Annotated in this window: 91 protein-coding genes, 6 pseudogenes and 1 riboswitch (1 of these 98 running past the window's edge); of the genes and pseudogenes, 77 read left to right on the forward strand and 20 right to left on the reverse strand. The window is 49.6% G+C overall.

All coding sequences use genetic code 11. The annotated features are described in order from the left end of the window. The first annotated feature begins 455 nt into the window (after positions 1 to 455). Positions 456 to 533, forward strand: a riboswitch (cyclic di-GMP riboswitch). A 135-nt stretch (positions 534 to 668) separates the two neighbouring features. Continuing rightward, a complete protein-coding gene (locus ACW73I_RS05495) occupies positions 669 to 4247 on the forward strand; it encodes a CARDB domain-containing protein (protein ID WP_458028237.1) in 3579 nt (1192 codons plus the stop codon). Positions 4248 to 4381: 134 nt separating this feature from the next. Beyond that, entirely contained in the window at positions 4382 to 5011 is a 630-nt protein-coding gene (locus ACW73I_RS05500; protein ID WP_458028238.1) for a cohesin domain-containing protein, read from the forward strand. A 772-nt stretch (positions 5012 to 5783) separates the two neighbouring features. On the opposite strand, the gene ACW73I_RS05505 is transcribed toward ACW73I_RS05500, so the two are convergent. Genes ACW73I_RS05505 through ACW73I_RS05520 form a run of 4 tightly spaced genes read right to left on the reverse strand, consistent with a single transcriptional unit; the run spans position 5784 to position 11334 of the window. Further along, the gene (locus tag ACW73I_RS05505) at positions 5784 to 8408 is read right to left on the reverse strand and encodes an EAL domain-containing protein (protein ID WP_458028239.1); all 2625 of its coding nucleotides are present in this window, start codon (positions 8406 to 8408) and stop codon (positions 5784 to 5786) included. Beyond that, positions 8405 to 8857: a hydrogenase maturation protease gene (locus ACW73I_RS05510; RefSeq protein WP_458028240.1), complete on the reverse strand. Its 453-nt coding sequence runs from the start codon at positions 8855 to 8857 to the stop codon at positions 8405 to 8407. Before ACW73I_RS05510 ends, ACW73I_RS05505 begins: the two co-directional genes overlap by 4 nt. Before the next feature lie 3 nt (positions 8858 to 8860). Then, positions 8861 to 10390, reverse strand: a complete 1530-nt coding sequence (locus tag ACW73I_RS05515; protein ID WP_458028241.1) for a nickel-dependent hydrogenase large subunit — start codon at positions 10388 to 10390, stop codon at positions 8861 to 8863. Between the two features lie 2 nt (positions 10391 to 10392). Next, a complete protein-coding gene (locus tag ACW73I_RS05520) occupies positions 10393 to 11334 on the reverse strand; it encodes an NADH-quinone oxidoreductase subunit B family protein (RefSeq protein ID WP_458028242.1) in 942 nt (313 codons plus the stop codon). 283 nt (positions 11335 to 11617) lie between these two features. On the opposite strand from ACW73I_RS05520, the gene ACW73I_RS05525 reads away from it, so the two are divergent. The 11 genes and pseudogenes from ACW73I_RS05525 (at position 11618) to ACW73I_RS05575 (ending at position 23538) form a co-directional block, all read left to right on the forward strand. Further along, a complete protein-coding gene (locus ACW73I_RS05525; protein WP_458028243.1) occupies positions 11618 to 11743 on the forward strand; it encodes a hypothetical protein in 126 nt (41 codons plus the stop codon). Between the two features lie 116 nt (positions 11744 to 11859). Beyond that, positions 11860 to 12792, forward strand: a complete 933-nt coding sequence (gene msrP / locus ACW73I_RS05530) for a protein-methionine-sulfoxide reductase catalytic subunit MsrP (RefSeq protein WP_458028244.1) — start codon at positions 11860 to 11862, stop codon at positions 12790 to 12792. Between the two features lie 4 nt (positions 12793 to 12796). Further along, the gene (locus ACW73I_RS05535; RefSeq protein ID WP_458028245.1) at positions 12797 to 13492 is read left to right on the forward strand and encodes a sulfite oxidase heme-binding subunit YedZ; all 696 of its coding nucleotides are present in this window, start codon (positions 12797 to 12799) and stop codon (positions 13490 to 13492) included. A gap of 115 nt (positions 13493 to 13607) precedes the next feature. Continuing rightward, on the forward strand, positions 13608 to 14039 hold the full coding sequence (locus ACW73I_RS05540; RefSeq protein WP_458028246.1) for a hypothetical protein: 432 nt from the start codon (positions 13608 to 13610) through the stop codon (positions 14037 to 14039). Between the two features lie 74 nt (positions 14040 to 14113). Next, positions 14114 to 14793 (forward strand): annotated as a pseudogene (locus tag ACW73I_RS05545) (response regulator). A gap of 58 nt (positions 14794 to 14851) precedes the next feature. Then, a pseudogene (locus ACW73I_RS05550) lies at positions 14852 to 16165 on the forward strand (sensor histidine kinase N-terminal domain-containing protein); the annotation flags it as partial. Positions 16166 to 16247: 82 nt separating this feature from the next. Further along, positions 16248 to 17393 (forward strand): efflux RND transporter periplasmic adaptor subunit, encoded by a 1146-nt coding sequence (locus tag ACW73I_RS05555; RefSeq protein ID WP_458028247.1) that lies wholly within the window; start codon positions 16248 to 16250, stop codon positions 17391 to 17393. An 8-nt stretch (positions 17394 to 17401) separates the two neighbouring features. Further along, positions 17402 to 20509 carry an efflux RND transporter permease subunit gene (locus tag ACW73I_RS05560; RefSeq protein WP_458028248.1) on the forward strand — a complete coding sequence of 1036 codons (3108 nt, stop codon included), beginning with the start codon at positions 17402 to 17404 and terminating at the stop codon, positions 20507 to 20509. Further along, the gene (locus tag ACW73I_RS05565) at positions 20506 to 21813 is read left to right on the forward strand and encodes a TolC family protein (RefSeq protein ID WP_458028249.1); all 1308 of its coding nucleotides are present in this window, start codon (positions 20506 to 20508) and stop codon (positions 21811 to 21813) included. Before ACW73I_RS05560 ends, ACW73I_RS05565 begins: the two co-directional genes overlap by 4 nt. 542 nt (positions 21814 to 22355) lie before the next feature. Further along, a complete protein-coding gene (locus ACW73I_RS05570; RefSeq protein WP_458028250.1) occupies positions 22356 to 22751 on the forward strand; it encodes a CBS domain-containing protein in 396 nt (131 codons plus the stop codon). A gap of 118 nt (positions 22752 to 22869) precedes the next feature. Then, complete coding sequence (locus ACW73I_RS05575) at positions 22870 to 23538, forward strand: Crp/Fnr family transcriptional regulator (RefSeq protein WP_458028251.1); 669 nt, start codon at positions 22870 to 22872, stop codon at positions 23536 to 23538. A 5-nt stretch (positions 23539 to 23543) separates the two neighbouring features. On the opposite strand, the gene ACW73I_RS05580 is transcribed toward ACW73I_RS05575, so the two are convergent. Beyond that, on the reverse strand, positions 23544 to 23714 hold the full coding sequence (locus tag ACW73I_RS05580) for a hypothetical protein (protein WP_458028252.1): 171 nt from the start codon (positions 23712 to 23714) through the stop codon (positions 23544 to 23546). A gap of 191 nt (positions 23715 to 23905) precedes the next feature. Between ACW73I_RS05580 and ACW73I_RS05585 the strand changes: the two genes are divergently transcribed. The 3 genes from ACW73I_RS05585 (at position 23906) to ACW73I_RS05595 (ending at position 26173) form a co-directional block, all read left to right on the forward strand. After that, the gene (locus ACW73I_RS05585; protein ID WP_458028253.1) at positions 23906 to 24058 is read left to right on the forward strand and encodes a hypothetical protein; all 153 of its coding nucleotides are present in this window, start codon (positions 23906 to 23908) and stop codon (positions 24056 to 24058) included. 362 nt (positions 24059 to 24420) lie between these two features. Next, positions 24421 to 25608 carry a hypothetical protein gene (locus ACW73I_RS05590; RefSeq protein ID WP_458028254.1) on the forward strand — a complete coding sequence of 396 codons (1188 nt, stop codon included), beginning with the start codon at positions 24421 to 24423 and terminating at the stop codon, positions 25606 to 25608. Positions 25609 to 25624: 16 nt separating this feature from the next. Next, positions 25625 to 26173, forward strand: a complete 549-nt coding sequence (locus ACW73I_RS05595) for a hypothetical protein (protein WP_458028255.1) — start codon at positions 25625 to 25627, stop codon at positions 26171 to 26173. Between the two features lie 467 nt (positions 26174 to 26640). Here the strand turns inward: ACW73I_RS05595 and ACW73I_RS05600 are convergent, their stop codons facing one another. Beyond that, on the reverse strand, positions 26641 to 26913 hold the full coding sequence (locus tag ACW73I_RS05600; RefSeq protein ID WP_458028256.1) for a hypothetical protein: 273 nt from the start codon (positions 26911 to 26913) through the stop codon (positions 26641 to 26643). 175 nt (positions 26914 to 27088) lie between these two features. After that, complete coding sequence (gene mutS / locus ACW73I_RS05605) at positions 27089 to 29659, reverse strand: DNA mismatch repair protein MutS (protein WP_458028257.1); 2571 nt, start codon at positions 29657 to 29659, stop codon at positions 27089 to 27091. A 166-nt stretch (positions 29660 to 29825) separates the two neighbouring features. On the opposite strand from mutS, the gene ACW73I_RS05610 reads away from it, so the two are divergent. Continuing rightward, the gene (locus ACW73I_RS05610) at positions 29826 to 31118 is read left to right on the forward strand and encodes a tyrosine-type recombinase/integrase (protein WP_458028258.1); all 1293 of its coding nucleotides are present in this window, start codon (positions 29826 to 29828) and stop codon (positions 31116 to 31118) included. Between the two features lie 5 nt (positions 31119 to 31123). On the opposite strand, the gene ACW73I_RS05615 is transcribed toward ACW73I_RS05610, so the two are convergent. After that, positions 31124 to 31360 (reverse strand): helix-turn-helix transcriptional regulator, encoded by a 237-nt coding sequence (locus tag ACW73I_RS05615; protein ID WP_458028259.1) that lies wholly within the window; start codon positions 31358 to 31360, stop codon positions 31124 to 31126. 408 nt (positions 31361 to 31768) lie between these two features. Between ACW73I_RS05615 and ACW73I_RS05620 the strand changes: the two genes are divergently transcribed. From ACW73I_RS05620 to ACW73I_RS05630, 3 genes are all read left to right on the forward strand, one after another. Continuing rightward, positions 31769 to 33817 (forward strand): TonB-dependent receptor plug domain-containing protein, encoded by a 2049-nt coding sequence (locus ACW73I_RS05620; protein WP_458028411.1) that lies wholly within the window; start codon positions 31769 to 31771, stop codon positions 33815 to 33817. Continuing rightward, on the forward strand, positions 33805 to 35154 hold the full coding sequence (locus ACW73I_RS05625) for a cytochrome P450 (RefSeq protein WP_458028260.1): 1350 nt from the start codon (positions 33805 to 33807) through the stop codon (positions 35152 to 35154). Before ACW73I_RS05620 ends, ACW73I_RS05625 begins: the two co-directional genes overlap by 13 nt. 101 nt (positions 35155 to 35255) lie before the next feature. Beyond that, complete coding sequence (locus ACW73I_RS05630; protein WP_458028261.1) at positions 35256 to 36200, forward strand: response regulator; 945 nt, start codon at positions 35256 to 35258, stop codon at positions 36198 to 36200. On the opposite strand, the gene ACW73I_RS05635 is transcribed toward ACW73I_RS05630, so the two are convergent. From ACW73I_RS05635 to ACW73I_RS05645, 3 genes are read right to left on the reverse strand one after another with little or no spacing between them, the layout of a single operon-like run. After that, positions 36181 to 37644: a sensor histidine kinase gene (locus tag ACW73I_RS05635; RefSeq protein WP_458028262.1), complete on the reverse strand. Its 1464-nt coding sequence runs from the start codon at positions 37642 to 37644 to the stop codon at positions 36181 to 36183. The genes ACW73I_RS05630 and ACW73I_RS05635 overlap by 20 nt on opposite strands. Continuing rightward, positions 37641 to 38519, reverse strand: coding sequence for a hypothetical protein (locus ACW73I_RS05640; protein WP_458028263.1), 879 nt, complete (start codon positions 38517 to 38519; stop codon positions 37641 to 37643). Before ACW73I_RS05640 ends, ACW73I_RS05635 begins: the two co-directional genes overlap by 4 nt. Continuing rightward, entirely contained in the window at positions 38500 to 39441 is a 942-nt protein-coding gene (locus ACW73I_RS05645; protein WP_458028264.1) for a hypothetical protein, read from the reverse strand. Before ACW73I_RS05645 ends, ACW73I_RS05640 begins: the two co-directional genes overlap by 20 nt. 230 nt (positions 39442 to 39671) lie before the next feature. Between ACW73I_RS05645 and ACW73I_RS05650 the strand changes: the two genes are divergently transcribed. The 7 genes from ACW73I_RS05650 to ACW73I_RS05680 all read left to right on the forward strand — a co-directional run bounded on the left by ACW73I_RS05650 (position 39672) and on the right by ACW73I_RS05680 (position 46675). Then, positions 39672 to 40505 carry a ParA family protein gene (locus ACW73I_RS05650; protein ID WP_458028265.1) on the forward strand — a complete coding sequence of 278 codons (834 nt, stop codon included), beginning with the start codon at positions 39672 to 39674 and terminating at the stop codon, positions 40503 to 40505. After that, complete coding sequence (locus ACW73I_RS05655; RefSeq protein WP_458028266.1) at positions 40502 to 42013, forward strand: ParB family protein; 1512 nt, start codon at positions 40502 to 40504, stop codon at positions 42011 to 42013. The genes ACW73I_RS05650 and ACW73I_RS05655 overlap by 4 nt, the downstream gene beginning before the upstream one ends. A gap of 13 nt (positions 42014 to 42026) precedes the next feature. Further along, entirely contained in the window at positions 42027 to 42584 is a 558-nt protein-coding gene (locus tag ACW73I_RS05660; RefSeq protein ID WP_458028267.1) for a DUF2857 domain-containing protein, read from the forward strand. 51 nt (positions 42585 to 42635) lie between these two features. After that, on the forward strand, positions 42636 to 43967 hold the full coding sequence (locus ACW73I_RS05665) for an STY4528 family pathogenicity island replication protein (RefSeq protein WP_458028268.1): 1332 nt from the start codon (positions 42636 to 42638) through the stop codon (positions 43965 to 43967). 259 nt (positions 43968 to 44226) lie between these two features. Beyond that, positions 44227 to 45060: a PFL_4669 family integrating conjugative element protein gene (locus ACW73I_RS05670; RefSeq protein WP_458028269.1), complete on the forward strand. Its 834-nt coding sequence runs from the start codon at positions 44227 to 44229 to the stop codon at positions 45058 to 45060. 86 nt (positions 45061 to 45146) lie between these two features. After that, positions 45147 to 45581, forward strand: coding sequence for a hypothetical protein (locus ACW73I_RS05675; protein ID WP_458028270.1), 435 nt, complete (start codon positions 45147 to 45149; stop codon positions 45579 to 45581). A 317-nt stretch (positions 45582 to 45898) separates the two neighbouring features. Next, the gene (locus tag ACW73I_RS05680) at positions 45899 to 46675 is read left to right on the forward strand and encodes a tyrosine-type recombinase/integrase (RefSeq protein WP_458028271.1); all 777 of its coding nucleotides are present in this window, start codon (positions 45899 to 45901) and stop codon (positions 46673 to 46675) included. Between the two features lie 52 nt (positions 46676 to 46727). On the opposite strand, the gene ACW73I_RS05685 is transcribed toward ACW73I_RS05680, so the two are convergent. From ACW73I_RS05685 to ACW73I_RS05695, 3 genes are read right to left on the reverse strand one after another with little or no spacing between them, the layout of a single operon-like run. Beyond that, positions 46728 to 47723: a site-specific integrase gene (locus tag ACW73I_RS05685; RefSeq protein WP_458028272.1), complete on the reverse strand. Its 996-nt coding sequence runs from the start codon at positions 47721 to 47723 to the stop codon at positions 46728 to 46730. Beyond that, positions 47720 to 48664, reverse strand: a complete 945-nt coding sequence (locus tag ACW73I_RS05690) for a tyrosine-type recombinase/integrase (protein ID WP_458028273.1) — start codon at positions 48662 to 48664, stop codon at positions 47720 to 47722. The genes ACW73I_RS05685 and ACW73I_RS05690 overlap by 4 nt, the downstream gene beginning before the upstream one ends. Beyond that, entirely contained in the window at positions 48661 to 49902 is a 1242-nt protein-coding gene (locus tag ACW73I_RS05695; RefSeq protein ID WP_458028274.1) for a site-specific integrase, read from the reverse strand. Before ACW73I_RS05695 ends, ACW73I_RS05690 begins: the two co-directional genes overlap by 4 nt. 165 nt (positions 49903 to 50067) lie before the next feature. Here ACW73I_RS05695 and ACW73I_RS05700 point away from each other — a divergent pair. Both ACW73I_RS05700 and ACW73I_RS05705 read left to right on the forward strand, forming a co-directional pair. Continuing rightward, positions 50068 to 50220, forward strand: a pseudogene (locus ACW73I_RS05700) (tyrosine-type recombinase/integrase); the annotation flags it as partial. 12 nt (positions 50221 to 50232) lie between these two features. Next, positions 50233 to 51432: an IS91 family transposase gene (locus ACW73I_RS05705; RefSeq protein ID WP_458028275.1), complete on the forward strand. Its 1200-nt coding sequence runs from the start codon at positions 50233 to 50235 to the stop codon at positions 51430 to 51432. 451 nt (positions 51433 to 51883) lie between these two features. On the opposite strand, the gene ACW73I_RS05710 is transcribed toward ACW73I_RS05705, so the two are convergent. Both ACW73I_RS05710 and ACW73I_RS05715 read right to left on the reverse strand, forming a co-directional pair. Then, entirely contained in the window at positions 51884 to 52162 is a 279-nt protein-coding gene (locus ACW73I_RS05710; protein WP_458028276.1) for a hypothetical protein, read from the reverse strand. Positions 52163 to 52352: 190 nt separating this feature from the next. Next, the gene (locus tag ACW73I_RS05715) at positions 52353 to 52949 is read right to left on the reverse strand and encodes a hypothetical protein (RefSeq protein WP_458028277.1); all 597 of its coding nucleotides are present in this window, start codon (positions 52947 to 52949) and stop codon (positions 52353 to 52355) included. A 273-nt stretch (positions 52950 to 53222) separates the two neighbouring features. Between ACW73I_RS05715 and ACW73I_RS05720 the strand changes: the two genes are divergently transcribed. The 32 genes and pseudogenes from ACW73I_RS05720 to ACW73I_RS05875 all read left to right on the forward strand — a co-directional run bounded on the left by ACW73I_RS05720 (position 53223) and on the right by ACW73I_RS05875 (position 92863). Beyond that, positions 53223 to 53537 (forward strand): hypothetical protein, encoded by a 315-nt coding sequence (locus tag ACW73I_RS05720; protein ID WP_458028278.1) that lies wholly within the window; start codon positions 53223 to 53225, stop codon positions 53535 to 53537. After that, positions 53534 to 53947, forward strand: coding sequence for a hypothetical protein (locus ACW73I_RS05725; RefSeq protein WP_458028279.1), 414 nt, complete (start codon positions 53534 to 53536; stop codon positions 53945 to 53947). The genes ACW73I_RS05720 and ACW73I_RS05725 overlap by 4 nt, the downstream gene beginning before the upstream one ends. A gap of 36 nt (positions 53948 to 53983) precedes the next feature. Then, positions 53984 to 54322 (forward strand): hypothetical protein, encoded by a 339-nt coding sequence (locus ACW73I_RS05730; protein WP_458028280.1) that lies wholly within the window; start codon positions 53984 to 53986, stop codon positions 54320 to 54322. A gap of 191 nt (positions 54323 to 54513) precedes the next feature. Next, on the forward strand, positions 54514 to 55938 hold the full coding sequence (locus tag ACW73I_RS05735; RefSeq protein WP_458028281.1) for a sigma 54-interacting transcriptional regulator: 1425 nt from the start codon (positions 54514 to 54516) through the stop codon (positions 55936 to 55938). Positions 55939 to 56279: 341 nt separating this feature from the next. Further along, positions 56280 to 56618 (forward strand): annotated as a pseudogene (locus ACW73I_RS05740) (helix-turn-helix domain-containing protein); the annotation flags it as partial. A 526-nt stretch (positions 56619 to 57144) separates the two neighbouring features. Then, complete coding sequence (locus ACW73I_RS05745) at positions 57145 to 59136, forward strand: phage tail sheath family protein (RefSeq protein WP_458028282.1); 1992 nt, start codon at positions 57145 to 57147, stop codon at positions 59134 to 59136. A gap of 12 nt (positions 59137 to 59148) precedes the next feature. Then, positions 59149 to 59682, forward strand: a complete 534-nt coding sequence (locus ACW73I_RS05750) for a phage tail protein (RefSeq protein WP_458028283.1) — start codon at positions 59149 to 59151, stop codon at positions 59680 to 59682. A 15-nt stretch (positions 59683 to 59697) separates the two neighbouring features. Further along, positions 59698 to 60423, forward strand: a complete 726-nt coding sequence (locus tag ACW73I_RS05755) for a T4 family baseplate hub assembly chaperone (RefSeq protein WP_458028284.1) — start codon at positions 59698 to 59700, stop codon at positions 60421 to 60423. Continuing rightward, positions 60420 to 61472, forward strand: a complete 1053-nt coding sequence (locus tag ACW73I_RS05760; RefSeq protein ID WP_458028285.1) for a hypothetical protein — start codon at positions 60420 to 60422, stop codon at positions 61470 to 61472. The genes ACW73I_RS05755 and ACW73I_RS05760 overlap by 4 nt, the downstream gene beginning before the upstream one ends. After that, positions 61469 to 62746: a DUF4255 domain-containing protein gene (locus tag ACW73I_RS05765; protein WP_458028286.1), complete on the forward strand. Its 1278-nt coding sequence runs from the start codon at positions 61469 to 61471 to the stop codon at positions 62744 to 62746. The genes ACW73I_RS05760 and ACW73I_RS05765 overlap by 4 nt, the downstream gene beginning before the upstream one ends. After that, positions 62743 to 64827 (forward strand): ATP-binding protein, encoded by a 2085-nt coding sequence (locus tag ACW73I_RS05770; RefSeq protein WP_458028287.1) that lies wholly within the window; start codon positions 62743 to 62745, stop codon positions 64825 to 64827. Before ACW73I_RS05765 ends, ACW73I_RS05770 begins: the two co-directional genes overlap by 4 nt. Beyond that, a complete protein-coding gene (locus ACW73I_RS05775; protein ID WP_458028288.1) occupies positions 64824 to 65081 on the forward strand; it encodes a hypothetical protein in 258 nt (85 codons plus the stop codon). Before ACW73I_RS05770 ends, ACW73I_RS05775 begins: the two co-directional genes overlap by 4 nt. Continuing rightward, entirely contained in the window at positions 65078 to 66532 is a 1455-nt protein-coding gene (locus ACW73I_RS05780; RefSeq protein WP_458028289.1) for an eCIS core domain-containing protein, read from the forward strand. Before ACW73I_RS05775 ends, ACW73I_RS05780 begins: the two co-directional genes overlap by 4 nt. Before the next feature lie 2 nt (positions 66533 to 66534). Next, positions 66535 to 67215 (forward strand): hypothetical protein, encoded by a 681-nt coding sequence (locus tag ACW73I_RS05785; RefSeq protein WP_458028290.1) that lies wholly within the window; start codon positions 66535 to 66537, stop codon positions 67213 to 67215. 203 nt (positions 67216 to 67418) lie between these two features. Next, positions 67419 to 68018, forward strand: a complete 600-nt coding sequence (locus ACW73I_RS05790; RefSeq protein WP_458028291.1) for a M15 family metallopeptidase — start codon at positions 67419 to 67421, stop codon at positions 68016 to 68018. A gap of 379 nt (positions 68019 to 68397) precedes the next feature. Next, positions 68398 to 70716 carry a proprotein convertase P-domain-containing protein gene (locus ACW73I_RS05795; RefSeq protein ID WP_458028292.1) on the forward strand — a complete coding sequence of 773 codons (2319 nt, stop codon included), beginning with the start codon at positions 68398 to 68400 and terminating at the stop codon, positions 70714 to 70716. An 11-nt stretch (positions 70717 to 70727) separates the two neighbouring features. Continuing rightward, entirely contained in the window at positions 70728 to 72146 is a 1419-nt protein-coding gene (locus ACW73I_RS05800; protein ID WP_458028293.1) for an eCIS core domain-containing protein, read from the forward strand. Positions 72147 to 72529: 383 nt separating this feature from the next. Beyond that, positions 72530 to 73174 carry a hypothetical protein gene (locus ACW73I_RS05805; RefSeq protein ID WP_458028294.1) on the forward strand — a complete coding sequence of 215 codons (645 nt, stop codon included), beginning with the start codon at positions 72530 to 72532 and terminating at the stop codon, positions 73172 to 73174. A gap of 12 nt (positions 73175 to 73186) precedes the next feature. Further along, complete coding sequence (locus ACW73I_RS05810) at positions 73187 to 73483, forward strand: LysM domain-containing protein (RefSeq protein WP_458028295.1); 297 nt, start codon at positions 73187 to 73189, stop codon at positions 73481 to 73483. Positions 73484 to 73510: 27 nt separating this feature from the next. Beyond that, entirely contained in the window at positions 73511 to 74641 is a 1131-nt protein-coding gene (locus ACW73I_RS05815; RefSeq protein WP_458028296.1) for a phage late control D family protein, read from the forward strand. A gap of 6 nt (positions 74642 to 74647) precedes the next feature. Then, positions 74648 to 75136, forward strand: coding sequence for a phage baseplate assembly protein V (locus ACW73I_RS05820; RefSeq protein WP_458028297.1), 489 nt, complete (start codon positions 74648 to 74650; stop codon positions 75134 to 75136). Beyond that, positions 75136 to 75474 (forward strand): hypothetical protein, encoded by a 339-nt coding sequence (locus ACW73I_RS05825; protein WP_458028298.1) that lies wholly within the window; start codon positions 75136 to 75138, stop codon positions 75472 to 75474. The genes ACW73I_RS05820 and ACW73I_RS05825 overlap by 1 nt, the downstream gene beginning before the upstream one ends. Positions 75475 to 75487: 13 nt before the next feature. Continuing rightward, complete coding sequence (locus ACW73I_RS05830; RefSeq protein WP_458028299.1) at positions 75488 to 75853, forward strand: GPW/gp25 family protein; 366 nt, start codon at positions 75488 to 75490, stop codon at positions 75851 to 75853. Beyond that, positions 75850 to 78540, forward strand: a complete 2691-nt coding sequence (locus ACW73I_RS05835) for a putative baseplate assembly protein (protein WP_458028300.1) — start codon at positions 75850 to 75852, stop codon at positions 78538 to 78540. Before ACW73I_RS05830 ends, ACW73I_RS05835 begins: the two co-directional genes overlap by 4 nt. Then, complete coding sequence (locus ACW73I_RS05840; RefSeq protein ID WP_458028301.1) at positions 78537 to 81944, forward strand: putative baseplate assembly protein; 3408 nt, start codon at positions 78537 to 78539, stop codon at positions 81942 to 81944. The genes ACW73I_RS05835 and ACW73I_RS05840 overlap by 4 nt, the downstream gene beginning before the upstream one ends. A gap of 8 nt (positions 81945 to 81952) precedes the next feature. Beyond that, positions 81953 to 84232 (forward strand): hypothetical protein, encoded by a 2280-nt coding sequence (locus tag ACW73I_RS05845; protein WP_458028302.1) that lies wholly within the window; start codon positions 81953 to 81955, stop codon positions 84230 to 84232. 21 nt (positions 84233 to 84253) lie between these two features. Further along, positions 84254 to 85567 carry a DUF6519 domain-containing protein gene (locus ACW73I_RS05850; RefSeq protein ID WP_458028303.1) on the forward strand — a complete coding sequence of 438 codons (1314 nt, stop codon included), beginning with the start codon at positions 84254 to 84256 and terminating at the stop codon, positions 85565 to 85567. Between the two features lie 78 nt (positions 85568 to 85645). After that, entirely contained in the window at positions 85646 to 87529 is a 1884-nt protein-coding gene (locus ACW73I_RS05855; RefSeq protein ID WP_458028304.1) for an eCIS core domain-containing protein, read from the forward strand. A 391-nt stretch (positions 87530 to 87920) separates the two neighbouring features. After that, entirely contained in the window at positions 87921 to 90227 is a 2307-nt protein-coding gene (locus ACW73I_RS05860; protein WP_458028305.1) for an eCIS core domain-containing protein, read from the forward strand. An 18-nt stretch (positions 90228 to 90245) separates the two neighbouring features. Continuing rightward, positions 90246 to 90359, forward strand: a pseudogene (locus tag ACW73I_RS05865) (hypothetical protein); the annotation flags it as partial. Between the two features lie 659 nt (positions 90360 to 91018). After that, positions 91019 to 91153 carry a hypothetical protein gene (locus tag ACW73I_RS05870; protein ID WP_458028306.1) on the forward strand — a complete coding sequence of 45 codons (135 nt, stop codon included), beginning with the start codon at positions 91019 to 91021 and terminating at the stop codon, positions 91151 to 91153. Positions 91154 to 91315: 162 nt separating this feature from the next. Then, positions 91316 to 92863 carry a transposase gene (locus ACW73I_RS05875; RefSeq protein ID WP_458028307.1) on the forward strand — a complete coding sequence of 516 codons (1548 nt, stop codon included), beginning with the start codon at positions 91316 to 91318 and terminating at the stop codon, positions 92861 to 92863. A 250-nt stretch (positions 92864 to 93113) separates the two neighbouring features. Here the strand turns inward: ACW73I_RS05875 and ACW73I_RS05880 are convergent, their stop codons facing one another. After that, positions 93114 to 93506 carry a hypothetical protein gene (locus tag ACW73I_RS05880; RefSeq protein WP_458028308.1) on the reverse strand — a complete coding sequence of 131 codons (393 nt, stop codon included), beginning with the start codon at positions 93504 to 93506 and terminating at the stop codon, positions 93114 to 93116. Positions 93507 to 93530: 24 nt separating this feature from the next. Beyond that, positions 93531 to 93872 carry a hypothetical protein gene (locus ACW73I_RS05885; RefSeq protein WP_458028309.1) on the reverse strand — a complete coding sequence of 114 codons (342 nt, stop codon included), beginning with the start codon at positions 93870 to 93872 and terminating at the stop codon, positions 93531 to 93533. A gap of 344 nt (positions 93873 to 94216) precedes the next feature. Between ACW73I_RS05885 and ACW73I_RS05890 the strand changes: the two genes are divergently transcribed. The 4 genes and pseudogenes from ACW73I_RS05890 (at position 94217) to ACW73I_RS05905 (ending at position 99180) form a co-directional block, all read left to right on the forward strand. Further along, positions 94217 to 94636 carry an integrating conjugative element protein gene (locus tag ACW73I_RS05890; RefSeq protein WP_458028310.1) on the forward strand — a complete coding sequence of 140 codons (420 nt, stop codon included), beginning with the start codon at positions 94217 to 94219 and terminating at the stop codon, positions 94634 to 94636. After that, positions 94636 to 96690, forward strand: a complete 2055-nt coding sequence (gene traD, locus ACW73I_RS05895) for a type IV conjugative transfer system coupling protein TraD (protein ID WP_458028311.1) — start codon at positions 94636 to 94638, stop codon at positions 96688 to 96690. The genes ACW73I_RS05890 and traD overlap by 1 nt, the downstream gene beginning before the upstream one ends. A 1-nt stretch (position 96691) precedes the next feature. Then, positions 96692 to 97438 (forward strand): TIGR03747 family integrating conjugative element membrane protein, encoded by a 747-nt coding sequence (locus ACW73I_RS05900; RefSeq protein ID WP_458028312.1) that lies wholly within the window; start codon positions 96692 to 96694, stop codon positions 97436 to 97438. Positions 97439 to 97749: 311 nt separating this feature from the next. Further along, positions 97750 to 99180, forward strand: a pseudogene (locus ACW73I_RS05905) (IS1182 family transposase). 638 nt (positions 99181 to 99818) lie between these two features. Here the strand turns inward: ACW73I_RS05905 and ACW73I_RS05910 are convergent. After that, a complete protein-coding gene (locus ACW73I_RS05910; protein ID WP_458028313.1) occupies positions 99819 to 102992 on the reverse strand; it encodes a patatin-like phospholipase family protein in 3174 nt (1057 codons plus the stop codon). A 1116-nt stretch (positions 102993 to 104108) separates the two neighbouring features. Here ACW73I_RS05910 and ACW73I_RS05915 point away from each other — a divergent pair. Next, entirely contained in the window at positions 104109 to 106034 is a 1926-nt protein-coding gene (locus tag ACW73I_RS05915; protein ID WP_458028314.1) for a hypothetical protein, read from the forward strand. Between the two features lie 230 nt (positions 106035 to 106264). Here the strand turns inward: ACW73I_RS05915 and ACW73I_RS05920 are convergent, their stop codons facing one another. Next, on the reverse strand, positions 106265 to 106483 hold the full coding sequence (locus ACW73I_RS05920) for a hypothetical protein (protein WP_458028315.1): 219 nt from the start codon (positions 106481 to 106483) through the stop codon (positions 106265 to 106267). Positions 106484 to 106631: 148 nt separating this feature from the next. On the opposite strand from ACW73I_RS05920, the gene ACW73I_RS05925 reads away from it, so the two are divergent. The 11 genes in view from ACW73I_RS05925 to ACW73I_RS05975 are tightly spaced (at most 26 nt apart) and all read left to right on the forward strand, a layout consistent with a single transcriptional unit that may run on beyond the window. After that, complete coding sequence (locus ACW73I_RS05925) at positions 106632 to 106922, forward strand: integrative conjugative element protein, RAQPRD family (protein WP_458028316.1); 291 nt, start codon at positions 106632 to 106634, stop codon at positions 106920 to 106922. 10 nt (positions 106923 to 106932) lie between these two features. After that, positions 106933 to 107166: a TIGR03758 family integrating conjugative element protein gene (locus ACW73I_RS05930; protein ID WP_458028317.1), complete on the forward strand. Its 234-nt coding sequence runs from the start codon at positions 106933 to 106935 to the stop codon at positions 107164 to 107166. A gap of 26 nt (positions 107167 to 107192) precedes the next feature. Next, entirely contained in the window at positions 107193 to 107552 is a 360-nt protein-coding gene (locus tag ACW73I_RS05935; RefSeq protein ID WP_458028318.1) for a TIGR03745 family integrating conjugative element membrane protein, read from the forward strand. A gap of 2 nt (positions 107553 to 107554) precedes the next feature. After that, a complete protein-coding gene (locus tag ACW73I_RS05940; protein ID WP_458028319.1) occupies positions 107555 to 107932 on the forward strand; it encodes a TIGR03750 family conjugal transfer protein in 378 nt (125 codons plus the stop codon). Continuing rightward, positions 107932 to 108576, forward strand: coding sequence for a PFL_4703 family integrating conjugative element protein (locus ACW73I_RS05945; RefSeq protein WP_458028320.1), 645 nt, complete (start codon positions 107932 to 107934; stop codon positions 108574 to 108576). Before ACW73I_RS05940 ends, ACW73I_RS05945 begins: the two co-directional genes overlap by 1 nt. 10 nt (positions 108577 to 108586) lie before the next feature. Beyond that, on the forward strand, positions 108587 to 109438 hold the full coding sequence (locus ACW73I_RS05950) for a TIGR03749 family integrating conjugative element protein (RefSeq protein WP_458028321.1): 852 nt from the start codon (positions 108587 to 108589) through the stop codon (positions 109436 to 109438). A 1-nt stretch (position 109439) separates the two neighbouring features. Then, the gene (locus ACW73I_RS05955; protein ID WP_458028322.1) at positions 109440 to 110843 is read left to right on the forward strand and encodes a TIGR03752 family integrating conjugative element protein; all 1404 of its coding nucleotides are present in this window, start codon (positions 109440 to 109442) and stop codon (positions 110841 to 110843) included. After that, a complete protein-coding gene (locus tag ACW73I_RS05960) occupies positions 110830 to 111288 on the forward strand; it encodes a TIGR03751 family conjugal transfer lipoprotein (protein WP_458028323.1) in 459 nt (152 codons plus the stop codon). The genes ACW73I_RS05955 and ACW73I_RS05960 overlap by 14 nt, the downstream gene beginning before the upstream one ends. Next, positions 111288 to 114098, forward strand: a complete 2811-nt coding sequence (locus ACW73I_RS05965; RefSeq protein WP_458028324.1) for a conjugative transfer ATPase — start codon at positions 111288 to 111290, stop codon at positions 114096 to 114098. Before ACW73I_RS05960 ends, ACW73I_RS05965 begins: the two co-directional genes overlap by 1 nt. A gap of 5 nt (positions 114099 to 114103) precedes the next feature. Beyond that, positions 114104 to 114592, forward strand: a complete 489-nt coding sequence (locus tag ACW73I_RS05970) for a TIGR03757 family integrating conjugative element protein (protein WP_458028325.1) — start codon at positions 114104 to 114106, stop codon at positions 114590 to 114592. Next, positions 114589 to 115343: the 5' portion of a TIGR03756 family integrating conjugative element protein gene (locus ACW73I_RS05975; protein WP_458028326.1), read on the forward strand. The gene runs 142 nt beyond the window's last position; 755 of the gene's 897 nt are visible here — the first part of the coding sequence; its start codon is at positions 114589 to 114591; the stop codon falls past the right edge of the window. The genes ACW73I_RS05970 and ACW73I_RS05975 overlap by 4 nt, the downstream gene beginning before the upstream one ends.

Here is a 115343-nt window from a genome sequence, read left to right on the forward strand (position 1 = left end):
TCACGTGGCGGTGTAGGCGCGATTGCTAGCCAGGGATGGCTAGCAATCTTTCCAGCCGGAAGCCGACACTCTCCGGTAGTCCAATAAATTAAATGCGAGGAGTTTGTCTGGCATTCGGTTTATGGAATAGGATTCTGGCTTCGGAAGTCCTTGTAGATTGGTAACGGACAGCGGGTGGCTAATGGATCCCAGAACACAAACGTATCCTGGGCTTGTCATTTTTCGAAGTCGGCGTCAGCGGCGACTTCACCGGCAAAGACCGACCCTTTAGAGTCACACAAGTTATATGTTCAAACGGCAAATTAGTGACGCTAAGCTGCCAATCAAATCCTAATGGGTTTATGTATGTGTCAAACCGGCTGCATTTAAAACCTCGTTAAAATGGCATAGATGGAAGAGTTAAATCTTGATAAAAATGCTCAGTAGAAATGCTAGGTTTATTGTGCTAGTTTCAAACCTGAAAAAGCCAAACCTATCGTGAGGTAGGGACAGAAAATCGCGGATCCCATCAAAAGGAAAGCCGGATTGCCGAACATGACTTCGTTACGGTCATCAAGGTTGTCCGGTTTTTTTTATTCTCGACAACTTGACTTTAATTGTTTTGAGTCTTGCCTTATTGCTTTTCTTATTTACGGCATGTCTTTTGATCTCCATTGAAGGAGGCATTTATGTCAGCGGTAAACAAATTATTCAAGAGCGTCTATGTATTATATTCATTCATCACAGCCAGATTCGTGGCAAAGGAGTGTAAAAGCATACTGTTTCTTTTTACAGCCATTATCGGTATATTCGTAATGCCTTCCTCCTCCAATGCTGATTTTTTTCAAAACCAGTCCGGACTTAGTGAGTCACATGCAACAATTTCATTTGATGAGCACATTTTTCCAAATGAAAGCGTAATAACTACTGAATATAGCGATTTGCAGATAAGGTTTTCACCTTTTGCTTATTACTTTTCTAGTGCATGGGATGGTCCAGGTGTTGCTAGTTTTCTACCTAATCGTCCTGCTCCGGGAGCAAGGGTGATTCAATTCACTCAGCCACAAGCCGGAGCCGCCTTTCAATTTTGGACTTACGATGGAGCGATTGGTACTTTCCAAGCTCTTTTAAATGGCAATGTGGTTGAGTCGGCAACAGCCCCTGTAGGAGGAAGCTTACCGAACAATTTCTATGGATTTCGAGGTATAAAGTTTGATGCAATCAGTATCTCAACAAATGCCTGGCCGGCATGGGGTATCGACAATATTCAGCATCAAATATTTCGATGGGTACCGACAGGCATTGTTAGTGATTGTTCGGGAAATGATATTAATAGCTTAACTGCTGGTGTTTCGCCTGACCCAGTTCAATGTAACGCAAGTACTATCGGACTGGCGGCAGTTTGTTGGAATCAAACTACATATACGATGCCTTCAGCAACTACCCCTGTTTGTACGTATAAATCTGTAACCCCTGAAAGTTGTGTTGGCGGTGCTTACCCTGGAACTGTCTACCAATGCCAAATATCTCAAGCAAATGAAGTTTTCGGAAATGTTGTTAAGACAGTATCATTTTATGAATATACATTCGAACAAAATATCCCGAAAAACGTAACCTTCCAATTGGTCAATTCTGGAAACGCCGTTCATACGGCAACATTAGAAATCGTCAATCCTTTTTCAAATTTGACAATCTCAATCACAGAGCCTAATCCTATCAATCTTGCCGCCGGCGAAACGAAATCGATCTCGCTAAGTATCGACCCGGGAGCTTTGCCGATTGGAAGTTACGACGGCATTCTGTTGAAAATCACGGCGGATGACGGCAGCGTATCGTACTCGAATGTCAAAGTTAACGTCGTCGCGCAAGGCGCTGGAAATTTGCCCGATTTGACACTGAGCGCTGGCGATATCGGCTTCAGTGTCGCCAATCCTGGCGATCAGGTTACCCTGTCCGCGACTATTCACAATCAAGGTTATTCGGGTTCTGATAATGTTTTAGTCCGTTTCTTCGAATTCGGAGCTTTGTTGGGTGAAACTGTCGTGCCTGAAGTAACGGCCAGCGGTACGGCCAACGCGTCGATTTCTGTGCCGATGGACCCATCCGGCGATCATCTAGTTCGCGTGGTCATCGATCCTGATGGAGCGATTCCCGAGATCGACGAAGCCAACAACGAAGCCAGTCAAATCATTCAACCGGGAGGTGCCACGGTCGAGACCTCAGGCAATATGCTGGTATCAGGAAGCTTGCCGACAACGGTTTATAGCAATTCCCTGTTTACATTATCAGGAAAGGCCGTTTACGACGTGTTGGTCAATGGTGTCAGAAACACCGACTATGTGGTTAAGGGCGGTTCGGTACAAATTACGGTCACCGGCGAGAATAACGCCGAGTGGATATACGGCGGCATTCATACGGACACCAACGGGAATTTTGTGAAATCCATACAGGCCCCACCGAATACAGGAACCTATCACATCGCAATGACGGTAACCGATAAGACGTTTATTGGCAAACGTGAGCTGGTATTCAATGTGGTCGAACCGCTTCCGCCCGGCAGTCCTGAGCCTGCACCTCCGATTCCGCCAATGACTTCGGGTGTTGGCTATTGGGCGTTTGTAGGTGGTGGTCCTGGTGGCTCAAGCGGTACTTGGGTATGGACCTGGACGACGCCTCCTACTGAAGCGGTACCACAAACCGATTTGCGGGTGTTTTCCGAAAATATCCATTTTTCCAAAAACCATCCGGCCAAGGACGAAGAAATTACCATCTTTGCGGAGATCAACTATTGGGCGACCAATACCGACTTAATAGCCGAAGACGTACCAGTCAACATTTATGTGACTTATCCGGGCAATCCAAGTTTGAAAATCGGCGAGGCGCTAATTAAGCAAATGTCGGTCGGCAGCCCCGATTTCGGTTCGCGTTATGTTTACGCTACCTGGAGGAATCGGGATGAAGGTATTCATTTGGTTGAAGTGGAAATCGATCCGAGTTTTGTCGAGGAGAATCAGTTTAACAACGCAGCGACCCGAGCCATCATAGTCGGCAAATTGCAGGCCATGCAAGGCGCAATCGCCGGCCAAGTGACCGATGCCTGGGGCAACGGTATTGGTAACGTCATCATCGATGTAACTGAGGTAGGTGGTGCGTCACTCGCCAACACGACAACCGATCCAGCGGGCTTTTACTTGATTGGTTATGTGCCACTCGGCGCAATGATCGTGCATATTGAAAAGCCGACAGGCTATCAGGCGGATGCGGAAAACAAGGCGACTGAAGTGGTCGATTCGGCTGTGAGCACTGTCAATTTTATGCTCACGACGCAAGCCGTGCCTGCCGATAACACGCCACCGGTATTGAGCCTGCCAGCCGACATCATCGCAGAAGCCACTGGTCCGGATGGGGCCATAGTAACCTTTAGCGCGACGGCTAATGATGTAGTTGATGGTCCGATTACTCCAACGTGTATGCCGGTTTCAGGTGACATGTTCGCGTTGGGTTCAACCAATGTTAGCTGTTCAGCGACTGACAAGGCCGGCAATACGGCGAATGGCAGCTTTAATGTTACGGTGCGAGATACTATGTCGCCAGTATTGGTTTGCCCAGCGGATGTCAGTGTCATGCAAGGACAACAACCTGTTCTGGGTACACCAAGTGTTTTGGATAGCGTTGATCCTTCGCCACAGTTATCCAATAATGCTCCGGCTAACTTTTCTACAGGAAACACTGCGGTTATTTGGAGCGCGACCGATGCGTCCGGCAATCAAGCCAGCTGTGCTCAACAGGTAACTGTTTCTCCAGTAGCAGCCAATCTACCGCCAGTCGCGAATGCTGGGCTCGATCAGACTGTTCGCCAAGGTAGTTTAGTGACCTTAAACGGAAATGGAATAGATCCGGATAATGGGCCTTCGTCTTTGGCATTCGTTTGGTCGCAAACAGGAGGCAGTGCTGTGACTCTAAATGGACAAGGTATGGCTCAACCTACTTTTAAACCGTCTAGCGATGGCGTCTATATCTTCCAGCTAATCGTAAATGATGGGGCAGATGATAGTGCGCCGGATGAGGTCCAAATTAACGTGCCGCTGTTATGCGATATCGATCAAGATGGCGATGTCGATCGCAATGACACTAGCCTCATTACGGCTGCACGCAATCAACCTGCCTTGCCTGGTGATCTGCGCGACTATGATGATGATGGGATCATCACGGTTAATGATGCTAGAGCTTGCGTGTTGAAATGTACCCGAAACCGGTGTGCTCCCTGAATAATACCGTAGATTAAATGGTGAGTTAGGCAACATTTCCTAAGAAGTTGTCTGGAAAAACATTAAACGCATTGCCAGACAGCTTCTAACTCACCCTAAAAACATTACATAAAAAATCATTGAGGATATTCACTATGAACAGATTGAGCCTGTGTTATGTATTAGCGGCTGGATTGGGCTTAGGGGGCTACCAACTGTCTGCCGAGGCGATGTCCATTAGCTTTCAACCATTAGCGCAAACCGTCAATGTTGGCGACGCTTTAGTAGTAGATGTAGTCGTTTCAGGATTGCTCGATGTTAGCGAAATCGTGTCGGCGTTCGATTTGGATGTCACGTATGATCCAAGCATTCTTGACGCCACCGATGTCATTTTTGGACAGTATCTCGGGGCATATAATCCCGATCCAATGACATCCGAATTTTATAGCGATGCCGTTCTATCATCAGGAAGGATCGATTTCTTTGCGCTTTCTTACTTGTTTGATGCCGATTTGGCACTCATTCAATCGGGTATGGATAGTTTATCCCTAGCCACATTGTCATTCCAGGCACTTGGCGCAGGGACTTCGAATTTGCTGTTTGATCCAGTTCCCTATCCCGGCATTGATGTCAAAGGCTATGATGCTACTGCACTAGCGTTGGATGTAAGTGCCGCCAGTGTTACCGTGGCAGCATCATCAAACGTTCCTGAACCTTCTACTCTTTGGTTATGTTTGTTAGGTGCGATGGCGTTTGCTCGTCGATATCAGTACTTGACTAGATAGCTGATCTTCCAATGACAGCTTTCGGTCTTTGACCGGCCCGTTACTTTCGTACTGTGGCTGGCCGGTTCTGGCTGCTATGTTGAGCTTAACATAGCGACCTCTATGTGTAGTTCGAAACTATGTCAAGATTGTTGATACCGCCTGAATGAAAGATAGAATTCACCTTGGTTATGGCCAATATGATTAAATCGTAGCTTCACATAGTTTTGTCGGTTTCCTGAAGTAAAAAATTCAGTGCCATCAGTGATTTTAGTAAATCATGTCCGGTGCTAGTCAACCAGTTGGATATTTGTAAGTAAACGGCACCCTATTTCGATATTTCGTGGTTACCAGTATGCACCAAAAGAGGCTGGATCAATATTAAGCTGATGTTATCGAGCCGATGATAAGCTGATGTTACTTCTTTAAGCATTGAAATTATGTGTAGTTGCGTCCGCCCTTATGCAATGGATAGCAAGGGCTGATCCCCTGGGTAAATGTGCAAATACACATAGTTTCGTACTACACATAGTGGGCGAAAGCAGCCGCTGACAATGAATGAAATCACTCGACTGGTCGGCAAGAGTCGACCTGTTCCAGTCAGTCACCTAAGTCACTCTGCTGCGTCTGCAATACTCCAGTTTGCAGTCGTGTACCGGTAATGGATTGCGGAAACATCGAAGTTATGCGATGTCATAATTTGCTTTCTGGACGATGGAATTTCTTCCAGAGCAATACAACTATTTGCAAAGAACTATAAAACTTAAATAGAAATGCTCCAGCTATTCTTGATTTACTCAAAGGCATCATGGTCAACCCAACATCGCTGGAAATCACCTTGTGGCAGTGGCGGGGACAGGTAATAGCCTTGATACACATGGCAGCCGTATGACTGCAATAGAGCAAGCTGGCATTCGGTTTCGACGCCTTCGGCTACAACCGTCATATTCAGGACTTGTCCTAGCGATACGATGGTCTTGAGAAATGCAGCTTCGCTCGATGCCGGGTCACCGGTGTAAGCCTGAACGAACGAGCGGTCGATTTTAATGGTCTGGATAGGTAATATTTTCAAATAGGATAAAGATGAATAGCCGGTACCAAAATCATCCATGGCAACCCGAATACCACGCTCTCGGATGTAGCGCAATCGTTTGGTTGCCGTTTCAACATCATGCATGACAAGGCTCTCGGTCACTTCCAATTCGATCGATTTGGGATCGGTGCCGGTTTCCGTCATGATAGCGTCCAGCACGGCAATGAAATCGTCGGCTAGTAGCTGCCGGGCGGAAAGATTGATCGCTAGCCGGAATCCAGGCAGTTTTCTTGCCCATTCATTGGCTTTCAAGCAGGCTGTTTTCAGTATCCATTTGCCCAGCGGCACAATCAACCCGGTTTCCTCAGCGATAGCAATAAAGCGATCGGGTGCTACCATCCCAAACCCCGGGCGACGCCAACGGATCAGCGCTTCCGCGCCGACGATCCGGCCTAGTGCGCAATCGGCCTTGGGCTGGTAGTAGAGCAGGAATTGTTCCTGTTCGATGGCGAGCCGCAAGGTGTTTTCGAGTAGCAATCTCTGGCGAGCGGCTTCGTTCATTCCCGCCTCGAAATATTGAAACATCCCTCTGCCTTTGTTCTTGGATGCGTACATCGCGGTATCCGCGTGCTTGGTCAAGGTATCAAAGTCGGAGCCATCGTCCGGATACATGGCTATGCCGATACTAACGCCGACATGAATCGTATGTTCTTTTAGTTGCACGGGACCCGACGTGACATCGACCAAGTGCTGGGCAAGTTCGGTGGCAAAGGTAATGCCCGTTGTTAATCCGGGTAGTATGATGGTGAACTCGTCTCCGCTCAGACGGGCGACGGTATCCGATTTGCGCAGGCAACCTCGGATACGGGTTGCGATAATTTGTAATAGACGGTCGCCGGCCCAATGACCGAGCGTGTCGTTAATGTTTTTGAAATGGTCCAGGTCGAGAAAGAGCACCGCAAGCCGGTTGTTATTGCGCTGCGCCAATAGAATTTCTTGCTCAAGCCTGTCCTTGAACAGCGCCCGGTTGGGTAACTCGGTCAGCACATCGTAATAGGCCAGTTGTTTGAGTTCCTGCTCGGTTTGTTTCTGATAACTGATATCCGTGGCGATCGCCACATAATGGGTAAGCAGGCCCTGCTCGTTGGTTACGGCGTTAATGCTGGTCAGCATCGGGCATAATTCGCCGTTTTTTCGGCGGCCCCAAATTTCGCCTTTCCAAAAACCCTGATTCAATAGTGTTTGCCATAAGCGTTTATAAAATGCTTGATCGCGCAGATAGGGCTTCAGCAGGCGGGTATTTCGGCCCAGCACTTCCTGCCGCTCGTAGCCGGTAATGGCGCAGAAGGCGGCATTGACTTCCAGGATAATGCCCTGTGGATCGGTAATGAAAATGGCTTCGCAGCTGTTCTCGAAGACTTTGTTGCTCAATCGTAGTTTGATTTCCCGATTTTTCAGCTCGGTGATGTTTAACGCGGTGATGACCGCGCCTTCCCGCTTTCCCTGCGCGGAATGCAACAAATTACTCTTTAGCCAATAGACGGAGTTTTGCTTGTTTCGGCTATTGTTAAGAAACTCATGCTCTCCGCTGTAGTATCCGTTTAGTTGAATCGTTTCAAATAGTACTGAGCGAATCGGCCAGGGCAAAACGGGCAGTTGTTCGGCTAGAGCCTGTTGTTCGATCGGGGGGAGTAAATGATCAATGTTGCTGTTCAGTAAATCGGCTTCGCTGAATCCTAGTTCGCGCTCCACCGGCGCATTCAGTCTCTGGATCAAGCCATTCTTGTCTATGACGAACATGAGATCGTCCATGGTGTCCAGGATGCTGTCGACAAACAGGGTAAGCGCTTGTTGCTGATCCACCTTTTCTTTAAGTTTACGCTTTTGACCTTCCAATTCGCTCAACATGCTGTCCATGGTCTGGGTGATGACCTGGATTTGCCTTTCCTGTTTCACGTTGGCTAAGCGTAATTGATCAATTTCCTCGCGCAGTTGGTTCATCGTTTGCAAATTCGGAGCGCGGCTTGCGTCCGTGCGCTGCCCTGCCGTTCCAGGACGGTTAATATCACCGGGAAACACCAAGAATTGGCCGTTTGATTCTTCGACATGAAATCCGGCTGTTTTCAAGTCTATCCGGTGGCTGTGCGCCGGACAAACCAAGGTGTTTTCATCGACTAGCGTACAATGCGTCAAATCATAGCCTTGATGAGGACAACGAAAAGGTATCGCCAAAAATTCGCCGCCGCTGTTGAATATCAATATATCGACCAGGCCGGACTTATCCGGTGAGCGGAAGCGCCCGCTCCAGCGAGGTGGTTGAGCCGATTCCAAGAAGGTGACCGATTCGACGATGATCCCGGGAAATCGAGGATTTTGATAGCTCATTCCGGTAACAGTTGCCGTATCATGCGGACCGTTTCTGGTACCGCCCGTTTTGTTTTATCGGATAGGCCGACAAAAAAGGGTTGGACTGCGTCTATCTCGACACCCACGATTAGAATATCCGGCAGTGGTGTTCGAATGATTTTAAGCGCCTCCAATAGATAAGGAATCCCCTGGGCATGATCGGCGAGCCGTTGCTGTTTTGTCGCCATATCCCGCGGCCTTAACAGACAAACCTCACCGACATTTCCGCAATGAGTCAGGGCATCGACCAGAATCGCTTGATTGCAATCCTCCAAATACCGCAAGGCATTGAGCCCGCTGATGCCCGCATTGAACACATGGACATCGCCTGGCCATGCCATTTCGGCGAGGTGCGAATAAACGCTGATGCCGAAACCGTCGTCACCCTGCAGTTCATTGCCGAAACAAATGACGTGCCGCTTATGCATGCTTTAAGGCCACACGGTGATGCGTTTGCCAGTGTCTAAAACATGCACCGTACAGACTAAACAGGGGTCGTGGGAGCGGATGATATGGCCGATTTCCACCGGATCGTCCGGATTGTCGACAGTCAAGCCGATCAAACTGCTTTCCCAGTGACCGTGCCGGCCTTCACTGTCCTTAGGCGAAGCGTTCCAGGCGGTCGGCGTAACGACTTGATAGCGGCTAATCGCGCCATCCGTGATTTGCAGCCAATGGCCCAATGCGCCGCGAGCGGCCGTTACCAGACCGAAGCCCTCGCCGTCCGGGATATCTTTCCGGACGGGGGTGAGCATATGTGGACCGTTGCGATGCATGCTTAGCTCATGCAGTGTTTCGCGCATGGTGTGCAGTAGCCGGGCGGTGCGGCGCAGCCTGGCAAACTGGCGCAACCAGGCATTGCCGCCCTCGACATGATAGAGCGAACGGATCAATGGTTCGCCGTCGATCAGGGCGTCGGCTAGAGGACCGGTTTGCACCACCTTGTTCTGATAGCGCGGCGCCTTGCACCAGGTATAGCGATCGGAATGCGGCTGATAATCGGGCAGGGTCAGCCCCTGAAAAGGATGGCGGCCACCGGGGTAGGGTTGAAACCATGAATAACGCACATGCTCGCTGATCTCGGCTTGATCAAACGGCATGACGCTCCCGGTATCGCCATTGAAGAAACCGGCGCTGAACAATCGCTTGCGATCCGGTGGCGAAGTATCCGTAGCGTCCGGATCATCGTAAGCGCCATAGCTGAGCATGTGCGGCGTGCCGAAACCCAAGCTATGTAAGCCGATGTCGCGGCTGATTTGGCTAAACAGGCCGATGGCGCAATTGGCGTGGGCGTCTAGCCAATTGAAGAATTCGTCGGCAGTGTCTAATGCCAGCCAGATATCCAATGGCGTACCGATGACGGTCCGCTCGAACCAGCGGGTCAGCTTGTTGAGGATGGATAGACTATCGATGATGTGGCGACCGCTTGCCGGCGTCGTGACGCCGCCCGGCAACATATAGGACGAATGCGGCCACTGGCCGCCGAACAGCGCGATAATCTCGACGATGTGGCGCGAATATTCCAGTGCTTCACGATGGACTGAGCCCTTGAACGGCTGGAAAGCCGCCAGGGCTTTTGCATGGAACGGCCTGTCCCTATATTTGGGATGGCAAAAGTCGGCGGTGAAGAATAGAAACGATTGTCGCAAATCGCTTTGCACGGTCTCGGCCATCATGCACAGATTGCGGACGCGAAGCGCATTGGGCGGTACGGCAATATTCCCGGCATGTTCCAGCGCCAATACTGCGGCATTCAATTGAGCGGTGCCGCAGATACCGCAGATACGCGGCGTAATCACCAGCGAGTCGGTAGGTTTGCGGCCCAACAGAATTTGTTCGAACCCCCTATAAAGCGAGCCGATGCAGCGGGCATCGACCACTTTGCCCTGTTCCAACTCCAGTTGAAAATCAAGGTCGCCTTCGACCCGGTTAAGTCCGATCTCGACAATTCTTTTGGTCATGCTCAAGGGTCCATCGTCTTGTTCAGCACCCGTTCAGGCGCTGCTTCGTGGGCCAGGCTTTTGTAGGCCATGTAATTAGCCCGTTCCACCCCCAGCGGCAGAGTGACCGGTATCGGGCCGATTTTTTCGGTACAGAACAGGTCCTGATTCATGGGGAAATTTGGAGACGTGCAGCCGAAACAGGGCACGCCCGCCCGGGTTTTGCTGCTGCGACCATTCCACAGCTCGGAGTTGCAGATCGCCATGGTCAGGGGTCCCTGGCAGCCCAGATTAAAGAACATGCAGGCTTTCCCGCCAAATTCGGTATCTTCTACATCATATTCGTGGTATTCGGTGCGGGTGCACCCCTGGTGCACCGTGGTATTGAAGAAGTCCTTGGGGCGATTAAGGTGATCGAGCGCTAACGGAAGTCCGGAAGCCAGCATGGCCAGCGTTTTGGTCATAGCATTGGGGTGTGCGGGACATCCCGAGACATTAACCACGGGAAGGCCCTTGCGCGACCGCCACTCGGCAGGCAAGAGTCCTCCGGCGATGTCTTTGTCGAACTGCAGGCCCAGGCAGTCGGTTGGATTGGGCGGCGCGGCATGAACCCCGCCGTATGCGGCGCACGTGCCCATCGCTACCAGGTATTCGGCTTTTTCGGCGAGCTGGCGGATCAGATTCATTTTCGAACCTTTCCGGTAGGGATCGTACATCCCTGAGCCATACGGCCCGGTGATGATGCTGCCTTCCACGCATAAAATATCGAGTGCTTGACGATCCTCTATAATTGCATCGATCAACTGGTCGAAATCACGCATGGGCTTAATGGACAGAGAGGGTTGCCAAAGAATGTCGATGTCGTATTCGATCATCAATTCTTCGACGGATGGGCTGTCAGCACAGAGGATGGACATGGTGTCACCACCGCAAGAACCTGTTTGTAGCCAAAGTAATGCCGTCATAGGAGTATCCTTAATGCTTTATTCATTTTCCGCATTTTAGTATGCCGAAAATGACATCAATATACTATCTTGCTTTGGCCACTAAACGCTAACTACATAAGGCGAGTGGCAATTTTAAAGGCAGAGAGGATATCCAAGCGGCTAGTGCAATGTCCGGAACCGGCCGGCTACCGCCGATGCCCGGCGACATAATATCGATTGCAAATAATCCCGGTTGGAGTAGCCGTTGGTTGCATTTAATCTAGTTCGAAAATTGCGATGATTGCTGGCTTAGGGAGTTTTGATGGCTGGTCGCAACACCTATCGGCATTTCGACGACTTTCCCTACGATCTGCTCAGCATCGTTCCGGCGATCGAGGCGGTGCTGATCGCCGGTTTTTTTGTTGATCAGCCAAAACCATCAGTATAACTATTCGGAAAAGCGGGCCGAGCCGGATTATGAAGTCAACGTCCGCTCGTACCGGAAATTGATCGAATTGGAAAAACGCCTGTCTACATCAGTTGTCAGAAATCGGGAGCGCCTAGATGAAACCTTATAAATTCAACGATATTCCGTATTCGGAGATCACCCCGAAAGAATTGTTTTATGCCCGGCGAAAATTCATGCGCCAAAGCGGCGGCGCTTTGTTAGCCGCTTTATTGCCGCAACTGTCATGGTCCGCCTTAAACAAGCTCAACGCGGAAAAATCCAAATACAGCACGCAGGAAGAGTTGACGCCGTTTGACGACGTGACGGCCTACAATAATTTTTACGAATTCGGCACCGGGAAGCACGATCCGGCGCGCTACGCCGGCAGTCTGAAAACACGTCCCTGGACAGTGACTGTAGAAGGCAAGGTCAACAAACCCAAAGTCTTCGATATCGAAGAATTGCTGACGATGGCGCCGCTGGAAGAACGCATTTATCGCTTACGCTGCGTGGAGGCCTGGTCCATGGTCGTGCCTTGGATAGGCTTCCCGCTGGCCGAGCTGATCAAGCGGGTGGAGCCGGCCGGCGATGCAAAGTTCGTGGAGTTCGTCAGCCTGTACAACCCGAAGCAGATGCCCGGGCAAAAGTCGTCGGTATTGGAATGGCCCTACCGGGAAGGTTTGCGGCTGGACGAGGCGATGCATCCTTTGACGATTTTGTCAGTGGGGTTGTATGGTCAGGTATTGCCCAATCAAAACGGCGCGCCGATCAGGCTGGTCGTTCCGTGGAAATACGGTTTTAAAAGCGCCAAATCCATCGTCGCCATTCGCTTCGTGGACAAACAGCCTGTCACCAGCTGGATGCGGGCCGGGCCGGGCGAATACGGCTTTTATGCCAACGTCAACCCGGAAGTCGATCATCCGCGTTGGAGCCAAGCCAAGGAGCGCCGCATCGGCGATTTCTTCAAACGTAAGACTTTAATGTTCAACGGCTATGCCGACGAGGTGGCGTCGCTATACGCCGGTATGGACCTGAGCCAATATTATTAATGCCATGACCATCAGGAATTTGGATAAACGAGCCTTGGCGCGGGTCAAATTAGCGGTTTTTCCGTTAGCGCTGCTGCCGTTGGCCAAGTTGGTACTCGGTGGCGTGTTCGGCCATCTGGGCGCCAATCCGATCGAAAAGATCAGCCACGTCACGGGGTTTTGGACGCTGACGTTTTTGTTGATCACCTTGAGCGTGACGCCGCTCAGGCGTTTGCTCGGCTACTTATGGCTGACGCGTCTGCGCCGCATGCTGGGCTTGTTCGCCTTCTTCTACGGCTGTCTGCATTTTTTGACTTATCTGGTGCTGGACCAGTTTTTCGACTGGCAGGAAATTGCTAAAGACATCGTCAAACGCCCGTATATCACCGTCGGTTTCACGACGTTTTTGCTGATGATTCCGCTGGCGATCACCTCGACCGACGACATGATGCGCAAACTCGGCGGCAAGCGCTGGCGATCGATTCATCGTTTGATTTATCCGTGCGCGGTGGCCGGCGTGGTGCATTATTGGTGGCTGGTGAAAAAAGACCTGAGCAATCCGATCGCCTTCGCGCTGTTGCTCGGAACGATACTCGGAATTCGCGTGGGCATGGGGATGTTGAGCGTTTGGAAACAAAATGCGAGGGGGTTCAATAGATCGAGTTTCAACGGCCCGGATAAGCTCGCCGTTTCTCGACCTTACGACAGGAATAAGCCATAGGTATCGTGAGCCGCCGGCCATACCCAGGCATGACCGAACTCGTCGCGATAGCGCCCGCACATCCGGTGACGCCAGCGAAATCGCAATCATGGTCGGCGAGTGATTGACCGAGGGCATGAACGCCGTGGGCGAGACGGCGTTCAACTTCGAATTGCCGCAAACCGGAGCGGGTTTACGAAGGTTTCCGCAGCAGGAAAAATATGCCGTGTTCGGTGCCCGTGCCGAAGGCCGCGCTCCATTGGGATTTCCGATCTTGTACGAAAGCGGCGGGCTTTATGCGGAAGGTGCTTTCGGCATCGTTGCGGAACGCGGTGTGCGCCCGGCGTGCCGCTCGCAAGGCATCGGCTGCCGGAGCAGGCAGGTGTTTTCGGAAAAATCAAGTGCTGGACGCGGCTGCAAGCCACTCCACCCCGATTTTCCGCCAAGTCCGCCGTTTTGCCGGGCGAAAACCCTTCAGGCCGCGCAGCGAGTGACCGACGGTGATCGCACTAGTGGCGAATCGCGAGCGCTAACGGTATGCTTTAAAGCGCTTCGGAAATCCCGTTAAATACATCATTGTGCAAGGGTCAGTTCCCTTGGCGACTCAACCTTTGGTTAATCTTTAAACGTCGAAAATCAATTATGAGAATTTTGTTGGTCGAGGACGATAATGTGCTTGGCGACGGCTTATCTAAGAGCATTGTGGATTGGGGATTTGATGTGACCTTGGCGATTACCGCTAACTTCGCTCTCGGTGCCTTGAGAACGCAAGCGTTCGATTTGGTCATATTGGATCTCGGATTGCCGGATATGGACGGCCGAGAGTTGTTAAGGCAACTGCGCGGGCGCCGTCATTCGGCCATTCCCGTACTGATTTTGACTGCGCGCGACGGGCTCAATGACCGTGTCGGCGGTTTGGAATCGGGGGCGGACGACTACATGACCAAGCCTTTCGAACTGCGTGAATTGGAAGCGCGCGTCCGAGCTCTATTGCGGCGCAGTCAAGGCGGGTTCGATCATACGATTCAATTCGGCGGCTTGGTGTTGGATATTAGCCGGCACCTCATCATCCATCAAGGTAAAACGATGAATCTGCCGCCTCGCGAATATGGCGTGCTCGAAGCCCTGTTGCTGCAAGCCGGGCGAGTCGTCAGCAAGGACAGCATCGCCCGGCGCTTGGCGGTTCGTTCCGAGGAATTGGCGGATAACGCAATCGAAGTCTACATACACCGTCTACGCAAACGTTTGGAGCCTTTGCGGATCGGTATCCGGACCTTGTGCGGGGCTTGGGATACCTGTTGGAGCGACACGATCATGTATAAACCGCAGAGCATACGGGTACAACTGTTAATTCGGCTGACCTTTCCGCTGATCGCGGTGGTGATTCTGGACGCTTCGGTGTCGTATTTCGTCGCTTCGCATTATGCCAACCGGACCTACGACAACTGGCTGCTGGATTCCGCCAAATCGCTTTCGCAACAAGTCAAAGCGCAGCAGAATAAAGTGACGTTCGAATTGCCGCCGATTGCGATAGAAGTATTTCGCTGGGACGCGATGGACAAGACTTTTTTTCGGGTCGAATCGAAGGCAGCGGGATTAATCGCCGGCGACAAAAGCCTTCCCAGCCCCGGCCTGTCATCGAAAGCAGGGACGATGCCGTTTTTTTCCGACGGTGACATGCAGGGACAAAAAGTCCGGATCGTTTCGGTGTTGGCAAGGCCTACCCAGGACGATAGCGACGACGTGCTGATTTCGGTGGGAGAAACCTTGAACAAACGCCGTGGCATGATGCGTGAAATTTTGCTGGCCGTCGTGCTGCCGCAACTGTTGCTGGTTTTGGTTACCGGGATTCACATCTGGACCGGCGTCAATCGCGGACTTCGGCCCTTGACGGAATTGGCGCAACTGATTGCCCGGCGTTCGGCTAGAGAGCTGGACCCCATTCCGGATGCGAATGTACCGCTCGAAGTCCGGTCGCTGACACATACCATCAATGATCTGTTGCAAAGGTTGGGGATGACGTTGAGCAGCCAAAGGCGATTTATCGAGAATGCGGCGCATCAAATGCGCACGCCGTTGGCGGGTTTGAAGATTCAAGCCGAACGCGCGTTGAATACGGATAGTACTGAGGCGATCAAGCCGGCGCTCCGGCACATCAAGAACTCGGCGGATCGAGTGGCTCATCTGAGTACTCAACTGCTGGCATTGGCGCGTTCCGAGTCGATGTCGCACGGTTCCAGATCGTTCAAGCGGATCGATCTGGTGGCGCTGGTCAAAGCCTGTTGCATGGATTGGGTGCAGAAAGCGCTTGAGAAACAGATAGAATTGAGTTTCGATGCGCCCGTCGCTCCGGTTTACATCGACGGCAATGAAACCTTGCTCAGGGAGATGGTCAACAATTTGATGGACAACGCGATTGCTTACGGCGATTGCGGCGGACACATCAATGCAATAATCCTTGCCAACCCGGAACCTGTGTTGCTAGTCGAGGACGACGGGCCGGGCATCGGCGCCGGCGAGGCCGACAGAATCTTCGAACGCTTTTATCGAATTCCGGGAAGCGGAGGCGATGGGTGCGGTTTGGGATTATCCATTGTCAAGGAAATAGCCGATTTGCACGAGGCACAAGTGGCCCTGGAAAGGGGCATTGGCGGCATCGGCACAAGTTTTAAAGTTCAATTCGCGGCCTGTTAGATCCGGCGCGATCGCCGCTTGCAGATTAATTTTGCCGAAAGGCGGCGAGTCTGAAAGGTTATTGAAAGCTTAGTCCGATAGCATGGCGGGCAAAATTTCCGATGCCTTGGTGTGCCTTTTAATGCGTTTACCTTTTTTATGTTGCTTGGTCGGGTTACTGTTGATTGCCGGCTGCGGCCAAAATCAGGCCGAGCGCGAGACTGTCAGCCGGCCGGCCGCGACCGACGCTAAACGGTCAATTTCGCTACGCCCCGATTCTCTGCCATATATCGAAGTGCGGGAAATCAAGCCCGAAGCCTTTGCCGGTACGATTTCCGCGCCGGCGCGCGTCGAATTTCGCGCCCAAGCCGTGTCGACGGTCGGCACCGTCGTGGCGGGCCGCGTCAGCAAGGTCTATGTGCAGATCGGCGACCGGGTCAAGGCCGGCGCGCCGTTGGCGGTTTTGGCCAGCGGCGAGGCGGCGCAGATGCGCTCCGATTATGCCCGCGCCGCCGCCGAATTGGCCAGGGCTCAAGACCATTTGCGCCGCCAGCTGGAAATGCAACGCAGCGGCGTCGGCCTGGAAATCGAACGGGTCGAAGCGGAAACCCAAGTCAAGCAAGCCCGAACCGAGCTGGAGCGCAGCCGCGATTTTGTCGGGCTGTTGGGCGACGGTAGCACGTCGGAAGTGGTCGTGCGCGCGCCGATGGACAGTATGGTGCTGAAAAGCCACGTCGCCACCGGCGCCGCGATCCAGGCCGGTTCGCCGCTGTTCGAGCTGGGCGAACCGTCGGCGGCATGGGTGGTGGCCGACGTGTTCGAGAACGATTTATTGCTGGTGGAAAAAGGCGCCAAGGCCGTTATCGAACTGGCGGCGCTACCGGAACCCATCGTCGGCCGCGTCGTCGGCGAAAGCGCGGCGATTCAGACCGAATTGCGCCGAGCCTCGGTGTTTATCGAGCCGGACGGTCACCGGGGCGCATTACGGCCTGGTATGTATGCCCGCGTAGTCATCGAGGCGTCGGCGCCGGAACAAATCGTATTGCCGACCGCGGCGATTCTGATCAAGGACGGCCGCGAAACCCTGGTCTACGTCGAAACCGCGCCCAACCTGTTCGAAGCGCGGCCGGTCCGGGTCGGTCAAGCCCGCGAAGGCATGACGCCGGTACTGAAGGGCCTATCCGGGGGCGAGCGTGTGGTGGTCGGCGGCGCGCTGCTGCTGGACAGCGAAGCCTCGCTGCTGTTGTAGGCGCGCAGATGCTGAAGTTGCTGATCGAATACTGCGTTCATCGTCGAGTCGCCGCGCTGGTCCTCACTTGCATCGTGGCTGGGTTCGGCATTCACGCCTATCTGGAAACCCCGATCGAGGCTTATCCCGACGTCACCAATACCCAGGTCACCGTCATCAGTCTGATGCCGGGTTACGCGCCGGAGGAGGTCGAACGTCAGGTCACCGTGCCGCTGGAACGGTCCCTGAACGGCACGCCCGGTATGCGGAAAATGCGCAGCCAGAGTTTGTTCGGATTGTCGCTGGTGACGATTACCTTTGCGGACGACGTGGATAGTTTCCGCTCTCGCACCATGATCACCGAGCGTTTGTCCGGCGCCGAACTGCCGGATACCGTCAAACCGGTGTTGGCGCCGGACTATACGCCGTTAGGCGAAATTTATAAGTTCGTTGTGGTCAGCGATCGGCATTCGCTGTACGAACTGCGTTCGGAAATGGAATGGAACGTCTCGCGCGTGCTGCGCCAAGTTCAAGGCGTGGCGGACGTGCTGACTTTCGGCGGTTACTACAAGGAATACCACGTCCAGATCGACCCGGTGCGGCTCGATTCGTTCGGCTTGACCTTGGACGAAGTCAGCCAGGCTATCGCCAGCGCCAACCGCAACGTCGGCGCCGGCTTCTTGCGTCACGGCGATCAGCAAATGGTGATTCGTAGCGTCGGCTATCTGAGTTCGGCCGAGGACATTAAAAAAATCGTGTTGAAGAGCGAAGGCGGCACCCCGGTCATGGTCGGCGATATTGCGCGCCTGATTCAAGCCTATACGCCGAGGCAGGGCGCGGTCGGCCTTGACGGCGAACGCGAGGCCGTCGAGGGTATCGTGCTGCTGCGCCGCGGACAGAATCCTTCGCGGGTACTGGAGGCCGTGCATGAAAAGGTCGACGAACTCAACAACCGTATTTTGCCGGCGGGCATGAAACTGGTGCCGTTTCTGGATCGCACTGAATTGGTACATAAGACTTTGCACACGGTGTACGATAATCTGTTGCACGGGGTTGTGCTGGTGGTCGGCGTGGTATGGCTGTTTCTGCGCAGTATCGCCGGTTCGCTGATCGTGGCCTGCGTGATCCCGCTGTCTTTGCTGGTGGCGTTCATGGGCTTGTATCAGATGGATTTACCGGCCAATTTGATCTCGATGGGGGCGATCGACTTCGGCATCATTCTCGACGGTGCCGTGGTGTTGGTGGAAAACGTTATTCACCAAGCCAACCATCGACGGCCGAAAAACCACCGCGACATGGTACATGTCATCGTCGGCGCCGCTTACGACGTGGCCAAGCCGACCTTTTTCGCGATGCTGATCATTATCGCCGCGCTGCTTCCGGTATTCACCCTGGAACAGGTGGAAGGCCGCATTTTCCGGCCGTTGGCACTGACATACAGTTTCGCGTTGGCCGGCGGCCTGGTCTTCGCCATGACTCTGGTGCCGGCCTTGTGCGCGATGCTGATTCAGCCTAAGCGGACCATGATCGCCGAGCCTGTATTCCTGGAGCGCTCGCGCGAAATTTACCGCCGGGTTCTGGTCGCGGCGTTGAACCGCCGTCCGTTGGTCCTGGCGGCTGCGGGCGGCTTGCTGCTGGCCGGCGTCGTTGCCGGACAGGGCTTGGGCACCGAGTTCTTGCCGGAATTGGACGAGGGCGACGTGCATGTATTCGTCGAAATGCCGGCCAGTATTTCTTTGGCGAAAGGCCAGGATATCTTGCTGGACATGCGGCAACGGCTGCTGGCGTTTCCGGAGGTCAAGGGCATACTCAGCCAGCAGGGCCGTTCCGAAGACGGTACCGACAACGAAGGCGTCAACATGAGCGAGACCTTCGTGCATCTCATACCCCGCGAGCAATGGCGGCCGGGCTTGCATAAGGAGGCGTTGGTCGATGCGATGCGCGAATCGTTGGCTGCCATACCGGGCGTACGTTTCAATTTCTCCCAGCCGATCAAGGACAACGTCGAAGAGGCGGTCAGCGGCGTGCGCGGCAAAGTGGTGCTGAAAATTTACGGCAACGATCTGGAACAAATGCGCGCCGCGCTGGAACAAGCCAAAACCCGTTTGAAGGAAATCCCCGGCGTCATCGAACTGGATTTATATCGCGAATCCATCGTGCCGCAACTGCAAATCAAATTGGACCGCTCCGCGTTGGCGCGGCAAGGCATTACCATCGACGCCGCGCAAGACACCATCGAAACCGGGCTGGCCGGAAAAGTGGTCACCGAACTGTGGCTGAACGAACGCCCGATTCCAGTCAGGGCCATCCTGCCGAGCGCCGAGCGCGGCGACAGCAGTCAAATCGGAAATTTGTTGATACCGACCCCGAACGGCGCGCGCATCCCATTGCGCGAGCTTGCAACGTTGCCGATAGAACGCGGCCGAACTTCGATCGAGCGCGAAGCCAACCGCCGTTTTCTGGCGTTGAAGTTTAACGTGGAAAACCGCGATTTGGGTTCGGTGGTGCACGATGCGATGGCGGCGGTGGAAGGCAACATCGAACTGCCGGAGGGTGCTTTTCTAGTTTGGGGCGGCGAGTTCGAGAATCAGCAACGCGCGATGGCCAAACTAGGCGTCATGGTGCCGATAGCGGTATTGATTGTGCTCGGCTTGCTGTACGGCGCGCTGCAGTCGGCGCGCAGCGCATTGGCGATTCTGGCCTGTGCGCCGTTCGCGATGACCGGCGGCGTGTTCGTGCTGTTGCTGGCCGGTATTCCGCTGTCGGTCAGTGCCGCAATCGGCTTTATCGCCTTGCTCGGCCAAGTCTCGTTGATGGGGCTGCTGGTACTGAGCGCCACCGAAGAACGCCGCCGCCATGGCTTGGATTTGACGAGCGCGATTCTGAACGGCGCGACCGATCGCCTGCGCCCGGTCTTGATGGCGTCCATGCTGGCTCTGCTGGGGTTGTTGCCGATGGCGGTTTCGACCGGCATCGGCAGCGAGACGCAGCGCCCGTTTGCGTTGGTTATCGTCGGCGGCATGCTTTCCACGTTTTTCGTGGCGATGCTGGTGTTGCCGGTTTTTTATTCCTACATCACGCCCAAGCGCTTGCTTACGCCGGAAGAAGCCGACGAACTGCCGGAGAACAGTCAATGAAATTACTGTATCGCAAACCGTATCTGACCGCGACTTTGGTACTGAACCTGGTTAGCGGCCTCGGGCTTGGGTTGCGGCCGGTGCAGGCATCGGCCGAACAGGCCACGCCGCTGCCTGAGCGCGTGACAATCGAGCAATTGATTGCGATTACCCGCAACCAGAGCCCGAGGTTCGCCGCCCTCAGGCAACGTATCGAATCCGCCGAAGCCGAAATAACCGCGGCGGGGGTGTTGCCCAATCCTAGAATCAGTTACGGGCGCTATGATTTACTGACCCGGCATAACACCATGTACGACGGCCACGTTCAGCAGCAAGTACTGTTGGAAGTACCGGTGCTGATTGCGGGCCAGCGCGGCGCCCGTGTTGACGCGGCGGAAAAAAACCGGCAAGCCACCGCGGCCGAAATCGAAGCTGAATTTGCCGATTTGGTGCGGCAGGCATGGGGCTTGTTCGTCAAGCAATTGGCCGACCGCCGCCGTGCGGCCGTGCTGGAGGAAACCTCGGCTTACCTGGGGCATCTGACGGAAATCGTTTCCGGACGCAACTTGGCCGGCAGTGCCAGCCGTTACGATTTGCTCCGCATCGATTTGGAAAGCAAGGCGCTGCAAACTCGTCTGGAAACCGTCAGCAACGATCTCGCCGCCGAGGCCGGTCAGCTTGGCGTGCTGCTCGGCCTGTCCGGCTGGAGGCCGCAAGCGCAAGGTCATCTGGATTATCTGAATGTGCCGACCGATCTCGACCACCTATGGTCCGACACCGTTAAACTGAACCCGGAGTTGGAATCGACCCGTCTGAGCGAAACCGCGGCCGACGCCGGCGTAGAGAAGGCGGAACGCGAGCGCTGGCCGGTGCCGTCCCTGCAACTCGGTTCGGTGTTCACCAATAATCCATACGGCAACACCAGCTTTGCCGGCCTCTCGGTGGAATTGCCGATCTTTGACCGAGGCCAGGGGGCGATGGCCCGTGCCAGGGCCGAAAAACGAGCGGCGACCCTGGCGAAAGAGTTAGCCGCCGCGCAAATCCGTAGCGAACTGGAGCGGGCTGTCGATCAATTGAGCAAGCGGCGGGCGACCCGGATCAGGTTCGAAAATGACGTCGTCAGCAAATTGAACGACCTGAAAGCCATGGGCGAAGCCAGCTACCGCTTGGGAAAAGGTAGTTTGCTGGAATTGCTCGATGCGTCCCGCTCGCGTACCGAAACTCAGTTGACGCATCTGGATCTGGTTCAGGCGGAAATCGATGCCGAACTGGAGGTTTTGAAAATTACCGGGCTATTATTCGGCAATTACATAGCCGATCCGTAAAAACACCTCATTCGCCTGATGGTTAAAGCTAAGGGATGGCAAAGGCGCTTGAAACTGCCGCCGAATCCCGGGCTGTTACGCTTTGTGCGAGCGCCATCAAAAAGCTCTCCCGTTCTACGGATGTTGTGAATCAGCAAGCCGAAGCTAAGCTCGCGATAAAATCCATTCGCTGCAAGAGCCGGACATGTGTTGATCGCGGCTGTGGCTTGGAATGTCGGCGTCGGGATCAGGCTTCTTTTTACCCGGTTCGCAGGCCGCTTCGCCCATCTGAGTTGTTTGCCGTCACAACCGGTCATTAATCGCGGCGAATCCATGCCGCCGCCATGCAGCGTTTGAACACGATCCAATGCCGGCCCGGAATCATTTTTCAGGATCGAATTCTTAAAGCTTGGCCTTGTGGCGAAAATCGTTGTAATCAATACACAATAAGGCTGGATACTAGCGCCGATTTTTATAATAATCGCTATAACGGATAATCGTCAGCCGGCAGTGTTGGCTGCGTTTGTCTGTTGGGACAATAATAATCACAAAGAGGTAATAGCATGCTAGCCAAAATTGCAGTAGCCGACTATATGTCGGAACATATTGCGACCGTTAAGCCGGATACAGACGTAGCAGTCGCATTTAAAATCATGCTGGACAATAAAGTAACCAGCGTGCCTGTCGTCGATACCAACGGGAAATTAGTCGGTATTTTTTCCGAGAAAGATGGTATGAAAGTGGTAGTGGAGTCGGCTTACAATCAGGGAATGAGTGGAAAAGTCGGGGAGTTCATGTCGAAAGACTTGTTCACTGTAGACGCTGAAGAAAGTCTGGTAGATGTTGCGGCTAAATTTCAGAATACCCCTATACGTAGTTTTCCGGTATTTAAAAACGGTGAAATGGTGGGGATGATCAGTCGAGTGGATGTTTTAAGAGCCCTGGCCTCGACACGGTAACGTCGGTTGTTCTCGAGAAGATCGGTATTCTCGCCGGACTCCGGAATTTGCCGATCGAGCGTTCTCGGGACGACGGCCAGCCTTTCCGGCTTTTAAAATAAGTTGATCACGCATTTTCATGTTTCTTTCACTATGGCAACAACATTTTCCGGAGTTTGTCGGTCAGGACGACAAAGTCGTAAAACAGCTGATGGAGTCGGCGGTTTTGATTAAACTGCCGGCCGGTCAGCAAGTGTTTTATCCGGGAAAAGTTTGCGAGAATTACCTGTTACTGCTTTCCGGAAGCATAAAAGCGCAAATTTTGTCGGCAGAGGGAAGGGAAGTATTGCTTTACCATGTGCGGGCGGGCGATTCCTGCGTATTAACCACTTCTTGCTTGTTAGGCAACAATCATTATCCGGCCGAGGGGTTTACCGAAACCGAGGTGAGTGCCTTTGCGATTCCGGCCTATATTTTTCACCGATGTCTGGAACATTCGGCTTTCTTCCGTGATTTTGTATTCCGAAGCTTTTCAATACGCTTAGCGGATGTGATCAAACGCATGGAGTCGATAAGCTTCGGAAGCATCGATCAGAAGCTAGCCAAGGTTTTATTGTCCAGCGAGTCTCCGATAATTTCTAAAACCCATCACGAACTGGCTTTGGAAATGGGCTCAGTTCGTGAGGTGGTTTCCCGTCATCTGAAACGGTTTGAAAGTTATGGTTGGATAAATCTCAACCGTGGTTCAATTGAAATTCTTAATCACGATGCGTTAAGTAGGGTTTCAAACAGTATTAAAGCGACATAAGTTCGCTAGTTTTGGTCCAGTTTCTTTTCGTTGCCGATAAACTGGAGAATGATAAAACCGATCACAAAACCTAATACCGCTGCAAATACCAGTGGCAGTGCGAACGGAATGTCATGAGGATCTTTGAGATTCATTTGTAAAATGCCCGACGCGAATTGAAAAATCAGATCTAACATATTATTTCCTACCGTTTTGTTTTAATTGTGAATTTACCCATTTTGCATAGCCTGTATGGTCAGAATATTTATAAAGGGTGAACGCAATATAAAGGGAGAATTGGCCGTTATCAGTGACTAAGTCACATATGTTTTAGAGGACGGTACATTTTCTGTAGAATGGTGGAATGTCACCAAGATCGGAATGAAATATGAAAAACCGAAGCGAAGCGGACGCGGTCAAGAGAGCAAAAAATATTGCCGCTATTTTGTATATGCTGGCACTGGCTTTTGTAGTCGGCGGATCCTATCTTCATCAGCAACAAACGGCGGGCGACAACATGCAAAGCCAAGCTGGCTGGTAATCCTTGGGCGGCGCGAGTTGAACTAATCCTCTTTTTCTAAAAAATAGCTTATCTAGCTGACTGAGCGAAGACTGGATATATCAAGCGTTTTCGTTTAGGTCAGTTGGCATGCCAATCAGAACTCTACGTCATCCTAGAACTTTTAAAGCGTAAGGTCTGATCCAACCATCATTTCTTGTCGGGATCATCGAGAATCCAATCAAACGCCTTGCCAAACTAACTAACTCGGAGTAGTTTCCTAAGCGGGATGGGTTCAAAGTCGGCTTTAAGTTTACGATTCCTAATGATAAGCGTCAGTACCCAGCGATAATGTTGCAAGTGTGCTATTGGGTTTTTATCCTGCAGACTAAGAGGTAAACGACATGGACTCTCCGTTTTTTCATGTTGATCATCCCTTCGCTTTTCCGACCTGGATCGTTAAAGTGGTCTTGATAGGCGTACTTAGCAGCCTAATGCTGTTTACTAAGGAGTCGTTCCTGCACTTCAGGATCAAGAAAAAAGAAGCAGAGTATCGAAACCTAATTCGGGTGTTGGGAATAAGCGAGGACGAAGCGGAGTTTGCCACCCGCGCCATTAGTCAAGAGTATGCTCCGACAGACTATCGATTGCCGGTTGCCTTTGCGACCGCCATCTGCCTGTGCGGTTTTTTTTCGCTATTTTTCGGTGCCGATTTGGTCTCACTTTCCGATGATCGGGACAAACCGAATATGGTGTTGACTGGGATGTTTTCGGAAAAGGGGGACATGCAGCGGCTGCGCTGGCAAAGTCAGTTGGTATTAGCGATGGGATTCACCGGAGCCTATCTTTGGTCCGCACAAAACATTATTCGACGTGTCATCACTGGCGACTTGGCACCGAGTACCTATTACAGTGCCGGACTGCGCATGGTATTCGCGTCCCTGCTGTCGCTGATGCTGTCGTTTTTTCTGGAAGTGTTCCCGGAAGCGGAGCCCAAACAGAAATTGCTGCCGGTTATCGCGTTTCTCGCAGGAATGTTGCCGGACAACGCGTTGGTTTATCTAAAGGAAAGGATTGGAATGTTTTCGACCAGAAAGACTGAAGCATCCCATGAGCTTCCGCTTGAGATGATCGAAGGAATCAATATTTTTCACAAGGTCAGGCTTGGCGAAGTGGGTATTGATAATGCACAAAATCTGGCCGAGGCAAACGTCATTGAATTGCTTCTAAAGACGCCATTTAATCCGAACCAACTGATTGATTGGATTGCTCAGGCCAAGCTTTATCTTTATATCAAGTCCGATATCGAAAAGCTGCGCAGGGTCGGTATTAGAACAATCTTCGACGTGGTCGGCCTGTGCGGGGATGAGAAAGGGATTGAGAAAATCGCCGAGGAAACACAAATTTCGTCTGCCTGTCTGAAGTTGCTCTGTGAACGATTTCGTCAAGACAAAGGCGGTGTTCGATTGCAGCAATTCTATGAGCAATTAGGAGAAGCTTTGGCGTTTGATAAAGCCAACCCCGCAAAACTCGCAGATAGGCAAGCAACCGAACGGGTGAGTGACGGTCATGAACCGACGAAGATTTCTTAGTGTTACAGGTACTGGCATGGCCGTGTTCGCTGCGAACTGGCCGCTGCTTTCCTGCAACCGGCCATCGTCTAAAACCGGGCTTTCGGTGGAAGTGCCGCGTTTAATTTTTCTGCCCGAGTGTCGCCCTTCTTTGGTAGCAGCCTCGTCCTATTGTGCCGGCTCGCACCTCGTCGTGACCGGGCTTGGTTGGGCGGACGATCATGCCCTCGACGACAGCGAGATGAGGCTGTGGTTCTCCAACGGCCAAGTATTCCCACTTCAAGCGGATGCCTCTTTTGCCGATCTAACGGCTAGCAGCAACAATCGAGTCTCTCGGCAGGCCGTACTTATCAAGAGTCTTGCTGCGTGGACCTTGGACAGCCTTATGAACAGGTTTCGCATTTCCATGCAACAGCCCTATTCCGAACACTTCTTTCCGGATTTTTACAGGCTGCAGGAGCAAGATGTTTTAGAATCCATAACCCCTCGCTCCCTTTATCTTTTGGTCAAGCCTCTGGAACAACAAAACTCCCTGCGGCGCATTCACTGGTTGGCGCGAGAATCCCGTTTCGCGATAGAAGGATGAATAGGCGGATTGCCGTAAAATTGGGTCTGGTTTGATAGCGGCGATGTAAGCTGGATACCGGACTTTTCGGTTCCCCTCCGTTTGATGAAATTATTGTTCACCAACGGCTTGTCTCGCACCGAACGGCTGTCGGCGACGCGCCGCAAACGCAATGAGCGTGGCCTATGGCAAAGGTATTTTTGGGAGCATACCATCTTACCGGCGATTTGGTTTACGAGAGACACGTCGATTAAGCATTCGTCAATCCAATCAACCATAGATACGTTAGGCGAGTGAAAGATTGGCCTTATTCGGCCTTTTTCCATTATGTGCCGCAGGGCATTTATTAGCCGTTTGGGTAGCTGATGTGGACGACGTCGACGGCAATTATGGCGAGAGCATTGATGTTGATTAATGTTCCGGGTTCAGGCGACAAATGTTTTCACTCGCTATTACACCGTAATTGTGAATTTTGTACCGGTTAATTTTTATCTTTTTTCGAAATATTGTTTCGCGAAAAAGCCGATGACCGCAATCACGAATAAGCCTGAAAAAACCGACAGGCCGATCTCGTCCTCTTTAGCGACTTCATGGCTTCTTTTGGCTGCAAGCACGGATGCCGAAGTTCTGCCGTCAACCGAGTAGCCCGGCTTGGAATTGCCCTCCGTCGAGTTTTCTTTGGCGGTTATAGGCGTAGCGATGAATGTAATGCAGGCCAGCAAAACCGGCATCGAATATCTCAATCTAAAAATAGTTTTCATATTTCACCTCTAAAGCGCTCAACGGCGTTGATATCTCCCGATATACGCTCAGTGCTTCGCAATAAGTCGACTCACATTAGCAATCCGTCCACGGACACTGGATCCGGCAACCCATGCCGGAATGACAACCACCATTTACGGTAGGACTTCCTGCTAGGCGCTTAATCATGCAAGTTTACACCGTTTTCAATAAATCCTTCAGCCGATAGAGCGTATCCAAGGCTTGACGAGGGCTTAGATTGTCCGGATCGATTTGTTCCAATAGGACTACTGCCGGATGATACTCGTTGCCGGTAAACAAATCGAATTGGTTGATTTCGCTGTGATTTTGCTGTTCGATATAAGCGGAGTCCTCCAAGTGCTGTAATTTAGTCTTCGCATTGGCAATCACGATTTGCGGCACGCCGGCTAGGGCCGCGACCTGCAGGCCGTAACTTTGACTGGCCGGCCCTTCTTTGATTGTATGCAAAAACACAATTTTTTCGCCGTGTTCCATTGCGTCCAAATGGACGTTATGGATGCCGCTTTGTTCTTCGGCCAAGGTGGTTAATTCAAAATAATGGGTCGCGAACAAGGTGAAGGCCCGGGTATGCCGAGCCAAATAATCGGCACAGGCCCAGGCCAAGGACAGGCCGTCGAAAGTGCTGGTGCCGCGGCCGATTTCGTCCATCAAAATCAGGCTGTTGGCTGTGGCGTTGTGCAGGATATTGGCGGTTTCCGACATTTCCACCATGAAGGTCGAACGGCCGCCGGCCAGATCGTCGGAGGCGCCAATCCGTGTGAAGATTTTGTCGATGGGACCACAGGTCAAGGATTGCGCCGGAACATAGCAGCCGATGTGGGCCAGCAACACGATTAGCGCAGCCTGGCGCATATAGGTCGATTTGCCGCCCATGTTGGGGCCGGTGATGACCAGCATGCGCCGCTCGCCGGAAAAATCCAGGTCGTTGGCGACAAAAGGGATGCCGGACAATTGTTCGATCACCGGGTGACGGCCGGCCACGATATGGATACCGGGTTCACAGGTTAGAATCGGCTGGCTCCAGTTCAGGGTTTCGGCGCGTTCGGCAAAGTTGACCAGCACGTCCAGTTCCGCCAAAGCAGTCGCGCATTGCTGCAAATCGAGCAGCGCTTCGCCCAGCGTACCCAGCAACTCGTCGTACAGGGCTTTTTCGAAGGCCAGCGATTTTTCCCGCGCGCTGAGCACCTTGTCCTCGAACGATTTCAGTTCCGGCGTGATGTAGCGCTCGGCACCTTTCAGGGTTTGTTTGCGGGTGTAGTGCACCGGCACCTTGTCAGCCTGGGCGTTGGAAATCTCGATGTAATAGCCGTGCACCCGGTTGTAATTGACCTTGAGGTTGGCGATGCCGGTGGCGGCACGTTCGCGCTGTTCCATGTCGATCAGGAACTGGTCGGCGTTCTGGCTGAGGTTGCGCAGGTCGTCCAGCTCAGCATTAAAGCCCGGCGCGATCACGCCTCCGTCGCGAATCAACATCGGCGGATTTTCGATGATGGCGCGTTGCAGCAGATCGACCAACTCCGGATGCTCGCGCAATTGGCCGCGTAACGCCTCCAGATGAGGATTGTTGTTGCCGGCCAGTTTTTGTTGCAATTCCGGTAACACCGCCAAGGTCAGGCGTAGAGTCAGTAGGTCGCGCGGCCGCGCCGATTTCAACGCAATCCGGGAACTGATCCGTTCGATGTCGCCGACCTGGCGCAAACTGGTTTGCAAATCGCGGTATAGCTCGTTTTCGATCAGGCTGGCGATGCAGGCATAGCGGCCGTTGACCGGCGCTTGGTCGCGTAGCGGTCTGTGCAGCCAACGCCTGAGGCAGCGGCTGCCCATTGCTGTCGCGGTTCTATCCAGTATGCCCAGCAACGTGTATTGCATTTGGCCGCTGGGGTGATAGTCCAGTTCCAAATTGCGGCGGCTGGCGGCATCTAAACTGATGCACTCGTCCGCATGTTCGATGCTGATGCCTTGAATGTGGGGCAGGGCGCCTTGCTGAGTGTCGCGCACGTACTGCAGCAGACAACCTGCCGCGCAAATCGCCGCCGGTAAATGCTCGCAGCCGAAACCTTTCAAATCATGGCAGTCGAATTGTTTGAGGATCAGTTGCCGGCAGCTATCCGGCTCAAAATGCCAGGGAGGGCGTTTACAAAGGCCTTTGCGCTCTTTGATAACGGCGGGTAAGGATTGATTTTCGCAAAAAAGCAGTTCGGCGGGATTGAGGCGTTCGATTTCGCTCAGTAACTGGGTTTCGCTGTCCTGCTGTTGCAGCACAAACTTGCCGCTGCCCAGATCCAGCGTTGCCAGTCCGTAATATTCATCGAACACTGCCAGCGCCACCAGCAAGTTGTCCTTGCGGTCTTCCAGCAGCGCTTCGTCGGTTACCGTGCCGGGCGTGACGATGCGGACTACTTTTCTTTCCACCGGACCTTTGGATTTGGCCGGGTCGCCGATTTGCTCGCAAATCGCAATGGATTCGCCCTGTTTTAGCAAACGCGCAATATAGTTTTCGGCGGCATGATAAGGAATACCGGCCATCGGAATCGGTTGGCCGCCGGAATGGCCGCGTGCGGTCAGGGTGATATCGAGTAATTGCGCGGCTTTCTTTGCGTCATCAAAAAATAACTCGTAGAAATCGCCCATTCGGTAAAACAGCAAGGTATCAGGGTGTTGTGCCTTGATGCGCAAATATTGCTGCATCATCGGTGTGTGTTTAACCTGGTTATCATTCGTCATGTGTTGGTATTCGTTATATACAAGCCTATTTTGCTCAAATGTAAGTCGGTTTTGTTTTCGTGACTAGGCTAACTACGGCCAAATAAAGCTAGGCTAAGTTATCATTTTAGCGTAACATTTTTTTGCAATATGTTGAATGTTACGCCTAATAATTCTGAGGTTTAAAATGTTACGCCACTTTGATGCTAGGGTTGCTAAATCTTTACAGCCCGGAAAACACTTAATTATCCCTGATTATCCCGGATTGCGCTTGACTGCAACTAGCAAAACGCGAACTTGGGTTTATCGTTATAAAAGTCCAATTGATGGCCGGATGAGACAAACGGCTATCGGTCATTGGCCAGTTATGTCGTTTCCAGCAGCCATTGTTGAATGGGAAAAGCTTAAAGCTGATCGAGACAGAGGGATTGATCATGCGCTAAAGGCTAAATCCATTCGAAAAGAACAGCAAAGAATTGTCGAAGAGCAATGCATCGTCGATGCTGAAAACGCTTACACCGTAAGGGTTTTATGTGACGAATACTTGATCGGGCATGTAAATCAGCACAGGGCAAAAAAAGGTCGGGCCGAAGTTGCTCGGATGTTCAATACTATGCTGGGGGAGGTTGAAAATCTTCCTGCGTCATCGATTACTCGTTCAATCGCATTTAATTTGATTCAAAGTTACGCCGCTTTATCGCCAGTTCAGGCTGGTAAATTGAGATGTGAACTCGGAGCAGCTTGGGATTATGCAGCCGATGCAGGAAAATTGCCCGAAACAGCGGCTAATTGGTGGCGCTTAATTCTTAGAGGAAAGATACGTTCCAAAGGTAAAGCAATAGAAGGGGTTAAGATCGGTACAGCAAAGCGAGTATTAACAGAAAATGAGGTGGTCGAATTGATTGAGTGGTTACCCAATTTTACTAAGCCCCTTGAAGATGTTTTAACACTTTACTTATGGACTGCTTGTCGGGGCTCTGAAATTGTCAGCATGGTCGGATCTGAAATTCATGAAAAACAAGGGCAAGTTTGGTGGACTATACCCAAGCACAAAACAAAAAATGCTCGACACGAAAATGCTACCGATCAGCGTGTACCGCTTTACGGTCGAGCATTAGCGATTGTAAAGCGGAGGAAATTACTATATGGAGATAGCTACTTATTTCCTATGCGAGATAAATCAAATCATATTCAACAAAAATACATTTCAGAGCAGGTGTTTTTCAGGCAGCCATACTCAAAAATAAGGCCAGAATTGATAAGGCCAAGATTAACAGTGTCACATTGGGCGCCACATGACCTACGTCGAACTTCGCGGACCATTCTCGCGGAATTAGGGTGCCCAGATTCTGTCGGCGAAATAATATTGGGTCACATGCTGCCAGGAGTGGTAGGTACCTATAACAGGCACCAATACGATGCTGAGAAACAAGAATGGTTGAGAAAGTTATCAGATCATCTGGAAGGCTTGGTGGCTTAACTATATCAAACCACTGCATTTCGACTTGTATTTGGTGGAGGTAATTGATTGGATACGGGTCTTGTTTCCAACCATTCATTTACTTCTCTGACTAATATACCAACACGTTTGCCAGCCAATTGTCGTGGCTTCGGGAAATCGCCCTTATGAATAAGATTTTTCACGGTAGCTTTTGACAGGCTTACATAATTTGCGGCTTCGTCGATTGTCATCGCGCCCGGCTGGATGATTCTCTGTTTCATGGCTTGCCCTTGGTTAAATTACTTAACGACTAATGGCCTTTAGATTAATCATTTACGAAATTGTCAGGAATTTCTATTGGAAACCGTAAATTATTCCGTTACGAATTTTTTGGGTCTTCTATAGTGGGATTGCGGCAAGAATAGTCGTTGGCTTAGGTGATTATGTATTTTTAAAGGGAGTTAGCTTGATCTGCTGATTTGAAGCGCTAGTTATCAAGGTGGTTGGTTTTGATTGGTAAACGCGCTTAACGTATTCGTACCGGCAAAAATCTTGCGACGAATGAATTTATACGCTAGACTCGGTCTTAAGTAGATACAATTAAAAAGTATCTATAATTATTTATATTACAATGAGTTATATTAGTTGTAATAAAAAGTAAATAATTACAAGGAGGGTGTGGCGTGAAAATGACAAAACCACTGCTTTTTTTCGTCATCTTATTGCCTGAAGCCATCCAAGCTATGGATGATTTGGAATTGATATACGGTAATGACAAAATGATATCCGTAGCATCGGGTCATCCCGTGCCGGTAAATCGTGCTCCTAGTGTAACCTCGGTTGTCACGCAGGAAGATATTGAAGCGATTGGTGCACGGCGCTTAGAGGATGTTTTGGAATACTTGCCTGGCATTCATGTGAGCACTGCCAGAGCCGGCAATAAAGTAATTGGGTTTCGAGGAATCTATTCCGAAGCCAATACCCAAGTCCTGTTGTTGGTCAATGGGATTCCCCTCAGAAATATAGCAATCGGCGGTATGCCACTCGCCTGGACAATGCCTGTCAAGAATATAACGCATATAGAAATTATCCGGGGTCCCGGATCTATGCTCTATGGTAGCGACGCCACTACCGGGGTTATCAATATCATTACTAAAGCAGGAAACGAAATCAACGGCGGTTATGTTGGTGGCTTCTTCGGAAGTCAAGACACCTACGAAGGATGGCTGCAATACGGTCAAAAAGAAACGGATTGGGAATATGCTGTTTCCTTACAAGGCGGAACAACCGGAGGCGATAAGGGAACGATAGCGCGTGATGCCCAAACCGTGTTGGATGGGTTGTTCGGTACTGCGGCATCCTATGCGCCTGGATTTACAAATTATGGTCGTGACGATATCGATGCGCGAATAGACGTGGCATATCGAGACTGGCTCAGATTTAGAGTAGGGTATCAGCGATTCAATAATGTACAGACGGGGGAAGGGGCAGCACTTGCGCTGGACCCGAAAGGCAGAACAGATGAAGATATTTATAATCTTGATCTTTCATTGAAGCATAAGTTTTCCGATGCATTGGGCCTGGACACGACCTTCTATTTTATTGGGCAAGACACACGGTGGAATTATTATCTTTTACCCGCCGGCACTTTTGGAGGTTCGCTGCCTCAAGGCGCTGAAAGCCGAACGACTAATTTTCAAGGCGCGACCGGGCTAACCACCCAATTGAATTATGCCGGATTTCATAAGCACAAAGCGATTTTGGGCGCCGGCATCATCTATTACTGGGTGACCGATGTCAGTAATAAAATCAATTACCTGATTACGCCCAACTTTGTCACGCAAATTCCGTTAACTGAGGTATCTGCATTCGGCAGAGATCCGGTTTTGAGTTCAAAAAATCGCACGAATTTTTACGCGTTATTCCAGGATGAATGGAACTTTGCCAACGACTATTATCTGACCACTGGTCTGCGATACGACTATTATTCCGATGTCTTGGATGGCATTAGTCCACGTGTGTCGTTGGTTTGGAATGTGAATAACAATCTTACGGCCAAGCTGCTGTATAGCCGCGCATTTCGACCACCGTCCTTTCTTGAAAAAAACTTGCCCTTAACCCCTGGTACAAACATCAAATCGGAATCGGTCAACACGCTAGAGTTCCAGATTGAAAATAAATGGTCGCCACGTCTGGCTACTTCCACTAATGTGTATTGGTTTGAATTCGAAAATTTAATCACGTCGGTCAGCGATTCAACCTTAACCTCAATCACCTCTGTTTCACCCAATCCGGTTGGGTTTATCAATATCCCGAAGATCAATGGGATAGGGCTAGAAACCGAAATGCGATACGCCTTTTCTGACAACTTTAATTTTTCGGTGAATTATAGCTATCATGGTGTCAGTGAGAGCAATCAAACCGGTATGTTACCGAAACATATGATCAAGTCACTGATCAACTGGGAGTTCGTCAAGGATTGGAGAGTTGGTGCGCAACTTAATTGGATCGGAGAAAGGCAGCGTCCGGAAAACGATCCGCGAGCCCCTTTAGGCGGTTATTTTATTGCCGGACTGACGCTGTCAACCCAGGTCGCAAAGCCGCTCGAATTCGTGATAAGGGCCAATAATATCTTTGGCAGTCTGGCCAAGGAGCCGAGTCTAAATCCTATCCTGTTACCGGGGGATGTTCCCGTTTACGATCGTTCCGTATTAGGACAAATCAAATGGACATTTTAACGACTGAGTTGCCGCTCATCAAAGAGCATTCACTGCTGATTCCGTTGCTGGGATCTCTGAATAGTCCCGTGAAAACGCTGACTACGATTCATCGGCAATACGGCGATCTGGTGCGATGCCGTTTTTTTAATAAGAAGCTGCTTTTTGTCTGTCAGCCTGAGAATATCCAGGCAGTGTATGCGCAAGAAGCCCGGGGCTTATTAAGCCGGGATTATCTTTATGAGGCTAAAAAATCCTTATTTGGCGATGGTCTTGTCAATAGTAAAAGCGACACTTGGACACAGCAGCGACGCCTGATGCAGCCGATATTTTCCAAGGAGGCCGTCAGTGTATGGGAGCAGGTTTTTATCCATGAAGCAACGAGTGCCCATGCCAAATTGCTTTCCGCTATTCCCGGCAAGATCAATCTTTCCAAAGTGCTTAAGCGATTGATCCAAAGAATCTTTATTCAAGTCTTAACTGGACGATCCGTCGATACGTTGTCAAATAGCGACGCTTTAATCCAAGCGATTGAATCCATCAGTAAAGGAATGTTGCCGCACCTGGTGGCTGAAATGATCAGTAACGGCAAATTGATGTTGTTGATGCCGGGCAAAAGTCGTGCTTACCATGCCGCAGTTGATTACCTTTCGAATTTTGTTCGTCAGGAAATCATCCAGAATCAGGCTGGATTGGAGCAAAGTTTGATTTCGGCTATGGGGCAAGCAGTCGATGGCAAGACCGGTTATCGCATGACCAAAGCGTTGTTGACGGATGAGGCGATTAACTTGTTTTTTGCCGGACAAGACACCACTGTGAACACATTGTCATGGTTTTTTTATTTGCTGGGTCAGAATGAACGCGTACACGACCTAGTCACGGCAGAAGTCAAAAGCTATCGAGATGAGCCGTTGACTGCCGAGAACGTGCAAAAGTACACCTATACCCGAGCAACGCTCTGTGAAACCCTACGTCTTTTTCCATCGGCCGCAGCCTTGTCAACTCAAGCGATTGCCGATATTGAGATCGGCCGGCAGCGCATTGACAAGCATACGATCATTATTTTGAGTATGTATGTCACCCATCGTCATCCCGCTCTTTGGGAAAAACCTAATGATTTCTATCCGGAACATTTTTTAAATCCTCTAGCAGATAAACGGCATAAGTACGCGTATTTCGCGTTCGGCGGCGGCTTGCACAACTGTATTGGTCGGCATTTTGCGGAACTGGAAATGATGATCATCATTGTGACCTTGTTGAGAGCGTTGACCTTTAAAACCTCAGGTGGCATTCGGGAATCAGCGAGTATTACCCTGAAACCCGCTCAGGATATTATTGCGACAGTCAGTCTTTGTTAGGGTGATGGACGATTTAGGTTGGAGCGTGTTGTGGATTTTGCCGGTTTCGGCAATTTCCGTTGCTTCATAGGACTCCTCCCAGTATTTCAGGAGAAATAGTCATGAACGCATTGGTAGTCACAGATCCATTCAGCGATACAGCGGCCATAAAAGCTCAAATGACCGCGGCGGGTATCAATACTGACTCGGTGATTTATGTTAAATCAGCCAGGGCGTTGATAGATGCGTTGCTCACACACCGCTGCGACGTTATCGTGGCCGAATACGCCGTCGCAAACATGGATATCTGGCGACTTTCGACGCTGATTAACTCGCTACGCTTTAGTGCTCAAGTGCGACCGACTTTTTTGATTAAGGAAACCTGTGAAATCGATATTCCAGCATTGCTTGCCAAGGAATATGGTTTCATTGTGGTGTCTTTGGATGATCTGGCGGGTGCGCTAACCGCGGTCAATGATCCAGGCAATGGGCAGTTTGATGGGGCTACGAATCCTTCCAGGCATACGGTACTGATCATCGAGGATGATAAGGACGCTTCCTTTACCGCTTACCATGCCCTCAAGAATCTATACAGTGTCGATGTCGCCTACGACGGTTTGTCAGGTTATGCGCTTTGGGAAGCAAAGCGTCATGATTTGGTGTTGTTGGATTTAATGTTGCCTAAACTGTCGGGCGAAGACATTCTGTCTAAAATGATGGCGATCAATAAGAATCAGTCGGTGATTATCGTCACGGCCTTAGATAAGCCGAAGATGCAAAACAAGTTGTTGTTGAATGGCGCCAGTGAATATCTGTGTAAACCATTCTCTTTGGATGCATTAAAAACCCTTTGCCAAAAATTGCTGAATAAATCCAAGTTGCTGCATCAAGCGCATTTTGCAGAGTCGAAACTCAATACGATAAGAAACATGGTTTGGTTATTGGATTATGCGCTGCGTCAAAATGATGGCGATAGGGTTAAAGAGATCATGGCAGCACTAAAAGGTTTGCTGCCCAATAACCTTACGGAAGACGAAAAAATAAGCCTCATTGCCAGGGAATTTTAACGGTAAACAGCGCGCCTGCGCCCGGCTCGGAAAATACACTGATGGTGCCGCCTAACAATTCAATAAACCGCTTGGTTATGGAAAGTCCCAAGCCATGGCCACCGTGTTCGCGAGTTAGGCTCATGTCGGCTTGCCAGAAAGGCTCAAATATCAAGTGCTGGTATTCAGTCGGGATGCCGTAGCCATTATCGCGGACCTGTAAGATGGCGCAGGCATTCTCATGTCGCCAGCTTAACTGAATATCCCCGTCTACGGTAAACTTACAAGCGTTGCTTAATAAATTATCCACGATATGCCGTAACACCTCGGCATCGATGGTCATCATTCCTGATTCGCCTGTCAGCGATAATCGGTTCCGGTTACTAGTGAGGGCGGGTGCCAGCTTCGCAGCGCATTGTTCCATCAAAGCTTTGATATCAATGGATTCCTGGTTCAATTCTACTTTGCTGGCTTCCAGTTTGCCGTGTATCAGGACCTTATTGATTAACTCATTTAAATCCCGAGTACGCTCCAAGGCATTGGTAAGGAATGAGTGGCATAAATCAAATTCCGCTGTTTTCGGTAAGTCGGTCTGTATTAATTCCAGATACGTGCCAATGCTGTGTAACGGGGTTTTCATTTCATGAGAAACCAGCGTCATGATTTGGTTTTTATAGTGATTGGCTGCGCGGCTGCTATCCAGGGCGATCTTCAATTCGCTGGTGCGATCAGCTACGGATTGCTCAAGAATCTGTTCGTTTCGTTCAATTTTTGCCAGCATGTCATTAAAATCGGCGCTTACCCGCTGAATATCGAGCGGCCCATGAAAACTGACCCGATGGCCTCGAATGCCGCGACTGACATTCGTCAATGCAGTGACTATTTCGAATAAGGGGGCTGTAAAAATGCCTGAAAATCGCCGCACCATCAAAAATAAGATGACCAGCACAACCAAGACAATCAGGCCTGACACATAAAATATTCGATGCATAAAAGTGTCCAGATCCTGTTTGGATACGATCAGTTCGACGTAACCCAAATAGTCGTTATCTTGATAGAGCGGAGCATAAAAACACCACGCATCGCCGGTATCGAGAACATGGGTCTGTACGATAGCTGCGGCGGTCACGTGGCAAGCGAAGGATTTTTGATTTGAAGTCGCTATTTGCGTATGTGGGTTTTCGAATACAGAGGCTTTTAATATATTCCTATCGCTGGCATACGTTTGGACGATGTCTTGTGAGACTGTGGCAGCGTGCAGAACGACGCTGTATTTGACCGAATGTGCAAAGGTGAGGGTGTAGGCTTTCCAGTGTTGGCGAGTGTAGTCACTGGTATATTGGTAGGCTGCTACGTATAACGAGGCAACGATAAACATGCCCGCCATGGCAACCGAGACCAGCACGACCAAATCGTAACGTTGCCGAAAGTCAAAGCGGTTAAGGGTTTCCAATAGCCGTTTCATTCGAGTACCAGCGAAAACAAGCTCAGATTAGATGGATCGAAATGAATATCCAGATGCTGAGCGACGCGTTTGTTTAAAGAAATGTCGACCTTCTTAACCGGTTCGAAGGTCATTGTTTGCAGGCTTGCCATCTCGCCTAATTGCTCTCCCAGGGCGAGCAGGTTGGGGTTAAATGTCATGAATACCCCGTATTCCAAATGCGACAAATTGCTGGAAAGCAGTATGATATTTTTACGCCAGGCTATTTTGGATGCTTCGTAGAGCAAGTCTTTGGGAATGTCGGCGGGTATCAGGATGGCGTCTTCTGGTGTGGCATCGTGCTCCAGTAATTGTCCGAGAATGCGCATGGTACTTGTCATGTCATTCCCTGTCTGGACTTTAAGCAGAGGTTTCAAGGCCGCTGCAGAGGGAGTTTGCTCCAGGATGAGGTGCGAGCTGTTTTCGACAACGAATACCTGTCTGACGCGAGGGATCAGGCGCTGCAAGTGCGATGTCAATACTTGGCTGTCTAGCCTCAGACTCACGCCATGATGGTCGGTAGGGTTAAAATACATTAAGCCAAACAGGGTCTGGCTTCGATAAGGGCTTTGTTTGATGAATTCGGCGGCTTTATTGCCTAAGGCAATGATAATGTCGGGGCGAAGTTGGTCGATGTTTGATTTTACGTCAGCAATGCGCGCAGTTTCCGGAATTGCCATGACGCTGAGTGACTTTACTCTGGATTGAATGCCTTTGATCGTTGCGGCATAAATCGAATTGACTGGAGGGTCTGCGGCGGGGTAAAGCACTAGGGCATGCGGCTCTTTGGCAATTGCGGCGGAACAGATCAGGATGAGCCATAGGCACAGCAGTGCTTTAGAGATCCTTGCGGTCATCAACTTGTTTTAGACTTTTTAGTTCTCGGATAAAAGGTCTTGGGTCAACGCCGGACAGTAATTTCTTGCGCCAATATTTAGGTGAGTCAACACCTTCTTTCCACAATACGATGGCTTGTATCGTTTTTCTGCAAATATCAGCTGCCGTATGGGCGGGAATGGCTGGATCGCTGACTCTGTGTACGTCAATCGCTCTTAAAAGCCCACTGACTGGGTCTTCGAGGCCGTCGCGGATTTCTCCCTGACAATCATTCAATCGCGAAAAAAAATCCTTAACGTCTTTGTTAATGCCTAACATCAGTAACGCGCCACCAAGTACTCCGGAGACAAAGATTTCCGGTTTTGGTTTTAAGCTATCAATCAGCCGCAATTCTTCGCTGAATAACCGAATGGCTTTTTCAGTGTTTATATCCTCTTTTTCCCAAATAAATCGTTTGTCTTGTAGCGAGCGAGGTCTGCCTCTGAGTGCGATATTCAATGCTTCCAGAATAAAGCCGCTTCTTAAGCGATCGGAGGTAAATTCCAGGCCTAATTCTGCATAAATAAGCTTCACCGTTTCGTTGGGCGGTACGTTTGCCGTACGTTTATTTTTTGCTTCGGTAATGAGCGCCAAGAAATCATGCTCCGACAAATCAATGACTTGAGCAATTAGGTGATCAGGCGGTGGCGTGTTACCAGATAGCCAGACTTCTTTTCGCTGTTTGCCGGTCAATTTGTACAGTGTGTCGCCCACTTTCATGACGACGACCAGCCTTGTATAAGCGGACATCAGGCTTTTAGCGTGTTTAAGTGATAGCGCGGTATTTTCTGTCTGGGCGTCCGCAAAAGAAAACAAGATGGGTTCTTTGATCGCTAACCATTCTTGAAAGGAAAGGCGTATCAAAGAGAAGTCCGCAGCTGTATCGGTATGTAATAAGTTCATTAAGCGTAAATTATTATTTTTTTATACATTAGTAAGTCAATGATAAATCAATAAAAATACTATAACGATTTTTTATGAAAAAAATCATCATAAGTCTATACTTTTAAATTAGAGAAAGTGGTGGTATTTTAGCGTCAAGTACCGCGCGACAGCAATGGCGTTTGTCAGGTTAAATGAAGTGCATGAACGCGCCAATCCGGAAAGCATGTCGATGCTGAGATGATTGAGTCATGATCAAAATAACGATAGTCAGTACGAAAGGTGGTGTTGGAAAAACCACACTGACGGCCAATATGGGCGGCATTTTGGCCGATTTCGGCTATCGTGTGCTTTTGATCGACGCCGATCCTCAGCCCACTCTGTCTAGTTACTACCGGATCCAGCAGCGTGCCGAACAAGGCTTACAGCATTTTCTGATTAACACGGCCATCGAGACAGTCATCAGCAATACAAGTATTGATAATCTCGACATCATTCTGTCCGATGATCCACAAGGCAAATTACGGGATTGGATACGCGATACGGTCGATGGCCGCGTTCGGCTGAAGTACAGTTTGATGCAGTTGGAAGCGCGCTATGATTTTGTATTGATCGATACCCAAGGTGCGGTAGGACCGTTACAAGATGCTGCGGTGGCTGCCGCCGATTTCATGCTGTCGCCGATTCCGCCGGAAATCTTGTCCGCCCGAGAATTCGTACGGGGTACGGTGGCGATGATCCAACGTCTGGAACCCATGGCCCGCTTAGGCGCACCCATCGGGCCGTTACGTGGTGTCATTTACCGGCAGGATCGGACCATCGATGCGCGGAACATTGCCGAAGAATTACGCAAAGCCGCCTTTTTACCCAGCAAAGGGTCGATTTCAATTTTGAATACCGTGATTCCCAATGCGGTTGCTTATCGAGAGGCGGCTACGCATAAAATGCCGGTGCATCGTTTTGAGCAGAAGCGCAAAGGTAAAGGCCTGAGTGCGTTAGAAACCATGAAAGCGCTGGCTCAGGAACTCATTCCCAACTTACCGGATCTAGACCTGGCGGTGCTTGATCAAGAGGTCAGGCCATGACGACGAGAATCAAGCGGCCGACTCAGGATCAGCTCAAGGATTTACTGTTGGAAGGCCATTTTAAATCGGATGCCGGCGAACTCGACCTCGCTGCTACCGATCCGATAATGCCCGCACAGATTTTGTTAAACCTAGCACAAATCAAAACCTACGACCACAATCCCAGACGGGAAAGGAATCCAGCCTATGATGACATCAAAGCGTCGATACGCGACCAGCGCGGCTTGAATAACCCGTTCACGGTCACGCTACGTCCGGGTGAAGACTGTTATATGATTCAGTCCGGCGGCAATACTCGGTTGACCATCCTGAATGAACTGTATGCAGAGACCGGCGATGAGGCTTTCAATACCGTCCATTGCTTGTATGTGCCTTGGCAATCGGAATCCGCCATTCTCTCTGCTCATCTGATTGAAAACGAATTACGCGGGGAGATGACCTTGATTGATAAAGCCTATGCCGTTAGGGAGCTACAGCACCAATTGGAAAGCGAATTCCAGCAATCGTTTTCCCGTACTGAATTGTGTAAACGGATTAAAGCCTTGGGTTATAGCCTATCCAGACGTCATTTGATTCGCTTCGAATATGCCTTGGAGCTGGACCAGTTGATTCCGAATACGCTGCGTAACGGCCTGGGTGCCAATCGAATCGATGTCATCAAAAACACCGAAAAGGCCTATAAGCGAGTCTGTCAGGGCAAACCTGAGCAATTTGCAGCCTTGTTTGCAAATACACTGTCGAGTTTTGATAATGAACAGTGGGATTTTGACGCAGTCCGCCGCGAATTGGATAAACAACTGGCGCTGATATTGAACATCAGCGCTAGTCGTCTGCGTATAGAAATTGATGCTTTGCTACTCAACCAGTCGACGATAGATGATGACTGGCCGGATGATCCGAGTCAACTTCCTACGGATGTTAGTGCCAAATCACCCGCGCACAGTCAAAACCAGGATGATTCTACTCACGACATAGCGCAAACCGATTATCAACAGCTGCAGATACCGGGCGACCTCCGGCAACACGATTCCAGTTCAGTTGCGAGCAACAAGTTAAAACAGCCGGACAATATCCAAACACTCTATGAACGGACTTATGGGTTGGCCAGACGGATTGCTGAATCGATTCAACTCGAAGCCAGTGTGTTACCAATCAGCCAAGGCCTGGGCTTTATCATCGAAAAACCGGCGGCAGCTTTCACCGCGCATGATACCTGGGGCGTATGGTGGCTGTTGTTGGGAATTTCCGAGCAAATCGTCAGTCCGGAACGCTTCCCGTTGTGGCAACAGACGGCGTTGTATCAGCTCTATCAGATTGAGGATGCGGATCAACTTCAACGGCTGGTAGGCCCTGCACCCAGTTTGTCCCATTACCTGCACGAAGTGTTACAGAATAAAGGCATCGTCAAAGATCCGGTGTTTGCTGATATCTGTCAATTGATTGAAACCTGTCGCCTGATTCGGCAACAATTTTCCAATACACAGCTTTGGCCCCCGGGGCCTGTCTAGCATGGAGGTTACCATGAATTATCAAGCCGAATTTGCCTTGCACACATTGATGTATGTGTCGCGTATGGCAGCGGAAGGAGACTTTGATACGCCTCACCAACTGGGACTGCGCAACGATCAAATTGAGAAGATCTTGGCGTTAAGTACCCAGGAAATTCATGAGATGGCAATGACGACCAAGGCCCGCTATATGCGTATCCTGTTTGACGCCGATGCCCTGGATACCGCCATGATGGTCTGCGGTCGCCGTATTCGGCAGCGGGAATTGATTATGCAATTGTTAACCGCCGGTGCTTCACTACCTGTCATGCGCACACTGTTTGGTTTAACCAGTGCCGATACCGCCAATTATCGAAAATACTTGAATCTACCCAAAGCCGATGGCCGGCCTTTCATTCCCTCGGAAGCCGAACAAGTCAAAATATGGGAGCTCTGGAAAGCCACCGACCAGGAACCGATCGGTATAGCCGAACGCTTGCTGCATGTGCATCGAGAGACGCAGATCAAAATCAGTGCCATCTGGCCCTTGATCCAGACATGGTTTGCCGGTGATCTCGATGGTCGCTGCTAACCGATACCGATCGGACTCAACGCAAAATTAATAGCGATGACAGTCCCGGCTATGACGTCTATCTCGGACTCAGTCCTGCAACTTGCTCAGCAGATAGCCAAAGAACTGGCTCAGTTACGAATCGATACCGCTACGCAAGGTAAAAACCATGACTCGCTGCTGTATATCGGTCAATGGCAGGATGCTATTCCACGTGCCATTTGGTGCGATCGTCATTTAGAAGCGATCGATGTGCGTTGCTGGGGACTCATCCGAACGCAGGCCATGACTGGCTCCGCGGTGATCCTGTCGCTGCATCGCTTGTTGCAAAGTCAATTAGGCATTTCAAAACCAACAGCCTCGAAAGTGTTGTACGTGCTGCGTTTAACCCGTTGGATATCCTTGTGCTCGGAGTTGCGCAATGAAGCCGGTCAATTCAAAGGCCACATCTATGCCATCCATGACAGTCCGTTGGCTGTTACTGATGCCCTCTATCTGGATCCGCATTATCTCACCTTTGTCGAGCAGCAATGTCAGCATCAGCATTCGCAAATCCGGCACCTGTCGCAAATCCTCTGGCAATCGATCCATTATTCGATAACCAACGAAGCGGGATTTTTTGACGAGGAGGAGGGGCAGGGCATCGTGAACGATTTCTTTCGGCAGGTAAATGGGCAAAGCCGAAATCAGAACTTTACCCCTTTGCACCGGGTTAATTTATTTAACTCGGCTGAAGAACCGGATAAAAAACTTAACCCGGCACCAAAAAGCCAGGTTAAAAAAATGAACCTGGCAAAAAACGACCAGGTTAAAATTTTTAACCCGGCGTTGAATCAAGAAGAAAGCAATGAAAAACAATCGGTTAGCGATATGGTTAATTATTTTGACCGCAGGCTACCTATAACTACTACACGTAGTAGTAGTTTAAATAAAACAACTACTACCACTGATTCAGCAAACCAGACAAAAAATTTAACCGCACAGGCTTACCAGTCGTTGATCTATCCGCCGGACTTCAATGCCAGTGAACGAGAACTCGCCAAACATTACCTGCAACAAGTCGCGCCTGAGTTACAGCAGATGATACTGGATGAAACCGCGGCGCAAATACAAGCCAAGCGTACCAGCAACAAGCCGATACGAAACCCGGTCGCCTATCTGGCCTGGTTATGCCACGAACAAGCCAAAGGCAACCCCGTGTTGACCAGTTTGAGTGTCCGTTGCCGGCACAATCGCGAACGCAAACAACAAACGGAGCAGCAGGTTCGGCAGAAGCAGCAAGAACTGGCTGCCCAGAGTGAATCGACAACTAGCACTTCGACCCGGCCGTCCGGCAAAGCAGGCCAAGAAAAACCGACCCAGCAACTCAGAGAGGCGCTCAACAATACGCGTAAACACAATTAATGTCCCTGTGCGGGGCGCACACCCCCGGCAATGTGAATTCGGTCTGTGCATGTCGCACAGCCAGCCAAGAAATAGAGAGGATTGAAGGATGAAAAATAACGGGCAGGGTGTTCAGAAAAACCTGATGGAATTTATCAGGATGTCAAACTACGAACATCGTTGTCCCAGTCCCCCCTGTGCGGGGCGCACACTCATCAACAACGTGAAAATGTCCTGTGCATGTCGCACAGGTCAAAATCAAATTTAGGAGGCACGCATCATGAATGCCCTGTTGGATCAAGAATCGTCACAAACAACAGTGTCCCAACCCGTTCGAACGCTCATCGAACAACCGGGCGATTTGCGCAGTGTAACCCGGATGACGATACAAACCCGGCAAGCTCAGAAACTTGTGGTTGGCCGAAAAAGCGCTGATCACGTCGAGCCGATTATCGGTTTACTGGATTTTGGCCGGCGCATGAAGTTAATTTGGTTGTCCGCCGAAGCCGATGACCCCTTCGCTGATTGGTTTTTAGTCAAAATCGAAGAGTCCCTGACGGAGAGTCAAGCATTGATTCAAGCCAAAACCGACTGGTTGGATGAACGGATGCGAGAGATTCAGGGCTTTGAGATTCAGGTGGCACAGTCATTACAACCCTTGCAGGTACCGATCTATTTCCAGAACCCGTACGGTTACATGGGTGCCTATTTGATTGCCGATTACGATGCCTTGGCGCGCAGTGTGTTTACTGCAAGGCACATTGCACTGATTGATCGTGCGGTCGCAGAGCAACTGTTGCAAGTTACCGGTAAAGCGATTCGCCGCACCTTCAATTTGGCTAGCCAATGGAAATTCACTGGTGTGACGCGGGAGGATGTCCTTGCGCAAAGCGCCAATGCTCTTAAAGCGATTGGTTTGTTAGGCGAATGCCCGGAACCCATTTTATCCAAAACCCATCGGGCCAAGATTTCGCCGCTGATTAGAGTAAAGCCAAAAAGTCAGGTTCAGGCAGCGAAGGAAAAGGAAGGTGCAGAATCTTTGATTCCTATATCCGCAGATAAAGCCAGCGCAGTGTTTGATCATGATCAGATGGGCAGCGAAACAGGTAGCTAACAGCCCTTACAAAAGGTTTTAACCTTTTAAGGGTAAGGGGAGGCTGATTTCTACCATTCGGGTATTGACATCGAACAACGTGAATCATGTTACTTGAGTTCGATAAGCACATCGCTGCCTGGTTGCCATTTACCACGCGGCAGGGTGCCTGGCGCAGAATTGCGCTACTTGAAGCGGAAAATCTTCAAGTGGTTTGGCTGATGAATGAGTGCGCAAGCGCTTTCAGATGGGTGATTCCGGAACCGCGGGAATTGTATCTCAACGTGCAACAGGTTCGTTCCTTGACGGTGTATATCCGATGGCGCCGCCGCGGTGTTCGCGGCAAGCAAGCCTATTGTTTACTGAGTAGCCCCGAAGGCCAGGCGTTTTTGATGCGCCAAGCAACAGAAGTCCGGCAATGTTACCAACGTTTTAACGACTGGGCACTGGCATTGAACCTAGCCCATTCTTTGCGTTTGAATGAAATCCGGCGATTAAAAAAATATCTCAAGGACCTGAGCGATGCGGATTGCAGCGTCTGATTGTGGATTTCGATGAAAATCAGGTCATCGGTTTCTTTTTGAACCTTGCCTGTCTCTGAAAGTTTTTAATCGACCAACACACCGACCGTCGGAGCAGCTATCCAATTTCAGCGGTTCAGGAGCCGGGAACTCAGTCGAATGTCAGGTAATCGGCAAGCAAGGTGATATCATGACTGAGCTACTACGGCCATTGGACGAAACCGCTACGCGCTAGGGAGTCTGTGTAGGCAAGCCTGTGGGTGATTGGCAGCATATCCTGTGTTTTTCCTATCCAAGAGGCGAGGCAATCCGCCTTGTTTCAAGATAGGAGCCGTGTCATGATCGCCACAGACAAACCCATCAGCCCATTACGCCAACGCATGCTCGACGACATGCGGATGCGCAAACTGTCACACCAAACCCAAGCCAGTTATATTCGCGTCGTGAAGCGATTCGCGAAATTTCTGGGCCGTTCGCCGGATACCGCAAGTGCGGAAGATTTACGCCGCTATCAGCTGCATTTGGTCGATTCTGGTATTTCGGCGATTTCCCTAAATGCCAATCTTACCGGTCTGAAGTTTCTGTTCGAAACGACGTTAGATCATCCAGCGTTAATGGCCAAGATGCATACGGTGCATGAGCCACGAAAACTGCCGGTGGTCTTGAGTCGCGAAGAGGTGGCTCGCTTGCTCGCCGCCGCAGATAATCTCAAACACCAAACGGCCTTATCGGTGGCGTACGGCGCCGGCTTGCGGGCCAGCGAGGTGGTGGCGCTGAAGATCAGTGACGTCGATAGCCAGCGCATGACCTTACGCGTCGAACAGGGCAAAGGCAGCAAGGATCGTTATGCGATGTTGTCACCGGTGTTACTGGAACGTTTGCGCGCCTGGTGGAAGTTCGCCCATGCCCAAGGCAAAATGCTGCCAGGCGGTTGGCTCTTTCCTGGCTTGGACCCGGTCGACCCGCTCAGCACCCGTCAACTCACCCGCGCCGTCCATGCCGCCGCCGAGGCTGCGGGGATAGACAAGCGGGTATCGATGCATACGCTGCGGCACTATCTACCCTCCCGGACTATGTCGAGTAATCCTATGACGACCGCATCCGTGAACGGATAATACTATTCATCTCACCTAAAGCGCCATCGGATTACCCGACATAGTTTTCCAGCTACAGGCTGCTTAAAAAGCTAAGCAACGAGTCACTTGGCTTAAAACGCCCCAATTTAGCTTCCGGCGGTGTTATTTTGGCAAGCGCCTGTTCCTTCATTGCCAGTGTCGCCTCCAGATAGATTTGTGTTGTCTCGACGGATTCATGTCCCAGCCACAAGGCAATCACCGATCGATCAACACCCGCCTGCAACAAATCCATGGCCATGGTATGTCGCAAACGGTGCACGGTGACGCGCTTGTGTTTGAGTGAAGGACAGGCTTTCGATGCCTTTAGTCGGTGCTTGTTTAACAGATACTGCACGCCATGCACACTGAGAGGTTTTCCTCTTGCACTGGGAAACACCACGTTAGACGCAGCGTTTTGTGGATCTTCCAACCAGGCCTTTAATACGGCAACGGTCGATTTGGCCAAGGGGATGCAGCGCTCCTTGCGGCCTTTGCCGATAATCCGGACATGGGCACCTGCTTCTAGAATAAGATCATCAGTCTTCAGCCCAGTCATCTCGGACAACCGCAAGCCTGTCTGTAAGGCCATCAGGATAAAGGCATAATCGCGCCGGCCGGACCAAGTGTGCCGATCCGGCGCGGCTAGCAAAGCGTCGACTTCCGGACGACTGAGAAAACCGACCTGAGGCCGATTGAACCGCTTGCTGGGAATGGCAAACACCCGTTGTATCTGAGCGGCATGGGTTGGCAGTTCGAAGGCAATATAATGGAAGAAGGAATGAATCGCGGTGAGACGTAGATTCCGGCTGCGCGGCGTCAATTTCCGATGCTTCTCCAGTTCATCCAAAAAATTCACGATCAAGGGTGCGTCGATCTGTTCGATAGTCAGGCGCGATGGGGGCTGATGCAAGCGCTGTTGCGCGAAAGTCAGCAGTTGACGGAAGCTATCCCGATAGGAACGGATGGTATGCGGGCTAACCTGCCGTTGCAGCATCAAGCGTTGGGTAAAGAAGCGTTCCAATAAGGGCGCCAGGCTGGTGCTATTCATGACGGTTCCTCCCAGCGCTGTTCAAGACAGCGCATGGCTTCATGCATCAGCTCGGGCGACGCTTCCAAATACCATTGGGTATCGGCTACATGCACATGGCCTAGATAGGCAGACAACAACGGTAGCCTGCGCTCCGGGTCCTGTTTCGACCGGTACCAGTTAAGCAGCGTATTGGTGGCGAAACGATGCCTCAGATCATGCAGACGCGGCCCATGGCTGTCAGACTCCGCGCGTAGGCCAATCTGACGGGACAAGGCATAGAAGATGCGGTGGACTTGCCCATTGTCTAGTCGGTTACCGCGGCTGGAGACAAACAGGTAAGATGACACCGGACGACCCACCCAATGATTTTGGCGTCTGCGGAGGTAGTCTGCAAGCACCTCACAGGTAGAGGCATGCAAGGGAACCAGTCGCATCCTACCGAATTTACCTGTACGCACGGTTAATACCGCAGTATCAAGATCGACATCCTGAACCTTTAAGTTACGCGCCTCGCCAAGACGCAAGCCAGTCACGCTCAGCAGCCCTAGCAGACAATAGTAGACCCAGGGCAGTAACGCACAGCGCCAATCACGAAACGACAAGTCAAGCGCGGCGCAGAGCAGTCGTTTTATTTCATCTTCTGAATATAAATAGGGATGCGCCCGTTGGGGTTGGAAGGGTAGCAACCCAGGCGATGGCACCTCGGTACGCGGATCACTGGCGCTACGGTAACGGGCAAAACCGCGTACAAAGCTCAGTCGTTGTGCCCAATACGATGGTTGTGCATTGCCGGGGAGTTGCGCCCATTCAAGCGCCAATACTGAAGTGATATAGGAAGCGTGCCGTTGCGTCATAAAATCGGTGAAATCCATTAATGCCTTGCCGGCATCTTGCAGTTTGAAACCCAGACTATGCCGCATGGCCAAGTACTCGTGAACCGCCTGCCGGATAGTGTTCATTGCACACCTCCCGGCCAGGGTTGCGCCAAGGTACGCAGGGCATCGAGATCAACCCGGGTATAAAGCTTCGTGGTCTGTGGCTGGCGATGGCCCAATAGTTCGCCGATCTCCCAGAGTGAAGCGCCTTGACATAGCATTTCGGTAGCCAGTCCATGGCGAAACTGATGCGCCCCGAACGTCGGCGCATCAATCGCGGCGCGCTTGAGTGAGTGGCGAACAATGCAACTCACGGCGCTGGCCCCCTGGAAACCCCGAACCGGCGCCTTGGCACGCAGGAAGAGGCGCCGATTGCGGATTTTTAGCTTTGGTCGTCCATCCTGCAGATAAGCGGCAATGGCTTCCCCTATTTCTGCCGATAGAGGAAACTGGCTATGATGCCCTCCCTTGCCACGCACCTGTAATGTCCCAGCCTGCCAGTCGATGTCGTCGAGTTCGAGGAATGCCACTTCGCTTGCGCGCAGTCCGAGCCGGGCAAGCAATAGCAAAATGGCATAATCGCGCCGCCCCATTGCCGGGCGGCGATCTATGCTGTCCAATAACTGCTTGACCTGCTCCGTCGAGATTGCCCTTGGAAGAGTTGAAATCGACCAGTCCGCTACAACCGGAACGGCAATCGCCAGATCCTGCGTAAGATCGCCACAAAAAAGAGCATAGCTCAGGAATGAGCGCAGAGCGCTGGTCATGAGTTTGGCGCGCTTTCTGATCAACTGCGACGCCTGGCATTGAACAAAGCCAACAACATCCTGTGCGGACAAGCCAGATAAGGCAACCGAACCGCAGCCGAAACGTGCGTCAAGAAAACTGCGGATAAAGGGGACATAGTTATGAATGCTTGTTTCGGTCAGGCCACGCGCCTCGCGCAGATATTGCTCATATCCCTGTACGCAACATTCCACTGGTGACTGGCAAGGGGATATCTTGTCAACGAAAATTACGCCCTCATTACATAGAAAATCAATGAGGTGTTGAAGGGCGGCTGCGTCGCCACGACACGGCTTGAGCTGTTGAGCGCGATCACGCAAAAACTGATTCGAATGTTCGAAAGTGACGTCCGGTAACTCTACGCCCTGTTGCTTTAGCCATCGGCTGAAACAGGCGGCTAGATAGACTTGGCGATGAATCGTATAAGGTGCATATCGCTGATCACTAAGGAATGTTGCAAACGCATTCAGATGATCCGCAAGCTGTCCTTCCGGCTCTTTCGAAAGGGTTACTTGATTATTAATGACAAACTTCATGGCTGACTCCTGCCCAATATGGGATCAATGGAAAGAGTCAGAACTATATCGCTACATTTTGGCTTGCTTGCTGGGATAAATGGGGGCGATGGGATACTACGAGACATAGTCCGGGAGGGTAGATAGTGCCGCCTATGTCTTGAACGACATAGTCGCCATAGCTTTGCGACTCACTTGCTGGAGCAGAAGGTCGATATCCGCGTCATTCAGGTATTGCTCGGTCACAAGAAGCTGGAGACCACGGCGCTGTATGCGCAGGTGGCCACCGATCTTCTGCGCGAAGTGGTCAGTCCGATCGAGACTTTGCAACCGCTCTAGCCTTATTGCCTCATGGCGCGCCTCGCGCTCGAGGTGGCGGATATTTTCCGCGCCTACGGCCCCGCATGGCGGGAGGCTCAGCATGACCACTTGAGCCTGGGTCAACTGAAAGTCATGTCCGCTATCGAACAGTGCCGTACCGCGGTACTGGGTGGACACGTGTTGTGCTGTCCCGCTTGCCAGCATCAAGACATCGCTTACAACTCCTGCCGCAACCGGCATTGCCCGAAGTGTCAGGCCAGTGCGGCCAAACGCTGGCTCGAAGCCCGCCAGGCCGATCTGCTGCCGGTCGAGTATTACCATGTGGTGTTTACCTTGCCGACGCCGATCGGTGCCATCGCGTATTACAACAAGTCCGTGATTTATGCCTTGCTGTTTGAGATCGCAGCCGAGACCTTGCGCACGATTGCCGCCGATCCGAAACATCTGGGCGCACAGATCGGCGCCACCCTGGTGCTGCATACCTGGGGATCGGCCTTAACCCATCATCCCCATGTGCATGGCATCGTGCCGGGCGGTGGCTTGTCGCTGGACGGTGAGCGCTGGGTCAGTTGCAAGCGCGGCTTCTTTTTATCGGTAAGAGTGCTGTCGCGGCTGTTTCGACGCCGTTTCCTGGAGGTACTGAGCCAAGCGCATGACATGGGGCAATTGCAGTTCTTCGGTGAATACGCCCATCTAACTGACCAGGTGGCTTTTACCGATTGGCTCAAGCCGCTGCGAAAGTGCGAATGGGTGGTTTACGCCAAACGTCCGTTTGCCGGACCCGAAGCGGTATTAGCGTATCTGTCGCGTTATACCCATCGCGTGGCCATCGCCAATTCACGACTGCTGGCCATGGACAAATGCGGTATCACCTTCCGCTGGAAAGACTACCGGGCCAAAGGCAGGACGCGGCATAAAACCATGACCCTCAGTCCGGATGAATTCATCCGTCGTTTTCTGTTGCATGTTCTACCCAGTGGCTTTCATCGTATTCGGCATTATGGACTGCTGGCCAATGGCGGGCGTCGCGATCATCTGGCGCGAATACGTGAAGTGCTAAAGGCGGCGTCTGCGCATCTGGACTCCAAGAAAGCAATGGCTGAGGCAGCCGAAAAAACCACCCAGCCAACCTTCGTTTGTCCGGATTGCGGGGCGGCAATGCTGATCATCGAAGTCTTGGCCCGCAAACCGCTGATTCGGGCACCACCTCCACTGGGAGGCGTGTCATGATGACACCCACTTGGCGAAGGCGAAACACGCCATCCTTACTGCGTTGGTTTTCACCAACGTCGGGATCGCTTGACTTGCCGGCGGAAAATCCTAAATGCACCCACGGTGCGCACGTTAAAAACAGCCCACATCTGAAGAAAGTCACGGCATTTGCTCGACGCCGGTTGCCTCCGCATGGGACTTTTAACCGCATCAATGACCCAAGCCCTCCTCAAATCCCCATAGAGGGTGACCCCATCTAACTCTCCCCTGCGTGGCCCGCGGTTTCCTCCCTCGGGGCTTGTCCGACGCCTGCCCTCAACGGTTCGTCGCCACAGCACAACCTCGCGGTGAAGGGCAGGCATCCGACAACCCTTAACATCAGCGGTCATAGGCTTCCCATAGCGGACCGTCCGGTTCCACCCACTAAGCAGCCATTAAGAGGCAGACAGCCAAATATACATAGGAACGCTCAGGACGAGGTAGTTCCGCCAAGAGAACAGACTCGATTGACATTAAACTGTTCCGATTTGCTGTCCCCGCCTCTGGCTTTGGGCTCAACTCGCCGCCCCAACTGTTCTTGAATGCGTTGCTTAAAGCGATCATTGCCTAACACCCAAGCCTTGTTAGTTGCCTCTCTGATTTCGGTAATACTGTTTTCAGAAAGCTGATGCTTGAATAACTCGCGATAGGCGGTTTGGCGGACTTCGTTCGACTCCCCGAAGCGTTGGTATTCGGAATGAGGTGCCACTAAGCCTGGAGCGGGTAAACGCAGGCTTTTGAGGATGATCGGTAAAATAGCGGACCAAGTGATGATTTAAAAATTCAGAGCCATTGTCGCAATCGAAGCCTTTCAAAGGGAACGGCAATAAGCCCTCGATGGCTTGAATTTGCTTTAGGACGCCTTGCGAGCCTTTGTTCCAGGTGGCCCGGCATTCGGTCTAGCCGGTAACAATGTCCGTCATGGTCAGGCTCCAGACGAAATCACCGGCCAGCGAATTGCCACAGTGAGCCACCGTATCGGCCTCGACGAATCCCGGTTGAGTTTCGTCCCAGTGATGGGTACGAATGGGAATCTGGGTTTTCAATAGCGAACCAGGTTTAGTACCCGATAGGCCCTTGGGATGCTGAACGCGCAAGGGCTTGAGCAATCGATCCAAAGTCGCGGCTGAAACCTTTAGCAAGTCGGTGCGAACCTGATCGGTGAGCCGACCGTACTGTGCTTCGTAATGCGGCAGCCAGAGCGGAATCGCTGCCTTCAAGCGTTTACCGCACAATTGATCGCTGGCAAACCAGATGCGCTTCAAGGGTTCCAGCAGCACCTCGGCCTGATATTTCCGTTTAGGGCCGGGCCGCTTGGTTGGGGGTGGTGACGCGGCTGGCTTTATTTTTCGATTCAGCAACCGAATCGCGTACTTGCGAGCGTAGCCGCAGAACTCGCAGAACTCGTTCAAGATGGTTTTCTTCGCCGCTCGATCGCTTTGTCGATAGCGTTTCTGAATAGCTTGTAAATAGGCGCGTCGTTCGTGTTTTCCCATGGGTGTAATCCGAGTTTGTTCGGTTACACTTCAATCCTCTCAACTTAAGCTATTTCTTGAATAAATTCATTGGTTTACATTGCCGCACATGATAAAATTACAACCCTAATTCATTGATAATTAAGGGTGTTACAATGTCGACCTCAATACCTGAGTATTTTTGTTGGTTTTATCGGCCATCTGCATTCTGACGAGTTACTCGACCAATCTCGTCTTAAATCAACCGTTTTCGTTCGGCAGCGAACACTGACTTTTCCTGTTCTGCTTGTTAGCATGATGTCTGGCTTCAAGGCCAGTGTCCAAAATGAACTCAATGGTTTTTTTGCCCATCTCGCCAATCAAGCGGATTTAATCCGCGAAGTCAGTGCTCAAGCGTTTTCCAAAGCGCGCCAGCAATTCTCCCATCTGGCGTTTTCCCGATTGAATCGTCAATTGATGAAATTGGTGACGAAACACCTGGATGTACCACGCTGGAACGGTTTACGTGTGGTGGCTGCCGATGGTTCCAAAATGCGCCTATTTTTGCAGGATGTGACCCGCCGCGCGATGTGGTGGCCTTTGCTTTGTATTTGCCAGGCCTGGAAATGACCTTGTCTTTCCAACTCTATTCCGCCAAGGATGCTGAGCGTCAGATGTTGTTCGAACATTTGGATCAGCTGGAAACAGACGATTTACTCGTCCTGGATCAAGGCTATCCAGCCCGTTGGCTGATCGCTTACCTGGTTCAACACGGCATTCAGTTCTGTATGCGCGTCGATGAAACCGGTTTTGCAGCGGTCAAAACCTTTCTGCGATCAGGCATTATTGAACAACGGGTTACCATCGGCAAACCCAAGGCGCGCGACTGGCAAGATTATGGCTGTCAATCTTTACTCTCCGAAGTACGCTTGGTCAGAGTAGCGACGCCGAATGGTCGTATCCATGTGATGATGACGTCGCTTCTCGATAGTGCGGCCTATCCGGCTAACGATTTCTCAGCGCTCTACCAAAGTCGTTAGCGCATTGAAGAAACCTTCAAGCGCCTTAAACATAGCATGGCACAGGAAAATACTTCAGGTCTGTCATGGCTGGCCGCGCAGCAGGATTTTGGCGCCAAAATCGTTACCGACAATCTGCATGCCTTAACGGTACTGGAAGCAGAAGACATCATCGGCTTGAAAGAAAACTACAAAATCAATCTCACCTATGCCTTTGCCCATCTCAAGCGATGCTTACCGCGTTGGTTACTCATCGATCCACCTACGCTAAAGCAGCTACTTCTGACAGTTTCTGGGTTAGCAAGAAATGTCATTCGTTTCATCGATGGGACCACCAAACCCAGACCAAAACACCCTAAGCCTCACCGCAAACATGCCTATAAATCAACTTGTTAGAACTTAAGTTGAGAGGATTGGGTTACACTTAATGTGAGGCGACGACCCTGTTTTACCCAAGGCTTGGGTTACTTTTAATTTGAGACAATTCGGGACTGATCGCACCCGCTCGCTTACATTGCAATTTGATAAAAACTATATAGAATAATCGTAGATACTAGACTTGTATAACAAGAACAACATAAAAAATTATGGATCAGCTAGTAAATATTCAAACTCAGCCGGTTGATTTTGTTTCTTTTTGGAATCAATTCGAAGCCGATTTACTTTACAACGCACTTAGGCAATTGAGTAGCGACATTAGGCGGCTACATCGAACGAAATGGCTAGATGGAAATATAATAAATAAATCACCGTTGACGGTAGTTACGTTTCCATCTGAAGAAAAATTTGTAAAGGATATTACAGAGAAGATAATAAAAATAAAATCTTTAGAGAATTATCTAATCATATTTAATGATGAGCAAGAAATATTGAAGCAACCAGTATTAGCCAATTGCCAGGAAATCTGTAGATGGCCTTGTACGCCGAATGAACTGAAGTTGAGATTACTTAGGTTGAGTAAAAATTTAGATGATAAATGTGGTTCATCATCTCTTACAAGAGATATCTCTTCTGAAAATTGGGTTAATTTTAATTTGGTGGGGAAATCGTCGAATTTTAGATCTGTAACTTTAATGATAGAACAGGCCGCCAGATGCGATGCCACTGTATTTATTGAAGGAGAAACTGGTACTGGTAAGGAAATGTCAGCGAGAGCGATTCATTATCAAAGCGATAGAAAAGATTGTCCTTTTATGCCTGTCAATTGTGGTGCTATTCCAGATAACTTACTAGAAAACGAGTTATTTGGACATGAGAAAGGTGCCTATACTGATGCAAAAGAATTTCAATTGGGTTTGATAAATCAAGCAGATGGGGGAACGCTTTTTTTAGACGAAATTGAAGCTTTATCACCTAAAGGGCAAGTCACTCTTTTGCGGTTTTTAGAGGAAGGGAAAATTAAACCTTTGGGCAGCAAGCAATTCATTGATGTCAATGTACGTATAATCGCCGCTTCGAATGTAAAGCTTGAAAAGCTTGTAGAAGAACAGGGCTTTAGAATCGACTTAATGTATCGCCTTAATTTACTCCAGATTGCTTTACCCCCTCTCAGAGAGCGGAGCACAGATATTGAGATTCTCGCTACATTTTTTATGCAAAAGTTTTGCAATCAATATAATTTTCCGCATAAAAGTTTGTCGGTAGAAACATTAGATTGGATGATGCGTCATTCATGGCCGGGAAACGTTAGAGAGCTTGAAAATTTTATTCATAGACAATTTTTATTGAACAATGAAAGTCAAGTAATTCTCAAGGAAAATTCCTGCGAAATTAAAGATAGAAGATTAAAATATGATAGGAGGATTAATTTTGATTCTTATTATTCATTTAGTGATGCCAAAACTAAAGTCGTTGAACGTTTTGAGCGACACTACCTGATAGAATTAATGATTAAAACTCGTGGTAACGTTTCAAAAGCAGCTAGAATAGCCAGAAAGGAAAGGCGAGCTCTCGGAAGATTATTGGCAAAAAATGGCATTAAGCCGGAAAATTTCCGGTATGATGTAATATAAACGCAAATAACAGGTTTATAAATTAAATTGTGTAACTGCCTATTTTTAATTCTTTGGGGAAAGATAAGTAGCCATCCCGGAAAAAGCTGAAATTTTCCTGACCGCAGATCCTCATGTAGCCAATAAAAATTGTTCGGAGGATAAGAAACCCCAGAGTCGAGACGGCGTTTGCTAAAAATAAGGCAAAAAAATCCTCAACCGCCCGGGGATCAAACGGATGTTGTGTCCGGTACCGCATAGATATAGAAGTTCGGACTTAACTGACACCCATCTAGAAAGAGATGAGGGTTACTGGTGAGATAGAAGTATCGTCTTTTTTCAAACCAAAAGAAGTAACCCTCATTCTCGAGAATAACGCACGAATCATCAAACACAAAGTCGGCCTGGTGAATCTAGCCGAGGAATTAGATAACGTATCCAAAGCCTGTAAAGTGATGTGCCTATCACGTGATACGTTCTACCATTATTAAGCGGCAGTGGAATCGGGTGGCGTTGAAAGCCTATTCGACAAAAGCCGTCGCCAACCGAATCTAAAAAATCGCGTGGACGACGCCACTGAGCAAGCGGTGTTGTCTTTTGCACTGGATTTTCCTGCGTAGGGACAGTTACGGGTCAGTAACGAGTTACGCAAAGCGGGCCTCTTCGTGTCATCCAGTTGCGTTCGCAGTATCTATCCAAGGGGCACAAGTGGTTATTTCAACGGAACTTTGGAGTCCAATTTTTTTCAACCTACCTCAACATTAAATAACGCATCTAAAGTAGATATGGGTGAAAAGTAACCCACTTTAGTATTTTGAGGGACAAAGTATTTTTTATATTAAATACAATAACATATGCTAATTAATTCTAAAACTAGTGGGTATAAAATGACCCAATTATCAAAGTCTATCAAAGTCGCACTTATGTAAATCAATGACTTATCATCTGGCATAAAAAATGTAACTAAGCTGAAGGAAGTAGACAGACCGCTTCTGTTAGGAGTACGAGACTCGGTATTTCAACGCAGAGCCAAAAAATTGTATCGTTCTCTGTAAAAAATCATCCAATTGTCGCAGATATGTTCGAAGTTATCGGTAGCGGGGAGTGGTTTAGAGAGTAGATTGTACGACTGATAAAGTAAACCTTAGAAAGTTGAGTCAACATTAGCCGCAATTAGATTAATTCGGCAATTATTTATTTAATTCTATCAGTAACTGGAGATCCGCTATGCCAGCAACACTCTCGTATCCCGGTGTCTATATCGAGGAAATTCCTAGTGGCGTCCGCACGATTACCGGCGTGGCGACCTCTATTACCGCGTTTATTGGAAGGGCGCAACGCGGACCTACAGATAAGGCCATTGTCATCAACGGTTTTCCCGATTTCGAGCGAATTTTCGGTGGCTTATGGTTGGATAGTACGCTCGGATATGCCGTTCGCGATTTTTTTCTAAATGGAGGGAGTCAGGCAATCGTAGTACGGGTGTTTCATAAAGTGTTTGCTAATGATGAAGTCAGACAAACAGTCGATGATGCCGTACAGTCCGTAGTAGGAGCCGCGATTGGCACTGATGCTGCTACAGCTGCAACTGCCGCGAGAACTCAGGCTAGTACATTCACCGAAGAGCCTGCTATGAGCGCTGCCGATCGAGTCGCCATTGCTGCTGAGACTGCAGCGGATGAAGCTGACGCGACCGCGGAAACCGTTCATCAAGCTGCTGTTGATGCTGCTGCTGGCGAGGTGGCATTTGCAAAAGCAAAGCTTGTAGTAGGCAGTATCAAACTCGAAGCAGCTTATGAAGGTTCCTGGGGTGCAAATCTGCGCGCTATTGTGGATCTCGATAATATTCCGGAATCGGAATCGAATTTATTCAATCTGACGGTGCTTGATATGTCACCGGGTGGAAATTCGGAGCGTTTCCTTAATCTATCGATTGACGCTGCCAGTTCGCGTCGTATCGACAAAATACTAGAAAACGAATCAAGGTTGGTTAATTGGGACGGTAGCTGGCCGCCGACAACATTGCCGGACGTAAGCGCGATAAAAACTGCAATACAAGCAATGAACGCTACGCCTAGTGATACCTCCGCTCAGGATGCTGTATGGACTTTGACCCTGGATGCCGTTACTCAAGCTGAGAAGGCATACTTAAGAGCTAAAACTGCACGAGAAAGCGCTCAGAATAATAATGAACCTGAAGCTAATGTTAACGCAGCGAAAGAAGCTGAAAAAACTGCAAAAAGCAACTTGGACGCTGCTAAAAAGACTGCCTCCAATTCGGTGTCTAACGGTCTTGAGTTAACGATCAACGACTTTTTGCCACCGCAAAGCAAAATTAATAAAACAGGGATGCATGCTCTCGAACAGGCTGACCTTTTCAATTTGCTTTGCATTCCACCTTATAGAGATCAGAATAATGATGTGGACAAAAACCTGCTTGCAGCTGCTGAAGCCTACTGTGCTGAAAGGCGGGCATTATTACTGGTCGATCCACATAGCAGTTGGAAATCAAAAGACAAAGCTCGCGAGGATTTCAGCAAGGCCGAGGACAGTTATCCGGGCATACCAAGCAAGAATGCAGCCCTGTTCTTTCCAAGACTCAAACAGCCAAATCCACTGCGCGAAAATCAAATCGAAGAATTTGTACCCTGCGGCGCGGTGGCGGGCGTTTTTGCGCGCACCGACACACAAAGAGGGGTGTGGAAAGCGCCAGCGGGACTGGAAGCGACGTTGGCTGGTGTTCCTCAGTTAAGCGTGAATCTCACCGATGCAGAAAATGGTGAATTGAATCCATTGGGCATCAATTGCCTACGGGCTTTCCCTATCATTGGACGAATTGTTTGGGGTTCCCGCACACTACGGGGAGCCGATCAACTCGCCGATGAATGGAAATACGTTCCGGTACGCCGTACTGCCTTGTTCATAGAGGAAAGTCTCTATCGCGGCACCAAGTGGGCGGTGTTTGAACCCAACGACGAACCGCTGTGGGCGCAATTGCGGTTGAATATCGGTGCGTTCATGAACAACTTATTTCGCCAAGGCGCATTTCAGGGTAGGACCTCTCGTGAAGCCTATCTCGTCAAATGTGACAGTGAAACCACAACGCAAAACGATATTAACCTCGGCATCGTCAACGTGGTTGTCGGTTTCGCTCCGCTGAAACCTGCAGAATTTGTGGTCATTAAAATCCAGCAGCTGGCTGGTCAGATCCAAGTATAAGGAGCATCAGTCATGACAGCACTTGTCGCAACACCCAACCGCTACGACCCCTACAAAAATTTCAAGTTCCGCGTCAAGTTTGGTACCAGTCCCAACTATGTTGCAGGTATCAGCAAAGTTGGCGCATTGCAGCGCACCACCGAAGTCGTCGAACATCGTGAGGGCGGGGATCCGAGCACCAGTCGTAAATCGCCGGGTCGTATCAAATACGAAGCCATCACTTTGGAACGAGGCGTGACTCACGATACTGCTTTCGAAGACTGGGCGCGAAAAGTCTGGAACTTTAATGCAACAGACGACGGGACAGGTGGCCAAGCCTCGTCTTTGGCCGATTTTCGTAAAGAAGTGATTATTGATGTGTTCAACGAGGCAGGGCAGAAAGTCATTTCCTACACAGTGCATCGCTGCTGGGTGTCGGAATACACTGCACTACCGGAACTCGACGCCAACGCCAATGCTGTTGCGATTCAAACCATAAAACTTGAAAACGAAGGCTGGGAGCGGGATACCGATTTTCAGGTTCCTGATGAGCCGAGTTTTGATTAAAAGCAAGGATAAGTGATGTTGACTGCATCAAACTTAATGGCAATTTGGGAACAAGGCATGGAAAGATCCATGTTTGAGCGGGCGAATATGTTGTTGCAGACGTCAACCGGCTGCACAAAGGACACTTTCCAGACCCTGACGATAGGCCAGCGCGATTCGAAATTGCTGGATCTTCGAGAGGCACTATTCGGACGTAAGGTACCCTGCAAAATAACGTGTCCTGCCTGTAATGAATGGCTTGAGCTTGATCTTGATATCGGCGATTTACGTGTATCAAAAGACTTAGATACGGTATCGGACATCCATTTATTGGACAGCTATGAATTTACGTTAGAGTATCGCGTGCCTAACATTGGTGATTTGGCGTTTGCGAGCGTCTTGGACGCGACTCTCGCAAAAAATTCATTGCTAGAGCGCTGCGTGATTTCGGCTAAAAAAGGTAATGATCCGATTGCTTATCGCGAATTGCCGGAAGAAACGCGCAGTACCTTGGCAAATGCCCTGTTAGAAGCCGATCCGCAAAGCCACTTAGAACTGGATTTAACCTGTCCGGCTTGCGAAAAAAATTGGGCTTCGGTGTTCGACATAACATCTTTTTTGTGGGGAGAGATACATAACTGGGCATTACGGACCTTGCGCGAGGTGTATTTACTTGCCTCGGCATTTGGGTGGCGCGAAGTCGATATATTGGCCATGAGTCCTATGCGTAGGCAACTGTATTTGGAATATATCGGCGTATGAACGATTATCTGCAAACACTTTTTGCCAGGAGCTTTCGTTCGGATGAAATGATCGGAAACGTTCAGCCGCGTTTGCCATCACTATTTGAAAGAACAGCCAATACATTTCAGGGCAGAGATTTTCCATTCCAAACAACCGTGGACACTGTTAAAGAGCCCGAGACAAGGCAAACGAGCGTGGGAGATGATGTTAACTCGTTTGTATCCATAGTCCCTGAGAGCGAAAAGATTGAAAGGATCGAAACCCAGTCGGAAACGCGATATCAGAGTAACCACAGAACGTCTGGTTACACTCCGACAATTAATCCTGAACCGCAAGCATCCATGAATACGGCACCGCATGACTCTATGCGCAGCGTGGGTAATACCTTGGCTTTTCGTCCTGACCAGACAGAAGCAGTGCCGATTTCCGTTAGCCAAGGTGAAACGTCGGAAACTTTTCAAAATCGCCTATCTGACAAACAGTTTGACAAAATTACTGCGCCCACCGCACATGAGACGGTCAGGTCTATCGAAAAGGAGATCGTGCGAATCAACATTGACGAGTCTCTTACATCAAACACGAGCAAAACCGCGCCGTTAGTAAAACCGTTAGTGCCGGAACTTTCCGCAAACCGACAGTCGCCATTGAACGTAATCCATAAAGCTGAAGTAAATGAATTCTGGATTACGCCTCCACTCGGCGAGAATTCTGAGGTCCTCGCGGTCACACCTCGTATGCCGGAAAAATTGGCGCAGCAAGCAAATCCGCGCCCAATGAATGAAAGTCCTGCCGATCCCAAGCCCGTAATACAATCAAATACCTTGTTGCCGATTAACGTAATTCATCCTCTATCTTCGCTTTCGAATCCAAAACTGCGTGACGTGGGAAAGCAACTTAAAGAAAACAACACGCGCGAACAGCAGCAACCGACAATCAACGTCACCATCGGCCGTATCGAAATTCGCGCGACACCGGCGGTAAGTTCCCAACCCAAAAAAAACCATCGAAAATCGTCCACCATGAGTTTGGACGAGTACCTCAACAAACGTAGCGGTGGTACACGATGAGTAATTATTTGGCTATTGCCACTGTAACCGAATTATTGGGTCAAACTGTGCTGAAGGCCGCCGAAGGCGCACTTGGAAAAGAGGTCAAGCTCAATAAAAGTCGCCCGGAAGACTTGGTTGGAATCGACACGGTCAGCGTTTATCTTTATCTGTATCAGGTTACCCCAAACAGCGCACTACGAAACGACGATCTGCCGAACCGTTCGGCGGACGGTCGCTTGGTACGAAAACCGCAAACAGCCTTAGATTTGCATTACCTCATCGCTTTTTACGGAGACGACAGCGAACTAGAGCCTCAGCGCATGCTAGGTGCCGTCGTGCGCGATATTAACGCCCGTTCGGTTTTAACCCGTGAACAAATCCGTAAGGGCATCGAAGGTATTGATTATTTGGACAGCTCTAATTTGGCAGATGCCACGGAACTGGTGAAATTTACTCAGACCGTGTTTTCGCTGGAAGAAGCATCCAAGCTTTGGTCGATTTTATTGCAAACAAAACATGCATTATCTGTAACCTATCAAGGTTCGGTGGTCCTGATCGAAAGCGACGAAACACCACAACAAGCACTGCCGGTCAGCGAGCGAGGGGTGTCCGGAATACCGTTTAGTAAACCTGATATCAAAGAAGTTCGGGTTTTGGACGACGATGGCAACGAATTACCCGAGAACGCGGCGATAGAACTAGGTGCTCGACTGTTGATCAAAGGTCAGCAGCTACAAGGGCAGATCACTCAGGTTTTACTCGATGGTATAGAGATACCTACCGAAGCATTGAGCGATACTGAAATTCTGCTAACACCGTTAACCACTCCTCTACCGGATGGCTCAAATTTGCGCGCCGGTGTCAAACGATTGCAGATCGTTCATCAGATTCCGTTGGGCGACCCGGCAGTGGCGCATTCTTTCAATCAATCCGATGTTTATACATTCCCGCTGCGTCCTACACTGACGGTATCAATGGTAGACAGCAACATCCGCGTGGAATTCACGCTGCCGGTGGGTAGGTCGCAACGAGTCGTCTTAAGCCTTAATGAGTTAACGGACAATCCAAGGCCAAGCGGCTATCGACTTGATGCGCCTAAAAACAACGGCATTCCTGAGTCGAACGATCCAACGGAACCAATCATCACAGAAACCGGCGTAGTGGATTTTCAGATACAGGATATTGTTGCCTCGGGGACTTATCTGGTTCGCGTGCAGGTGGACGGCGCCGAAAGCATGTTGCATAAAGCGGATAATGGAAAATACGACCAACCGCAGGTGGTGGTGCCATGAACGATATTAAACAATGGCAAAATCAGAATAATAGTTATTTGTCCAATGCATTGCAGTGGTTGAGATTGCGCTTGCTGCGACTGGCCGACGAAAAAGCGCCTAAAGCACAAAGCCGCAAAAAAAAATGCGGATGGTTTACCTGTCGTGATCAATCAGCGAATGTTTCTTCAACGCATCATACCGATGACAATGAAATTGTCCGCTTGGAAGAAGAGCTAGCGACCGCCGAAAAAAGTCCGCATCCGCCTGCTGCAGTGATTTTGAGCGAACGTTTGGGACTGTCCCGCTTTGAACAAAATTTGTTATTACTGTGCGCTGCGATGGAATTGGATCCGGCCATGGCTGAACTGTGTTGCCGCTGCCAAAATGATGCCCAGCGCAACTATCCCACTTTTGCGTTGGCTTTTGAAGTTTTTGACGACCCAGATTGGAAAGCGCTGGCGGCTACCAGTCCACTACGCTATTGGCGCTTGCTCGATATCCATCAGCCGGGCTCGCGCTGCTTGACGCTCAGTACGTTAAATTTAGACGAGCGCATTCTGAATTACCTCAAAGGCATTAATTACCTTGATGATCGCCTGTCATCTTATATGGCGCCGCCTGAGTTGAATAGTACTCAGGCCATGGAACTATCAGCCTCGCAACAAGCGATTGCAGATCTAATTCTGCACAATTTACGTAATGCCGCGCCGAATGAACCGCAAACGGTTCAACTATTGGGAACCGACTCCGAAAGCAAACGAGAAATCGCCAAAGCAACAGCACAAGCGCTGGGTTTGCAACTGTTCCCCATCTTGGCAGGGTCGTTGCCGTTGGCCAGTGCCGACATGGAATCGCTGACGCGACTTTGGCAAAGGGAAAGCTATTTAATGCCATTCGCGCTCTACCTCGATTGTGCAGACGACCATGAGAATCATGCCGCAGTTGCGACACAGAGTTTCGCGGCACGTCTTAACGGCCTGGTCTTTGTCGATACCCGGGAAATCCATGCAAAGTTGGGTAGCGATACCATGGCTTTTGACGTTGCAAAACCCTCAACGGCCGAACAACAAACAGCCTGGCAAACCTTGGTATCGTCACTTGATAAAGACGATTCGGGACGTTTGGCAAGTCAATTCAACTTGAACCTGCCGACAATTAAGCGTATTTCGCAAACCGTCGCGGTGGATGAAATATTGGGGGGTAGCGAACAATTCAGACAGTTATGGCAGGCTTGTTTAAAAAGTACCCGGCCGCGTTTGGACAAATTGGCCCACCGCATAGAACCCAAAGCGTCCTGGAACGATTTGGTATTGCCGGACGATATCAAGGGGCTGTTACAGCAAATCACCGAGCAGGTTCCGAACCGGCACAAGGTCTACGACGACTGGGGTTTCCGGCAAAAAATGAGCCGCGGACTCGGTATCAGCGTGCTGTTCGCCGGAGCCAGCGGCACCGGTAAAACCATGGCGGCGGAAGTCATCGCCAGCCAGCTTAATCTCAATTTATACCGTATCGATCTATCCGCAGTGGTCAGCAAATACATCGGCGAAACGGAAAAAAATTTGCGGCAAGTGTTCGATGCAGCCGAAGACGGCGGTACCTTATTATTTTTCGACGAAGCGGATGCCTTGTTCGGCAAACGAAGCGAAGTCAAGGAGAGCCACGATCGTTTCGCCAATACCCAGATCGCCGATCTGTTGCAACGCATGGAAGCCTACAATGGACTGGCGATATTGGCAACCAACATGAAAAGTGCGCTGGATTCGGCTTTTCTAAGGCGTTTGCGCTTTATTGTCAATTTTGCTTTTCCCGGCCCGTCCGAGCGCAAGCTGATTTGGCAAAAAGCCTTTACCGGCGACGTTTTCGGGCCCGATACACAGTTTGGCAATCTGGATTTTAATCGCTTGGCTCAGTTCAATCTGACCGGGGGCAATATCCACAGTATCGCTTTGAATGCAGCTTTTTTGGCTGCGCAGAGCGGTGAATACGTAGGTATGCGCCACGTCATGCAAGCAGTGCGCACCGAATTCCGTAAATTGGAAAAACCGATCAACGAAGCGGAGTTTCGAGTTTTGGAAGTGGTCAAGGGGGGGACATGAATATCAACCTTCACATCGAACGCTTGATTTTGGAGGATATATCGCTCACGGCGAGCGGACGGCCACTGCTACAGGCAGCGATGCAAACGGAATTAACGCGCCTTATGACGGAAGGTGGTCTAAGTTCTGACATGCAAGCCGGCGGGGCTGTTTACAAAGTTAGGACGCCCGGCATTCAATTTGCAAGCGACACAAGTCCAACCCTACTGGGAGAACAAATCGCCGAAGCAGTGTATCGGGGGATAGGAGAATGAACGGCCAAACCGCTACTCAAACCCAGCAACAGCAACCAATTGCATTAACTAAATCCAACGGTTTGCTTCAGCGCAAATGTGCTTGTGGAAGACATACGCCAGTTGGTGGTGAGTGCGAGGAATGCGCAAAAACAAAGCGTACACTGCAGCGCAAGCTCACTATCGGCGCAGCGGATGATCCGCTGGAGCGCGAGGCAGATCGGATTGCGGATCAGGTGATGGCTGCGCCCATGCAGGGCTGGCTGAGCCGAGCGCCAGTCAGGGTACAGCGATTTAGTGGGATGTCTTCGGGACAGGCAACTGAGGTGCCAGCAAGTGTCGAGCGAGTACTGGCAAGTCCTGGCCAGCCGCTGGAATCGGGTCTTCGGAAGGAGATGGAGGGACGATTTGGGTATGATTTTTCGAGGGTGCGGGTGCATACGGGGACGGAGGCGGAACAATCAGCTACGGATGTGGGTGCACATGCCTATACTGTGGATCACCATCTTGTATTTGGACCGGACAAGCTCTCCTCGACGACAAACGAGGGCAAACATTTACTTGCACATGAGTTAGCACATGTAGTGCAACAACACGGAGTAAGCAGAAACAACAATAAGCAAAGATCATTTGGAAGCCGTCTTTCTTCTGTTTTAGAAAAGGGAACTGAAAAATCATTAACATACGAATTATCAAATAAATTATCACAAAACTCTTACGCGGCGGAGGTGTTACAGCGCCAGAGTATTCATAATCCACTTTTTCCATGTTATGAAACGTCATTAATTCCGGGAGGGACAGAGTTCTTCGGTACATTTGTCCATCTTGCTATTCAGCAACACTTTGTAAGAAACATAGACCCGACAGCGGCAACGGAATACGTAATTCCTGGAAGTGGTCCTACTGGTGGGATAGGCCGTGCGGATATAGTCAGTTCTATTGGTGGCATATACGAAATTAAACCCGCTGGCCTTGCGTTATCAGGCTTTGCCGAAGCACTTGCTTATTTAGCGCAGGCCGAGATTCACTGTGACCCGCATGTAAACTGGCACTTGGGATTTATTTACTATGCACCGCCAATAACAATCGGAGATTACATAATCGTATCATGGTTAGAAGGGCCTGGATTAATTCTGTATGCGCTGCGGAGACGAGAGCGAGAACCTCGGAGGGTTCCAGAAACTAGAAGAGTACCAGATTATTATCCTGTTCCGGTGACTGAATCAGCTAGGGAAAGAATCACTAGATGGGCTCGGCGAGTGTACGAAGAAGGCCTTGATGCCACACAAGCTGCCGAAGAATTTTTACAAGCAAACCCTGACTTGATTAATTATATTCTTTTAGGTGGAGCAGTTATTATTTTAGCCTTAATTGCGGACGATTTGTCTGGCGTTGGAATCGCTGACGATGTTCTTGTTCCCATAGTAGGTGCCCTTGAATGGGTAGCGCTGCGATTGTCCTTTAGCTTTTAATCATGGCTAAGTGGCTTAGTGAGTTTGTCAAATATTTAGATGAAACAGACTCCTTTTTCTTTGAAATGGATCGACAGCTTTCTTCGAAATTTAAGTCGAAGGTTGGAGAGTCTCTCGACGACTTCGTTCTTCTCGGAATAATGAAAGACATTAACCAAAACTCTGGAGATATTGGTCATCCTAAACGAACCTTCACAGTTATAGAAAAAGGAGTTTTCCGCGTACTCAACGCTGAATTATTAAACTTAGATTATCTGTCGCCTGTGACTATTGGTTGGAAAAGAACTCCAGATTCAATAGAGTTTGAGTGGCTGCATCTAGATAGCCAGGACATCAAGAAATGGCTAACTATGCGGCGCAATTTCCGGATTCGTACAAAAAATAAGATCGACTTCGAGATTAATGACCCTATTTGGCCCCATGTTGTTATTACTTTCGAAATCGAAGGTAATTGGTCAAGGATTAAGTTAGAAAACGAACTTAACTCAATAATCCAGAGATGGTTTAAAAGTTGTATAGGTATTCACAACATTAGCCCTCTAGAACATATTAATGACAGAGTTTTTTCTCTTACTATTGATTTTGGTTTGACTGGTTGTAATGCGCTTGAATCTCTCTTAAATATGATAGGAGAAAATATGAAAATCAAGAAAGTTAAATTAGATTGTAAGCGACCAGAATGAGTCACATAGGGGCGAAGTGTTAATCTAAGTTATAGCCAAGTAGTATGCATTGGTTCTGTGTGCCAAATGATGTTAAGCAAACAAGAATGCCGACAGCTTTATCGCGAACGGTTACTCATCTTAATCAGGCAATAGCAGACTAATTAAATAATTACATGTGGTAAGAACATTCTTGAGAACCAACGAAAGGGAAGGAAATTTGTATGAGCGTACAACTATTCGGTGAAGACACCCTATTCCTGCAACGCTTTTTGCAGGGAATAGGCTTATATAAGGGCAAGTTGGACGGTATTCACGGTAAAAAAACCGATGCGGCGATTTCCGCATTCGACGAACAAAGCAACGAGATTGCTGTTGAACTTGGTACCTTCGATTCTCGTAGCGAGAGAAGCATTGCTACCCTAAACCCAAAAGCGCAACGCTTGGCCAGGATTTTTTTGAAGAAAGTCCTGAATGCAGGAATCGAAGCTCGAATTATCTCCGGTACCCGGACTTATGACGAACAAAATGCACTTTTTAGGAAAGGCCGTTTCGGCAATCCGAAACCGATCGTCACAAAAGCGAAAGGCGGCCACAGTAATCATAACTTTGGTATCGCCTGGGATATCGGGATTTTTAAAAACGGTGCCTATCTGGGCGAGTCGCCTCTTTACGATAAGGCCGCGGAAGTTGCTTTAGAGCCTGAATTGGAATGGGGCGGTAATTGGAAAAGCTTTAAGGATAAGCCGCACTATCAGCTTGCGACCGGTCTCATGCTGGCAAGCGTGCGTGAGAGATTTGAAAACGGCCGGGCGTTGGTTTAGGCATTTTATTGGTTGCAATTCGAAGCTAAAGGGCGCTTCAGCGAGTGAATAACGCTTTAGCGTGCAGTGCTAATTGGATATTTTCGAATCGCATACGTTGAATCGAAGCGGGTAGGCCGTAACAAGCAAAATTGCTTGAAGGGTGGAGTGGAGTCACTTTTGTCTTGGGCGAGTCACCGAAGGAGACATAGGTATGAAGAAAACTAACGAAACCTACACATATCGAGGTGGCAAAAAACTTTTGCTGAAAAAAAGCGCGACGGAGTTTGTGGCGCGCACGACGCCTGAGCGGCTTGAGCGCTTGGGTATTAGGGATGCCAAGACCATTTCTCCGCATTCGTCTCGGGTAAGCGTGACGGAAGAAGATAGGGATAGATTAATGGATCAGGCTGCGAATCTTGCTGTCACGCATGCAGCCTATTATGACGCGGAGACCGGTCAGGAGTTTACGATCTCGGGTTGTATCATCGTCAGCTTCCGTAAAGTGCTGTCGACTCAGCAGATCGATGAGTTTGCAGGCCGTTACGGCTTGATCAAAAAAGAAACCTATAGCGACCGCGATTACCTGTTTCAGTTGACCCCGCATACCGGTTGGGAGGCGGTTGATCTGGTAGTGGAGCTAACGGAAAACGAACCCTTAGTCGAGTCGGCCGAGAATGATCTGAACTATCGGGTACAAACTTATCAGTTTACGGTTCCGATCGACCCAAATTATGCTCAGCAATGGCATTTGCACACCCGACTCAACGATCCCGCTTTTGACGCCCGCTCTTCCACGAGATGCGAGGATGCGTGGCGTATTCTGGATCGTTTTGGCGATTTTGATGTCGTGGTCGGCGTTACCGACGACGGTTGCCGCGTCGACCATCCTGACTTTGATTCTCCGGGTAAATTCGCTGATTGGGGATATTTCCGTGGCAACCGCTTGATTGTCCGCAACGACTTTGATGCCAATTCCACGGAAATGTATAAACCCGGGGCTAACCACGGCACCTCTTGTGCCGGTGTAATTGCCGGGGAAGTGGACGCGGCGTTCACTGTCGGCGCAGCACCCGGCTGTCGATTGTTCCCGATTCAATGGGAGTCGGACGGGCCATTTCTTTTGATTAGTGATTCGAAATTGCTAACCGCTATCAATTATATGGCCGACAAGGTGGATGTTATCTCCAATTCGTGGGGAAGTAGCCCAACGAATCTCTTTGCGACGGCAGTAACCAATCGCATTGCTTCGTTGGCAACATCCGGCGGGCGTCGCGGCCGTGGCATTGTTTTTTTATGGGCGGCGGGTAACGAAAATTGCCCGATTCAACATACTGCTGAGTTGGATATTCCCTATGATCGCGGCTGGGAGTTTAACGATAACGGTACCCGCACATGGGTTGGGGTTCGCACATCGCGCCAGTTCCGGCACAATTTAGTGGACCGTCCCAACGTGATGTATGTGGCTGCTCTGGCAAGCAATGCCCGGCGCAGCCATTATTCCAACTACGGTACCGGAATCGGAATCTGCGCTCCCAGCAACAATGTCCATGAATACCTCCGCCTCAGCGTTCCGGGTCTCGGCATTACCACGACGACGGGCGAGGGTAGTGGTGTAACAGCGTTTTTCGGCGGAACCTCGAGCGCTACGCCCCTGGTAGCGGGCATAACAGCGTTGATCATATCTGCGAATCCGAACTTAACCGCTGTTCAGATTGTATCCATTTTGAAGCGAACCGCTTTTAAAGATCTCGATATGGGGGGGTACCCGCGCACACCGGCGGCAAGTTTTGATCCTACGACGACTTGGGATGTATCACCGATTGCACCGTTCGATCGTGGCGATTTTAATGACATTGGTATGCCGGAAGGAACCTGGAGTCCCTGGTTTGGGCATGGTCGTGCTGATGCTGCGGCAGCGGTAGCCGAAGCGTTCAGGCAAGGCAATGGAAATAACTCGGAAGTGATATTTCGGCAAGCGTCTGTGCCGGTGCTGCAAATTCCGGACAATAATTCCTCCGGGGTGCGGGATACGGTTCGCTTTAACGATAGCGCGTTGGCCGGGGCGGTTAAGGTAACAGTGGATATCACCCATACCTACATCGGCGATCTGCGCTTGACGTTGATTGCACCCTCGGGGCGAACTGTTGTTCTTCATGACCGGAATGGTGGTCGTGAAGACAATATCAGAAAAACCTTCGATATCTCCAATACTCCGAGTCTTGCCGGACTCACCGGCGAGTCCATTCAAGGCGTTTGGACGCTTTTCTTACAAGATTTGGCGCCAGCCGATACCGGCTTGCTCACCCGCTGGGAAATCGAGGTCACCGGCAAGCAGGATGATTCAATCAGATTGGAAGAGATGCCCGGCGTGATAATCCCGGACAACAATTCCGGTGGAGTTGAACGGTCGTTGATAGTCAATGATGACGGGCATGCCCGAGATCTTAATGTGTCGCTGGATATCACGCATACCTATATCGGCGACCTGCGTGTTTCCTTGGTATCCCCTGCAGGTACTAGCATCGTGCTGCACAATCGCTCGGGTGGGAGCGCCGACAATCTGATTACGACCTATTCGTCAGCTACAACAGCCGGGCTCGCTTCAATTCGCGGTCAGCCCGTTCACGGCTTGTGGCGTTTGCGGGTTGCGGATCTGGAAGCCAAGGATGTGGGAAAACTTAATCGTTGGGCTTTGCAGATTGAGCTGGCGGGTTAGAGGAGAATGCTATGGCCGGTCAATTACAAACCAAACGAGCTCGTTTAGACCAGTCTTTTTCGCCACCCGCTGCAGGCCTGCTGCAAAGAAAGTGTGCATGCGGCGGCCGTTCGATGACGAGCGGGGAGTGTGAGGGATGTAAGAATAAGAGGATAGAACTCCAACGGAAGTCGACTAATCGACGCGAAGCATCGGAAGTTCCTCCTATCGTGCACGACGTTCTGCGTTCACCTGGTCAGCCGCTCGATCCCACTACACGCGCAGTTATGGAATCTCGTTTCGGTCAAGACTTTAGTCGAGTGCGGGTACATTCAGATAATTTGGCTGCCCAATCGGCGCAACATATTAATGCATCAGCATATACTGCGGGACAAAATATAGTATTTGGTAGTAATAAGTATTCACCGCATACGTATCAAGGGGAGATATTATTAGTGCACGAACTGACGCACGTTGTGCAACAGGGAAAAGGGCATTTACCACAAAAGTTGTTTTTAGGAGAATCAAATACCGATGAAGAGCATCAGGCAGAATTGAATGCTGACTACAGCAGGATAAGTAATTTCTCAGCAAACAGAATATTGAGTAATAACTCACCGGGAATTATACAACGAGAACTTCTTGCATATAACGATGAAACTACTGAAATTTTACCTTCCTTTGGAGGATCTGGATCCGTTTCATCAGTTCGACGGAGTGGTGATGCCCCTAATATACGTACGGCTCTACTGCCATTAATCAATTCTGGGAAAGTTATTGCTACAGACGATGGTCAACGAGTGTTTTTTGCAAATAGGAATGCTACCCAGAGTGAAATAGAAACAGTTCTTAACACTGGTGGATTTAGACGTGCTACGGAAATGTCCCAAGCGTTAGCTGATGACCATAATGTTTTTGTTTACAGCAATGATCGTGTTTTTGAAGTTTCTTCACTATTCGGAACATATGAAGTAGATAGAGATAGCAATGTAATTGAGCGGCAAACACAACGAAATCTTACAGATTTTGAAAAACGCGAGGCACGTTCAGTATTTGGAAATAGTTTGAATTTGGATCAAATATCGCTCGCTGAAGACCCTATTTTGTCAATTGGAGGATATGCACGAACGACCCCATGGACAATTAACTTCCCTTTGGGATCCTTTAGTAGAACGAATTTTATGCCTTGGTTGATTCACGAATTGACACACTCATGGCAGTACCAGCACGGAATATTACTCACTACGACAATATATCATTCTATCTTCTCTTCCTATGACTATGGATCTGAGGCGGGTCTAAATGCGGCTACGAGAGCCGGTCGCGCATTCACCAGCTTCAACACCGAGCAACAAGGAGACATATTGCAAGATTTTTACATACGAACAAAATCGGGACAAGATGTGACAGCTTGGATGCCTTATGTCACTGAAGTACAAGCAACGCCTTAAGCCAGATCAGGTACCAACGAGTTAACTAATTAGGAAGTAAATGATCACTTTGCCAGATTGTCTCACTAAAAGTTCCATCGCCGGACTTGCGCAGATGAATTCGCTGCCAAGCTTGGTTGCTTTACATTATTGCGCGTACACCATGCTCCCTTGGCTAGAGGTGGGATCGATCTTTGGAGACAGTAGTGAGCAATCGGAAGATTTTAGACTAACTAGCCCACCCTCAGAGACGATTAAACTCAATTTTGAGGTGCGTGCTTTAGGAATTTATACAACATCCACGGAGTCGCTCCCCCTTAAAGGAAGGTAGGAGAATAAACAAGACATAACCCAGAAGCGTTATAGAAGCGTTAAATAGGTAATATCAGGAATAGGATTTAAAGATGACGACCTCACCCAAATTTATCAAAGGAGCCATTGTAGGCGTTGACCCCTTCAATCCCTTGGCCAGTGTTGCGGTTTTTCAATACAACCCGGACACGGTTACGCGTAGTTTACAAGTCCAGGGTTCGGGTGATGGCGGCGATCGCTCGGAGGCTGTTCGCTTGAAAGGCCCGCCAATTGAAACGATCAAGATGGACGTGGAGATCGATGCCACCGACCAATTGGAAAATAACGATGGGGTTACCAATACATTAGGCATATACCCACAGTTGTCGGCGCTTGAAATGTTGCTTTATCCGAAAAGTACTTTGGTGATTACTAATACCGTTTTGTTGGCTTTGGGTACGGTGGAGGTATTGCCGCCGCTCGGACCCTTTACCCTGCTGGTCTGGGGTATCAAACGCGTGGTGCCGGTGCGTCTGACCGAGTTCAGCATTACCGAGGAAGCGTTCGATCAGGCCCTTAATCCGATCCGAGCTAAGGTTTCCCTGGGCTTACGGGTATTGAGTTACAACGATCTGACATTGACCGATCCAGGTTATTACATTTATCTGACGCACCAGATAGCCAAAGAGGTTTTTGCCACCATCGGAAGCGTCGGAAATGTTAGATCGGTTGTCGGTGGCGACGTTAAATTGTTTTAAGAGGATTGAGTCATGTTTACTGATACCAGTCGTTATAACGCCATCGAAACAGCTACATTGGTTGCTCCCGATGGGCGGATGCATAGTTACAAACGTCGGCGTTTTTTGCCTAATCCCACCAACATGGAAGTGCTTGCTGAGGTTGCCGTTACGCAAGGCGACCGGTTGGACAATATTACGGCTAAAGCGTTAGGTGACCCAGAGCAATTTTGGCGTATTTGCGATATCAACAATGCTATGCATCCCAGCGAACTGACCAGCCAGATTGGCCGTATATTGCAAATTCCGTTACCGCAGTTTGAGAACTGATAACCACGGGAAAAGGAGGGCGCAACAATGATAAATATTTTGGGTGTACATCTGACGATATTGATCGGTAAAACCGTGCCGACACCCGCTCCTGCGCAATTGAGCGTTGCTTTGAAAGATGTCGAGATAAATCAACGGGATGATGGCCCTTCCGGTTTTCAGTTGCATTACCGAGTCGGTCGTTCCGGTCCTTTTGATTTAAAAGATTATGGGCTTTTGTCTAACCCGCTGCTTAAAATGGATAACCGCGTCATTATCGTCGTCCGTTTTGCTGTCTTGCCTGAGGTGTTGATGGACGGCATCATAACCAACATTCAGTTGGCCCCACATGAGCAACCTGGTGAAGATATTCTCACGATTACAGGGGAAGATCTTAGCGTTTTGATGGACCGCGACGAGCAAAGCCGCGCTTATCCTGCTATGCCAGACTACGCAGCAGTCCAACAGATTTTGGGAAACTATCTTCAATTTGGGATAACACCATCACTGCCTCCACCGAATCAAGAGGCCTTAACGCCTACTCTACCGCTTGAACAAATTCGGCAGCAGCCAGCTAACATGACGGACCGCGCGTATTTAACTAGCCTTGCGGAAATGTACGGTTTTGTATTTTATCTTTCGCCTGGACCTGCTCCCGGTTTCAGTCAAGCGCATTGGGGGCCGCCGAATAGGTTGAGTATCCCGCAATCCGGTCTTTCCATAAAAATGGGACCGGTTACAAATGTTGATTCGATTAATTTTGAATTTAATGGCCTGAGCGCCCAAAAAACTCGATATACCGAACAAGGCGAAGCGGGCACCATCAGTTCGCCAAGTCCCGATAGACGTATACCCTTGGTCCGAAATGTCGCTGAAGCCCTGCGTTCTACTAATTTGACGGGGTATAGCTGTCGCGCTGCGGCTCAAGCGCAGGGCGCGGTAGATAAGTCTTTCGATGATGCGGTTACCGCTACCGGAGAACTGAATACCGTGCGCTACAACAAGATTCTGAAGCCGAGGGCGTTAGTGGGTGTGCGTGGAGCCGGAGATACTTTCGACGGAATGTATTACGTAAAAAGTGTCACCCACAATATCGATGTTGGAGAGGGTCAATACAAACAGAGTTTCACTTTAAAGCGGGAGGGGACTGGGACGATTTCACCATTTATCGTTCCATGAATGGTTATGCCACAATTTTTTGGAAAATACGCCGGTAAGGTGGATCAAAACATCGATCCCTTTGGAAAAGGCCGGCTTTTGGTAACGGTTCCCGCTGTATTTGGCGACGGTACGGTTTGGGCAATGCCCTGCGTTCCCTATGCGGGTCCTAATGTTGGTTTTTTTGCAATGCCACCGACAGGCGCTGACATTTGGATCGAATTCGAGGCTGGCGACCCGAATTGTCCGATTTGGTCCGGGTGTTTTTGGAAGGATGACAATACGGCCCCTGTATCCTTTTCACCATTGGCAGACAAGACAAAAGTGCTAAAAACGGATACCTGCACGCTGACTTTGGATGATACGACAGGGGTTGGCGGTATTACCATCGAGTACGGAAGTTTAAAAATTGAAATCAAGCAGCAAGGCATTGAAATCAGTAACGGTATGGGGGCCACTATCAAATTAACGGGACCATCCGTTGCCATTAATGATCCTGCTTTAAAGGTGACCTGATGCCGGGCTATTTAATTCAAGATACAGGGATTATTAACTGTTTCCACCAAAGCGGGATAGTAAGCGCAAATAAGGTAAATCTACCCAAGGTTACCGTGAATGGCGGTCTACAGGTTCTTACGACGGCAGATATTTTGACCGTGGCGGGTTGTTTGTTTAATGTCTCTGGTGGGCCACACCCTTGTGTGAAGATACAAGTGGAGGCGGCAACCCGAGTCACGATCAATGGCCAGCCGGCCGCTATTTTGACTCCAACTGCCGTCTGTTTAGCGGCGGATGCTGCGCCGCAAGGTATTCCGAATTCGTTGGCGGTTCAGAAACGGGTGATTGCGACTTAAGGGGGATACGATTATGACGATCAATATCGACTTTCCATTCCATTTCGACCGCTACGGCCGCGCAGCAAGCGTCGGCTATGACGATCACATACGTGACATGATCGAGTTGTTTTTGTTTACCAACGTGGGTGAACGTGTTAACCGTCCTGATTTTGGTAGCGGTTTGTTGCAACTGATCTTTGCACCCAACAGCCCCGAGCTCGCCGCAGCGTTGCAGTTTACAGTTCAGGCAGGTTTGCAGCAGTGGCTTGGCGATATCATCGAGATCCAATCTCTGGACGTGAACAGTGAAGATGCAAAATTGCAAGTAAATTTGCAATACAGGGTTAGGCGCACTCAAGAGGTGCAGGTGGCCACTTTTGAAAGGAGCCAGTCATGAGCCAATGTGATTCTGTCGTTGTTTGCAAAGACGAGCGGCGGCGCGACCAGGTTCGTTTGCACCAAAAATACAATGGACTTGATTATATTGAGGTCAGCGACGATCAATTAACTTTGAGCGTGTATTTTCTGGGCAAAGCACCACTCATATTAGAAAAAGAAAACATTCGCATAGAGGGAGGGCGGCGTATCAATGATATTCAAGTGTTAGCACTTGATATTCATCGAGAAGAAGATCCGGAAACGGACGATTGCGTCCATATCCGTGTTGATAAAGCGGGAGATTTCTCAACGTATTGCTTGTGCGTAATTGAAATAGACCCGCTGACTAAGAAGCCGATTGTCGACGTCGATGAACAAGGTCGGAAGCACTATCGACCTATGGCTGAATTCGATTCCCGCTACGCCTGTTTGGAGTTCAATTTTAAAGTCGGTTGTGCTAGCGACTTAGACTGCAAGCAGCAACCTGGATGTCCTGAAACGCCTTATCAGGAGCCGGATATCGACTATCTTGCCAAAGATTATGCAAGTTTCCGCCAGCTTATTCTCGATCGTCTGGCTCTCCTCATGCCGGATTGGACGGAACGTCATGTTCCCGATATTGGCATAACGTTGGTTGAGTTGTTAGCCTATGTGGGCGATCACCTAAGCTATTACCAGGATGCTGTGGCCACGGAGGCTTACTTAGAAACGGCCAGACAACGAATTTCCGTTCGGCGGCATGTGCGTTTGGTCGATTATTATTTACATGAAGGGTGCAATGCCAGAACTTGGGTCTGTATTCATGTTGTTGGGGATTTGACTGGGGTCGACCCAAATGATGTGTACTTTATTACCAACCCAGGTGTTTCAACTTTGGGTACCATATTAGCGGAATCTCAGTTACCCACCTCGTTTCCGCTACCTTACCTAATCTTCGAACCCTTGGTAGACGATCGTAGTCGGAAGTTAAACTTCTACGAAAGTCGTAATGAGATAAGACTTTATACTTGGGGCGATACCCAATGCTGTTTGCCGAAAGGTTCGACCTCGGTAACGCTTATTGATCCTGGGGAGGCGACGCAAGCAACGCCGGATGAGGACGAGGATTGCGGACATGATGACCATCCCAAGCCCCCTTATGATTCAATTGATGTTATCCCTCCCCAGGATTCGGATTACAAATTAGATTTAAAGATATGTGACATTCTCATTCTCGAAGAAGTCAAGGGTCCGAAGACGGGGAACCGTGCAGATGCCGATCCGTCACATCGGCAAGCCGTTCGTTTAATCAAAGCTCAAAGAAACCAAGATCCTTTGACGGGACAATTGTTATGGGACGTCGAGTGGGGGCCGGAAGACGCTTTGGTTTTTCCGTTATGTATTTCTGCAATCAACCCGGTGGACTGTTCGCTTATAAACAACGTTAGTGTGGTTTGCGGCAATGTGCTTTTGGTCGATCATGGTAAAACAGTTACAGAAACGCTCGATCCGGTTCCATGTGTGACGGTTGAAAGCGAGTGTGAAGATGCTTGCTTACCTCGAGAAACAGTCAAAATATCCGGGCCTTTTAACCCAACCTTGGCTAAAACCGACATAACCTTCTGCGAATCGATTTTAACTTGCATTACCGACATCCCCTGTCCGCCTTTTATTGGTCTGATCTCAGCTCGTAAACAATTACAACAGCATCCAAATAGGGCTCGTCCTCAAGTGACGTTGACCGAAATAACGGCGGAATCGGACACTGCCAACCGCATGCCGATAAATACCTGGGAACCTAGGGTCGATTTATTGGCGAGTGGACCACATGATCCGCACTTCAGCGTGGAAATACAAAATGACCGACACGCGAAATTACGCTTTGGGAATGGCGAAACGGGTTTGTCTCCCAAACCGGATACTCGGTTTCAAGTTAAGTATCGGATTGGCAATGGTCCGGTAGGTAATGTCGGCGCAGAATCGATTACTCGCATGGTCTTTAGCAATAACTTTCCGAGCGGTGTCGATATCACACTCAGAAATCCATTACCAGCGGTCGGAGGCACAGAACCAGAAACCTTGGCTGAAGCAAAGCTTTATGCGCCTCATATGTTTCGCAAGGAACTGCATCGGGCCATTACTGCCGATGATTACGCTCAGATCGTTATGCGGGATTTCAGTAATCGAGTTCAACGAGCGCGAGCCAAATTGTTGTGGACCGGGAGTTGGTTTCAAGTCTTGGTGGTGATTGATCCGATAGGAACAGAACAAGTAGACGAGGTGTTGTTGTGCGAAATCAGGCATCACCTATGCCGTTTTCACCGGATTGGTCACGACGTGGTAGTCGTCCAGGCAAGCTATGTGGCGTTGGACATTGCCATTAAGGTTTGTGTGCTGCCTCATTTTTTGCGCGGCCATGTGAAATCGGAACTGCTGGACGTTTTTAGCGACCGTATCTTGCCGAATGGACACAAAGGATTTTTCCATCCCGATAACCTGAGTTTTGGCGAAGGAGTTTATCTCAGTCAACTTGTGTCTGTAGCTCAGGCAGTTGAGGGTGTCGAAAGCGTGGTGGTGGCCAAACTGGAACGCCTATTTGAAGGTCCGGATCTGGAAATTGAAAATGGTTTGTTACGGTTAGATGCGTTTGAAATTGCTCGGCTCGACAACGATCCGAGTTTTCCCGAAAACGGACGATTTACCTTGGAAATGGGAGGTGGCCGATGAAATCAAATAACGCCCCTTGCGGATGCTGTGATGGTGTGAAAGTGGTAACGCCGGAAGCGACTGCGAACCGGCCAGGGTTAAGTATGCTCTCTTATCGTGTGGGTAGTCATGGCAGCTTTCTGTCATCCATGCTGGCTCGGTTGTCGAGCGCCGATTTTCCGAAACTGGCCGAATTGACCACACGCGAATCGAATGATTTTTCCATTGCTCTATTAGACGCCTGGGCCACGGTGGCCGATGTGCTGACTTTTTATCAGGAACGCATCATTAACGAAGGCTATTTACGCACTGCAACAGAGCGGCGATCGGTATTGGAGTTGGCTCGCTTGGTAGGTTATAAACTCAAACCGGGAGTGTCTTCGAGTGTGTATTTGGCTTACACCTTGGACGAAAATTTCAAGGAAGAAACAGTCATTCCAAAAGCCGCTAAATCGCAAAGTATTCCAGGACCGAACGAACTACCGCAAACGTTTGAGACCTCAGAAGAATTGAAAACTCGTGCACAGTGGAATAACTTGAAGCCGCGAATGCATCGGCCACAAACATATTTTTCAATGTTGCTTGATCCGAAGGGGCCGCGGGTATATCTGAAGGGGATCAATAGCAATCTGAAACCGAACGATCCTTTACTCGTGGATTTTGGCAAAGATGGCGATCCTACATTCACTCGCGTCAAAGAAGTGATTGCCGATCCTGCAGCAGATCGAACTCTGGTTCTGTTCCGCACCGAATCGAGACCAATTCAAAACGGTTTTCTCGGAATCTTTCAAAATGACTCTACTCCTCAGCTTAAGCTTATTTTGTTTGATGACGGCAATGGATTACCCGGTTTTTTCTCCTTTAGAAGTTTTGATGCCAACAGTATTGCCGTGGTTTCAGCCAATGACGGGAGTAGTTGGAGAGTGGAAGTCGATGAGAACAAAGGCGGCACAACTCTTATATTGATGGGCGATAATGGAAAGAAAACGAAATATAAGTACATGGGCGTAGAGTTAATCACCCACGACTTTGAGTTAATCACCCACGACTTTATCTCTAATTCCTATTTACGAATACAGATTGAAATTGTGCAGACCTATAGCGAGATAATATCTTCCCTGTCGCTAGGGCCCTCAGTACAGCCCAGAAATCAGTTAAGCTTAACAAAAGATCTAAAAGAACAATTTACCGGTTTATCGCTTGTCGAAAAAGATAAGCAAGAATCGGCAACCGATTCAGTAGCCGAATCTGTGAATTTACGATCAACGACACCGATCAATCCGAATGGTAGCGTGTCAGGACTCACTGTCGTGTCCGATTCCAGCAATGCCATTCTAAAGAGAATGGTGCCATCATTAAGCGACAATTTTGCCATCGCTAATGCTAATGCCGACGTCACGAGTGCTAATCCCATTAAGGTATACGCCTTGCGAGCACGCGCATCGATGTTTGGACATAATGCACCGGATGCACCAAATTATGGAACTAGAGATAATACAGGTTTCGTTACCATAATAGATTATAGGCCGACGGTACCTGCAAATGTGTGGGCTCCACCTCTTACTGAAGAAGCCTGGGTCAAAAAAGTATCATCCGAGGGTATGGAAACAATCGCAGTGGATATTCAGCTGGATCAGGTTGTAAATGGTAGTTGGCTCGTTATTGATCGTCCTAAATTCTTTACAAAAGATGCCCCTAATATTTCCTCTGGCCGATCTGTATCCATCCACAAAATTGAGAACAACCAAATAGTCACCAGATCAGTGCAGGGACTGCAGTCAAAGGTCAGCACCCTTACAATCGCTGGTCCCTGGTTAAATAGCTTAGAGGAAAATAAAGAAGTAAGCATCAGAAACTTACTTAAGTCATCAACGACGCTTCTAAGAGACACGGCCGTTTATGCCCAAAGCGAAGAGTTGGAGTTAACAAATGAGCCGCTCAACAATTTCATTTGTGGCGGCTCGGATGATTTGATCGAATTGGATGGTTATTATGAAGATTTGCAAGCCGGAAGATGGGCATTTGTGTCCGGAGAACGAGCTGATGTAGGTGCAACCAACGGTGTCAATTCCAGCGAATTGGCAATGATTTCTGTCGTAAAACAGGATATCAGCCGTATCGGTTCCAATATACTGGGTAACCAAGGGATGCAAGTCAAACCTATTCCTTTGCAAGGCGACAAAATCCACACTTTTATCAAACTGGCAAAACCTCTCCAATATTGCTTTAAACGCGATACCGTAAAAATCTACGGCAATGTCGTCAAAGCCACCCACGGCGATACCCGAAATGAAGTGTTGGGGAGCGGCAATGGTGCGACGGCGCTACAATCGTTCGACCTGAAGCAACCGCCACTGACCTATATCTCTGCCGTTAATCCTTCCGGTATCGACAGTACCCTAAAAGTCTATGTCAACAATGTCCAGTGGCATGAAACGGATACGTTAGCCGGCCTGGCGCCGACAAACCGCAATTTTGTGACCAAGACAGATGACAATGGCAAAACGACAATTGTTTTTGGCAACGGGCAAGAAGGCGCTCGTTTGCCGACCGGAATTGAGAATATCAAAGCGGAATATCGCAATGGCATTGGTAAATCCGGCAATGTGAAAGCAAAGCAAATCTCGCTTTTGACCACGCGGCCGTTGGGGGTGAAGGAGGTTATAAATCCTTTGCCTGCGTCTGGCGGAGCCGATAAAGAGAGTCGCGATCAGGCGCGCAAAAATACACCATTGGCAGTCAAGGCCTTGGACCGGTTGGTTTCAGTACAGGATTACCAAGACTTTGCACGCGTATTCGCCGGCGTCGGCAAAGCCCGAGCTGTTGAGATATCGGATGGCCGGCGCCAGTTGGTGCATGTCACGATAGCCGGTGCCGACGACATTCCAATCGATAAGAGTTCAGATTTGTATCGAAACTTGCGCCAATCCTTGCTGGACTTTGGCGATCCTTATCAAGCTATCCGACTGGAAATTCGGGAATTGCTGCTCATTGTGATCCAGGCAAATATCAGCATTCTTCCTGATTATTTGTGGGAGCCTGTAGTGACGCAAGTCCGCAATGTTACGCTGGATGTCTTTAGTTTTGAGCGAAGAGAACTGGGGCAGGATGTTCTGCTTAGCGAAGTGATCAGCGTCATGCAAGCAGTGCCGGGCGTGGCCTATGTTGATGTTGACCTCCTGAGAGGCATCCCGGAGAAATTAGTGGATGACCTGGGCGAGCGTCGATTGATTACCCCAAGTGAGGTCGCCGGCTTAGTCAGCCAAACATTAACAGATGAGAATAATAATGGCATTAAAGAACCGCTCGCGCGCATTCCAGTCAACTTGGCGGATTGGGAGCATAAATCGCTTCGACCGGCGCAGATAGCGTTTTTGACTCCGGACGTTCCGGCAACTTTGATTCTCAATCAAATCAATCGCTGAGGGCTGTCATGAATAACATGGATAAAGATCGTCTTTATAAGCTTCTACCCTATATCTACCACTTGCGTGACCACGCAGAGGGCGAGCCCTTACGCGCGTTGTTACAAGTAATCACAGAGCAAGTGGATATTGTCGAAAGCAACATTGACCAACTGTATGACAACTGGTTCATAGAAACCTGCGAGGATTGGGTCGTGCCCTACATTGGCGACTTGGTGGGTTATACGCCGGTGCATGAGGCGGGCGAACCCGGCAATATTGATACCGTACAAGGCCGATTACGAAATAAAATATTGATTCCCCGAAAGGAAGTTGCCAATACCATCCGCTACCGGCGTAGCAAGGGGACTTTAGCGCTGCTGGAGGTACTATCCAATGATGTGGCCGGTTGGCCTGCCCGAGCAGTGGAATTTTACAAATTACTTAGCGTTACACAATGCATACGCAATTTTAGAGTATTAGAATTTAAACCGGGTTTAAAAGGCCGGCAATGTAAACGAGGTCGTACGGTCGATCTGCGTTGGGGCAATGCCTTAACCAAGCTAAATGGACCATTCGATGAAATTGCCCACACTGTGGATGTGCGCCGTATCAATTCTGCGTTGACTCAGGGCCGCTACAACATTCCCAGCATCGGATTATTTGTTTGGCGCCTGAGGACTTATTCCGTGACACAAACGCCGGTTACGGCATTGGAACAGCGGAATTATTACACCTTCAGTGTGCTGGGTAACGATACGCCTTTGTATACCCATTGGCAGCGCGAAACCGATCCCACTGAGATTGCCGGCGAGTTCAATCTTCCGGTTCCGATCAGCCGGCACGATTTCGCCGCATCCCTTTCCAAAACAGATGATGTTACAGGAGGCAACGGCACGAAAACCTATTATGGCGAAGGAAACAGTTTGTGTATTTGGGCGGAAAACTGGCCGGAAAAAGATGCGCCGCAACCGATTGCGCAAGAAAGAATTGTGGTCGCCGATCTTAGCGATTGGGCACGTTATCGTCCGATAAAGGGAACCGTTGCCGTCGATCCGGAATTAGGCCGCATATTGTTTCCGCCCCGCCAATCACCGAAGAAAGGGGTTAAGGTGTCATATTACTACGGCTTTAGCGCCGATATTGGAGGTGGCGAATATCCCAGAGTTTTATCGCAACCATCGGATTCCGATTTTCAGCTCATCAAAGTCGGTGCTGATCAATCCCTAAAATCGATTAACGAAGGACTGGCCCTTTGGCGTGATAGCCCGATCACGCACACCGTTATAGAAATCACCGACAGTGGCTTGTACGAAGAAAAAATAGCTATCGATTTAGCTATGAATCAGACTTTGCAAATTCGTGCGGGTAATGGCAAACGCCCAATCATCCGCTTCTCGGACCGTCCTGATTACTTTACGGTCAGCGGCGATAAGGGGAGCTATCTCACCCTTGATGGCTTATTGATTGCAGGACGCGGCATGCAAGTGCAATACAATGATAATGATAAATCTCTTGCAGGCATCATCATCCGGCATTCTACCTTGGTTCCGGGATGGTCGCTTGAACCGGACTGTGAGCCCAGTCAATTGGAAGAGCCGAGCATTGAAATCACCAACGCAAATCCTTGTTTGACCATTGAGCACAGCATTATCGGTTCAATTCAAGTCAATATTGACGAGGTTGGGATTGATCCAATCCGGATACGTATTACAGACAGTATTCTGGATGCAACCGGCAATGAATGCGAAGCCCCGGCTTGTGAAGCGATTGGTGCAGCGGCTTCGAGTTTCGCTCATGCCTCGTTAACCATCGTGCGCTGTACGGTATTCGGTCGTATCGACACCCATGCAATAGCATTGGCTGAAAATAGTATCTTCATGGGCACAATACGAGTTGCCCGGCGTCAAGTGGGTTGCATGCGTTTTTGCTACGTCAAACCGCTGTCACGAACCCCAAAACGTTATCATTGCCAGCCGGACCTTGCGGAACAAGCTGCCGCAACGGACCTTGAAAACAATGCGCGTGATAATCAAGAACCGCCTCCTGATGAAGCAGCCTTGGAAGCGGCAAAATTAGTGGCCAGGGAACGCGTTCGTCCGCAATTCAATAGCACGCATTACGGGAATCCAAACTACTGTCAATTGGCCGGTAATTGTGCAGAAGAAATCAAACGAGGCGCGGACGACGAATCCGAAATGGGAGTGTTTCATGACTTGTTTCAACCACAACGTGAAGCCAATCTTCGAGTTCGACTGGACGAGTACATACCGGCCAGAGCCGACGTCGGCATCATTATGGCGAGTTAGACTACAAAGAGGATTAAGACCATGAAAGGCGATTTTTCGAGAGACACCTTTGATATAACAAAACATTTCAGCCGCGTGCTGCAGCAGCAGGGCCGGGTCCAATTAGATGCGGACTGGAACGAGCAAACGGCAATTTTGCTGCATTATTTAAGAACCTTGGCTGCGGATTTAATTGGGCCATTTGGCGGTCCTCAGGAAAATTATGGCTTTGAAATTACAATTTCTGAATTTAGTAGCGAAAAAAAATGGGATTTTAGTATTGGAAAAGGTCGTTATTATGTGGATGGGATTCTTTGTGAAAACGAAAGCGAAGCACTGACATATTTAACACAACCGGATTACCCAAACCCAAACCCTAAACAGTTAGAAGATCTGAAGATGGATAATTGCTTGGTGTATCTGGATGTCTGGGAGCATCACGTCAGTGCGTTAGAAGACGACGCGATTCGAGAAAAGGCTTTGGGAGGGCCTGATACTGCAGCACGAGCCAAAGTGGTTTGTCAGGTGAAGGTAGAATTTATTTCATCCGAGATTGCAAGGGGAATTTTTAGTAACAATAAACTAAACATTCTTAATTGGTTAAATAAAACTAAGGAATGGCAACCAGAACATCGAGGCAGTCTCAAGGTGCGACTGAATCCCTCCCAAAAATCTGAAGATCCATGTGTGACGGCGCCCGACGCAAAATATCGCGGCGCTGAGAACCAGCTTTATCGAGTTGAAATTCATCAAATGGGAATAGCTGGAAAAGCGACCTTCAAATGGTCGCGCGATAATGGTTCGGTCGTCTCCAGCTGCAGTTTGAACGGCAATGAACTGACTCTGGAAAATCCGCAAGGGTTTTCCGCTCCTGGCTGGGTTGAATTGACCAACGACAAATTGGAGTTGCGAGGCCAGCCGGGTACGTTGGTTAAAGTGGTCAAAGTTGACGGTGATGTTTTATGCCTGGACTCCAATCCCGCCAGACCAGATGGCGTGACTAATAGCGAAGAAGTCTGGCCGACTAAAGTACGGCGCTGGGAGTCCAAAGACATATCAATAACAGAAAGCGACGAAGCCAACGATGTTTGGTTCAAACTGGAGCACGGCATCGAAATTCAGTTTTTAAACACGAACGACGAAGAAGAACATCAGTACAGGACCGGTGATTATTGGCTGATTCCCGCTCGTTTAGCGACTGGCATCGAATGGCTAATCGATGAGAACGAGCAACCTCTGCCACAACCACCCGATGGCGTACTTCATCACTATGCGCCTTTAACGATGTTGACCAAGGATGTCAACGGAAAATGGCAACCGACAGATCTGCGTTCTAAATTTAAACATGTTAGCTAATAACGGGGATTGGTTCTGTCGTAATAAGCAATTGGTTTCCGCGCAGCAGATATCAGCTTTTAAGAGAATTATAAAGCTATGAGTTGGCAATCGTTACACAAAGCTAATAAGTCAAATATATTACCGGTAGCGGATGTTTTGCAGCGCAAAGGAGTTTGTCGAGCGGAAGCCGAGTCATATACCGGTAGCAACATAAATCCCTTCGAGCAACAGGCGGACAAGTCTGGCTTTAATTTTACAGATGCTCGTTTAAACCACGACTTCAGCACGATACCGGTCAAGTCAATGGCTTCTTTGCCTATTCAGGCCAAATTCAAAATCGGCCAGCCGAATGATAAATACGAACAGGAAGCGGATCGGGTGGCGGAGCAAGTGATGCGGATGCCTGATCCTCAATCGTCATCGGGTTTCACTATTGCACCACTTGGGCAAACTATACCAGCGATTCAAAGACAGGAGGAAGGCTCTGCCGAACAAGATAAACTGCTCGACAACACCGCGTTGTCCTCAGAAATTCCCAGTCCTGATTTATTGAGTCTACGCAGGCCTTTTTTGGAACGTAGTGTTTCTCATCTTTGGGATCCTTCAACTGCCTTGGGTGTCTGGTTTCACGGTTTCAATTTTTTTAGACAAATCGGTTTAAATCCGAGTTGGGCGGGAAAGGCAGCTAATCTCACAGCTCCACTTGCCATAAATGCTCAACTTAAACATGACAATCCTGTGTGGTGGGAAATATCAGATCGTGAATTTCAGACGAGTTCCATTGTAGGTGCTCTCCCAATATTTGATTTTGATGCAAATTTTGGTAATTGGCGTTTTTTTCCTTTTATCCAAAAAAAAACATTAGGATCGGAAATATTATCCCCGTCTCTGGCATGCCATGGCCATGATTCAGGAATATTCCAATCAAAAGCAATCAACCTAAAAGGTAATTGGCAGGATAGTAAACCGACAGAGCAGCCAATTCAGACTAATTCAATTCGAGAAAATGCGTCGGAGGGAGCATCAGGAATCAGTTCCAGCATTCAATCATTGCAGGCAGGCGGACAGCCATTATCAAATTCGGAGCGGAATTTTTTTGAACCGCGCTTTGGGACGGATTTCTCAAGAGTACGGGTGCACCATGATGCACAAGCGGCGAACTTGGCGAAGTCGGTGAATGCACGCGCGTTTACCTACGGCAATCACGTGGTGTTTGGCTCCGGAGAGTATCGCTCGGATTTGGCGGCTGGGAAAAGGCTGTTGGGGCATGAATTAACTCACGTTTTACAGCAGCGGACAGTCAATTTTCCAGCCGCTTCTATCCAGCGCTACCGTGAACCGAGTTCGGTAAACTTTGGTGTAAATGATACCGCCACATTGAAGGAGAAAAAGTTTAACCCTCAGCCGCCAGATCCTTTCATTGCGAATATTAATGTCAATTTCACTACGACCAAGATAGTAGACGGTGAAACTATACCCATGGGAACACTTGCTGCGACCTATGCCAACAATGGGGCGAGTCCGATGCCTGCAGACATTACCGGGGTAGGTATCCTCGGTGGATTTCCGTCCAGTGGTCTCACCGACAAGACTACAAATAACAAAGTCGACAGAGTCGAGGGGTGGGGTTATCACCATACAGGGGTGCCAAAAGCGTCTCGTGTCGGGTCCAAATGGCCTGAGAACAAATACTACAAAGCCAATGAAGGAGGTAGCGCGAGTATGAGTTATGCGCTTTTTTTTAAGGGACATATTGCAATACATATTGGGAGCCTTGACACCGGATCTCTCGCCTGTGTGCACGTAGCAGATGATTCAATAATGCAACAAATCAACTATCACACGCGGGCTAATGTTACAAAGGTAACCGTGTCATACAGTGAGGAGGCCTTAGAACAACCATGTTGCGAGCGTTATGACGCTACCGGTCGGATGGTAAGCAATCCATGCGGTGGACGCGATCCAAGCAAATGTCCGTAAGAGCCGTTGGAAATATAGCGCTGCCAATTGTGATTATTTGTCTTGGCAGGGCGCAGTAAATGACTTATGCAGGGTGTAAAAGCCGACGCTCATCCAGCATTGGAAACTCATCAATGGCATTAGGGTCACATAGTAAAAAGTGCAAAAAGAGTTGGCGACAAGTAATGCAGGCGATCGATGCTAGATTGACACGACTGACGGAATAATCAGAAAGGAGAGTGTTCAAGCCCAGCTGCTAGAGCCTCAGATGATCCATGCGCCCCCTCGTAATATAGAGCTTGCAGAGAAAAGCATAACTACTTCTAAACAAAGTTCGAAAGCCAGTTTAATAAAACAGGACTTTAACATTTTCTTGGACGTACCATCGGGCTTTAGATATAGGTATAAAGCAATGAGTAGACAGTCTTTAAAAACAATTCAGAAAGCTAATACTTCAGCTTTAGTGCCTGACGCATCGGGCTTTTTGCAGCGCCAGGGGATTAATCGCACTGAATATGACACGCCAGCTTCTGCCCCCTTCAATCCCCATGAGCAACAGGCTGACAACTCTGGCCTTAATTCAGATTCTCGATTCAACCACGATTTCAGCAGGATACCGGTCAGGTCCAATACCTCATTTCTTATACAAGCAAAACTAAAAATTGGCCAGCCGAATGATAGATTTGAGCAGGAGGCGGACCGAATTGCTGATCAGGTAATGCGGATGCCGGCGCCTGATCCGGCTTTTAATGATACGGAATTGCACGCAAAAAACAGACCAATTTCTTCAAATGGAAGCATACAGCGAACCTGCAGTGCTTGCGCTAATGAATACAAAACGGTTAAGGATGAAGAGGAAGAGTTAATTCAGGCAAAATCAATGGGTGATACAACGCCGGAAGTGACGCCCGAGATTAGTTCCGGCATTCAATCACTTCAAGGTGGTGGGCAACCTTTGTCACGGTCGGAGCGGAGTTTTTTTGAACCTCGGTTTGGAGCGGATTTTTCTAGTGTGCGGGTCCATCACGATTCCCAGGCTGTTAATTTAGCACGTTCTGTTAATGCGCGGGCTTTTACGCATGGAAATCATGTGATTTTTGGGGGTGGGGAGTATGGTTCTGATTCGGTGGATGGGAGGAAGTTGTTGGCTCATGAGCTGGTGCATGTGGTGCAGCAGAATGGTGGACGAGGTTATTATTCTGCAGATAAAACTATCAATAAAGCAAAACTTAATAATAATTCGACTCTGAATCCTATTAGTCGGATTGCACATGAGTTGACGTACGTTCTTCAACAGCGCAATCCACAACCGAAGACCACACAGATTCAGCGACAACCTGCCCGGGCGCAGGCTTCTCCGACGTTGGAGGATTCACAAAGAAGCTGGATCCGGGCGTTCGGCTTGCCAAAGTTTATGAAAGGTAGCCTCAGGGGTTTTCGAGAATCCCGGGAACTATATGCGTCATTTACGAAAAATAATTTTAAACTAGCGAACGACCGCTATTTGAGTAATGTTCTCACTGCTTCTTTGAGTACGCTCATCGTTGGTGAAGAGCAAACAAACGCACTTAACGGCGATCAAGCAGTTCTACAAAAACTTAGAGATGAATACCGTAAATTAATCCAATTTGTCATACCAAAGTTCGCTTCCCTGATGGGGAGCACCCCGAGTAAGGTCTTCCAGGCCCACCACAGTGAAATACTTGATTGGGCGCTGCCCCGTTCAAGCCTTGATCCCAAGGGAGGAGAGTTGATCGATGCCCTGCCCGACGCAGAGCGGCAGCGTATCCAGGTTAGTACCACCTCGCACGACTTGGGAAACATCGAAGCCTATTTCGTCGTACGTGGAAACATTCGTGTAACATCGACAGGAGTCCCGGTCCAGTTTGCCTCTAATGTCCCAGATAAGTTGCATACGGGACTGGAGAATATTGCGCGGGAACTGGTGCGCGGAAGTACTCGCCCAAACTCGAATCCCATGCGCCCGAATCAATCGATCACGCTCTCACTAAATCTAGATCGGTTCGGTGGCGGGAATGCGGCATACCGCTTTACTTATGTAGAGCATTCCGCTGGCACGTCTGGCGGAGGACGGGCGACGCTAGAGTTCCTGGTGGAGCGTTTGGGAACTATTGGGGTGGAAGGATTGGCGGCTAACCAGATAGTAGCTCAGCAGGAACGGTTTTATCGGCACGCCTTCGTTCGTGATCGTACCTTCTCTTCGGACAGAGAATTTGAGGTAGTATTACAAGGGCTTTCCCAGATTGAGGATGCCACACTTGCTCCGATCAACGGTCTCACATTCCGACGCGAGCGGGCTCATCCGACACGACCCGCAAACGGTCTATACGATCCGAACACCCATACGATTACACTCTATGATTCGGCCTTTTTCAGAACACAGATGCGCGTTGGGCGCCCAGGCGAAGGATTGTCAAGCGAGGCTATCTTCACCGTGCTGCATGAGATCGGTCACGCCATAGATAATGCTCGGACCCGGCAGAATTCAAGACCGCCCGGGGCAGTGGATGCTTCAGCTACACCGGAATTTCGTTCGGCGGCGCGGAGGGATGGGAACGTTCGCATCACAGCCTACGCGCAGACTGACTGGTCGGAGTTCTATGCGGAGAGCTTTGCCCTTTACCAGTCCGATCCGACCGGTCTTCAGCGGCTGCGCCCTAACCTCTTCAATTATTTCGTGCGGTTGTTCCCGCGTTGAGCGAAGCGTAGTTTTTTCGAATCACGTTTTGGGGTGGATTTTTCTAGTGTGAGGGTGCATAATGATGCACGGTCGGTGAATGCGCGTGTTAGACGACAATTAACCTGTCCGGTCAGGCGACAATTATCTTGACCGGTTGAGTATTCACCCCAGAATGGTTTGCCATCAATCGGATGGGAGAAAAACCTTGTCTGGAAAACAGATTACTCAACAACAGGAAATGATTTATATGAATTGGAAAAAAAGGAAATATTTGGGGTCATTTGGGGTCAAATATTTGGGGTCAGAGTAATGTTTGTTGCTATTGTCTCAGCGACCTCCAGCCGACCCGGTCTTTTGGCAGTCGCTCGTCGTAAAGCGCTAGTCCTTTATTAACATTATTTATGATATCGTTTAGCAATTCGGCGCTTACATGTACGTTAAAAGGTTCAGGATAATTGCGCAGTCTCTCCTCTTTCGTCGGACCTGAGCCTTAGTGCTCCTAATGCGGCGTTAATTCACACGCTACGCCCGAAGCATTAGTTGCATAGCGCGATCAAGAATAGCCACTAGCTACTTCCTTCATATTTGCTCTGACCGGAATCAAGCCGGTATATCTGTAAAGCTATGGCAAGTTACGGTCGCTTGATATTAGGCATCTTTTTAAAGCGACCTTTTCACAATGCACCGGTTTACTCATTAATTAGAGCCTACTCAAAAAATATAACCCCATGATTAATAAGGCTCTTTAGCCTATTTTTGATAAAATAGTGCAAAAGCAACGACAGCAACCCTCGGAAAACCTTGCACTTATGATCCGAACGACTAGCTCAAAACAACTGACGATCGAAGCGTTTGATTGGCCGTTTGATACGGCTTTGGACAAAAACAACCGTTGGGTCAAGCTCAGCGCATGCATTCCTTGGGACGAATTGGCTGAAAGCTAATATCGCGGTCTGGAAGCGAATCGCGGTCGGCCGTAGAAAGAAGCGCGCTTGGTGATTGGGGCGGTGATCATTAAACACAAGCAATGCCTTTCTGATGAACCTAGAAAAATCAGTCAAACCAAGCGTTATAATCTGGATGTCCTCAATTATCAGGGCTGAGCCATGGCATTACCGCCTAAAAGCATTCACCCAAACGGTGAGACCGAAACCAACTTAAAAAAACGAGAAATTGCCGCGCTGGTTACCGATACTTTTGATGGCAAAATCCATATTGAATGGGAACCACAAGCTCAGGTGACGCCGCTGGGCCAATTGCCATTTTTCATCCAATATTTAAAAGTCGGTCATTTGTTTGAACCTTGGGTGGAAGACAGTCCCTTGAGCTACGCCAGTAACAATGCCCCGAAAAAGATCAATGTACTGGGCTCATTTTTATTATCGATACTGGCTGGCCACACACGCTATGCGCATCTGACCAGTTTGATGGGCGATACGGTCAACGCTCGTTTATTAGGGATGACCAAGGTGATCAGTGACGACAGTGCTCGACGCGCCCTGCAAAAAACCGATGAGGTTGATGGCATTCGTTGGCTGCAGGACCACTTATATCGCTGCTATAGCCCTTTACTCAGTCAATCCTGGATACTCGATGCCGATGTGACCGTCAAACCTTTGTATGGCAAGCAGGAAGGGGCCGTGGTCGGCTATAACCCCAAGAAACCGGGACGCCCTTCCCATACCTATCACACCTATATGATAGCGAATTTGCGCTTGATCCTGGATGTGGAGGTACAAGCCGGCAACCAAAGTGCATCGTGCTATTCGGCGCCGGGGTTATGGGCCTTGCTGGAACGGATTCCTCGTCAGCATTGGCCAGCTTTTGTGCGTGGTGATTGCGACTGGGGGAGCAATGCCATCATGACCGAAGCCGAACAGCGCGGTCTGCCTTATCTGTTCAAACTACGCCAATCAGGACTGGTGAAAAAACTGATTTTGCAACAGCATTGCCGTCCCGGTTGGGAACAAACCGTGGCGGGTTGGGAAGCCCTTTCCACCGAACTAAAACTCAGCAGTTGGAAAACATCACGCCGCGTCGTCCTGGTCAGGCGCAAGTTATCGGGCAGCGTGGTGGTCGCGCCCAATAACCAACAAGCCTTACCCCAACAACTCTCGCTGATCGAACCGGCCGAGAAGATGGCTGCTTATGAATACAGCGTCTTAGTCACCTCGCTCACCGACGAAGTGGTCAGCCTCGTCCAGCACTATCGTGATCGCGCTGATTGCGAGAATAACTTTGATGAAATCAAAAACCACTGGGGGTGGGGCGGTTTTGTGACCCAGAAAATCAAACCTTGCCGCCTCATCGCCCGCATGATTGCACTGATTTATAACTGGTGGTCGCTGTTTGTCCGCTTGGCGGAACCGGATAAACACTATGAAGCCATCGTCTCTAGGCCATTGCTGTTGCATGGCGTTGGCAAACAAACCACTCATGCTGCGCAAAAGACACTGACCATTACCAGCACCCACGGCAGGGCAAGCTATGTGCGAGCCGCATACCAACGGGTTTGTCAGTTCTTTGAGGAACTAAAAGCCATTGCGCCGCAGTTGACGCCCATTGCCTGTTGGTACCGGATTTTAAGCGAAGCCATGAAAAAATACCTAAACGGCATGATATTGGAACCGCCCGAACAACTCGAATTTGGCTGAAAAAGCTCCTTGCTATTTTGTCAATGAATCTGTTTTGACTATGTCCAAAAGTGGGCAGAATTCCGCTCAACTGGTTTTTTAGGATAAGGGGTGTTGTGGAGGCTGGGGGAGAAAAACCCCGGCTATCCGATTACAAGTGCTTTTCCGGTTTGTATCACCGCTCTATCCCTCCACCGGACCTTTGACTGATTAGGATGGCGGCTGGTGACACGACAGCTTATTTTACCTATAACGACGGCCCGTTTTCAGGTTAACCATCGCCAAAATAAACGATTCTATCCTGCGCGCACCGCTCGGCATCGGCGAGTTTGTTGAACACACCCCAGCATGTCGGCCTATCCCATGCCCCACCATCCAGGCATCGCACCTCATACCGAATACCGGATGGGAACCATATAAACCAGTTTTCACGGTGTTTGGCCTTGTCCGCTTCCCATTCCTCGCGGCTTCGGCTTGGCTTATCGTCATACGACCTTATTCTGGCCACGTACTCATCAAAAGTCTTATCGCCTTGATCCTCGAAGGTATCGGTGACGATGTACGGCACATTCCACCATTGTGCAATTTCTTCCGGCGGGCGTTCCTCATATGCCGATACCTTGAACTCAGGTCGTAATGTTGGATTGATTGGGATTTTTTGCATGGTCATGGTTGCAAGACCGGACTTCTAACCAAGGCGGTCTTTAAGTCGGGTGAGCATATCCATGCGCTCATGTAAGATTGCGATGATACCGGGGGCCTTTCCTTCTTCCTTCACAGCATTTCCTGCAAGACTTCTTCGTAAAATTGATCCACAGATTTTTTCAGAGAATACGCCGTTCTCCGCCTCGACGAGGCGAGGCTTTAAGAACGCTTCTATTTGACGCAGTGCTTCATCGGCATCGTTTGTTTCCGTGTCCGGTAAGACACGATTAAGAACGTAGTCCTTGATGCTTTGACCAGACAATGCGGCAATGGCTTTAAGGCGTTGATGTTGTTCCGGCGTCACTTCGATAGATAAGCGCATCATCGTACCCTCGCAATCTATTTCTCATGCCTTCTTAGCACGATAAGCAACATTTACGTCAATGTACATTTCTTGTTTTTCTTCATCTTAAAAACGGCTTTTTTGAAAGATCGCCACAACCCATCAAATCCGGCTCTCGATCCTTCGTTTTCGATTCTTATAACAGTCTCTTGGACTATCATCCGGATAAAACCCTGATGCGATGGAACAGGGTTTTCGATAGGCTTCAAATCGTACCTGTTCAAGAATGCGGCTTTTAAAGCGGAGAGTTATCAGTCATGCGGAATCGGTTGGCAGTCTGTGGTGTCCTTTTCTCAAGTTTGCCTTTGCTGTGTGTGGCAGAACCGGTGGTAATTTTTGACAGTGGCCACACTCAGCCGTTGCCGGTTCAACCGCAGACATTGCATGTGCAAACACCGGTATCGGCTAACTTTGATGTGCAATTAGATGCTTTGCCAGTCAAAACCCCATCGTTATCACCGGGAAAAGTTGATTCGCGAACGATAGATCGTCCGAATCTGGATCGGCCGATCTTCATAGTAGGCGCCGATCCTTTGTCGATTAGTTGGTTGTTGTTACATCAAGTCCAACTCAAACAGCTTCACGCCATCGGTTTGGCGGTCAATGTCGAAACCCTGACGCAATTACAACAGTTGCAAAACGCCGCCGGTGGCTTGGAGATCCATCCACTGGTCGGCGATGCCGTTGCCGCGCAATTAGCACTGCAGCATTATCCGGTGTTGATCACGGCGTCGCGGATCGAATAGTGAAGTCTCAGTATCCGATTGAAGCCTTGCTGAGGCCGCCGGTAGAGCTGTGGTCGGCTGGTTGCGCCTTCGCTTGTGCGTTGATGGCCTGTCTGGCGCCCTGGGCTATCATGATGACACCCTCAGTGGGTTATGCCACGGCCGTGTTATTAGCACTGCTCGGATGCATCAGAACCCGACAAGCGCTGTTGGTGTTGCGCTATCAACGCAACATGCGCAAGCTGCCGCGCTATGAAATCGTAGCGAAAGACATTCCGGTCAGCCGCCAGCGTTTGTTTTTGGGCAAAGGTTTTTTATGGCAGCAAAAACACACCCAAAGGCTGCGCGATACCTTGCATCCTAAAGTGCGGCCCTATATCGAACCGTCTTTTGCCTATCAATTGGCTCGGCGCCTGGAGCGCCGCTGGGAATCGTCACCGATGTTGCAATCATTGGCTAAGCTGATGCAAAGCCCGGCCTGGTGGAACCCGGTGGCACCGTTACCGCCGGTTGGCGGCAAACCGCAGATACATGCCGTGGAACTCGATGAGCAGCCGGTCAGTATGGATTTGCGCGAACGGGTCGGGCATACCCTGGTGCTGGGCACCACCCGGGTCGGCAAAACCCGGCTGGCCGAACTCTTGATTACGCAGGACATCGCCCGCGGCGATACCGTGATTGTGTTCGATCCGAAAGGCGATGCCGATCTGATGAAACGCATGGTCGCAGAAGCCAAACGCGCCGGCCGCAGTCAGCATCTGTATCTGTTCCATCTGGGCTATCCGGAGATTTCCTGTCGCTATAATGCCATCGGCAATTTCTCCCGCATCACCGAAGTCGCTACCCGTTTGACCAATCCCTTACCCAGCACCGGCAACTCGGCGGCGTTTAGGGAATTCGCCTGGCGCTTTACCAATATGATCGCCGTGGCGCTAGTCAAAATGGGCAAGCGCCCGGATTATAAGTTGATCACTCGCTACATCACCCACATCGAACCGCTGTTGACCGAATACTACCGGCAATGGCTGCCCGACGTGGCGCCGCCGGATTGGGAACAACAGGTACAGCGCATAGCCGCCTCCATCAACGAACGCGATTTACCCTTTGCGCTAAAAGGCCGCTCGCCGGAAGTCATCGCCCTGGTGCGCTATGTCAAAGATAACGGCTTTTACGATGCCGTCGCGGACGGGCTACGTTCCGCTTTCGAATACGACAAAACCTATTTCGATAAAATCGTCGCTTCGTTACTGCCGTTGATGGAAAAACTGATTACCGGCAAAACCGCCGCACTGATCTCGCCGGATTACACCGATATCGGCGACACCCGGCCCATCATCGACTGGCGGCAAATCATTCGCCGCCAGGGCATCGTCTATGTCGGGCTGGATGCTTTATCGGATATGGCGGTGGCGTCCGCGGTCGGCAATTCCATGTTTGCCGATCTGGTGTCCGTATCCGGCGAAATCTACAAACATGGTACCGACCACGGTCTGCCGGACGCGGTAAAAACTCATGATCTGCCGACGATTTCCTTGCATGCCGACGAATTCAACGAATTGATCGGCGACGAGTTTATTCCCTTGCTCAACAAGGCCGGCGGCTCGGGCTTTCAAGTCACGGCCTATACCCAAACCTGGTCGGATGTGGAAGCCCGCATCGGCAACAAGGCCAAAGCCGGGCAGGTGGCTGGCAACTTCAATACCCTGATCATGCTGCGGGTCAAAGAACTGGCCACCGCCGAAATGCTCACCAACCAAATCGACACCTGTAACATCAGCACGCTGATGGAAGTATCCGGCGTCAACGATTCGGCCGATCCCAATTCCCCCATCGATTTTACCTCGCAAAACCAGGATCGCATTTCCGTCACCGAAATGCCGATGATTTCACCGGCCACCGTGATGGCCTTGCCCAAAGGCCAGGCGTTTGCCTTGCTGGAAGGCGGCAATTTATGGAAAATCCGTATCCCGTTGCCGACACAAGCCAATGATGCGCTGTTGCCGAAAAACCTGCAGGAGGTGGCCCATGAAATGCAGCGCCGCTATCTGACCAACGACCACTGGTGGGCGGGCTGACATGGTATCCCAAACTATCCAGCGTAGCTCGGCCCAGCAAGCGGCAGAGCAGGGTATATTGGTCAAACTGCTTACGAAATTGCTGCAAGCGCTGATTTTTCTGATCATGACTTTAGGTTTTTCCATTGCCACTGAATGGGGCGGCATGGCCTCGGGCTTTTGGGATGAAGCGGGCGCCCGGCACAGTCAGGCTATGCTGGAACAAGAACTCAACATCCTGAATTCAGACTTCAAGCGCAGTGTTATCGTTGAACAACCAGTCCAATTCGCCCGGCGATTCGCCAATAACTTTTACGACTTGATCTTTCGCAAAACCGGTATCGAGAGATTGATTTTTGCCTTGGCCAAACCGACATCGGGCGTCGATGACGGTAGCTTCAGAAACCGTTTACGCCGATATTATCAACTGGCACAGGACTATATATTTGCCGCCATGCTGATTACCCAAGTCTTTGCCGTGCGTGTGGCCGTGTTGATCCTCGCTTTGCCGGCCTTCATGTTATTAGGCTTGATGGGGTTGATCGATGGTTTGGTGCAGCGGGATATTCGCCGCTGGAGTGGCGGTCGGGAAAGCTCGTTTGTCTATCACTGGGCCAAAAAATTGCTGTATCCTGCACTGATACTGCCTTGGATATTGTATTTGGCCATTCCCAGCAGTATCCATCCCAACCTCATCGTGTTGCCGTTCGCAATACTTTTTGCGCTGTCGGTCAGGGTGATGGCGTCAATGTTTAAGAAGTATTTGTAATGCTGTAAAGTAAACGAGGTTTCAAGACGTACGTTGAACCTCGACTCATTTTCGGCCGGGTTTCTCCAAACAGGCCAGTTGGAGAAATTCGGATTCTCCGAACTGGAAGTCTACAAAGCGGTCGCTGGTGACCTCACTAATCCGGCCATTACCGGCCGGTGATGATGGCGGCGAAATTTTTGATCCCTATCGGCAACGAATGGCGGCTTTTTGGCAAGCAACCTTAGGCCGTCTTCGGCTCTACCCGGCCCAGACTGTGTCAAAACATCGAACTTGATAAAATAGGCTCACGTGATTGATGGAGCCAGCGAATGAAGCGTTTCATTGAAGGCGAGTGCCGAACACAGACAACGTTATTGCCGGAAAGTATCGATGACTACATCACTGATACCAATCCAGTTCGGGTTGTTGATGTTTTTGTCGACGAACTGGACCTGGGCAAACTTGGATTTGATGGCGTTGAACCGGCAATCACCGGTAGGCCCGCCTATCATCCCGCCATTCTCTTGAAGATTTACATCTACGGTTACCTCAATCGTATTCAGTCCAGTCGGCGTCTTGAGAAAGAGATACAACGTAATGTCGAACTGATGTGGCTGGTTGGACGACTGGCACCCGACTTTAAGACCATTGCCAATTTCCGTAAAGACAACGGCAAGGCGATTCAAAGCGTTTGCCGTCAGTTTATCGTGCTGTGCCAGCAACTAGGTTTATTCTCGGAAGCTTTTGTGGCCATCGACGGCAGCAAATTCAAGGCGGTCAATAATCGAGACCGGAATTTCACTAGCGCCAAGTTGCAACGGCGCATGGAAGAAATCGAGTCGAGCATCAATCGCTATCTGACAGCACTCGATACCGCTGATCGGCAAGCGCCCGCTATAGTGAAAGCAAAAACCGAGCGCTTGCAAGATAAGATCGCCGCACTGAAAGAGCAGATGAAAGCGCTCAAGGACATTGAAGTCGAGCTCAATAAGACACCGGACAAACAGATTTCTCTCACCGATCCAGATGCCCGTTCGATGAAGACGCGTGGCACAGGCATCGTTGGCTACAATGTTCAGACGGCCGTCGATACCAAGCATCACCTGATTGTGGCTCATGAGGTGACCAATGTCGGCATAGACCGAGACCAACTAACTTCGATGGCTAAAAAGGCCCGCACAGCAATGGGCGTCCAAGACCTGACGGCCATTGCCGATCGGGGCTATTTCAAGAGCGCAGAAATTCTGGCCTGCCATGAAGCGGGAATTACTGCTTTAGTGCCTAAATGTAAAACGTCCGGAGCCAAGGCGGTTGGAAGATTTGATAAGGAAGACTTTATTTACGACGCCGAGAACAACGAGTACCGATGTCCGGCGGGGCAGACTCTGAGTTGGCGTTCATCAAGAATCGAGAATGGACTGAACCTGCATCGCTATTGGAGTTCACATTGCCAGTAGTGTGAACTCAAGGCCCAGTGTACGCCCAGCACCGAAAGGCGAGTGACTCGCTGGGAGCATGAAGATGTGCTTGATGCCATGCAAACACGTCTGGATCATGCGCCCGACAGCATGCGCATTCGACGCCAGACAGTAGAACATCCTTTTGGCACCCTCAAGGCGTGGATGGGTGCAACCCATTTTCTGACGAAGACGCTCAATCACGTCAGCAGCGAGATGAGTCTGCATGTACTGGCCTACAACCTTAAAAGAGTGATGAATCTCATGGGAACTACTGCCCTGATGGAAGCAATGGTGGCCTGACGGCCATTTTTTGCTCTATTTAACCTATTACCGATGGCTATCAGCATCAATTTGGTTAAATCAAATCGATCAACCAGTAATCACCATTCAGAAACGTTAACTGCTCAGGACCACATGAGCTCAACAGAATTTGTCGATACCCATTGGATAATTTGACTATTCAACGTTTTGACACGGTCTGGGCCAAAACCGGCCGCTGAGGGCGCCGGCGAAATTTTCCATCCCTAAGTTCGGCGAATGACAGCTTTTCGGCAAGCAACCTTGAGTCGTCATCGGCTCGACCCGGTCACTTTGCGACATTCGATGATTCGTAACGTATGGCACTAGTAAAACCGAAGGCTGTCGTTTAACGCCGCAGCCAGCGGCTTATCCGTTGTAATATTTAGTCAGCCTTGTGTAAATTCATGGACTTCTTCGCTTGCTAACTTTGCGTAACGCAAGCGGTTAACTTCTTTCGAGTCTGATATAGGAAACATGCTTCCGATGAAATATCATCCAAAGTGGGCGACAGGTGCGATACCAGATTACTTACAAAATATATGCCCTAGAGTTCGTTAAGGTTATTATGAGTACAAAATAGGACGTTCCCTAATCAATTGAAATATCATTGAGCTAAGACTTTATTAACGAAGCAACTATCAACCATGCAACTCTTGCACTAATCTTTTCCACCCTGTGACGCAATAGCTTTTATCTCCGCTTTCATTAAGGCATTGCTCGGTGCCCGCGAGCCAATCCTCCGGTAATAATGAACCATTTTGAGTACAATCTAATTGAGGAAAAGTATCTTTAACGGCAAACAAACATTGCGTAAAAGTTTTGATTTGAGCAGCGCTTAACTCGCGTGTTGTTGAAAACGAAGAAATTGGCTTAGGATCACGAGGGTTAGTAACGCTTACAGTTTCCGGTAACATCCAATGAGTACCAAAGCCTCCACGCATTGCCAATACAGGAGGCATGGGCAAATAATGCATGTGTATAAAAGGCCCAGACTTCGCTTTTTCGCCGCTTTCTGCTACGCATTTTCCGTTTAATAACTCAGCAGCACGGCAAATTTGTACCAGCAACTGTCTTTCCAAACCGCTAGCGAGGCGCTCCTGAGCGGTACCAGCAAACAAATTATGAATGCCTCTGTCTTCGTCGTAATCAATACTAAATGCCGATGCATCTAACACAATTATATGAATATCAACTGGCTTGCTGCTAGTCCATTGCCGTAAAGTCGAATGCAAAGCGTACAATAATGAAATCAAACCTCTATTTTCGTTGACACCACCGTCAGTTACGTAATATTTGGCACTGACTTTTTTCTGGCGATCAATTTCCCAAACACCGCTGTTAGCAAAAACTGGGGGAAAATTGGCATTTAATGCTGCAACTGCGGGTATAGGTAGGGAAGGGTCTCTTACAATTTTATACGTTAAATCAATATCACTATTGATCCCAATTTTTCTTTCTAAATTGTCATGAAGTCTACAAATGGAGGTATTACTTAGGTTAGTGAAAATTAAGCGCCCGCCTTCCAGCCGAGTAAAAACCATATCTTCGCTGTTCACAGAAGTCGGACTAGCAAACAAATCGGTCAAAAATGTAGAATCAGTTGCGGGATGTGCGGCAATAGTAGTGTTGAGAATTAAGCCAACATCTTGCAGGTCACCCAGAGTTTTTTTGCCTCCCTTCTGCTTATCAAATTGCCGATCGAAACTTTCCACTAGTAATTGTGCTAGTCCTACTCTACGAACCAACCGCCATTCAGCAAAGCCTTGCAACACTTCTTGGATGTGATTGAAACTCATAGCATCAATGAACGTTGTCCAATTGTTTGGCACTTTATGCGAACTCAACAACTGCTCACGGTGAGAGGCAAAATAAGCCAAACTGACTCCGCCGCCAGATACACCGCTGGTCAGTACAATATCCTGTCCTAGGCCGATTCGGGTTAAGCCTTGCAATGCAGCGGTTGTGTATAAAGCAGCGCGAGTACCGCCACCGGAAGCAGCAATTAGTATTGCAGGCTTGTTACTGTCGCCTTTCTGCTGTAAATGCTTTAACAACTCGAAAGGGTGTTCCGGTAAGGCATCTGCGGTGACTTCCGCTATTGGCTCGCGAATCAAGTTGCCATCTGATTGCCAAGTACAACCAATAAATAAAATTATTATCCCTACAACAGCTAAATTGGTAATGACAAAATAGTTCCGGATGCGTCGGCGTAATTCATGTAGATGAGATTCGAGCTTTTTATAATCCGGCAACGGTAAATATTTTTTCTCATTTTCAACTAAAAGAGTAAATAATTCGGTATTGCTATATGTATGGAAGGCGGGCCTGGATGTGTTATTCAATAACCGACCAACAACTGCAAACCGAGCGCTCCCATGAGGTTGTAATCGACGTTCGTTTAATTTCACTTTTACATCGGTATCTATGACTTCAGAAAGGTTGTATTCCACAAACATTTGGCAAGAATCAAGGTTCTTAATATTTTTGTCAGACAGTAAACCGAACAACTCTAATTGCAATGGCCGGTGTAAACAGCCTTCTAGAGTCCACGCCAAAGCGTAAAACATCACAACTGTCATTGTCACCACGCCAAAAGGTGCAGCATCGATTACGTAACTGACGTATTCGATATCCTTAAATCGACACACTGACAACGTAATAACCAACAAAGAAATTCCCATCGGTAGCCCCGTCAAAAACCAACGCCTAAACAGAGTTAGTTGCTGATTCCAGCTAGCACTAATGTTACCCATGCTCATTATTAGCCACCATAATGCGGCTACAAAGAATGCTCCCAAACTCAGAGAACTACGATTCGAGACCAATACATAAAAAGAGGGAATCAGCAATAACAGTAATGGCGATGATAATGGTGCTGTCAATGAATACAGAATCCTGCTATTATTCAATTCAGGCTCTGGCGGAGCAACGAATAACTCACATCGTGCCAACGCGTTCCGCAACGCCAATTTGAAGTCTGAGAGTTTAGATAAATCAGCCAATACCCATTTTGGCAAGAAAAAACTCAATAAATAAGCCAGTCCTACCAATAATACAGCTAAAACCGAAAAGGCAGTGACATAAGGGGAATGCTGTGCCTCATATTTGTCGTAACCTAAAATAATGATAATAAATAAAGAAATTATACTCAAATAAAAACAAAGCGGTGTCCAAAGCCATTCCTGAGGTATTTTTGGAATAACAGAAAATGGGCGTGCTGCGTGTATTGCGGTTAAAACGAGTAAAAAAGCAAAAATTAACTGCAATAAACTATAAAAATTAAATGTGACACCAGCACAAGTTCCCGTATTGTTCCAAGTTTCGACTATAGCAACTAATAGCAAGGCAAAAGGTAATAGCAAAATTACAATTAGTGTCACTAAAAAACTAACCATCACCCCAAACCTTATCGTTATCTCATGAGTGGGCAGATTGGGTATGCGATCAACCAATTTGACTTTCCTCCTTTCTATTAGCTTCCAGCCTCTATCCACCATCTGATAAACACAGTAAAACAACGAAATCGACAAAAAGACAAAGACCAAACCCAAACTCAATGTCGTATAAGGATGGGGAAATACAGCACACAGCGAATCGAACGTGGGTCCGTATAAGGTAAATACAAGCATGACCGAGAGCATAATTGACAGGACAAAAGGCGGTCGCCATTTCCAATTTCGGAGTTTTGTACTTTTATCTGGTTCGAGCATGTATCGTGTATTGATCCAGAACTCAGTATGGCGCATGGCTCGATCAAGAGCCCAAGGTAAATCAAGAAATAGAATTTTTCCCAGCATCGAAAAAATGCCCATGAGCTATTCACCGGTTTAAGTTTCAAACGAACTACTTTAATACTTCAATTTCTACCAAGTTGACAATAACAATTTTATTATTCTGAAACGATCGACCTTGCAGGTGTCGACCAGACTAAATATAGGCCACCGCAGAAATTAAGTGATTTAAGTGCAGACCTCTATTTTTCGCAGATCACATAGAGTCCGTGATATAACATCCCGAAATCGAAAGACACTTCTATCGCGAAAGCCAACTCTCCTCAATTAGTCATTCGCCTACAAACTCTTTCCTTTTCTGTGTATCATCTTCACGCTGAAGAGTAGAGACAGGTTAATACTAGATTGCTGCCATTCAAAGCAATAAATCTAGTGGCAGCAAAGGGTCGCTATGTTAAGCTCAACATAACGACCCAAACGCGACATTAGCCTCAAGTTACTAAACGGCAGCTAACCGACAGAAAACGGACGACTAATATTCATAAACATCAGAAATCTTGACCAAAATTCTCAGTAGTAATCATTTGATTTATACGCTATACAGTTAACTGAGTTGAGTAGTGAAACCTATCGCATGGTAATGGTGGCGAATTGCGGTTTCAGAACATTCAAATTCAGGACAACCGGGAGGCCGGGCATAATTTCGATAAGTTAAGATTGGTAATCTGGTTTTTTATGCGAAACTCAATCTACGGTTTCTTTCGCATCTGTCGACCAATAAAACCATAAAATTGATAAAAATATTTAATTGGATAGCCAATTCGGCATTTTAACTCTAATCATGGGTAAACGTTATGAATACCTCAAAAAGAATATTCGTGTTTTTGTTTTTACTTCTCGTATTATCTTCCTGCATGGATGATCCTGACCAAGGTAATCCAAAGCCGAAAGGCTACGGGACACCGAGCAGCAATAGGACAGAGGCAGATAAAGTTATTTCACCAACAACACCTACTAATCACGAATAATAAATATAAATTGATATACCTAGTTGTTAAGGATGTTTAATTTGTTATTATTTTATAATAACAAATAGACAAAAAGGAGATACGCTCATACGTATTTTTGCCGACATATCTTGAAGTAAACTCATGTTACCGTTTACAGTTGGATGTATATTTAAGGGGTTGATTCAATATGAAGACGTCAAGTCGTCTATCTATATTGCTTATTTTAACTGAGGCGATTACAGGTTGTTCCCTGACCTCTGTTGTAAGTCCAGTGACTGTTGATTCGCAAGATGAAGCCGCTGCGGTGCTGTTTTCAGTGACTGGCGTAGCCCCGTGGAATCAAATTGCCGATGCAATGCAGCCAAATTTCTCTCTGAATACTGGTGATAAAGCCTTGGACGAAGCGTTACCAATTACCCTTCGCTTTCAAGAGCAAAAATTGCGTGCGTTAGATGCTAATCTTGCCATTGGTTTAGTTCCTGACGGGTCTAGTATTTCAAATGACTCCAACATAAACGAAGAAATTATTCCGGAGACACCTAATGGGGCTCCTGCTGGAGGAAACCTGCCTACTGGATTTTCTAACGAAGGCAATGTGACCGTATCCCCCCTCCTCAAATTTCAAGTAGCAAAAGGTTTACTACAATCTATTCAACTCATGAACCAAGAAGTTCATAATGCAGCGCTTTTAGGTTGTTATGTTCCCTATCTAATAAGCGCAAAAATTGGGGTGCAGCCTTATCGCCCAAATCTAGGTTACGACTTGAATACTCGTATAGCATTCTTCCCAACAGATAAATCGAATAATAGAAATACAGAAAAACAGACTAAACCTGATAGCACTATTTATTCAAAACAAGAAAACAGAGCATATATTTTATCTTCTTTCGCCAAGATAGAAAAAAATAGCCAAGGAATGGCATGCATGAATGCAAATGATATTCCAAAAGTTGTACCTATTCTTGCTACCGATGATCTTGAGCGAGCCATGAAATCACGTTCTGAAGAAGTAGCTCTTCAAATTGCTTTAGCAGCATCCGGTTTAGGAAATGCCACTGGAGGTAAATTATCAGTAAACAATCTGAATCAAACCGTTAATGCTATTATTGGTTCAGATCTTAACAGTCGGTTAACTGTAACCAGAGAAGTAGATAATGTTATAAATGTAAAAATAGGCGCTTCCAATCAGGCTACCGCGGGAGAAGCATTAGTTGGTCAGAATTACGATATTTCCCTGATACTTCTTGTTCCACGATCTTATTTCAACGAATACTTGGATTCCGGTTCCGCAAAAGGCCCAAGTTTGGTGAGTGGTCCAATTATTCAAGCGCTTAGTTATACTCAGTTCCGAAACGCTGTTACTGGAGAAGTATTATCACCTCGCTCACCCGATACGTTCTTATCTCAATTTGACGAAGTAATGAAGGAGATTTTATCGGGTACTGGTAATTCAGAATTACTTATTGAGTGGGCCGATATAGAAAAAGAAGCACGCGAACAGGTGGGACGAGAAATTCACGGTTATATTCGTAGCGGCAATTATGAAGATTTCAATAATAAACTATTTTTCTCAACGGATAATCCAACAGAAATCAGGAGTGATTTTTTTAGAGCCAAAGATATAATAAAAAACATAGGCCCGTTGTGGGCGCCGTCATTATGGACACGTGCAAGCACTATACTTTCTGATAGCCCGTTTAAAAGTCACTTTATACAATTGCGATTGCCAGAACCGATTACCGTGCCAGCTCAAACTGCAGCAATCATAGATAACAGAATAGACAATGCAACTATTCAATTGGCAAATGTATATGGCGACTCTATAGACTCATTAATGGCAGCAATAACATTTACTCCAAAGGGCAATAGGAATGCAGTTGTTCTGAGAGCGCAAATTAATCTTGATCGCACAAAAAAGTTATTAACCTTCATATTCCCATCATTGAATGCACTTGGAGTAACTGAAATCGAAAAGAATGGAAAATTAGAAATTACGCAACGAGATTGCTCACCCGAAGAGCTATGCCCTAAACTAATGATTCCGGAATCATTTGACATTTGGCTGCCTGTGATCAAGCCCGGTCTTAACCAAACAAAGAGTGCGCCTAAATAATACAATTTTAGGCAATAAAAAGCTGAATTTTATAACTATTAATTTATAGGCTGGGGGTTTTATATACTCAATATTATCATTATTGATGATCACTATTGATATGTAGCGGACATTCAATTTCTAGTACTATTCGACTGGTCATGGCCGGCCCAAGTCGATGACGACTCAAATTTACACGCCGAAAAGCCGCCATTCGTCGAATTGAAGGGCTAAGAATTTCGCCGACATCATCAAGGACCGGTAATTGGCCGACTGCCGGAACCCACGAAGGGCTGCTTCGTAGAAGCGAAACCCGAAAAACGATGTTTGGGCGAGCGGCCGCTTTGGAGAAGCGCGATAGTCAAAAATGGGTCGTCAAGCGACCGTCCGTTCTTCAGATTCATCGCCGGAAAGCCGTCATTGAATTCCGGTGCCTGAATATTGAGATCATGCGGTCGGTTCCGTTCCATCGTCTTGATTCCCAAACATAGCTGGTAACTGTACCTCAAAAATTCTTTGCATAAAACCCTAGTGCCATGACTTAGGGTTTCAACTGGGCTTTTGCCTGCCAGTCATAAACAATGCGCTCCAACTATTCCAGGTCAGGAGCGGGTTTCAATGCGTTGCAAAAAGCGGCTTTTGTTGATTCTACTGTGTTTGCCATGGTCAGTGTTGGCTGATTTAGATGGAGAGCGGACGGCTTTGGCCAATCTTATTCATGAACTGAATGCTTTGGAACCGCTCATCGCTGAAGCGCAGGCTCAAGCGGATCAGGCGGGAAGGTTGCAATTTCAATACGACTGGTTGCGGCTGGATATTGAACGCATCAAGCTGGGTATACAAGAGCACCTGACCGCACCTCGGCAGGCTCGCAGTTTTCCGCCACTGAAAGGCGATTACCGGCGTTGAGCTTGGCAGCATGACGAATACCCAGCTCTCGGCCTTTTCGCATGCCACTGGTGGTGCAGTGCCAGGCCACTTGGTGCTGGCGATCGCCGGAGTGCTGGCGGTGATTTATCTGATCTGGTTAGCCTGGTTGGCCCATGCGCAACTGGTGGCCTGGCAAACCGGCCAAGCGGTGTTTTATGACCTGCTGTTGACCATCCTGCGCGGCGGCGTGATCGCGTTGTTGCTCGGTTTCTTAGTCCGTTAATGCCTGAATCATCTGAGGAGTTCATCATGTTAAAACGCTTACGACACACTTTGTTTTCTCAATTTCTCGTGTTATCAGCTTGTTTGACGTCGCTCAGCGGCAATCTGTATGCTGCATTACCCACGGCGGTGGCGCCCAGTAATGCCCCGAAAGCCGGCGACTGGCTGACCTTGATCAAAGGTTATGCCAAAGATGCCGGTTTGGTGATCGGGTTGGTATTGGCGGTGGTGGCTTTTTTGTGGATTGCCTGGATAACGATCTCCAAATTCAACGAAGCCCGCACCGGCCGAGCCGAATGGGGCGAGGTGGGCTTGACCGCCGTAGTGGCGGCCGGCGTGATGATCTTCATCAGTTATCTGCTCACCGAGGCGTCAAAGGTCATTTAAGCATGGACGATTCCAGCGAAACCTTGGCCGATCGCCTCAATCAGGAGCCGGTCATCTTCAGAGGCAGCACACATTCCGAGTTAGGGCTGATTTTGCTGTTGGCCACGCTGTTCTGGTTGCCGGTCAGTTTGCTGATTGCTGCCTGTTTGGGCGCGCCGGCCATGGGCCTGGGCTTGACAATGGTCGGCGTATTAGGGACGATCGTGTTCGGTTCGACCTGGTTTCAACGTATCAAGCGCGGCCGGCCGGATTATTACTACCAGCATCGCTTGATGATTATCCTGCATAGATTCGGGTTGCGTAAAACCCGGCTGATTCTACGCAGTGGTGTTTGGGATCTGGGCCGCACGGTATCATCCTCACTGGTTAGAACGACGTGATGCGTTATCACGATGTGAATAGCCGGTTAGTGGCGCATATCCATACCCTGCGAGCCGTGATTGTCGGCTTGATGGTGCTGATATTACTGCTGGGTTATGCCTGGCATGCCGCCCGCAGCGATATCCGGATTCACATTCCACCGGATCTGCGTTCGGGAGCAGTGGTCAAAGCCGGTGATGTCGCTCCAGCCCATGTTTATGCCTTTGCGGCTTACATCTTCCAGCAGCTCAATCACTGGGACCGCGATGGCGAAACCGATTACGGCCAGCAGATTTTCCGCATGGCGGCCTATTTAACCCCGGATTTTCGCGAATACCTGAGCAACGATTTAGCCATTCGCGGCAAACGCGGCGAATTGGCAGGCCGGGTGCGTTCGATTCAACCGGTGGCCGGTCGCGGTTACGAAGAACGCCGGGTCGAAGTCATCGATCCCAACACCTGGCTGGTCTGGCTAGATTTTACCATTCAGGAAACCGTGCGCGGCATGGACGTCAAACAAGTGCACATTCGCTATCCGTTAACGGTGGTGCGTTACGACGTCGATCCGGAGCTCAATCCCTGGGGACTGGCATTAAGCGGTTTTGCCGGCGACGGACCGACGCGTATTCAAGCCCAGGAAGAGACTGCGGCTGCTGACGAGTGAGGCTGAGCGGATGAAAACGACTAGCCAACTGCTTTCCATCAAACTCAGGTTACTAGGCGCTTTGTTATGCTTTGGCATCGGTTGCAGTCAACCGACTTGGGCCGATACGGGCGTGGAACGGTTGTTTTGGGATAAAGTGCCGCTGCGCATCACCTTGCCGGTGGGCCAGGAACGTTTGGTGAGCTTTCCAGGCGACGTTCGGGTGGGTATTCCGCAGCCCTTGGCGAGCAAATTACGCACGCAAAGCCATGCCGGTACCATCTATTGGTTGGCCAAAGAGGTGTTTGAGCCGCAGCGCATTGAAGTGCGTGATTTGAAGGGGCAGGGCATTGTATTGATCGATCTGAGTGCCGGGCAGTCACCGGGTTTGCCGGACAATCCGATTGAAATTCTATTCAAACCCGGCCAACCTTCACCGGTTGTAGGCTTGTTAAGCGCGGATTCGGATTCAACACCAGCGACCGGTAAGCAAAAATCAAAACAAGGTAAACAATCGAAAACCGCAGGCCTCGTGGCATTGACCCGCTTCGCGGCCCAGCAGCTCTATGCGCCGGCCCGCTTGTTAAAAGCCAACCCGGCGATACAGCGGGTGTCGGTCAGTCAAACCCCCATCGAACATATGCTGAGAGGAGAAAGTTTAAAAGCGACGCCGATGGCCAGCTGGCGCAGCGGCAAATTGTATGTCACGGCACTTGAAATCAAAAACACCGGCCCGGATCCGATCGATCTCGATCCCCGCCAATTACGCGGCCAGTGGCGGGCGGCGACGTTTCAGCATAGCCATTTGCATCCGGCTGGTAGCGAAGCCGATACCAGTGCCGTGTATCTGGTGTCGGACCGGCCCTTTCACGAGGCACTTTGAGATGGGCGCGAACCGGCTATTACCCATCATTGCCGGGCTTATCTTAGTCATGATGGTGGTGGTCGGCGTCAAGACCAGCCGGCAAGCCTCGGAGCCGGTGCACCTGGCCGCGGTACCGCAAGTCAGTCGTCCGGATGTAGATTCACCGGCCGACACCATACGCACACTGACCGCCGAAGTCGCCAATATCAAAAGCGAAAGCGAAAAATTGCAGATGCAAAATGAGGCCTTGCTCAAACAGCGCGATGAAATCGAGACTCGAGTCAAAGCCGAACTGCAATCGCAACTGGCCCAGGATGCCCAGCAACAGGCCAATGAAGCGGTCAGCCAGCTGGCGCAGCAAGTCGACTATTTTAAAAGCCGGCTGGATCAACTGAGTATTTCAGCCAGTCAAAGGCTGGCGGAGTCCGGTAATGATATTCCGATCGGTTTTGGCATCAGCGCTGACGACGGTTTGCTGGCATTCGAATCCCCGTTAATCTGGATCGAACCCTTGGGCACCACGAGTGACGACAAAAACCAACCGATACTTCAGAATGCTGCCGATAGCGCAGAGCGTTTGTTGCACGGTGGTCAACAAGCTGCAGGCACTACAGAAGCCTATCTCACAGAATCAGCAAGCGCCTTAACCGAACCGGATCGCCCGGTCTATACCGTACCGCGTAATGCCACGTTAATCGGCGCTACCGGCATGACCGCCTTGATTGGCAGAATCCCCATTAAAGGCACGATCGAAGATCCGTTTCCGTTCAAAGTGATCGTCGGCCGCGATAATTTGGCTGCCAACGGCATCGAAATGCCCGGCTTGGACGGGATTGTTTTCAGCGGCAAAGCCGCCGGCGACTGGACCTTATCGTGTGTGCGCGGCGAAGTAGTGTCGGCGACTTATGTCTTTGCCGACGGCACAATACGCACTGTGTCGTCTGACGACAATAGTCTGAGCCGGGATAAACAATTCTCAGGCACAGGGACTAATAATGCATCGCGCACCTTGGGCTGGATTTCAGATCGGCGCGGGATTCCGTGCGTGACCGGCACTCGCATAAGCAACGCCGCCAGCTATTTGTCCGGACGCATACTGGCCTCGGCCGCCGAAGCCGCCGCCGGCGCATTCAGTCAGAGCCAGGTGACTAACAGCATTTCGGCCGCCCAGGGTGTGGCGACGTCGGTGATCACAGGCGATGCGGCGCAGTATGCCGGCGGCAAAGCTTTGGCCGGCGGGGCCGCGGAAATCGGCGAGTATTTACGCGAGCGCGCCGCACAATCGTTTGATGTGGTGTATGTCGATACCGGTTCGGAACTGGCGGTGCATATCGATGTGGCCTTGCCGATCGATTATGAACACAACGGCCGCAAAACCCAGTACGACTTGGCCGAAAACGAGGTGGAAGATGAGCTGGATTAAGCGTTTTTCAGTTGGTTTGTTGGCCGTATCTATGCTTGGTTTACTCAGCGGCTGTGCCACCGGCGATAAAGAAAGTATCCTGCCGCAGGACGGGCCGACCATGAAAGAAGTGTATCAACGGCATTTTCCCAAACTTTCGGGCGATGCCGCTGAGTCCGTGCTTTCGGCTTCGATCAAGCCTTACCGTTCGAATGAGATAACGAGCGAACTTCCGAAAGAACGTGTAGACACGGATAGAATTCTAGGTTCAGCACCTTATATACAGGCTGCCAAACAGGGTCTTCAGCAGCAGTTTCCCCGGCTGAAAAATCCCACCCTGATTTTGTATGTGTTTCCGCATCTCAGTCGCGATGGACAGACACCGGTCCCGGGCTACGCCACCGGCTTCAGTTTTTATGAGACGATCGAGTTCGCCTTGCCGGGCGAAGCAGAGGCGGGTTACTGATGGCTTGGTTTAGAACATTACTGACCCGGCAACAGAGGGATTTCGAGCACTATCAACGCCGGGCCACCGACAAACCGCCCACCGAACGGCGCATCCGCCAAGCATACGAACGGCCGACCTCGTTTACCAATTTGCTGCCCTGGCTGGAATACCTGCCGGCTTCCCAATGTTTTTTGCTCGATGACGGTTACAGTGTCGGTGCACTTTTTCGGATTCACACCGTCGGAACAGATGCTCGCAGCGAGGTGTTCTTAAGCGATCTGCGAGATAAACTGCAAACGGCATTGATTTCGTTACCCGAAGAGCTAGAAAATCCCTGGATCCTGCAGTTATTCGTGCAGGATGAACCCCATCTTACCGATCTGGTCGAAGAGATTCGCCGCTATGCCCAGCCGCGTGCCCGCCGTAGCCGATTCAGCGAAAGCTACTTTAACGTGTTGGAACAGCATCTGGCAGCCATCTCTCGCAACGGCGGATTGTTTGACGATCAATTAGTCACCGGTGGCCCGTGGCGTGGTCAACGACGCATAGTTAGAGCGACCTTATATAGGCGGCGAAAAGTCGGTCGGCCCGCGTATGCTGATTATCACATCTCGCCGGCGGATGAGCTCAACGATGTGGCGGATAAATTGACGACGGCGTTATTGACCGCCGGTATCCGGTCCAGCCGCTGCACCGGGCAGGATCTCTATGACTGGCTGTTCCGCTGGTTCAATCCCAAGCCTGTGATCACGGATGGTGACACGGAAGCCCTGTTAAAACTGGCGCCTTATCCCGGGGATGGCGACATGCCGTTCGGGCATGACTTTGCCGAGCGCTTGATGTTGGGCATGCCGCATTCCGATGCCCAGCGCGGTCACTGGTGGTTTGATGGCCTACCGCATAAAGTCATCACCGTGCAGGGGTTACGTCATATCCCGGCGACTGGTTTATTCGGTGCCGAACGCCAGGTCGGGGAGCATCGCTTTGCCCTGTTCGACCGGATGCCGGAAAACACCGTGTTGAGCATGACCCTCACCGTCAAAGCCCAGGATGCCGTGCGTAACCACTTGGCGCAAGTCCAGCGTGGTGCGGTGGGCGATTATCCAGAAGCCAAACTGGCGGCGCGCGATGCCGATAAGGCGCAGATGGAGATCGCCCGCCACAATAAATTGTTTCCGGTGCAACTAGCCTTTTATGTACGAGGCGATACCGAAGCGGCCTTGCACCAACACATCAACCAGGTGCATTCCTTGTTGCTGGCCAATGGTCTGCAACCGATCCGGGAAGCCGACGATGTGCTGGCGCTGGACAGTTATCTACGTAATCTGCCCATGGCTTACTGCGCGGTGCATGATCAACGCGAAGCCCGGCGCTCGAGGCTGATGTTTTCCAAACATGCCGCCAATCTGGCGCCGGTTTATGGCCGCAGTACCGGCACCGGCCATCCGGGCTTTGTGTTTTTCAATCGCGGCGCCGAACCGTTAGTGTTCGATCCTTTACACAGCGAGGACCGCAAAAAGAACGGGCATGCCCTGATCATTGGTCCTACCGGGGCCGGAAAGTCGGCAACCTTGGTGTATTTGATTTTACAGATGATGGCCATTTATCGGCCGCGGATTTTTATCATCGAGGCCGGCAATTCCTTTGGGCTGTTGGGGCAGTATCTGCACGCGCACGGCGTCAGTCTGAATCAAGTGACCCTGGCGCCGAATGTCGATGTCAGTTTGCCTCCGTTCAGTGATGCCTTAAAGCTGCTGGACCAGCGGTCACAAACTGTTGGCAGTTCAGCTCATAATGAAAATACTGACTGGCTGAGCGATGAACTGGACAACGAAACAGTCGATGGCGATGAACAGGAAGACGACAGTGAGGCAGAGGACGACCCGGATAGCGATGATGCCGCGCGCGATTTGCTGGGGGAAATGGAAATTGCCAGCCGCATCATGATTACCGGCGGCGATTCGCGCGAAGATGAGCGCATGACTCGGGCCGACCGCTTGCTGATACGCAATGCCATTTTACGGGCGGCGAAAACGGTATTCGACGCTGGCCGTGAGCAGGTGTTGACGCAAGATGTCTCTCAAGCCTTGCGCGATTTGCCGGGGTTGTCGGCACAACGGCAGGAGCGGGCGGTGGAAATGGCCGACGGCATGAGTTTGTTTTGTCATGGTTTGGCCGGACATTTTTTTAACCGGCCCGGCAGCCGCTGGCCCGCGGTAGATGTGACCATCGTCGATATGGGGATTTTAGCCCGGGAAGGTTACGAAGACCAATTGACGGTGGCATATATCGGCCTGATGAATCATATCCACGATTGTGTGGAACGCCATCAAAACGATGCCCGTCCGACACTGGTGATCACCGATGAAGGCCATATCATAACGACGAATCCGTTGTTATCGCCCTATGTCATCAAGATCGTCAAAATGTGGCGCAAGCTCGGAGCCTGGTTCTGGATCGCTACCCAAAACCTGGACGATTTTCCACATGCCAGTAAACGCATGCTGAATATGCTGGAATGGTGGCTGTGTCTGGTGATGCCCAAGGAGGAGGTGGAACAGATTAGCCGCTTCAAGGATTTGAGCGCCGAACAAAAGGCGATGTTGCTGGCAACGCGCAAATCGCCCAAACAGTATACCGAAGGCGTAGTACTGACCGATGAACGGGCCTTGCTATTACGGAACGTGCCGCCGCCGTTGGCTCTGGCTTTGGCTATGACCGAAAAAGACGAAAAAGCGCGTCGGCACCAGATCATGCAGGAAAAGGGCTGTTCCGAGTTGGAAGCCGTGAATGTGGTGGCTGAAGAACTCAGCCGGATGCGTGGATGACCATCATGAACGGCTCAATATACTCAATTTCAAAGATCGGTAGAGGCCTAAGCATGGGACTGCTGATGGTCTGCGCTTTGTCGACAGTCGCCCAGGAACTCCCGAGTGCTCAGGATAAACCCGTGATTGAAGTAATCGTCAGTGATGCGGGTAGGGTGATAGGGCTGGCGAATCTGCGTCAACAAGGCTACGACGTCAAACTCTACAATCTGGATGCGCCCAAACAGTTGTTTGCAGATTTAAGCCAAAATTTACCGGCCAATCAGGAAGCAGCCAAACGCACGCTGGAACAACGCATGCAACAGTATGGCCGGCAAGCGTTGCAACAGCGGTTGATAGCCGCGTATCAAGGTCTGTTCGTCGCCATTCAATACCAGGTCGATCGCTATCCTGCCGTGTTATTCGATCAAGGACAAGCGGTTGTCTATGGCGTCACCGACTTGCAGCAGGCCCTGGGTTTCTATCGACAGTGGCAAAGCGGTTTAGGCCAATGAATCAGCGGTCATTTCGGATTAACAGGTACGTAATCGCCATCAGTATCACGGTGCTGTTGAGTGGCTCGGCACTTGCTGACGATTGCATCCAGTTACGAGTGGTTGGGGTCTGCATCTGGATACTCTGCACGCCGTATGGCTGCGATATCGACATTACCCCGAAAATCGGTCATTTCAATCCGGATGTATTGGTGAAAGTGACCAATCCGCAAGGCATAGAACGGGTTGAAGATCGGCGGCGCAGCGATACCCACAATCGTAATCACAACAACCTGATTCAACAGGATGCGGTGGCGGTGGGTCATCCTTTGACTGGACGGCTTTATTGCCCGTCCAATACCTCGGCGGGTTCGCCTTACTTTGTGTCCAATCTCGATAAACCTTCCTGGCGTTGGGGCGGTCTGGATGCACTAAATCCGGTCGCCTGGGTGCCGGGACTTCGGGAAATCGGGCGTTGGCCGCTCAACCATTGGGGGCATGTTTATCCGCGAACCGGCTGGACTTTACAAGCGGAAGCCCCCAAGGCGGCCGCGGTGGTGGCGCAGCGAGTGGGTGACATTATTACCCGCGATGGCCAGCCGCACCTGTATCGCAGTATCCTGGGACAACGCTTGTTTGTCGATGATCAAAAACTCACCTGGTCACCCGGCAGCCTGATCGAGAACAGTAATGAAGCCGGCTGGTGGCAACCGACCGCGCCGAAATTGGAGCAATGCTTACTGTTCGGCGTCAACGATGTGCTGGATATTCG

Source organism: Methylomonas sp. MgM2, assembly GCF_054172045.1.

Excerpts from the sequence above, each read along its gene's own strand:
- ACW73I_RS05495 (WP_458028237.1), top strand. The coding sequence starts at position 669 with ATGTCAGCGGTAAACAAATTATTCAAGAGCGTCTATGTATTATATTCA.
- ACW73I_RS05500 (WP_458028238.1), top strand. The coding sequence starts at position 4,382 with ATGAACAGATTGAGCCTGTGTTATGTATTAGCGGCTGGATTGGGCTTA.
- ACW73I_RS05505 (WP_458028239.1), bottom strand. The coding sequence starts at position 8,408 with ATGAGCTATCAAAATCCTCGATTTCCCGGGATCATCGTCGAATCGGTC.
- ACW73I_RS05510 (WP_458028240.1), bottom strand. The coding sequence starts at position 8,857 with ATGCATAAGCGGCACGTCATTTGTTTCGGCAATGAACTGCAGGGTGAC.
- ACW73I_RS05515 (WP_458028241.1), bottom strand. The coding sequence starts at position 10,390 with ATGACCAAAAGAATTGTCGAGATCGGACTTAACCGGGTCGAAGGCGAC.
- ACW73I_RS05520 (WP_458028242.1), bottom strand. The coding sequence starts at position 11,334 with ATGACGGCATTACTTTGGCTACAAACAGGTTCTTGCGGTGGTGACACC.
- ACW73I_RS05525 (WP_458028243.1), top strand. The coding sequence starts at position 11,618 with ATGGCTGGTCGCAACACCTATCGGCATTTCGACGACTTTCCCTACGAT.
- msrP (WP_458028244.1), top strand. The coding sequence starts at position 11,860 with ATGAAACCTTATAAATTCAACGATATTCCGTATTCGGAGATCACCCCG.
- ACW73I_RS05535 (WP_458028245.1), top strand. The coding sequence starts at position 12,797 with ATGACCATCAGGAATTTGGATAAACGAGCCTTGGCGCGGGTCAAATTA.
- ACW73I_RS05540 (WP_458028246.1), top strand. The coding sequence starts at position 13,608 with ATGAACGCCGTGGGCGAGACGGCGTTCAACTTCGAATTGCCGCAAACC.
- ACW73I_RS05555 (WP_458028247.1), top strand. The coding sequence starts at position 16,248 with ATGGCGGGCAAAATTTCCGATGCCTTGGTGTGCCTTTTAATGCGTTTA.
- ACW73I_RS05560 (WP_458028248.1), top strand. The coding sequence starts at position 17,402 with ATGCTGAAGTTGCTGATCGAATACTGCGTTCATCGTCGAGTCGCCGCG.
- ACW73I_RS05565 (WP_458028249.1), top strand. The coding sequence starts at position 20,506 with ATGAAATTACTGTATCGCAAACCGTATCTGACCGCGACTTTGGTACTG.
- ACW73I_RS05570 (WP_458028250.1), top strand. The coding sequence starts at position 22,356 with ATGCTAGCCAAAATTGCAGTAGCCGACTATATGTCGGAACATATTGCG.
- ACW73I_RS05575 (WP_458028251.1), top strand. The coding sequence starts at position 22,870 with ATGTTTCTTTCACTATGGCAACAACATTTTCCGGAGTTTGTCGGTCAG.
- ACW73I_RS05580 (WP_458028252.1), bottom strand. The coding sequence starts at position 23,714 with ATGTTAGATCTGATTTTTCAATTCGCGTCGGGCATTTTACAAATGAAT.
- ACW73I_RS05585 (WP_458028253.1), top strand. The coding sequence starts at position 23,906 with ATGAAAAACCGAAGCGAAGCGGACGCGGTCAAGAGAGCAAAAAATATT.
- ACW73I_RS05590 (WP_458028254.1), top strand. The coding sequence starts at position 24,421 with ATGGACTCTCCGTTTTTTCATGTTGATCATCCCTTCGCTTTTCCGACC.
- ACW73I_RS05595 (WP_458028255.1), top strand. The coding sequence starts at position 25,625 with ATGGCCGTGTTCGCTGCGAACTGGCCGCTGCTTTCCTGCAACCGGCCA.
- ACW73I_RS05600 (WP_458028256.1), bottom strand. The coding sequence starts at position 26,913 with ATGAAAACTATTTTTAGATTGAGATATTCGATGCCGGTTTTGCTGGCC.
- mutS (WP_458028257.1), bottom strand. The coding sequence starts at position 29,659 with ATGACGAATGATAACCAGGTTAAACACACACCGATGATGCAGCAATAT.
- ACW73I_RS05610 (WP_458028258.1), top strand. The coding sequence starts at position 29,826 with ATGTTACGCCACTTTGATGCTAGGGTTGCTAAATCTTTACAGCCCGGA.
- ACW73I_RS05615 (WP_458028259.1), bottom strand. The coding sequence starts at position 31,360 with ATGAAACAGAGAATCATCCAGCCGGGCGCGATGACAATCGACGAAGCC.
- ACW73I_RS05620 (WP_458028411.1), top strand. The coding sequence starts at position 31,769 with ATGACAAAACCACTGCTTTTTTTCGTCATCTTATTGCCTGAAGCCATC.
- ACW73I_RS05625 (WP_458028260.1), top strand. The coding sequence starts at position 33,805 with ATGGACATTTTAACGACTGAGTTGCCGCTCATCAAAGAGCATTCACTG.
- ACW73I_RS05630 (WP_458028261.1), top strand. The coding sequence starts at position 35,256 with ATGAACGCATTGGTAGTCACAGATCCATTCAGCGATACAGCGGCCATA.
- ACW73I_RS05635 (WP_458028262.1), bottom strand. The coding sequence starts at position 37,644 with ATGAAACGGCTATTGGAAACCCTTAACCGCTTTGACTTTCGGCAACGT.
- ACW73I_RS05640 (WP_458028263.1), bottom strand. The coding sequence starts at position 38,519 with ATGACCGCAAGGATCTCTAAAGCACTGCTGTGCCTATGGCTCATCCTG.
- ACW73I_RS05645 (WP_458028264.1), bottom strand. The coding sequence starts at position 39,441 with ATGAACTTATTACATACCGATACAGCTGCGGACTTCTCTTTGATACGC.
- ACW73I_RS05650 (WP_458028265.1), top strand. The coding sequence starts at position 39,672 with ATGATCAAAATAACGATAGTCAGTACGAAAGGTGGTGTTGGAAAAACC.
- ACW73I_RS05655 (WP_458028266.1), top strand. The coding sequence starts at position 40,502 with ATGACGACGAGAATCAAGCGGCCGACTCAGGATCAGCTCAAGGATTTA.
- ACW73I_RS05660 (WP_458028267.1), top strand. The coding sequence starts at position 42,027 with ATGAATTATCAAGCCGAATTTGCCTTGCACACATTGATGTATGTGTCG.
- ACW73I_RS05665 (WP_458028268.1), top strand. The coding sequence starts at position 42,636 with ATGACGTCTATCTCGGACTCAGTCCTGCAACTTGCTCAGCAGATAGCC.
- ACW73I_RS05670 (WP_458028269.1), top strand. The coding sequence starts at position 44,227 with ATGAATGCCCTGTTGGATCAAGAATCGTCACAAACAACAGTGTCCCAA.
- ACW73I_RS05675 (WP_458028270.1), top strand. The coding sequence starts at position 45,147 with ATGTTACTTGAGTTCGATAAGCACATCGCTGCCTGGTTGCCATTTACC.
- ACW73I_RS05680 (WP_458028271.1), top strand. The coding sequence starts at position 45,899 with ATGATCGCCACAGACAAACCCATCAGCCCATTACGCCAACGCATGCTC.
- ACW73I_RS05685 (WP_458028272.1), bottom strand. The coding sequence starts at position 47,723 with ATGAATAGCACCAGCCTGGCGCCCTTATTGGAACGCTTCTTTACCCAA.
- ACW73I_RS05690 (WP_458028273.1), bottom strand. The coding sequence starts at position 48,664 with ATGAACACTATCCGGCAGGCGGTTCACGAGTACTTGGCCATGCGGCAT.
- ACW73I_RS05695 (WP_458028274.1), bottom strand. The coding sequence starts at position 49,902 with ATGAAGTTTGTCATTAATAATCAAGTAACCCTTTCGAAAGAGCCGGAA.
- ACW73I_RS05705 (WP_458028275.1), top strand. The coding sequence starts at position 50,233 with ATGGCGCGCCTCGCGCTCGAGGTGGCGGATATTTTCCGCGCCTACGGC.
- ACW73I_RS05715 (WP_458028277.1), bottom strand. The coding sequence starts at position 52,949 with ATGGGAAAACACGAACGACGCGCCTATTTACAAGCTATTCAGAAACGC.
- ACW73I_RS05720 (WP_458028278.1), top strand. The coding sequence starts at position 53,223 with ATGATGTCTGGCTTCAAGGCCAGTGTCCAAAATGAACTCAATGGTTTT.
- ACW73I_RS05725 (WP_458028279.1), top strand. The coding sequence starts at position 53,534 with ATGACCTTGTCTTTCCAACTCTATTCCGCCAAGGATGCTGAGCGTCAG.
- ACW73I_RS05730 (WP_458028280.1), top strand. The coding sequence starts at position 53,984 with ATGGCACAGGAAAATACTTCAGGTCTGTCATGGCTGGCCGCGCAGCAG.
- ACW73I_RS05735 (WP_458028281.1), top strand. The coding sequence starts at position 54,514 with ATGGATCAGCTAGTAAATATTCAAACTCAGCCGGTTGATTTTGTTTCT.
- ACW73I_RS05745 (WP_458028282.1), top strand. The coding sequence starts at position 57,145 with ATGCCAGCAACACTCTCGTATCCCGGTGTCTATATCGAGGAAATTCCT.
- ACW73I_RS05750 (WP_458028283.1), top strand. The coding sequence starts at position 59,149 with ATGACAGCACTTGTCGCAACACCCAACCGCTACGACCCCTACAAAAAT.
- ACW73I_RS05755 (WP_458028284.1), top strand. The coding sequence starts at position 59,698 with ATGTTGACTGCATCAAACTTAATGGCAATTTGGGAACAAGGCATGGAA.
- ACW73I_RS05760 (WP_458028285.1), top strand. The coding sequence starts at position 60,420 with ATGAACGATTATCTGCAAACACTTTTTGCCAGGAGCTTTCGTTCGGAT.
- ACW73I_RS05765 (WP_458028286.1), top strand. The coding sequence starts at position 61,469 with ATGAGTAATTATTTGGCTATTGCCACTGTAACCGAATTATTGGGTCAA.
- ACW73I_RS05770 (WP_458028287.1), top strand. The coding sequence starts at position 62,743 with ATGAACGATATTAAACAATGGCAAAATCAGAATAATAGTTATTTGTCC.
- ACW73I_RS05775 (WP_458028288.1), top strand. The coding sequence starts at position 64,824 with ATGAATATCAACCTTCACATCGAACGCTTGATTTTGGAGGATATATCG.
- ACW73I_RS05780 (WP_458028289.1), top strand. The coding sequence starts at position 65,078 with ATGAACGGCCAAACCGCTACTCAAACCCAGCAACAGCAACCAATTGCA.
- ACW73I_RS05785 (WP_458028290.1), top strand. The coding sequence starts at position 66,535 with ATGGCTAAGTGGCTTAGTGAGTTTGTCAAATATTTAGATGAAACAGAC.
- ACW73I_RS05790 (WP_458028291.1), top strand. The coding sequence starts at position 67,419 with ATGAGCGTACAACTATTCGGTGAAGACACCCTATTCCTGCAACGCTTT.
- ACW73I_RS05795 (WP_458028292.1), top strand. The coding sequence starts at position 68,398 with ATGGATCAGGCTGCGAATCTTGCTGTCACGCATGCAGCCTATTATGAC.
- ACW73I_RS05800 (WP_458028293.1), top strand. The coding sequence starts at position 70,728 with ATGGCCGGTCAATTACAAACCAAACGAGCTCGTTTAGACCAGTCTTTT.
- ACW73I_RS05805 (WP_458028294.1), top strand. The coding sequence starts at position 72,530 with ATGACGACCTCACCCAAATTTATCAAAGGAGCCATTGTAGGCGTTGAC.
- ACW73I_RS05810 (WP_458028295.1), top strand. The coding sequence starts at position 73,187 with ATGTTTACTGATACCAGTCGTTATAACGCCATCGAAACAGCTACATTG.
- ACW73I_RS05815 (WP_458028296.1), top strand. The coding sequence starts at position 73,511 with ATGATAAATATTTTGGGTGTACATCTGACGATATTGATCGGTAAAACC.
- ACW73I_RS05820 (WP_458028297.1), top strand. The coding sequence starts at position 74,648 with ATGCCACAATTTTTTGGAAAATACGCCGGTAAGGTGGATCAAAACATC.
- ACW73I_RS05825 (WP_458028298.1), top strand. The coding sequence starts at position 75,136 with ATGCCGGGCTATTTAATTCAAGATACAGGGATTATTAACTGTTTCCAC.
- ACW73I_RS05830 (WP_458028299.1), top strand. The coding sequence starts at position 75,488 with ATGACGATCAATATCGACTTTCCATTCCATTTCGACCGCTACGGCCGC.
- ACW73I_RS05835 (WP_458028300.1), top strand. The coding sequence starts at position 75,850 with ATGAGCCAATGTGATTCTGTCGTTGTTTGCAAAGACGAGCGGCGGCGC.
- ACW73I_RS05840 (WP_458028301.1), top strand. The coding sequence starts at position 78,537 with ATGAAATCAAATAACGCCCCTTGCGGATGCTGTGATGGTGTGAAAGTG.
- ACW73I_RS05845 (WP_458028302.1), top strand. The coding sequence starts at position 81,953 with ATGAATAACATGGATAAAGATCGTCTTTATAAGCTTCTACCCTATATC.
- ACW73I_RS05850 (WP_458028303.1), top strand. The coding sequence starts at position 84,254 with ATGAAAGGCGATTTTTCGAGAGACACCTTTGATATAACAAAACATTTC.
- ACW73I_RS05855 (WP_458028304.1), top strand. The coding sequence starts at position 85,646 with ATGAGTTGGCAATCGTTACACAAAGCTAATAAGTCAAATATATTACCG.
- ACW73I_RS05860 (WP_458028305.1), top strand. The coding sequence starts at position 87,921 with ATGAGTAGACAGTCTTTAAAAACAATTCAGAAAGCTAATACTTCAGCT.
- ACW73I_RS05870 (WP_458028306.1), top strand. The coding sequence starts at position 91,019 with ATGATCCGAACGACTAGCTCAAAACAACTGACGATCGAAGCGTTTGAT.
- ACW73I_RS05875 (WP_458028307.1), top strand. The coding sequence starts at position 91,316 with ATGGCATTACCGCCTAAAAGCATTCACCCAAACGGTGAGACCGAAACC.
- ACW73I_RS05880 (WP_458028308.1), bottom strand. The coding sequence starts at position 93,506 with ATGCAAAAAATCCCAATCAATCCAACATTACGACCTGAGTTCAAGGTA.
- ACW73I_RS05885 (WP_458028309.1), bottom strand. The coding sequence starts at position 93,872 with ATGATGCGCTTATCTATCGAAGTGACGCCGGAACAACATCAACGCCTT.
- ACW73I_RS05900 (WP_458028312.1), top strand. The coding sequence starts at position 96,692 with ATGGTATCCCAAACTATCCAGCGTAGCTCGGCCCAGCAAGCGGCAGAG.
- ACW73I_RS05910 (WP_458028313.1), bottom strand. The coding sequence starts at position 102,992 with ATGGGCATTTTTTCGATGCTGGGAAAAATTCTATTTCTTGATTTACCT.
- ACW73I_RS05915 (WP_458028314.1), top strand. The coding sequence starts at position 104,109 with ATGAAGACGTCAAGTCGTCTATCTATATTGCTTATTTTAACTGAGGCG.
- ACW73I_RS05920 (WP_458028315.1), bottom strand. The coding sequence starts at position 106,483 with ATGGAACGGAACCGACCGCATGATCTCAATATTCAGGCACCGGAATTC.
- ACW73I_RS05925 (WP_458028316.1), top strand. The coding sequence starts at position 106,632 with ATGCGTTGCAAAAAGCGGCTTTTGTTGATTCTACTGTGTTTGCCATGG.
- ACW73I_RS05930 (WP_458028317.1), top strand. The coding sequence starts at position 106,933 with ATGACGAATACCCAGCTCTCGGCCTTTTCGCATGCCACTGGTGGTGCA.
- ACW73I_RS05935 (WP_458028318.1), top strand. The coding sequence starts at position 107,193 with ATGTTAAAACGCTTACGACACACTTTGTTTTCTCAATTTCTCGTGTTA.
- ACW73I_RS05940 (WP_458028319.1), top strand. The coding sequence starts at position 107,555 with ATGGACGATTCCAGCGAAACCTTGGCCGATCGCCTCAATCAGGAGCCG.
- ACW73I_RS05945 (WP_458028320.1), top strand. The coding sequence starts at position 107,932 with ATGCGTTATCACGATGTGAATAGCCGGTTAGTGGCGCATATCCATACC.
- ACW73I_RS05950 (WP_458028321.1), top strand. The coding sequence starts at position 108,587 with ATGAAAACGACTAGCCAACTGCTTTCCATCAAACTCAGGTTACTAGGC.
- ACW73I_RS05955 (WP_458028322.1), top strand. The coding sequence starts at position 109,440 with ATGGGCGCGAACCGGCTATTACCCATCATTGCCGGGCTTATCTTAGTC.
- ACW73I_RS05960 (WP_458028323.1), top strand. The coding sequence starts at position 110,830 with ATGAGCTGGATTAAGCGTTTTTCAGTTGGTTTGTTGGCCGTATCTATG.
- ACW73I_RS05965 (WP_458028324.1), top strand. The coding sequence starts at position 111,288 with ATGGCTTGGTTTAGAACATTACTGACCCGGCAACAGAGGGATTTCGAG.
- ACW73I_RS05970 (WP_458028325.1), top strand. The coding sequence starts at position 114,104 with ATGAACGGCTCAATATACTCAATTTCAAAGATCGGTAGAGGCCTAAGC.